Below are 115,343 nucleotides of genomic sequence, written 5' to 3'. Positions count from 1 at the left end.
GTTTAGATCAATATTTGTTAGACAAGCACTATTATAGAAAGCATGGAAGTAATGCTTACTATGGTCAAAAATAAGTATTTTACAGTTATTAAAGTTAAATCTAGATAAATATATGTATAAATTATATTTTATATAAAAATAACATTTATTTTAAGTATTATGGAAAATAAAGTGTATAATAAAAAGGAGTCGGAATTATGAAATTATTTTTAGATACCGCTAATGTTAATGAGATTAGAGAAGCAAATGAGATGGGAGTTATTTGTGGTGTAACCACTAATCCAAGCTTAATCGCAAAGGAAGGAAGAGATTTTAACGAAGTTATTAAAGAAATTACTTCTATAGTTGATGGTCCAATTAGTGGGGAAGTAATAAGCCTTGAAAAGGATGGGATGGTTAAAGAAGGAAGAGAAATTGCTAAAATTCATCCAAACATGATTGTTAAGATACCTATGACTACTGAAGGCTTAAAAGCAACAAAGGTATTAGCAAGTGAAGGAATTAAAACTAATGTAACTTTAATTTTTAATCCAGGTCAAGCGCTACTTGCAGCAAGAGCAGGAGCTACTTATGTAAGTCCTTTCCTAGGAAGACTAGATGATATTACTACAAACCCAATGGACTTAATTGAAGCAATAACTACTATATTTAATGTGCATAATATAAAGACAGAAATAATAGCTGCAAGTATAAGAAATCCTACACATATAATCGATTCTGCTAAAGCAGGTGCTCATATTGCAACAGTACCATTTGGTGTTATAAACCAAATGATCAAACATCCATTAACAGACAGCGGAATAGAAAAATTCATGAATGACTGGAAAGCTATATTTGGCTAAAAAACGGAGGAGATAGAATGAGTAAAAATATTGATAATTTAACCGTAGACTCTATAAGATTACTTTCAGCTGAAGCTGTACAAAAAGCTAATTCAGGTCATCCTGGATTGCCAATGGGAGCAGCTCCAATGGCTTATGCCATTTTTGATAAGGTTATGAAACATAGTCCTAAGAACCCTAAATGGTTCGATAGAGACAGATTTGTGTTATCAGCTGGACATGGTTCAATGCTTTTATACTCACTTTTACACTTATATGGATATGGACTTACAGTTGATGATTTAAAGAATTTTAGACAAAAGGATAGTAAGACTCCAGGGCATCCAGAGTATGGTCACACTGTAGGTGTTGAAATAACTACTGGTCCTCTTGGTCAAGGTCAGGTTAATTCAGTTGGTATGGCTATGGCTGAGAGCTTTTTAGCTAAAAAGTTCAATAGACCTGGTTATGAAATCGTTAATCATTACACTTATGCTTTATCTGGTGATGGTGATATGATGGAAGGTATAACTGGTGAAGGAGCATCACTCGCTGCCACTCTAGGATTAGGTAAGCTTATTGTATTATATGACTCAAATAAAATCTCTATAGAGGGAGATACAGATATAGCCTTCAGAGAAGATGTTGGAGCAAGGTATGCAGCATATGGATGGCAAGTGCTTACAATAGAAGACGGAAATGATGTTGCTGCAATTACAAAGGCACTAGAAGAAGCTAAAAAAGAAACTGAAAAACCATCCTTAGTTATAGTAAAGACAGTAATAGGATATGGTTCACCTAAAGCAGGAACTTCTTCGGTTCATGGAGAACCATTAGGTGTTGATAATATTAAAAAGGCTAAGGAATTCTTAGGTTGGAGCTATGAAGAAGAATTCCATGTTCCAAAGGAAGTTAGAGAACATTTAAGTGAAACTATAGAAAAAGGAACAAAAGCAGAAGTAGAATGGAATAAACTTTTTGAAAACTATAAGAAGGAGTACCCAGAACTTGCTAGTGAATGGGAACTTTGGAATAGCGGAGAAGTTAAAGCAGATTTACTTTCAAATGAAGAATATTGGAATTTCGAAGGTAAGCTTGCTACAAGAGTATCCTCAGAAAAAGTTATAAATAGATTAATGGATTTAGTACCTAACCTAATAGGTGGATCTGCAGACCTTGCACCTTCTACAAAAACTTATATGAAGGGAAAAGGAGATTTCTCTAAGGAAGATAGAAGTGGAAGAAATCTTCACTTTGGAGTAAGAGAACATGCGATGGCAGCCATAGCTAATGGGATTGCAGTTCATGGAGGGCTTGTGCCTTACGTATCAACTTTCTTTGTATTCAGTGATTACATGAAGGCTTCAATGAGATTATCAGCACTTATGAAGATTCCAGTAGTTTATGTATTAACACATGATAGTATTGGAGTAGGTGAAGATGGTCCTACTCATGAACCAATTGAGCAATTAGCAATGCTTAGAAGCATACCTAATATGCATGTATTTAGACCAGCTGATTCAAAGGAAACTGCTGCTGCATGGCTTCATGCATTAAAGAGAAAAGATGGTCCTACTTCCATAGTACTATCAAGACAAAATCTTCCTTTGTACAACGAAACATCACCAGAAGCTTTAAAAGGTGCTTATATATTAAAGGATAGTGAAAAAGAAGTACCAGATATGCTTCTTATGTCAACTGGTTCAGAAGTTGAGTTAATATATGAAGCTCAATCAAAACTTAAGGAAGAAGGAATTGATGCAAGAGTAATTTCAATACCATCTTTAGAAGTGTTTGAAGCTCAAGGAGAAGAGTATAAAGAAAAGTTAATGCCAAAGGCTGTAAGAAAGAGAATTGCAGTTGAAGCAGCATCTTCATTTGGATGGCATAAATATGTTGGGTTAGATGGTAAAGTTGTTTCAATTGATACTTTTGGAGCATCTGCACCTGGAGATATACTTTTCAAGGAATTTGGCTTTACAGTAGATAATGTTATTAAAACTGCAAAAGAGCTTTAATATATAGAGGTGGATGATGGAATACAGCTTTAAGACTATAGGCTCTTATGAAAATAAAGATTTAATTGAATATACTATTGAGAATAAAAACGGCATTAAAGTTACTGTTCTCAATTTAGGTGGAGTAATAACTGGTATATATACTCCAGATAAGGCTGGAAGTTTTAAAAATATAGTTTTAGGGTATGAAGATATCAACGATTATATTGAAAATGAAGCTTATTATGGAGCAATAATAGGTAGATTTGCAGGAAGAATTTATACTGGAAAAATAGAAATCCAAGGAAAAGTTTATGAACTTGAAACAAATCATCTAGGTGTAAATAACCTCCATGGTGGAACTTTCGGTTATCATACAAAGCTTTGGAATGTATGTGGGGTTGAAGAGGATAATCAGGTTGGTCTTGTTTTAGAGTATACCTCTGAAAATGGAGAAGCAGGTTTTCCAGGGGAAGTAAAGGTAAAAGTAAAATACATTCTTAATGACGATAATGAGTTTTATTTTATGGTAGCTGGAGAAACTGATAAGACCACTGTACTCAATATAACTAACCATAGCTATTTTAATCTTAGTGGTGATGCTGAAAGAAACATCTTAAACCATAAATTAATGATAAAAGCAAGTAATTACTTAGAATTGTCTGAAGATTTTGCTGCTACAGGTAAGGTTTTAAAAGTAGAGGAAACACCTTTTGATTTTAGAATTGAAAAAGAAATTGGCAGGGATGTATCTGAAGACCATTATCAAATTAAAGCTGGTGGTGGGTATGATCATCCATTTAAATTTGATGACGAAATTGGATTAGTAGAGTTAAAAGATGAAAAGTCTGGTCGTGCAATGACTGTAACTACAGATAATCCGTATGTTGTTGTCTATGCCACTAACTACCCAGTAGAAAAGAAACTATATAATGGCAACTATCCAGAATTAAGAATGGCTGTATGCCTAGAAACACAAAACGCTCCAATTGGAATAAATGCCTGTAACAAGGAAGAATCTATACTTAAACCAGGTGAGCAGTATACCCACTATACGAAGTATAAGTTCTATACTTTATAATAAATTAGCCCCCATTAAAGCATTTTGCTTTAATTCCATATAGATGAACAACTCTACAATTAAACTTATATTTTTACGTTTAGAGTTGTTCATCCCTAAATCAAAGGCCTACAGAGTTATGCGATTTCTCTGTAGGCTTATTGATTAATTAAGATAAATAATAAATTAAATAATTACAGGACTATACTGGTAAAGTATAAGATAAATTATTATAATATAACCTCTTCGATACTAACTAAATTTATTCCTTCAAATTCCATGCAAACTATAAAAGGCATTAAATCCATTATTCTCAAAAAACTATTATAATCAAAGCTTTTATCATAATAATTTATAATTGTACCAAGTGCAGTACCATGAGTACCTATCACAATGTTTTCTTGTGGATGCTTTTCTAATATACTATGCAAAGCTTGTACGTTTCTATCTTGCACTTCTTTTAAGCTTTCACCTTCTAATAACTTAAAGTGAAAATCCTCCCATTGATTACGAGCAAAGGCATGGAAATCCTCAATCCAAGAATTACTTATCTTTCTTTCTCTTAAATCATTAATAACTGATATCTCTAAACAATTCTTGTTTGTAAAATCTAAAATAGTATCAATAGATCTTTTGTAAGGACTACAGTAAGCTTTAGTAATCTTTTTATCTTGCAAAAAATCGCTTACCTTAAGGGTTGATTTTAGTCCATCTTCAGTTAATGGTCTTATTAAATCGTCATGTACATTAAAATCAGGAGTAGCATGACGCACGAAAAAAACTCTACTCATAGTACCTCCTAAAAAATAATTTTACTATAGATTATATCATAAATATAAGTTAATGGGTGATTTTACAATTATTCCAATAAAAATAAGTCGAGCATATAGCATCTGATTTGTAAGTTAGAGGAGTTTAAAAAAGATTTTCGATTAAAATGGTTCATCTTTAAATATATGAATTCTAAAAGTAAAGGTATATACAAAAGGTAGCTAATAAATAGCTACCTAATCTTCTGAAATTATATATATTAACTTTCTATAATGTTACTGCTTTGGAAGATGCTTTACAGGCATACTTGTATTTTCATTAAATTCAGCATTTACAGGATTTGCTGCAGATTTATTATTTTTATTTCTATAATAAGATTTTTCCCCGGTTCTATTATTTTTTCCTAATTTTTGAGTCATAATTAGCCACCGTTATGTAAAGCTTAAAACTATATTAAAGTTTTTGCTTACATCCTTTCTTTTTATTATAGGTTTTGTAATTACTTTTAGTATTAATTAAGCTTAAACATATTCTTCAGGTGAATGTTTAACAGGTTTCTTACTATCTTTATTCCATACAACCTTTACTGGATCTGGATTATAATTTTTACCTTTACCGTGATTTTTATGAACTGGTTTATTTATTTGATTTGTGCTTTGCATGACATATACACCTCCATATTTATCTTATCTAAACTTACAAATTATACATGTCCAAAATTATCTTTGTGGTAAACCTCTTACTGGTTTGCTCATGTCTTTATCTTCATTTGTATCCACAGGATTTGATTCAGAATTCTTATTTTTATTTACATAAGCTTTTTTATCACCTAATTTTTTCTTGCCATTAGCTTGTTGCATATTAAATCACCTCCATTAATATTCTTTGTTTTTGAAGCGAAACTATTCCTGTTAAGTTATTGAAGTCTTAAGGAACAATATATAAAATATTAAAAAGATAATTTTTATAAATAATAATATTTAAAAGCTTTATAATATAAATGTAGTAATTTAATTGTATATTTGATGTACTAAATGTTTTGGCTTTAAATAATAAAATTTAAAAAGACTAACTTATCTGACATATAGTATTTATAAATAAAAGGAGTTTGAATATGAGATACGTAATTGTTTCGGTTATTAAAGGAAAAGCAGGAGATTTTAATAATAATTTAAGAAAAGAAGTATTTAATAAGTTTAAAGCAAAATCTTCAAAACTACCTGCTCACTTTACTATAAAAGCTCCCTTTGAGTATGATGGGAGTATAAAAGAACTAGAAGATCAGCTGAGAGCTTTATGCGAACAAAGTGAAATAACTCCATTAACTATAGATGAATTTGATCATTTTGATAATAGAGTTGTATATATGAGTATGAAACTGACTAACAAAGGAAAAGAGATACATGATAATGTAATTGATGTTCTACAATCATTTAGCTTTATAAATTTTAAAGAAAAAGAAGGAAAAGATAAAGCCTTCCATATAACTGTTGCATCTAAAAATATAAAACATATATATCAGTATATATGGGATTATGTTTCAGAAATACCTTGTAAATTTGAAAGCAGCTTTGACAATGTATCTATTTATAAGTGGGAGAGTAATACATGGTTGCTGCATAAGGAATTTATTTTTAGAAATTAGTTGCTATTAATATAGAAAAAGAGAGTAAACTTATTTTTAAAAGCATACTCTCTTTTTGTTATTAATTAAATAAATTTTAAGCTTGGTTAATATCATTACTTTCTTTTAATGTATTAGGAAGCATAAAGGAAAGTACTAAGCATACTATAGATATCCCAACTAATACAAAAAATATATTTCTTATACCACTTATTTGTGAATTGATTATGCTATCAACAGTATATTTGATTTTTCCTTCAGCAGAAGTATAAAGATTATTAGGGTCAACATTATTTATCCCGATTTTATTAAAATAGTTTATTATATTAAGGTTAAACATACTTCCAAAAACACTAACTCCAATAGTCTGACCTAAGGTACGAAGTAATGTGTTTGAAGCTGTTGCTGCTCCTCTTATATTAAAGTCTACGGAGGTTTGTACTATTATTGTAATTATAGTAAAAGCGCCTCCAAAACCTGCACCTAATATAAAGGTGTAAGCCATTGATAGAAATAATGGTGAGTTTGCACCTAGAGTAGCAAGAAGTATTGAACCTATTATTAAAATTATAAAAGAGAATATTGTTGTAGCTCTTTCTCCGTATTTAGTAATTGCTTTTCCTAAAACAACTGCAGCAACTAACCAGGAAATAGACATTGGTGCAAGAGAAAGCCCTGAAATTGTTGCACTTTTTCCGAGTACGTTCTGTATATATATTGGCATATATACATCGCAACCTATTAATACAGCAGAAGCTAAGAATCCTATTATATTTGTTACTGTATTTGTTTTGGTAAAGATTTCAAAAGGGATTATTGGTTCTTCTGCATTCTTTTCAACCCTATAAAATAATACTAGCATTAATATTGATATTACAACGCAAACAATTATATTAGTAGAAAAGAAACTATGATTTTTTTCAGCAAATAATATGCTAAGCAATATAAACAAAATTGCTAAAGAAAGAGTTATTGTTCCTAGATAGTCGATTTTATGACTTCTTTTCTCGAATGATTCTTGTAAGTTTTTTTGTAATAATAAAATGCATATTATCCCAAAAGGAATATTAATAAAGAATATCCAATGCCAGCTTAAATTGTCAATGAAAAATCCTCCTAAGAAAGGTCCGACTAAACTTGCTATTCCCCAAACAGAGCTTAACCAACCTTGAACCTTTGCCCTTTCAGCAAGGGTAAATACATCTCCTACAATAGTATAACTTATTGTAAAGATTCCACCAGCTCCAAGTCCCTGCAAAGCTCTGAAAAATATCAATAAGTACATATTAGTTGAAAATCCGCACAAGAAACTACCAAGTAAGAATATAGATATAGCAATTATAAGCATCAGCTTTCTTCCATACAAATCAGATAGCTTACCATAAACAGGAGTAGATATAGCTGAAGTGAGCATGTACGCAGAAAATACCCAACTTATAAGTTCAAAGCCATTTAAGCTTTTTACTATTGATGGAACCGCTGTAGTTACAACAGTACCTTCAACAGCTCCTAAAAACATTGCTACCATTAATGCTGTGATTATGCTGTTTTTACGTGAATCCATTAAGAAATCACTCCTTTGCTAAATATGTACCACTTCAAAATTAAGACTATTCTAAAAACACCTAGGAATTTGAGTGGGCTTAAAGAATTCTAATGTGAAGTGGGAAATTCATATAATGACCATAATATTTTACCATATATTATAATTGATGATAAAAATTTTTTAACAAACGATTTTTTGAAAATATGATGCCATAGATTTATTTATATTTTTAAATTCAATAACCATAACCGTTAAGATATTTAAAGATACTTCGGTTCAAAGTGGCACCTCTTTATCTTGCACATTCGGAGGCTTCACCAGTAAGTATCTGTATTCCATGTGGAAGGGCAGGTAAAATTACTTCTAGATTTTCAACAGCACCTTTTGGGCTTCCAGGTAAGTTAACTATTAAGGAGTATTTTCTTATACCGCTTACTGCTCTAGAAAGCATAGCTTTAGGTGTTATCTTTAAAGAAGCAGCTCTCATTGCTTCAGCAATACCAGGAACCTGCTTTTCTATAACTTGTAAAGTAGCTTCAGGAGTAACATCTCTTTGCGAAAAACCAGTACCGCCATTGGTTAATATTAAATTTATTTTCATTTCATCACATAAGTATATAAGTTCTTTCTTTATAATATCTATTTCATCTGGAATAATCTTATAGTATTCAATTGAGTAATTATCTTTATCTAATATAGCTTCTATCGCTGGACCAGTAGTATCAACTCTTTCGTTTCTTGATCCTTTATCACTTATAGTTAAAATAGCGGTTTTTATCATGGTATTTCCTCCTATGTGTTCAAAATTTTATATATTAAACAACTATATATTTAAATTTAATTCTAGACGTCTTTAATTCTAGAAGTAAGTTCAACTTCAATTTTGTTTCATTTAATAAGCTTTTAATATCAATAAAACTCCTTAAATTATACTACATCAAGTCTTTTTGTAAAGAAAGAATGTTGCAATATAAAAGTTTACTATAACTTCTTAATAATGATAGGTTGTTAGAAGTGAAGCATTAAATAGCATATAAAAAAAGATAAAATTAGCTTATAATAAGGTTTATACTTTATATAGTTTATTTTAAGAACACTTGAATTTAGATATTATGCTATAAGAATTAGTAACGAAAGGATAGTTAAGATGATCAGTGTAAGCGATGCTTTAAGAATAATTTCTGAAGAAGCTAAACCAATAGGCAAAGAAAAGAGAGAAATACTTTTATGTAATGGCTTAGTTTTAGCTGAAGACATATTATCTAAGGATAGTCTTCCTCCCTTTGATAAGTCAGCAATGGATGGATATGCAGTAAGAAGTAGCGATACTAAAAGCATAACGGCAGAAGATCCAAGAGGATTTAAGGTAAAAGGGGTAATAAAGGCTGGTCAGTGGTGTACAGAAAGTATAAAAAGAGGAGAAGCCTATAAGATAATGACTGGAGCACCAATTCCTATAGAGGCTGATTGTGTTATAGAAGTAGAAAAGGTCAAAACTGAAGGTGATATAGTCTATCTATATAATGAAGTTAAAAAAGATAATCATGTCATAAAGTTTGGCGAAGAAATCCAGCCTGGCGATATGGTGGTTAAAAAAGGAACTGAAATAAGGCCAGCAGAAATAGGGATTTTTGCATCATTAGGTTATAAAACAGTTGAGATTTATAAACCACCAGTAGTGGGACTTATTATAACTGGTGATGAACTTGTAGATATAGATAAAAATATAGGTAAAGGAAAGATAAGAAATAGCAATGAATATGCAATAACTTCAATGATAAGAAGTTTAGGGCTTGAGGTTGCTTCTTTTGGTATTGTAAAGGATGAAAAAGATGTACTTAAGAAAGTTATAGAGGAAGCACTGGAAAAAACAGATATAGTAATAACTTCTGGTGGAGCGTCAGCAGGAGACTATGATTTTGTTGAAACTATATTAAAGGAAATTGGTGCTGATATAAAGTTTGACTCAGTTGCTATAAAGCCTGGAAAGCCTATAAGTTTCGCTGTGTTCAAGGGTAAGTTTTTCTTTAGTCTTCCTGGTAATCCGCTTTCAGCAATAAGTACCTTCGAACAATTTATTGAGCCAGTCTGTAATAAGGTTTTAGGTAAGAATGAGTACATGAAAGAAGAATTTTCAGTAATATTAGGAGAAGATTTTAAAGTAAGAAAGGGAAGATTGAAGCTTCTATATGTGAAATTAGTTAAGAAGGATGATAAATATTATGCTTACAACATTGGTTCTCAAAGTTCAAACAAGCTTACAACCATAAGTAAAGCAAATGGTGTATTAATTGTTCCAGAAGACTATACAGAAATGAAAGCTGGAGAAACAATACAAGGAAGATTAATATTTAAGTAAATCATTTTTGGATTATGATATAGAGTTCCTAACTCATCTAGTAATTTATACATGCTTGAAAATCGCCAGAAACCGAGATTTTAGAACAAGTGTAAATTAAGTTTCGATGAAGGAACTCTTTATAAGAAATTATAAGAACGGAGTAAAAGTTCTACAATTAGAACTTAAGGTAGAGGAGAAATGTATTATAATAATTCAGTAAAATTAAATATATTTAAGACTGCTGTGATTTTAGCTGGTGGTAAAAGCTCTAGAATGGGATTTGACAAACAGTTTTTAAAGTTTGAAAATAAACAGCTCATTGATGTAATTGCAGAAAAGCTATACACTAGTTTTGAAGAAGTCATAGTAATAAGCAATAAACCAGATTATTATAATGGAAGTAAATATAAAGTGATTTCGGATGAAATTGAAGCAATTGGTCCTATAGCAGGGATCTATGAAGGTCTTAAAGCTGCAAAAGGACAATATGTATATTTTATTGCCTGCGATATGCCTATAATAAATATCGATTTTATAGATTTCATGAAAGATAAATTAATAGAGGAAACTAAACAATGCTGTGTAGTTGAAAGAGAAAGTTATATCGAACCTTTTAATGCTTTTTATTCAAAGTCATTACTTCCAAAAGTAAAGCAAATGATACAAGCAGATAAAAGATCCCTTAAACATTTAATCAAAGCTTCAGATACGCTCTATATTAAAGAAGACAAAGTAAAAAGTTTTGAGTATAGCTTTGAAATGTTTATGAATTTAAATACAAAAGAAGATTTGGATAGATACATAGATACATATCAGCAAAGTTAGTTATTAGTTATAATTGATACAAATTTAAGTCTTATCCTCTAAATACATAAACGCTTCGGTATTTGTAATTAAACTAAAATTTAAAAATACTTTTAGACTTTGCATGGAGGTTATACAAATGATAGATTCATATGATCGTAATATAAATTACTTAAGGATTTCAGTAACGGATTTATGTAATTTAAGGTGTAAGTACTGTATGCCGGAAAAAGGAATAAAAAAAGCCTGCCATGATGAAATATTAAGATTTGAAGAAATAGAAGAAATAGCAAAGAAATTTGTTTCTTTGGGGATAAATAAGATTAGATTAACTGGTGGAGAACCTTTAGTTAGAGCGGGGATAATAACACTTATTAAAAAACTTTCTAAGCTTCAAGGTATTGATGAGATAGCGATGACCACCAATGGCACTCTTTTAAAAAGGTATGCTAAGGCTTTAAAGGAAGCAGGCCTTACAAGAGTTAATATAAGCTTAGATACTTTAAACCATGAAAAATATAGAACAATAACAAAAGGTGGAATACTTAAAGATGTACTTGAGGGAATAAGAGAAGCTAAAAAAGTTAACCTTACTCCTATAAAGTTAAATGTTGTTCTAATTAGAGATTTTAATGAGGATGAAATAGTGAATTTTATCAATTTGACTAAGGATGAAGAAATAGATGTAAGATTTATTGAGCTTATGCCTATTGGACAAGTAAAGGATTGGTCTCTTAATAGATATGTAAGTAATGAAAATGTACTAAAAAGAGTTCCAGAACTTATTCAAATAAAGTCAAAGGACATGGCTTCGCCTGCAAAATATTATAAACTACCTGATGGAAAAGGAAACATAGGACTAATTAATCCTATTTCTTGTAAGTTCTGCGGCAATTGTAATAGAATAAGGTTAACCGCAGATGGAAAGCTAAAGGCATGCCTGCATTCTAATACTGAAATAGATATTAAAGGTTTAATAAGAGCAGGACAAGATACAACTGAGGTAATATGTAATATTGTAAAGCATAAACCTAAGGAACACGGTCTTGAGGATGAAGAATATATAGAAAGAGAAATGATTGCTATAGGAGGATAAGTATGGAGTTTTCACATTTTAATGAAGAAGGAAGAGCTCATATGGTTAATGTATCAGAGAAAGATGATACAAAAAGGGTGGCAATAGCTAGAGCGACAATAAAGTTTAAAAAAGAAACTGTAAAGCTCATAAGAGAAGGTCTCATAGAAAAGGGAGATGTACTTGCAGTATCTCAAATAGGTGGAATTATGGGAGCTAAAAAAACTTGGGAACTTATCCCTATGTGTCATAATATACCGCTAACTGGATCTGATATAAGGTTTGAGGTTAAGGAAGAGGAAATACATATAGAAGCAACAGTAAGTACAATTGGAAAAACCGGTGTAGAAATGGAAGCTTTAACTGCTGTGAACATAGCTGCTCTTACCATATATGATATGTGTAAAGCTGTTGATAAAGACATGATAATAACTGATATAAAACTCATGAAGAAAACAGGCGGTAAAAGTGGGGATTACATAAGAGAATAAATCCTTGAAGGGAGCAAGAACTATATGGCAAAGGTACTATCTATTAATATAAGTGAAATAAAAGGTGTCATTAAAACACCTATAAGTGAAGGTTTTTTTAAAGTAGAACATGGATTAGAAGGAGATGGCCATGCCGGGAAATGGCATAGGCAAGTGAGTCTTCTTGCAAAAGAAAGTATAGATAAAATGATAAAGCTTGGAGTTCAGGATTTGACGCCAGGAAAATTTGCTGAGAATATCACAACAGAGGGAATAGTATTGCATGAATTGCCTATAGGTACAAGGATTATCATAGGGGAAACTATTCAAGAGGTAACACAAGTAGGTAAAGAATGCCATAATGGTTGTGCTATCAAAAATAAAGTAGGCAAGTGCATAATGCCAACTGAAGGCATATTTACGAGAATTGTAAAAAGCGGAGTTATAAGGCCAGGAGACAAAATTGAAATAATGTATCAGGAGAAGGAAGTATGATTAAAAAATCAAAACTAATTACAGCTTTAGTTGTCTCAGTAACAGTAGCTATTAGTATGATTGGATGTTCTAAGGAGTCTAAAAATATAACAAACAATAATGACAAAAAGCTAATGGTATTCGCAGCTGCTAGTCTTACAGAAAGTTTCAACGACATAGGGAAAGCGTTTAAGGAAGATAAGAAAATTGATGTAGTATTTAATTTTGCTGGTAGCCAAGCTCTAGTTCAGTCAATAAATCAAGGAAGTCCAGCAGACATATTTGCTTCTGCCAATACAAGCTACATGGAACAGTTAAAGAAAAGTAATAAGGTTGAGGATAGCAAGGTATTTGCAGAAAATAAAATTGTGATTTGTGTAAGCAAAACTAGTAAAATATCTGTGAATAATTTTAAGGATTTATCAAAAGCTGGTTTAAAACTTGTAATAGGGGATAAAACAGTGCCTGTGGGCAGTTATTTTTATAATGTTTTAGAAGAACAAAAGCAGAAAAATTTGATAGATGCCAATACATATGATGCTATTAAGTCAAACATTAAAAGCAATGAACTAAATGTGAAGGATGTTTTAGCAAAGGTTGTGCTCGGTGAAGCGGATGCAGGAGTTGTATATAAGACTGATATCAATGAAGCTAATAAAGATAAGGTTGATATAGTAGAAACAAGTGAGTTTAATAATCTTATAGTTCAGTATCCAATATCGAAATTAAAAACTTCGAAGAATAAAGAAGAAGCTGAAGAGTTTATTACATACTTAACTGAAGGCAAAGGAAAGGACATATTAAAGAAACATGGCTTTGATATTCAATAACAAAGATGTACCACATAAGAGATTTAAGGTACAAGATAGTTTATTTAATAAGAAACTATCTAGCGAAAAAAATAAAATTAGCAACAGAATATTAAACAAGATTTTGCTTCTGCCAATCGGGATCATTATATTTATATATCTAGCAATTGTTATATTACCAGTAACTACTATGATTAGATACTCAGGCGTAGATAATATACTTGCTATGTTTTATATAAAAGACAATATATCAAGTGTAATCCTTACTTTCTATACATCTAGTATATCTTTATTGATGACTTTTATTTTTGGTACAACTATAGCCTTTTATTTAAGAACTATAAAAAATAAAAATCTTTCAAAGCTTATAAGTATATTAATAGAACTTCCAATAGTTTTACCGCCTGCTGCTGTAGGGGTTGCGCTACTTTTAACTTTTGGAAACAATGGATTTGTAGGAAGACTATTAAATCAAATAGGAATAGAGATAGTTTTTACTCCTATGGCAGTAATCTTAGCGCAGTTTTTTGTGTCTTCAGCTTTTTATGTAAAAGTTCTTAATAATTCCATTAATGATATACCAAAAGAAATCTTTGAAATTACTTATGTTTTGGGTGCGGGACGGGTTGAGACAGTATTTAGAGTTATAATACCTATGCTAAAAAGAGCTATAATCTCTGGTTTAATATTAAGTTTCATTCGATCTATAGGAGAGTTTGGTGCCACATTGATGTTTGCAGGTAATATTCTAAATGCGACTAGAACAATTCCGCTTCAAATATATACTTACATGCAGACAGATATAAAAATGGCAACCTCATTTGCTACTATTCTATATATTTTATCATTTTTACTGCTGTTTTCAGTAAGAGTATTTTTAAAAGACGAAGGAGAAATTTTATAACACATTACTTCACTTTTATTTTAGCAAGGATTTGGATATAATATTAATACTAGGTAGATAAGCTAGGTTAAGGATATAATGGTGTCCTGATAAAAAGATTTGTAAATATAAGATGTAATTGACCTAAAGGTTGGTGTTTATTTTGGATTGTGATGAGAGACAGTTAGCTCTTGATAAGCTTAACTCAAAAGAAGTATGTGATTTTATTAAACAATTGAATATATCTAATGTTATCATATTTGGAAGTTTAAATCATGGCGAATTTAATGAGATATCTGATGTGGATATTGCTGTGCTTAACGAGAAAAAAATATCACTTGATACAATTTTAGATTTTGAGTTATTCTTAGAAAATTTACTAAATAGACCAATAGATGTTGTTGATCTTAGAAGTGATAAATTAGATTTGTTTGTTAAAATAAATATTTTAAATTATGGTAAAATATTATACACAAAGGATCATGGAAAGATGTTTGAGAATATTTGTGATGAAGTTGACAGAGTCTATAAGGAAAATGAAAATTTTATATACTTTAGGAGAATGGATGTATTATCATGAATGATGAGAGACTTGTAAAAATAATTGAAGATTTAGAAGAGTGCAAAGCTGACATAAATGAATGCTTAGAGGTGCTAGAAAAATATAAAGACGATGAACTTATAACCAAACTAGCAAAATCAAGCTTGAGGCAGTTATTTGTTGGTTTTCACACAATACTAGAAGATTTTTGTTCTATTGCTCTTAGAGAAATAAGAAAGTTCAAGATAGGAATTTCCTTAAGTGATAGTTTTAAACTTTTGAGAAAAAGCGATGTATTTGATGAAAAAACTTATCTTTTTCTTGAAAAATCAAGATTGGTGAGGAACCGAATATCACATCGGTATAAAGAGCCAAGTCATGAAGAATTGCTAGAACATATCGTAAATAATACAGATAAATTTGATGTAATAATCAATATATCTAAAAGGTTTCTTAGAAAATATCAATAAGTGGCATCTTATAAATTATGGACTATTTAAATTGTCCACAATTTGTAAGGTGTTTTTTTACTGTATAGTATAAAAGATTTTATTATAAGTTGGTCAATTTTTTTTAATGAGGTCTATACAATTTAAATAGCAACATGAATATATTAGTAAATTATTTAATATATGCTATAATTTTATTTAAACATGTTCTTACTTATAAGCTAAATTTAAAAAAGTTTTACAGTTGATTTTATTAGTTTATATAAGATTAACTTATGAAGATTTAAGTTGCAGGAGAGCATGAATTTATGCTGTTTTAAATGTATAGCTCCAACTTATACTAGTTACTGTATAAGTTAGATTTTAAAACCGCTGTTGAACTAATGAAAATTGGGAGGTATGAATATGACTGAAAAATTATTTTATAAAGATCCATATATATGTGAAGCTGATTGCGAAATTGAAAGAATTTTAGATAAAGGAGATAAATTTGAAATTGTACTTAAAAGCACTCCTTTTTATCCTGAAGGCGGAGGACAGCCTCATGATTTGGGATACATTGATGATATTGAAGTAAGTTATGTATACGAAGAAGATGATGTAATATATCACGTGACTGATAGAAAACCAGAAGGAAGTGTAGTCAAATGTAAAGTTGATTACGAAAGAAGAGTGGATAATATCCAACAACATTCAGGAGAACATCTATTGTCTGCCGCTTTTTTTAAGCTTTTTAAAGTATCCAATGCAGGATTCCATCTAGGAGAAGATTACGTGACAGTTGATATGGAACTAAAAGATGCTACTGAAGAAATTATAAAGAATGTAGAAAAAGAAGTTAATTTATACGTATTTAAGAATGAACCAATCAAAACATATTTTCTATCAAAAGATGAGGCACAAAAGCTTCCGCTTAGAAAAGAAATAAAAGCTGAAGGTAACATAAGAATGGTACAAATTGGGGATAAGACTGATTTTAGTGCTTGTTGTGGTACACATGCAAACAGGGCTGGAGAGATTGGTCTGGTGAAGATAATAAAATATGAAAAGTATAAAGGAATGACTAGGGTATATTTTAAATGTGGGTTCAGAGCATTAAAAGATTATCAAGTAAAGCATGACTATATTGTTGAATTAACTAGAACTTTATCTGCAGATCCGTCAGAGATAAGTAATAAGATAAAAAATCAGAAGGATGAGGTTATAGTTCTTAAAAAGAAGATTGGAAGCTTGTATGCTAGCATAGCTTCAAGTAAAGCTCAGGAGCTTATGGATAGTTCCAGTGACAAATTTATATTAGCGCAATATGAAAATGAAGGGTTTGAACTTATAGAAAAAATATATGATGAACTTAAAGAAAAAGATTTTATATTAATTTTAAGTTCTTTAAAAGATAAAAAATTAATGCTATCCCAAAATGGAACGTTCAATTTTCACTGTGGAAAATTATTTAAAGAAACCTTAAAGGATTTTGGAGGCAGGGGTGGCGGAAACGCTAAAAGAGCTCAAGCAAGCTTTGAAGAGGAAAACTTACTTAATAAATATATAGAGTATCTAAAAGAAAATCTTTAAAACGAAATTGGAGGAGTATTTTTGATAATAAAAGAATTCAATGAACTAAATCAGGAACTAATTAATTCCATAAGAATTTTGGAAAATATTTGCATAGAATATGATGGGCTAAATGGAAATATGTTTTTAGATAACTCATTAAACTTTAACAAAAATATAAAAAACTTATTTATGTTATATGATGAGGACACTTTAATAAGTGTTTTGTATATGTTTATTCCTACTAAGGCAGAAGCAGAAATATCAGCATATACACATCCTAAATATAGAAAAAGAGGATACTTTAAATCTTTAGTTCATAGAGCAAAGGAAGAGGCTAAAAAATATGATATAAAAGATTTATTATTTGTTTGCGAAAGTCAAGCAAAGGATGGAAAAGAAACTGTAAAAAACCTTAAGGCTATTTATGATTTTACAGAGTATCTTTTGAAATACAAAAGAGACTGTAAAGAATTGGCTATGTCAAATTTTATTAAACTTAGAAAAGCATCTTATGAGGATGCTAAAAAAATCATTGATGTTTGCGTTGATGCATTTGATGACAGTTATGAAGTTTCTCAAAGCTTTATAATGAAAACATTAGAATCCAAAGATAGAGAAATTTATGTATCAGAATTAAATAATGAGATTATTGGTTCATGTTCTGTAAGTTACGATGGAAATGACATATTTTTATTTGGATTTGCAATTGCTAAGGAAAATCAAGGTAAAGGCATGGGGAAAGAGACTTTAATAAAATTAGTTAAAGCTTTATGTAAAAATGAAAGTAAAAATGTTTTTATTGAAGTTGATAGTGGAAATGACATCGCCTTTAATTTGTATAAAAAATGCGGCTTTGAGATAAAAACTGCTTTTGAATATCATAGAATAAACATATAATGAAGAACAAAAGAATATTAATTTTACACTTATAATTACTCCATAAAAAATATGACTAGAATGTACAAAAAAGGACCAAAATTGCACATTTTCTCATATATATTAATAGGGAGGGATATTATGTATAAAGGAATTGATATTTCTAATTACCAAACTAATGTTGATTATTCTCGAGTAAAAAATAGTGGAATACAAGCAGCATATCTAAAAGCATCTGAAGGTACAACTTATAAAGATAAGATGATGGTTACTCATTATCAAGGAATGAAGGCACAAGGGATACTAGTTGGATTTTATCATTTTTTTAGAGCAAGAAGTGTTGAAAATGCAATCGATCAAGCTAACTTTTTTGTGGAAGCAACAAAAGGTTATATTGTTGACTTAAAATATGCATGTGATGTAGAAACGACTGAAGGATTAGATAAAAATCTTTTAAGTAGCTGTGTCAGAACTTTTATTGATAGGGTGAAAGAATTAACAGGAATAGATTGTATAGTATATACAGGAAGCTATTTCTCAAAAAACAACTTGACAGATATTTTGAAAGGTACTCAGTTATGGCTAGCTCATTATACTACTGGAACGCCTAGCTGGAACACAAATATTTGGGAAACTTGGAGTGGGTGGCAATATACTTCATCAGGTTCAGTTAGCGGTATTTTTGGACCTGTTGATATGGATCAATTTAAAGAAGATTTATTGACAGGAAGTACACAACCAGTAAACCCAACTCCACCTATGGGGCAAGTAAGTGGAGCAAATGCAGTTGTAAAAAATGATTGGTTCTATGGGAGAACAGCTAATGGTGATATTGAGCCGGGAAGAATAGTTGAAATTGGGGATAGAATAAAAGTTATTGATGTATCCTACAGTAAGCAGCTTAATTTAGTTGAATACCCTATACCAGGAGGTACAAGACAAACTTATATAAGGAATGTTGTAGCTAATATTGGCTATTTAAATGCCCCAATTTATATAAGTGGCTATAGACAAGTATATGATAGATTTTCAGGTGCAAGTATAGGAAGCGTAAATAGTGAAAATGTTATTGTCTTAGAAGACTTGGGACATGGAAAATTAAATGTAGTATATAGCACTGACAAAGGACCATGGACTAAATCCGGTGTAATAACAAGATAAAAAAATTAAGCTTGGAAGTTTTTATTTCCAGGCTTTTTTGCTGTATGTAAAAGTACAAAATTATTCAAATCACAATTTTAAATTAAGCCTAATAAAATTATAAAAGCACTGCATATACGAACTTGTGTTTGCATATTGTGATTATATATATTATAATATTATTGAGGTGATTAGTAATGGATATATTAAAAAGTGCTTTAGAACTTCATAGGCCTGTTACAATTATCTACATGGACAAAGACAGAAAAATAACAAGAAGAAATATTCAAGTACTAGGTATAAAAGGCGAGAAAGTGGAAGCCTTTTGTTACCTAAGAAGACAAAAGCGTTACTTTAAAAAAGAAAATATTCTCGCTGCAGAATATATACACTAATAAATTATGTCTAACAAAATGTATAAATAATTAAACTAGGAACGGCAAGTTATGGTATGTGAGGATTTTCAAAGCGTCAATAACTGAATAAGTGCAAAGTATTCCAGTAAAAGAAAGATATACGTAAATTGATCAGTACCTCCTATTTTAATAAAGGATAATTATATAAGTTGTAGAGAAAATATATATATGGATTTTGTAATATATCTATATACTGTTGCAATTACTAAAAAATCTTAGAATTTACTTAGAGTAAATTCTAAGATTTTGATAACTTAAGTAAGGTAATAGATACTATATTTTCTTAAATTTTTGGAGGTGTGAGTAATGATACGTGAAATTGTAGGAGTTTCAACTTTGATAAACATGCTAGGCAACGAAAAAAAATCAAGGAAGACTTTCCCTTCTAAAACAATTAGCTTTTTAGGAACAGCTACAGGCGTAGGTGTTGCAACTTATATGCTTATAAGAAAAAAAATATAAAATAGGCTTGATATTTCAAGTCATTTTTACTGAATAGGAATGTAGAAAGACTGGATAAAATCCAGTCTTTCTACACTTTAACATCTAAGTTACTACCTAGATTAGGGTTCACGTTTAGCTCCATCATTTTAATTAGATTTTGTGAGTCATCCTTAGAACCATCAAGAGTTTTTTTTATTAATGAAATACTCACAGCTTGAGCTAAGTTGTCCTGCTTCATTCCTATAGATAATGATGCTATATCAGTAATAATATCCACATTTTCATCTCCCATATGAATATCTAAATAAGCGTAATACCACTTTCTTTAAACTTATTAAATTATAGGGGATTCTATGAAAAAATATTGTTTAAATAAGTGGTATATTTAACATATCGTAATAAAAGTAAGAAACTTAACCAGTAAAAATTAATATTTGGTTATACAAGGATAAAACGTTAAAATAAATTTAAAGATTGACATAAAGTCCAATTTTGGATAATATTATGTTGTAAATAAAAGACGTTCGCAGAACAGCGCTTCTGTGTAATGAGAGCATATAAATCTTAAATTGTTAATTGGCGAAAGAAGCCCATTGCATATTTTGATTTATATGCTCTTTTTTGTTGAAAATAACTTAAACTTTTTCTTAAGTTAAATGACAGGAGGAGAAATTACATGAAAAATAAATTCAAAGATTTTTTACTGCTTTTTACTGGATCTGTTTTAGTAGCTTTAGGTACTTATTTTTTTCTAGCTCCAAATAAAATTGCTGCAGGGGGAATTAGTGGAATAGCTATCATTATTAATAGCTTAATACCTAAACTGCCAATTGGTGGATTAATGATGTGCATGGAAATAATATTATTTTTATTAGGTATATTGGTGATTGGGCCTTTTTTTGGCGGGAAAACAATATTTTGCAGTTTTTCTATTTCTGGAGTTATACTAATTCTGGAAGAAGTATTTCCTAATATTAAACCTATAAGTGATGATGTACTAATACAGCTGATTTTCGGAGTGCTAATTTGTGGACTAGGTATGGGGATTGTATTTAATCAAAATGCATCTACAGGCGGAACTGATATAATTGCTAAAATAATTAACAAATATTTCAATATATCTATTGGTAACTCACTTCTAGCTGCAGATATTATTATAACTATTGCAGCCACATCAATATTTGGAGTTAACATAGGACTTTACTCAATATTAGGAGTAATAATAAACTGTACTCTTATAGATAAAGTAATTAAAACTTTAAACACATATAAGCAAGTTGCAATAATAAGTTCTCAAGGCGAAGAAATCAAAAGATATATAATGGATATTCTAGAAAGAAGTGCAACGATTTACTATGCCAAAGGTGCTTATAATAATAATGAAAGCGAAGTTATAACTACAATTCTTAGTAGAAAACAGTTTATTCAGTTGAAGGAATATATTGGCAGTATAGATGATAGAGCTTTTATTACAATTAATGAAGTGAATGAGGTAGTTGGTGAGGGGTTTACTTTTAGTTAACTACTAAGTAAATATAAGTAAATAATTGAATTCTCTAAATTATTATATTTTGAATTTTAAAAGGCTAGTAAATAACAAAACGTTATTTATTAGTCTTTAATTTTGTAAAAAAAAATTTCGTTCGACAATCTTCCTGTAAATCTGCAGATGAAATACTTTATAATATACAAGTATGTATATTTATACTAAAAAAATGCTTAAAGTTACATGGCTTTTAATCATGTAAAACAGAGGTGTCTATTAGGGGGAGTTAGAGTGTTTAAAAATTTTTTTTATAATATAGATAGAGTGAGAAGTTTTATTAACAAAGGTATATTTATTTTACTGATATTAAGTGCAGCTTTATTTTATATTTTCGGACTATCAGTAATAATAGACAAGTTAGTAATTAGTAATAGGGATGCGGAAAGCTTTTTAATTGCTAATACGAATCTGAATACTGTAGTTTATTCTGTTTTACCAATTATTGTTATAATGATGCTGGTTTTGTATATTTTAATATTAATATTCAAAAATAGAGAGAGTTCATATATATATCAGTTTGGCCAAATTAATAGAATTCAGCCCAAAAGAAAATTCGGATTATTAAAGTTTAGTTTTACAGTTGTTGTTATTATTTCAATCCTTAGTTTCTGGTTTTACTATACTGTGAAGAATTATTATGAGCTTTTGCCTAGTAAGATAGTGCATCATAATATTATTAAGTCTAAAGAACTTACATATAGTTATAATGATATAAAAGATTGTGATATAAAAGTAAAAACTAGAGGGAAGAACGATTCAGAGTTAGTGTATAATATTAATTTTAACGATGGAAGTTCATTTGATGTTGCTCATAATATTTATACTGAAGGGAGCTATATAGGCGCAATTGGAGAGCTTGATAATATAATATTAGATAAAAAAATTAAGAAGAATATAAATAAACAAAATTATTATTTGTTACTTAATAGCAAAGATGAAGAAGAGATAAAGGTTTATAAAAGAGTATTCAATGAATAAAAAGTTTAAAATTGAAATGTAGAAACACTAATTAATATAACTTTATTTGTATATTAGAAGAGGTAAGTTTATATGTTTAATTTTATAAAAAGTAATCTGCCAATAGAGATTTCAGAAGAGTACAAAATACGCCTTATTGAATCAAAGGACAAAGAGAATCTTTTTGAAATTTATAGCAATGAAAAAGTGGCAAAATATATTAGTAGAAACATACATAAGGATATGAGTGATACAGAAATGTTTATGGTTACTATTTCAAATAGGAATAGAAAAGGTAATAACTTATATTTAGGTATATGTGAAAATAAAACAGATAAGCTTATTGGAGTAGTAAGATTTTTAATCAAAGATGATGAAGAAACTATAACGATTGGATATGGTTTAAATGAAGAATATTGGGGGAAAGGCATTATTTCAGCTTCAATTGAGGCTATTATTGATATAATAAAATACAGTTATAATGGAATTAGACTGAGAGCGACTATAAGAACTGACAATTATAAATCTATTAAGTGCATTGAAAAATTAGGATTTCAATTTCATAGCAAATTTATTAAAGCTGATAATGGAACAGAGGATACACGCCAAAGAGAAAGACTGTTATATTTTAGAAATCTATAGAGTTAACATTATAAATGAAACCACAGGTTATTTTATTCATAGTAGTAAATTAACTAGTGGTTTTTTGTGTTCATAAAGGAGATTACTTTTAAATATATAGCTTTTTAAATTAAATAATTATTTTTATAAAAAGCTATATATTTTATATTGAGTAATTGACACTAAAATTTTACAGTGATATGATTTATTTAACGGTGTTAAATAATTTAACGTTGTTAAATGATTGTGTAGGAGAATAGAAATTGGGAATTCAACATAGAAGAGAAAGAGAAAGACAAGAAAAGAGAGAGCTTATATTAAATGCAGCAAAAGATATCATAAACTTAGAAGGAATTGACAGTGTTACTGTAAGAAAAATAGCTGACAAAATAGAGTATACCGCACCGATTATATATCATTACTTTAAGGATAAGGATGAAATAATTGACTGCATAATGAGAGAAGGATATAAAAAGCTTATTGAGTCTATAGCAATTATGGGAGAGAGTGAAGCTGAACCTGCAATTAGAATAGAAGATGGATTAAGAAATTATATCAATATGGCTTTAAAAATGAAAGAAGAATATAGAAATTTGCTTTTGAATAGCTCACCTAATGTACTTCAACATACGTCGGTGCTATTTGAAGGTGCATCAAAAGAACGAAAAGCAATAGACATACTATGTCAGAGCATAGAAAGCTTATGGAATGAAAGTGATATTGATAAAAGTAAAATCGAACTTACTGCTCAAATCATATGGACATCAACCTTTGGTCTAATAATAAGGCTTATGATCGAAGACTTTATTTCTATTGAGCAAAAAGAAAAACTTATTAATTGTCATATTGAAGCAGTTTTCAAAATATTAAAATATTAAAATATTATTAAAGTGAGGTTAATTGGATGAAATTAAGAAGATCAGTAAACATTCTTTCAATCTTAATAGCACTTTTATCTCTTTTGGCGGCTGTATACGGTGTCTTCTCTAATCAAAGTTATGGTAAAACAGAATTTACTACAATTGGTGGAGAAATTGTGAAAATGTATGGAAGGGGTATTTATCATAATGACTCGGTTTCTATAGCATCTCAAGCAATTTCGCAAGATATAGTTACGATAATTCTAGCAGTTCCGTTGCTACTAATTTCTTTATTCTTAGCAAATAAAGGGTTTATGAAAGGCAGATTGCTACTTACAGGGACCTTAGGTTATTTTTTTTATACGTATACATCTTACAGTTTTCTGTCTATGTATAATAAATTATTTTTGATTTATGTAGCTTTAATGTCCGTTAGTTTTTTCTCACTTACTCTGATGATTACTTCTTTTGATATTGACAACATTAAATCTCATTTTAGTGATAACATTCCGAGAAAGTTTATAGGAGGATTTTTATTGTTTATGTCCTTTGTCGTTGGTTTAATGTGGATTGGAAAGATCGGAGCAGCATTTTTAAAAGGTGGATATCCACAAGGATTAGAGTATTATACCACTTTGCCTATACAGGCACTTGATTTAGGCTTTGTTGTTCCAATAGCAAGTATTTCAGGAATCTTTTTGATTAAAAATAAATCCTTAGGATATCTTTTAGCACCAATAATGATAATTAAAGAGATCTCTATGCTTACAGCTATAACAGCTATGATAATAGGTCAGATATATTCAGGTATCTCAATGTCAATAGGGGAGATTATTATATTTCCATGCTTCAATTTAATTATTATCTATTGTCTGTATCTTGTAATAAGTAATGTTAAAGAAAATAATCATATAGTTGGGAGATAATAATGAAGAGTTTAATTATTTATGCTACTAAGTATGGTACAGTTGAAAAAGCTTCAAATCTTATAAAAGATAAAATAGAAGGAGAAGTAGTAATTGTCAATATTATTAAACAGGAGCCCCCTTCTTTATGTGAATTTGATAACGTAATATTAGGCGGATCAATATATATAGGAAATATACAAAAAAAGTTAAAACAATTTGCAATGACCCACGAAGAAGAGCTCTTAATGAAGAGAGTAGGGCTTTTTATATGTGGAGGTGCCGATAAAGAAGAGGAAAAGGATAAGGAATTAAAAAATGCTTTTCCGGCTAAATTATACGAAAATGCTATATGTAAGTGCTCATTTGGATATGAATATAAATTTGATAAACTAAATTTTTTAGAAAAGGCAATGATTAAAAAAATAACTGGAATCAAAGATAGTGTATATAAACTTTCGGAAGATTCTATAAAAGATTTTATAAATAAAATGAATAAGGCCACATTATAAATTTAGGCGATGTTGAAGCACCATGTTGAAATTACTATTAAACATAGCCTAAATCTTAAAAATTATAACAAGAAAGACAATCATATCAACTACAGATAGATTGTCTTTTTTATGTCAATTTTCATTTTTAGGTTTGTTATCTGTATGTAAGTTTTTAAATCCTAATTTTAAAAGTATGGTATCAGCTAATAAGAAGATAAATAATAATAATGAAGTCTTAAGTTGACATTGACTTTTTTTAAGAGTAAAATTTTAAAAGTGAACGGAGGTTTTCTAATGCAATATCAAAAGGATGAAATTAGAAAAAGTATTATTGATGAAGCAATAAAAGAATTTAATACTAAAGGGTATAAAGCTGCTTCCATAAGGAGTATAGCTAAAAATTCTGGTACTTCAGTTGGCAATATATATAAATATTTTGCTAGTAAAGAGGAGTTATATGAAAGTCTTATTGGTGCAGTCTATCATAAAGTTATGGAATACATAAATCAATTCAAAAAGGTAGAACTTAATGATAAAGCAGAAGATATATTCTATAATCTTCTGGAAAAGATAATGGAGATATTCGATGATAATAGAGTAGAGCTATCGATCTTACTTAATAAAAGTGAAGGCTCAAAATACGAAAATTGTAAGGTAACTTTTGTTGATTTTATTACTAGAGTTGTCACAGAGGTAATGGAATATGGATTAAAGATTCAGAATAAAAAACTTAAAGATAATTTTATAATATATCTTCTTTCTTACAGTCTAGTGGAGAGTATTTCGATTATATTAAAAGAAAAAAGTGATGAAGTCGAAGTTAGAAAGCTAATATTAGACCTAATCGATATCTTTTACAAGGATATAATAAATAAGCTTGAATACTTTTAGTAATAGAATCTTGGAAATGTGATTTGTGCTTTATAAGACTAGTAACATAAGTTTTAATTTAAAAGAGAACGAAGGTTCACAAATAATTTTGGAGGGAAAGTCAATGGGGAGTTTTATCGAGTTAAAAAATGTTAGAAAAAGTTATACCATGGGCGAAGTTGTAATAAAAGCAGTTGATGATGTTTCCTTTTCTATTGAAAAGGGGGAATTTGTCATTGTACTTGGTGCCAGTGGGGCAGGGAAGTCTACTATCCTTAATCTTCTTGGTGGAATGGATCATGTGACTGAGGGAAAGATTCATGTAGATGGTAATGAAATAAGCAGTTACAATACTAAAATGTTGACAAAGTATAGAAGAGAAGACATTGGATTTGTATTTCAATTCTATAATTTAGTGCAAAACCTAAATGCAGTAGAAAATGTTGAACTTGCTGTTGAAATATGCAAAGAACCAATGAACCCAGTAGAAGTACTTAAGAATGTGGGACTTGAACATAGAATCAACAATTTCCCTTCACAGCTTTCTGGAGGAGAGCAACAAAGAGTTTCTATAGCAAGAGCACTTGCAAAGAATCCGAAGCTCTTACTTTGTGACGAACCAACAGGTGCATTAGACTATAATACTGGTAAATCAATATTGAAACTTCTTTCTGATACCTCTAAAAAATACAATATGACTGTAATAGTAATTACACACAACACAGCTATAGCCCCAATTGCTGATAAAATAATAACTGTCAAAAGTGGTAAGGTTGAAAGTGTTAAAACTAATTCAAATCCAGTAGCAATAGAAAGCATCGAGTGGTAAATATGAAAAAGACATTTTTTAAAAATTTATTCAGAGATATTAGAAAGACACTTTCAAGATTTTTATCTATAGTTATTATAATAGCAGTTGGTGTATCTTTTTATGCAGGTGTTAGAGCTACTAGTCCAGATATGAAAACATCAGCCGATTCTTATTTTAGCAGTAATAATTTGATGGACTTTAAACTTATATCAACTCTAGGACTTACTAAAGATGATTTAGAAGAAGTAAAAAAGCAAAAAAGTGTAACTGCAGCAGAAGGCTCGTATTCTCTTGATGCTGTTATTGTAAAAGAAGATCACTCCTTAGTATTGAATATTAATGCTCTTCCGTCAGAAAGTGGAATTAATTCAATAAAACTGGTTGAGGGGAGAAGACCTAATAACAATACTGAGGCTATTGCAGAAGATAGATTTTTAAAGGAAAACAATCTTAAGATTGGTGATAAAATTAAACTACAATCAGGTAATGATACAAATATAGAAGACAAGTTAAACAATATCGAATTTGAAATAGTGGGTTCAGCAAAATCGCCTATGTATGCTTCAGGTCAAAGACAATTAAGCTCCGTAGGAAACGGTTCAGTTAGGGGTTTTTTATATATCCTACCTGAAGTTTTCAAAAGTGAAGTTTTTACAGAAATATATGTAAGAGCTGAAAGTGAAGAATCAAAAAATAGTCTTTTAGAAAATGAAAAGTATAAAGAAGTTATATCAAGTCTAGAAAAAGATTTTAAGACTCTTGGAGTAAAAAGAAGTGAAGTTAGATATGCAGATGTGATGAAAACCGCTGAAGATAAGTTGAAAGAAGCAGAAGATAAACTTAACAGTTCAAAAAAGGAAGCAGAAGATAAATTTGAGGATGCCTATAAAAAACTGGATGATGGAAGAATTAAACTTAATCAAGGTAAAGCTGAACTGAAGAAAAATGAAGACTTATTCAATAAGAAGATTTCTGATGGTGAAAAGCAAATAGCAGATGGAAAGAAAGCAATTCAAGATGGAGAAACAAAGTTAAACGCTAGTGCCCTTGAAATTGAAAATGGAAAAATTGCAATAGCTTCAGGAAAGAAGCAACTTGAGGATAATTTAGCAAAGGTAACTGAAAGCAAAAAGCTTGCTGCAGCGGGTATTTCTGCTGGAATTGAAGCACAGATAGCAACATTAAATGCTTCATTAGAGAAAGACCCTACGAACCCAATGATCATAGCACAGCTTAATACTTTAAATCAAGCTTATGGTGCTGGAATAAAGGGTAAAGACTTTGATTCTATGTACAATTTCTTAAAAAGCAATGGTATGTTAGCTCAATTACCGAATTCTAAAGATCTAGATGATCTTAATAATGCCTCAAATCAAATTAATACTGCAAAAGCTGAAATAGAATCTAAAGAAAATGAACTTCTTTCAGGAGAAAAGCAGCTTTTAGCTGGTAGAAATGAACTGGAAAACAGTAAGAAAAAAATTGCGGATGCTGAAGTGGAGCTTAATAAAGGTAAAACTGAAGGGCTTGCAAAGCTAAATGATGCTAAAAAGAAGCTTGCAGACGGTGAAAAAGAGTTAGAAGAAAATTCTGCAAAACTGAAAGATGAAGAAGAAAAAGCAAACAATAAAATAAAAGACGCAGAAAATGAAATACAAAAAAATAGAGATAAGTTAAAGGATATAAAGAATCCAGAATGGTATGTACTAGGCAGATCACAAAACGTAGGCTATGAAAACTATAGACAGGATAGTGATAGAATTGATAATATCGGAAAAGCCTTTCCTTTGATATTTTTCTTAGTTGCTGCACTGGTAAGTCTTACTACAATGACCAGAATGGTTCAAGAAAATAGAATAGAAATAGGTACTTTTAAGGCATTAGGTTATTCAAGAGCAGCCATTGTTGCTCATTATTTAATTTATTCTCTATCAGCAAGTGTACTAGGAAGTGTCATCGGAGTTTCTTTTGGTTTTAAGTTATTTCCTCCACTTATAATGAATGCATATACTTCACTTTATGCCATACCAAATTCGCTAACTCCCTTTAACACTACCTTAGCAATAGAGGCTTGTTTGATTGCAATTTTATTTACAACTGTTGCAGCTGTTGCAGCTACATTAGATGAACTTAGAGAAGTTCCAGCATCACTACTTAGACCTAAGCCACCTAAATCTGGTAAAAAGATTTTGCTTGAAAAACTACCTTTTATATGGAAAAGATTGAGCTTTACAAGAAAGGTCACTGCCAGAAATATATTTAGATATAAGCAGAGATTTTTAATGACCGTTATAGGAATAGCTGCCTGTACAGGACTTATGATAACAGGTTATGGACTAAAGGATGGAATACTTGGTGCGGTAGAAAAGCAATTTAACGATATTTATATTTATGATATGCAAACCTCACTTACTCAAAATGTGGATAACGATGAGAAAAAGAATATCGAAGAAAAAATTGAAAGTAACCCAAATATTAAATCCATACTATTCACCTACTTTAAGAATTCCACAATTAAGAAGGCAAATTCATCAGATGAAGATGCATATCTAGTAGTGCCTGAGAGAAGTGATATATTAAATAACTATATAAATCTTTCTAAGAAAGGTAAAAGACTTCAACTTACCGATGATGGTGTTATAATTACTGAAAAGTTATCAAAGCTAGTTGATAAAAAAGTCGGAGATGTAATTGAAATAACCGTTAATGATAAGGTAATGAAGGCTAGGATTGCTGCAATAACAGAACATTATGTTCAGCATTATATCTATATGAGTTCAAATTATTATAAAAAGCTTGCGGGGGAAGATGTTAAGTATAGTGGATTTTTTGCATTAATTAATGATAAATCCAAAAATACAGAAAACAAGTTAGCTGAAGATTTCAACGCTATTGATAAGGTTGGTTCTACAAGCTTTAAAAATAGTACTCATCTTGATTTTAATAAGAGTATGAATAGTATAAATTCAGTTGTATTAATACTTATAGCTTCAGCGGGTGTTCTTGCTTTTGTTGTAATTTATAATTTGACTAATATTAATATAAGTGAGAGAAGAAGAGAACTGGCTACTATAAAATTGCTTGGATTTTATAATCATGAGCTAGCGGCATATATATACAGAGAAAATATGATATTAACAGTAATAGGAAGTATAGCTGGTATAGCAGTAGGGATACTTATTAATAATTTTGTAGTTGCTGCAGCAGAAACTAATGTAATAATGTTCTTAAGAACTATAAAGCCGATTTATTTCTTGTATTCTGTGTTATTAACAATATTGTTCTCTATTATAGTTAATTTAGCTATGTATAAAAGATTTGATAAAATAGATATGATTGAATCACTAAAGAATGCAGAATAAATTATTAACGATTTATTCTTAAAATAGTAATACTGTGTTAATAATATGATTATACAATTAAGATAATAAAAAAATCGACCACACAAGTTAGTAAAAAACAGCTGGATCCCCCCATCTAGCTGTTTTTTTGCTTTAAAAAATTATATAAATAGATATTCCATTTCAATTTAAAAAACATACAAATAACCTATTTAACCATTAATGGTATCTAACTTCATTTATAGCTTTTATTTGGAATTGTTATATCTATACCACACATACATAAAACTCTACAGTTAGTGGTACTTAAAAAAAATAAGCTTGACACATATACTTATATTAAAACAAGGAGGAGTGAAGTTTATGAAAGTTGGAGTTTTAATGGGTGGGATATCATCAGAGCGAGAAATATCTCTCATGTCAGGAAAAGAAATTGTTGAAAATTTAGATATAGATAAATATGAGGTTATTCCAATAGTTGTAGATTCTAAGATTGACATATTTGATAAGGTAAAAGATATTGATTTTGCGTTCATTGCTCTTCATGGCGCCTTTGGAGAAGATGGTACTGTTCAGAGCATACTTGAAGCAATGAAAACACCTTATTCTGGTTGCGGTGTTTTAACAAGTGCAATTTGTATGAGCAAGAAACAGGCTAAGAGGATAATGAAAAATCAAGGATTAAATGTAGCTGAAGATATAAACTTAAAAAATAAAAATTTTTCAATCACTAATATAGAAAAGCTAAAATACCCTATGGTAGTAAAGCCTAATTCTGGAGGATCTAGTGTTGGAACTTTTATAGTAAGAGATAGAAGTGAGTTAATTGATGCAATTAATGAAGCCTTTAAATATGATAAGGAAGTTCTAATTGAACAGTATCTACAAGGAGAAGAGTATACGATACCGATATTAAATGGCAAGATTATGCCCATATTGCAAATCAAAACAAAAGAAACCTTCTTTGATTATAAAGCAAAATATTTCGATGATAAAACTGAGGAGGTTGTAGTAAATCTACCAAAGGAATTAGAAGAGCAAATGGAAATAATAGCTTCAAAGTGCTGGGATATATTTGATTGCAAATCATATGTTAGAGTTGATATTATAGTAAGTGGTGGAATTGCATATGTGCTAGAATTGAATACAGCACCAGGAATGACAAAAGCTTCCTTGTTCCCTAGAAGTGCAAAAGCAGCAAATATGGAATATTCAGAGCTTTTAAATAAAATTGTTGAATATTCTTTAATTTAAGAGGTGATAGATATTTGATTTTTTCTGCATTTAATTTTAATAAAAAAGAACCCTTTTATATACAGCTAGAACAGCATATTAAAGAAAGTATAAATAGCGGCTTACTTCAAAAAGGAAGTAAGCTGCCTTCTACTCGGGAAGTTAGCGAACTATTAAATATAAGTCGAAGCACTGTTGTTACAGCATATGAGAATTTAGAAAGCGATGGTATAATTAAAAGCTTGAAAGGCAAAGGAACCTTTGTATCTTTACAGCTTAAGAGTGAAGATAAAGCTTTTAATATAGAATGGGATTTAAAAATAAATAAATATGCCAATATCTGTGAAAGTTTAGATATAATAAAAACTGAATTGCCATGGGAAAAAGGTATGATTTCATTTAAAAGCATCGCGCCAGATGAAACTTTATTTGATACGGAAGAATTTAAAAGGTCTTTTTTAAGTACTTGGTCTTTCCAAGGAGACAAGTTACTTAATTATGGTTACGCTCAAGGTTATAAACCTCTTATTGAATATTTATTAATGTATATGGCTAATAAGGGGGTAAATATTGATGGAAAAGATATTTTAATAACTAATGGATTTACAGAAGCCTTTGATATACTTATAAATTCATTAACAGAGCCAGATGATAAAGTAATATGTGAAAATCCAACCCATAATACTGCATTAAAAATAATGAGAGCTCACGAGCTTAATACCCTTGGAGTAAAAATGACACAAGAGGGAATGGATCTTAAGGAACTTGAATATAAATTAATAAATGAAAGACCTAAGCTTGGTTTTATAATACCATCATATCATAATCCTACAGGTATAGTTATGAAAGGAGAACATAGAAAAAAAGTACTTAATTTATTTGAAAAATATTCTGTACCCATAATAGAGGATGGTTTTAATGAAGAACTTTTGTATTCAAGTTCTCATGTTCCACCTCTCGCAAGTTTATGCAATAAAGGTAATGGAGTTATATATATAGGAAGTCTTTCTAAAATACTCTTTCCAGGTCTAAGAATTGGATGGGTTTTGGCAGATAAGAAGCTTATAAGTACGTTAGAAAGCGTGAAAAGAGCTAGAAATATACACAGTTCTTTTTTGGATCAAGCACTTTTGTTCAATTATATGAATAATGGAGCATTTAACAAGTATCTAAAAAAGGTAAGAAAGCATTATAGAGAGAAATATAATTTTACCTTTTCGGCAGTGATGAATCATATACCTAATGAATTTATCATGGGAGAAGGGGGACTTCATATATTTGTTAAACTTAAAGGAATCAGCAGCAGAAAAGTGCTTGAAGGTTGTTATAAAAGAGGAGTAGTATTTACACCTGGAGATATTTTTTATACTGATGGCAGTGGATATGACACATTAAGATTGGGCTTTTCTAAAGTAAGTTTACAAGACATTGAAAAAGGTATAAGAGTAATAGGAGAGGAGATTAATAGGATAAATTTATCTACAGGATAAAATAAAAAAGAAAAATTTATTGGACTGTCAAATTTTTCTCATATACATTGTAAAAGGCAGATGGGTAAAAATAGCTAATAAAAATTAGCTATTTTTTTGTGTAATAAATTTTACATTTAATACATATATTTAATGTTTACACATTTGGAAAATAGATGTAAAATAATATATAAATATGGGAATAAATACAAAAAATCTATAGCTATGTGGTTAGGAGATTTTTAAATGAAAAAGAAAAGAAAACGATATAAAATAAGGATTGAAAGGCTAGCATTTTCATTTTCAGTAATTTCTATGCTTATATTATTAGTATTAAATGGAGCTATTTCAATATTTAGTTCTAGCAAGGAAAAAATTAATGATACTACGTTGTTGGTTAAATCAAAGCCAAGTTTTGTAGTCTGCATTGATCCTGGTCATGGAGCATATGACAGAGGTACAGAAAGTGCTGATGGTGTATTTGAGAAAGATGTAGTGCTAAAAGTAGGACTAAAAGTTGGACAAATTCTTGAGAATAATAATATAAAAGTGGTTTATACAAGAAAAGATGATGAAACAATATTAGGATCAGATGATAAAGAAGACCTAAGGAAACGTGTGCAGATAGCTCATGATAATAAAGCTGACGTATTTGTTTCAATTCATTGTAACAGTTATAAGGATGCATCAATTAAAGGTATCGAGCTTTGGTGTGATGAACCTAATACAAAAGATGAATTATTAGCAAAGTACATTCAGGATGAGCTTTATAAATTGAAATACACAGAAAAACGTAATATGAAGTATCAAAGTAATTCTCCGCTATATGTTCTGAAGAATAATGATGCGATTTCAACATTGGTTGAAATTGGATACTTAACCAATAAAGATGATAGTACATTTATAACTTCTAAAAATGGACAAGCCAAGTGTGCAGAAGCAATTGCAAAAGCTATCTTGAGTTTCAAGGAAAGTATAAAGAAATAAGGGCAATAATCAAGTTATTAAAGCCCTTATTCTTGCTTATTTTATATAAAATTTTAACAATACAAGCCATATTAAGTGCAATAGATTTATGAATGAATATAAAATGATACAAGCTATTATTATTTTATTTGAATATATTAATTGATTTAAAGTTGCTTTCTTCATCCTATTGTATATTATTACAATTAAAGTGGCAGGAATTAAAATCTTACAAAGAACAGCTAAAAGTGGAGTGTTGAGTATTACAGCCATAAGCGTATTGCCTTCATAAAAGTATCCGCTATTAACCAAAATAAGCGTAAAGAATATATCTGATATGTTAAGAAGATATATAATTAGTAACTTCTGTTTTATAATTGACAAGTTGTAATTTTTAATAAAGTTAAGCATCAAATCACTCCTTATACAAAGTAGGATTTCCAATTTTTAGATAGAATATAATGAATAAACCATAAGTGTGATATAAAAAAACAAAAAACTTTAAATTAATACTTCAATTGGAGTTGCATATATTTAAAAGCTTAAACTTGCAAATAGTATTTATTTGAAATAAAATAAAACTTAAATAAATTTTTATATTGATGAATGACTTCTTATTTAAATTTATATTTTTGAATTATCATCTTAGAACCTAGAAAAGGTTCAAAAATAAAAGTCCGATTGAAGTAATACATCTTTGGAATAGGGAGAGGTTAATATGATTAAACATATAGTTATGTGGAAATTAAAGGATTATGCAGAAGGAAATGATAAGCAATTTAATGCAAATGAGATTAAAATAAGATTAGAGTCTTTAAAGGATAAAATCACTGTGATTAGAAAAATAGAAGTTGGAATAAATAATAACGCTGTTAATTCGTATGACGTGGTTTTATATTCTGAATTTGAAAGCTATGAAGATTTAGATATATACCAAAAACATCCGTTACACTTAGAAGTGGCAGCGTTTGTTGGAGCTGTTAAGGTCGATAGAACCTGTGTTGACTATGAAGTTTAACTAATTATTGATGTACATGTATTGGTGTAATATAAAATAAGGCTATGTTTTAACAGCGCGTAAAGTAAAAAGCTAGATTCATATATTTAAATTAACTTTCAAGTGTTCAAGGAAAAGTTAATTTGTTAAATATGAATCTAGCTTTTTATAAAGTTAAAAATTATTAGGAAATTTTAAATTTACTTGTAAGTTCATTTAATTCTTTTGCGATATCGTTCAAATGATTTGATGTATTAAGAACTTGTTCTATATTGGCATTTTGTTCTTGGAGTGAGGCCGAAATTTCTTCAGTATTTGCAGCTGATTCTTCAGCAACTGCGGCGATTTCTTCAATTGTACTTACAACATTATCTTTATTTTCATTTACCTTATTTATGTTACCGATTAGTAGGTTAACCTTATCTAACATATTGTCAACATCGCTTTTAATTGAGTTGAAGGTCTTACCAGTTTCGTCAGAAACTTGTCCAGTTTTATGTATGGTGTTTGATGCTTCAGTCATATATTTTTCAGTTTCAGAAATCATAGATTGGAAATCGTTGATTATAACTTCTATTTCTTTTGTGGATTGTTCAGTTTCAGTTGCAAGTTTCTTTATCTCATTTGCAACTACTGCAAAGCCCCTGCCTGATTCACCAGCCCTTGCTGATTCTATTGAGGCATTCAATGCTAATAAATTTATTTGACTAGCGATATCGTTTATTGTGTTAGTAATACTACTAATATGATTTGATTGTTCTTTTAAATTATTAATCCTAACAGCAACCTTATCAGATACAATCTCATTTTCTTTAATAGTATCAACAAGTTGATTTATATTTACAATACCAGCATCATTTGAGTGTTTAGTTTTATCTATATATTTTTTTATTAATGTTGTCGATTCTCCTATATTGTTGATGTCATCTGCTAAGTGTTCAAGTTTTTCTGTACCATTTAAAGTACTGCTTGATAATTCGTTTGATGCAGTAGCTATTCCATTCACAGCACTAGTTATAGATTCAATGGTACAAACGTTTTGTTCAACAATCTTGTTCATATCCTCTGAACCTACAGCAATTTTATCAGAGCTTTCAATTATTGATAAAATTAATGATCTAAGTTCTTCTCTCATTTTAGATACTGAGGTAGCCATTTGATTAACTTCATCATTTCCTCTTATCTTGTGTAACGTATCATAAGCGGTTTTATCCACAGTAAAATCAAAATTAGCGGTTCTATTAAGTACTTTTGTCACCACTGAGATATTTGTTGAAATTTTGTAAGTAAGAAAAGATGCAAAGCCCATACTTATTAGAACAATTGGTGCAGCAATTATGAAAATTATGTCTAGTTTGTCTTTGCTTATATATCCTTTTATAACAAGATACATATAAATTATGATAAATATGCTGCTTACCACTACAGCCCCAAAAGAATACATAAGCTTTTTTCTGATTGAAGATTTCATGCTATTACCACCTTATTTAAATTGTATTTTTTCTTAAATTAAAATTTATTTAATGTTTCACCTCCAAAAAAAGAAAGATTTATACACTATAGTGCATATTATACAACTAAGTTTTATAAAATTACAATATAGCGCATTAATTTACCTTTGAATTTAATAATAAATTAATAATTAAAGTTTCTTTATAGATATTAGTTTGCAAATATAGAATCATTAAAAAATTGTCATTATATTATTAATGTGGTATTATTAATGGTATAAAAATAGAAAAATAGCATTATGATAAGGAAATTTCATAATTTTAGAGGAGGTTATAATGAAGAATAAATTTGCAACCACATTTTTTAAAGTAATATTTATAATCACAGGAGCAATATTGGCTGCAATAGGACTAGAAATATTTTTAATACCTAATGAATTAGTTGATGGTGGAGTAGTCGGTATCTCAATTATGGTAAGCCATTTGACAGGTCTACCTTTAGGAGTATTTACGTTCATTCTAAATATACCATTTTTTATTTTAGGCTATAAGCATATTGGTAAGACATTTACAATTTCAACACTTTTTGCAGTAATCTGCTTATCTTTGAGTGTTAACTTTTTTCATCCTATTCCTGGAATTACCCATGATACATTACTTGCTGCAGTATTCGGTGGTGTTATTATAGGTACAGGAGTTGGATTGATAATTCGAAATGGTGGCTCATTAGATGGAACAGAAATAGCAGCAATAATATTAGATAAAAAGTTAAGCTTTTCAATTGGAGAGATTGTAATGTTTTTCAATTTCTTTATATTAGGGATATCAGGAACATTATTTGGTTTTGACAGAGCAATGTATTCATTAATAGCATACTTTATAGCCTTCAAGGTAATAGATGTTATCGTAGAAGGACTTGACGAATCAAAAGCTGTTACAATAATATCTGATAAGCATATTGATATAACAGAAGCTATTGTGGACAGGCTTGGTCGTGGTGTGACGCTACTGGACGGAAAAGGCGGATATAAGGGAATAAAAACTAATGTGATATATGTTGTAGTATCAAGATTAGAGATTGCCAAAGTAAAAAGTATTGTACAAGGATTTGATGAAAATGCATTGATCACTATTGGAACTGTAGAAGTTGCAGGGAAAAGATATAAGAAGAAGCCTATTCATTAGTTGGAGAATGTTTCATTATATACCATTAATCAACCTGAATATAATATCTGTAATTATATAAAATAGTATTAGAAACACAAACAAAAGATATTTTTTAGGAGGGATTTACAATGGCAAGAAGTAATAGAACTTTAGTTCCAGAAGCTAAGCAAGCTTTAAACAAGATGAAACAAGAATCAGCTAAGGAAGTTGGCGTTAATCTAAAAGAAGGATATAACGGAAACCTTACATCTAGAGAAAATGGTTCTGTAGGTGGAAATATGGTTAAAAAAATGATACAAAGCTATGAAGATGGATTAAAATAGTAAACATTTAGGTTTTACGAATAATATCCATCATCGAAAAAAATTCTAAATGATGTAATGATAATGGCAGGAGATATGAATACTCCTGCTATTATTTTTAATTAAATCTAAAGTGATAATATCTAATATAATATACTCGTAAATGAGCAAAGTTTATTGAAAACTGAATTTAAAGTGAGATCTAATCTTAAATATAAACTAATATTAAAATAAACAAATAGATAGCCTGATTTAATTTAAAATCTAAACTATATAAAATAGAAGATAAAGTTTAATTTGAAAATAAAATATAAAAAATTATATTACTATATAAGATATAGCCAAAAAAAGGATTATATATTAAAATTGTCTTAGTCAATCGTACTTTAGTAAATAATTTAATATAAAAAATTATTTACTAGGAAAATTTTATCTTCGTATAAGTTTATTTTTGAAAATTTGTTTGAATCTAAGTAGAAATTTAAAAATCAAATTTTATAACGAAGAAATATATTAATATAATAAGGAGTAGATGAAATGACTATTATAGTATTCTCAGGTAATGAAGAAGGAGTTAGTGTAGAATTAACTACAGAAAAATTAGATAAGGCATTGGAAAAATATAAAGAAAATATAGAAGAATATTTTCTTGAAATATGGATTGAAGATGATGTAAAGCTTGGAGAAGTAGTTTTTGATTATGAATCTGAAGAAGATAATGCTCAAAAGTGTTTTTACTTTTTGGATGAGGAAAATGAAGAACAGTTTAGTTCTTTAGAAGATGTGAAAAAATATATATTGGAAAGAATCAAGGCATAGAAATATGCCTTTTTATTTTATAGAAATTATAGTGCTTATAATATCTAATAATTTCAAGTGCTTGTGATAGTTATTCAAGTAGTATAGTAAAAAAACTTATTGGACTACAAACTATCTTTATTAGGAAAATGTATTAGTTTAAGTGATGGTTATAAAAATTGGTAAAAAGTTTTTAGAATAATTAATATTTTTCTCCTTAAAATACTATATATGAAAGGAGTGATTATTAATGAGAATTAAAGAGGGAACAATTCCAACTCTTATAGGTAGTGTTGTTGTAGCTGGAACAGCAGCTTTAAGAGCAAATGAACTTAGAAAACATGGAATGAGACGAAGAGACATAGTTCCAATGGCCGAAACTGCTTTATTAGGATTTGGATTAGCACATGTAGTTTTAGGTACTATTGATATGGTTCAACATCATAGATAAGCTTAAGAGAACCTTCTGGTTCTCTATTTTTACAGTATAGGGAAGTATAAAATTTTTATTTTGATAATACAATAAATTTCAGCCACTCAGTTAGTTTTTTATGTACGTAGAAAACTATTTCAAGTCAATAACAATTGACTTGAATAATTTTTTATAATAAAAGGAGGAGTTAGAATGAAGGTTAAGTTTAAAGGAAATGAGGTTGAATTGAAAGGAAAACAGGTTGCTGTTAACGATACTATAGCAGATTTTACCGTAACAGATACAAATCTTAATTCAGTAAATTTTAAAAATATTCAGGGAGTTAAAATATTACTAGCAGTCCCATCTGTTGATACTCCAGTATGTGATTTAGAAGTTGCAACATTTAATGATAAGGTTAAAGATTTGCCAAATGTTACTTGTGTTACTATATCAATGGATTTACCATTTGCTCAAGCAAGGTGGTGCGCAGCAAAGGGAATTGAAAATGTTAAAGTATTTTCAGATTATAAAGAAAGAAATTTTGCTGATGTTAGTGGTACTTATATAAAAGAATTAGGCCTTTTAACAAGAGCCGCTTTTGTAATAGATTCAGGTAATAGAATAGTATATGCTAACTATTTAGAAGAAGTATCAAGTCAAGTAAACTTTGATGAGATATTGCAAGTTGCTAAAAATACAAAATAGTAAACTATATGTATTTTAAGACCGTCTTAATTATTAAAAAATATTTCAAATTTCTTTTTATATCAGAAGTTTTGAAATATAAAAATGATTAAGATGGTTTTTTGTTATATAAAAATATTCTACGCTAAAGAATAGAAAAAAATAATTTAGTTCCTGCTCAGAATTTATAAGTGCTTTTATGAATATATTTATAAAAATATGGTTCAAATAGTTTGTTTTTTTATTAGACTACGTTTAAGAATATTGTTGAAATTAAGATGTTAAAAAAGGGGAGAGGGTAATGGATAAATTAGCTAGTATTATAATTTTGGCTGGAATAGCTGAAGCTATTTGGGAAACAATCAAGATGGTGTTTAATCAGGGAAAATTGGACTTCAGTAAACTTGGTGCAATATTAGTAGGTGTATTACTTTGTCTACTAACAGGAGCAGACATATTAAGCTTAGCAGGCTTTCCACCAAAAGTTAATTATATAGGGCAAGTTTTAACTGGTTTACTTATATCTAGAGGTGCTAACTTTGCACATGATTTATTGACAAGTATTTATAATTTACAGCAAAATACAAGGACGGATAGTTCAAAAGTCGAAACAAAATAATAAGAATATATTTATTTCGTGAATTCATAAAAATAATAAATAAAATACTTAAATTAGATACAGGTTGTTGAAAAAAATCATTATATATAATAAACTTTTATAATGTAAATGAGCATCTACTCATATGAGTATAGTATAGTTAAATCAATTATCTGAAGTGATGTTTTACTTATCGAAGATTTAAAATACAGAGCGACCTAGGAGGAACAATGAAAAAGATAGCAATAGTTTTTAATGGTGGAACAATATCAATGAAAGTAGATCCTAGAATAAAAGCAGCAGTTCCGAGTCTTACTGGTGAAGAAATAATGTCAATGGTTACAGGAATTGAAAGCTTTGCGGAAATTGAATCATACACATATTCAAGTCTGCCAGGGCCACATATGACTCCTGAAATAATGCTTGATCTTTCAAAGTATGTGCAAAAAATACTTTCAAGGGAAGATATAAGTGGAGTTGTAATTACACACGGGACAGACTCTCTAGAAGAAACTGCTTATCTTTTAGATTTGACATTGGATACAGAAAAACCAGTTGTATTTACTGGAGCAATGAGAAGTGGATCTGAATTAGGTTACGATGGCCCTTCAAATCTTGCGGCATCAATTTGTACAGCTATTTCTGAAGAAGCTAAGAAAAGAGGAGTTTTAGTGTGTTTTAATGGTGAACTCAACAGTGCAGCAGAAGTTACAAAGGTGAATTCAATGGCGCTTAATGCATTTAGAACACCTAATTTTGGTCCTATAGGTATAGTTGATAATAATCGTGTTATATTCTATAGAGACGTTCATAAGGAAAGCTTTATCGATATCAAAAAGATAACTGGAGAAGTAACCTTACTTAAATGTTTTGCTGGAATGGATTCTAGACTAATTGATTTTTCGGTAGCAAGTGGAGATAGAGGTATAGTAATAGAAGCTATGGGAAGAGGAAATATTCCTCCAGCAATGGTAGACGGAATAAAGAGAGCAATTGATAAGGGTGTTGTGGTAGTTGTGGTCTCAAGATGTTTCGAAGGAAGAGTTTTTGATTCATATGGATATCATGGTGGTGGAAAAGAGCTTAGAAATTTAGGAGTAGTTTTTGGAGACAATATGCCTGGTCAAAAAGCAAGGATTAAATTAATTACTGCATTAAGCTATACATCAGATTTTCAGTACATAAAATGTTTGTTTGAAAGAGATTTGTATAAATAAGGTGAATTATAAAAAATAAAAATAAAAAATAATTCGGATGTGTTGACAACAATATTAACGGAATATATAATAATATTCGTGCTTATTGCTCGTATAATTTTGACGATATGGGTCGAAAGTTTCTACCAGATACCTTAAATATCTGACTATGAGGAATCAAAAGTTGTTAATACATCAATATGATGTCGCTTTGGTTCTTCACCTCTGCGGCTTTTATTTTTTAGGAGGAAGAAATTTATGCAAAATCTAAAAGCTAAACAAAGAAAACTAGCAATACTGGATAACAAAAATGTAGACTATAAGAAAGAAACTCTAGCAGGTATTACTACTTTCTTAGCTATGGCCTACATAATAGCAGTTAATCCTGATATACTGAGTAAATCAGGAATGCCAGTTGGTGCGTTAGTAACAGCTACCTGTTTATCAGCAGGGCTAACTTCGATATTTATGGGGGTCTACGCCAATCTTCCTATTGGACTTGCGTCTGGTATGGGGCTAAATGCATTTTTTGCTTTTACTGTTTGTGGTAAGTACGGTATTTCTTGGCCTGTAGCTTTGACAGCAGTTTTTGTAGAAGGAATTATTTTTATAATTTTATCATTATTCAGTGTTCGTGAAGCCGTAGTCAACGCTATACCGCGTAACATGAAACTGGCAGTAACTGGTGGTATAGGATTATTTATAGCATTTATAGGTATGTTAAATTCAGGGCTTGTTGTACAAGATCAATCAACTACAGTTGCACTTGGTAGATTTACAACTCCATCAGTTGCAATAGCTTGCCTTGGAATTTTAATAATAGTAATTTTAGAAAAGAAAAAAGTAAAGGGTGCAATGCTTTGGGGGATTTTAGGTGGAACTTTAGTTGCTTGGGCATATGCACTTTATGATACACAAGGTGCTGCTGCATTTGGTATATACTTACCAAATGGAATATTCAAGTTTGAATCACTTACACCAATAGCTGGAAAGGTTGATTTTTCATTCCTTTCGAACAGCGCTAATATACTTACATTTATAGGAGTTGTTTTAACATTCCTATTTGTAGATTTTTTTGATACAGTTGGAACTTTAGTAGGTGTTGCTACAAGAGCAAATCTTGTTGATAAAGAAGGCAGAGTTCCAAATGCTGGAAGAGCTCTATTAGTTGACGCAGTAGGTACTACTGGTGGAGCATTAATGGGTGTTTCAGCAATAACAGCTTACATAGAAAGTGCTACTGGTATTGAAGAAGGTGGAAGAACAGGATTTACTGCAGTAGTAACAGGCGTATTATTCCTACTTGCAATGTTTTTATCACCTATATTTATTGCAATTCCATCATGTGCAACTGCTCCAGCGCTAATATATGTTGGTTACTTAATGATGGGTACTGTAAAAGAAATAGACTTTAGCGATATTACTGAAGCTGTTCCAGCTTTCTTGACGATAAGTATGATGCCATTTACATATTCAATAGGTGATGGCTTAATGATAGGAATATTATCTTATGTAATAATAAATGTAATATCAAATCTAATTTCAAAGGATAAAAAGAAAATATCAGCAGTTATGTATTTGTTAGCTGTTATATTCATTTTGAAATTAGTATTATAATTGTCTTCCTTCAATTTTATTATAGCCTTGCTAGATTATCTAGCAGGGCCTTTTTTATTCTTTAGGAAATTATATCTGTGGATAATTATGAGAACAGACTTAAGACATAGTATAAGTTAAAGAATAAAAAAATAAGAATATGTCGCCTGTAAGATTCTTCACATACGCTTAAGAAAAGGCAGACGCGCAAAAAAAACACTGAAGAAAGTCGCTTCAGCGATTTTTTTATTTCATAGAAAAAATATTGCATTTAAATGTAAACATTTTGTTAACAAACTGTTGACATTTATTAAGCCTATTATATACAATGAGTATAGTCTCAATCTGATATATTTTTTTAGGAGGATTGACAATGATTAAAAGTATGACAGGTTTTGGAAGAGCTTCAAGTGAAGAAGAAAGTACTAGAAGTTTTTCATTAGAAATGAAGAGTGTTAATCATAGATATCTGGATATAAATATAAGAATGCCAAAATCAATGATTTCACTTGAGGAAAGAATAAGAAGAATTGTAGGAGAAAGATTGAACAGAGGTAAAGTTGATATCTTTTTGAACTACAAGAACTATGGGCAATTTGATACTGCAGCAAAATTAAATGTTAATTTAGCAGATAGTTATGTAGATTGTCTAAAGCAAATAAAAGAAAGATATTCATTAAGAGATGAATTAAGCTTAACATTAATTTCTAAATTTCCTGAAGTTATAGTCCTAGAGGAGCATGAGGAAAATTTAGAAGATATTTGGAAAGAATTACTTCCTCTAGTGAATAAAGCACTTGATACGATAATATGCATGAGAGAAGCTGAAGGTCAAAAGCTTTATGAAGATATAGTTCTAAAATCTAATGATATTGAAGCTAATGTCAGAAAGATTGAAGCTAAATGTCCTGAAGTTCTTAAAGCATATAAAGAAAAATTAAGAGAAAAACTTCAAGGTATTTTAGAAAATGTACAGATTGACGAAAATAGACTTGCAATGGAAGTAGCTATTTTTGCAGATAAATCAACTATTGATGAAGAGATTACAAGACTTTATAGTCATATACATCAACTTAGAAATACATTTTTACTTAACGAACCAGTTGGCAGAAAATTAGACTTTATTATTCAAGAAATGAATAGGGAAGCAAATACAATAGCATCCAAATCAACTGATTTGGAAATTACTAATTTAGTTATCAATATTAAAAATATGATAGAGAAAATAAGAGAACAGATTCAAAATATCGAGTAGGAGGAATAATATGAGTATCAAATTGATCAACATTGGTTTTGGAAATATAGTTTCAGCTAATAGACTTGTTGCAATAGTAAGCCCAGAATCAGCACCAATAAAAAGAATAATTCAAGAGGCTAGAGATAGAGGTATGTTAATTGACGCTACATATGGTAGAAGAACAAGAGCAGTTATCATTACAGATAGCGATCATGTTATTTTATCAGCAGTTCAACCTGAAACAGTTGCACATAGATTGTCTACTAAAGATGATGATGTAGAAGAGGTAGACGAATAATGCATCAACACGATAAAGGAATACTTATTGTGATATCAGGACCTTCAGGCGCTGGAAAAGGCACCATATGTAAAGCTTTGGTAGAAAAAAATGATAATCTTTTCATTTCAGTTTCAGCAACAACTAGAAATCCAAGAGTTGGAGAAGTTGAAGGCGTGAACTACTACTTTATTACTAAAGAAGAGTTTTTGCAAAAAGTAGAAAAAGATGATTTCATTGAGTGGGCAGAAGTTTATGGTAATTATTATGGAACTCCAAAATCCACAGTAGATCAAATGCTAGATGAAGGTATAAATGTAATCCTTGAAATTGATATTCAAGGCGCACTAAAGGTTAAGGAAAATGCTAGAGATGGTGTTTTCGTATTTATTCTTCCTCCATCAATGGAAGAACTAAAACAAAGAATCATAAATAGAGGAAGCGAAACACAAGAATCTTTAATGACAAGATTCAAATCAGCGTATCAAGAGATAAATTATGTATCAAAATATAACTATGCAGTTGTAAATGATACAGTTGATGAAGCAGTTAAAAAAATAGAAAGTATTATCCTAGCAGAAAAATGCAGGGTAGACAGAATAAAAGAAACTATAATAGAATCAAAGGAGGGTTTAATTCATGAGCAACTCTATGATTAATCCATCAATCGTAGACTTATTAGAAAAGGTAGACAACAGATATTCATTAGTTATCGTAACTTCAAAGAGAGCAAGACAAATAATAGATGGTGCTGAACCATATGTAAAGGTAGATTCAAATAAACCTTTAACAGTTTCTATTAATGAAGTTAATGATGGCTTTGTAAAATATGAACAAATAAAGGAAGGCTTAAAATAGAATGAGTAAAAAGTGTGTTGTTGTTGGCGTTTCTGGAGGAGTAGCAGTATATAAAGCTTTAGATGTTATTAGTACTTTAAAGAAACAGGATATTGACATTCATGTAATTATGACTGAGTCAGCAACTGAGTTTGTAACACCACTTTCATTTCAATCTTTAAGTCAAAACATGGTTGTTACAGACATGTTTGCAGAACCTAAGGCTTGGGAAATTCAGCATATTTCATTAGCAAAAAGAGCAGATTTAATGCTTGTTGTACCAGCTACTGCCAATATTATTGGAAAAGTAGCAAATGGTATTGCCGATGATATGCTATCAACTACAATAATGGCTACAAAAGCCCCAGTTGTTTTTGCTCCAGCCATGAATACAAATATGTATGAAAATGTAATAGTTCAAGAAAATCTTACAAAACTAAAAAGATTAGGGTATAACTTTATTGAACCTGCAAGTGGAAGATTGGCTTGTGGGGATGTTGGTAAAGGTAAGCTTGCCGATACAAAACTTATTTCTGATTATGTAATAAGTATGTTAAATGATCAAAAGGATTTAGTAGGGAAGAAAGTTTTAGTAACTGCTGGTCCTACTGTTTCTGATATTGATCCGGTTAGATTTATATCAAATAGATCTTCTGGTAAGATGGGTTTTGCTATTGCTGAAGAAGCGAGAGATAGAGGTGCTGATGTAGTACTTATAGCTGGACCTTCAGATATTCCTGATCCTTTTGGAATGAAAATAGTAAGAGTTAGAACAAATGAGCAAATGATGAAGGCTGTTTTAGAAGATTTTGATTCTTCAGATATTGTTATAAAATCTGCAGCAGTTGCAGATTATAAGCCTAAAGTTTATCATGACAAAAAAATCAAGAAAACTGAAGGAGATCTTTCAATTGATTTTATAAGAGACAATGATATTCTTAAAACTTTAGGTGAACAGAAAAAAAATCAGATTTTAATAGGATTTGCTGCAGAAAGCAATGATCTAATAGAAAATGCAGATGGCAAACTTAAAAGAAAAAATCTAGATTATATTGTTGCAAATGATATATCAAAATCAGATACAGGTTTTGCATCAGATGATAATTTGGTTACAATTATTTCATCTAAAGGTGAACATTTTACCTTGGATAAAATGAATAAAAAAGACGTAGCAAGAAATTTGTTTAATATAATAAAAAAGCGCTAATTGCGCTTTTTTTACTCTATTATAGATTATAATAATAAAAATCTTTGAATAACTTGAATTTCTTTATAATCAAGATGATAATTTAATTAGAGTAAAGTGAACATTCGTCTGCCAGAATTTCCTCACATATGTTTGGAAAAGGCAGATGCGCAAAAAAAATCGTATTAGCGATTTTTAAATATAGCTAAGGGTGATAATATTGAGTTTATTCGCAGGTGTAGTTGTAAATAGTGACGCTTTAAAAGTAGATAAGTTGTTTACATATGAAGTACCAGATAAATTTAGTCCCTTGATTCAAAAAGGACATAGAATAAGAGTTCCTTTTGGAAAAGGAAATAAAACAATAGAGGCTTTCGTTATGGATCTATATAATGACTATAACGGAAACATATCAAAACTAAAGGCTATTTCAGAAGTCTGTGATGAAAATCCATTAATTACAGAAGATGATTTTAGCCTAATACAATTTATGAGAGAAAAATATTTATGTAAGTATATTGAAGCTATTAGGGTGTTAATTCCTACTGGTATTATGAAGGGGAATAGAATAAAGACTAAAAAAGTAATATGCTACGGTGGTGCTGAACTTAAAGAAAGTCTTAATAAGCCTAATTATAAAAATGCTGTGGATATTATTTCTGAAAATAGCGGTATTTATACTAAAAGTGAACTAATGGATAAATTTAAACTATCTGCTTATACACTCTCTAAGTTATTGGAAAATAACATTATTTTTTCTGATGATGAACAGGTAAATAGGATAAACACTAGAAAATATGAAGTATATTCTTCAAAAGTTTTAAATGAGGAACAACAACAAGCAGTTGATGGTATTTTAAATAGTAAAAATAAATTAATATTGCTTAAAGGTGTTACTGGTAGCGGGAAAACTGAGGTTTATATGAATCTAGTTAACCATATGCTTAATAACGATAAGACATCTTTGATTTTAGTTCCTGAAATAGCCTTAACCCCTCAAATGATTGAACGGTTTAAGGGGAGATTTGGAAAGAATGTAGCTGTTTTTCATAGTAGATTATCTGATGGTGAGCGTTTTGATGAATGGTTTAGAATAAAAAATGGTGACGTTAAGTTGGTTATTGGTGCTAGATCAGCTATATTTCTTCCTTTTGATAATTTAGGTCTTATTGTTATAGATGAGGAACACGAGGGAACTTACAAGTCTGAACAAAATCCTAAATACCATACTAGAGAAATAGCAGAATTTAAAAGTAAATTAACAGGTTGTACTGTTGTTTATGGTTCAGCTACTCCAAGTATTGAATCCTACTTTAAGGCATTAGAAGGAAATATGAAATTAGTTGAATTAAAAAATAGAGTAGATAGTTCCAGTTTGCCTAAGATGGAAGTTATTGATATGAGAGAAGAACTTAGTAACAATAACAAAAGTATGTTTAGTAAAAAATTATATGAAGCAATCCAAGATAGATTGGAAAAGAGAGAGCAAATAATAATTTTTCTTAATAGACGAGGTTACTCAACCTTTGTATCTTGTAGAAAATGTGGATACGTATTTAAATGTCCTCATTGCGATATAGCTATGACTTATCATACTAATGGATATCTTGTATGCCATTACTGCGGTACGGCACATAGGCAACAAAATGAATGTCCATCTTGTAGCAGCAAATATGTTAAATATTTTGGTGCAGGCACTGAGAAACTAGAAATTGAAATAAAGAGATTATTCCCAAAAGCAAGAGTTCTTAGAATGGATGTTGACACTACAAGAAAGAAAAATTCTCATGAAGAGATATATAATAGTTTTAAAAACGGTGAAGCTGACATTCTTGTTGGAACACAGATGATTTCAAAAGGGTTAGATTTTCCTAATGTTACACTTGTTGGAGTTGTAACAGCAGATATTTCGCTTAATCTTCCAGACTTTAGATCTAGCGAAAGAACATATCAATTAATTACTCAAGTTGGTGGAAGAGCAGGAAGAGGAAGTAAAGAAGGCAATGTTTTAGTGCAAAGTTATAATCCTGAACATTATAGCTTAAGCTATGCAAAAAATAATGATTATGAAGGCTTTTATAAAGAAGAGATTGTTCTTAGAAAATCTATGAATTATCCTCCGTATGCCAATATAATGCTTATTAATTTAAGTTCTAAGAATCAAGTGAATTTGCAAAAGCATTGTGAAAAGCTTGGTTATAGTATCAAAAATGAATTAAAAGATAATAATCAAGTAGAAGTATTGGGACCATGTCCATGTATAATTCAAAAGATTAATGAAATGTATAGATGGCAAATTTTAATAAAAGGTAATTTTGAGTTATCTTTGGCACATAATATAAAAGATATAGTTTATGAATTATCAAATGAAGTTTATAATGATATAAGGATTAGTATGGATATAAATCCAAATAATTTAGTATAGGAGTGATAGCTTTGGCTTTAAGAAATATAAGAAAAATTGGTGATGACATTTTAAGAAAAAAATCTAGAGAAGTAGATACTATAAATGATAGAATCAAAACGCTAGTTAAGGACATGATTGATACAATGTACGATGAAGATGGAGTTGGGCTTGCTGCACCTCAAGTAGGAATCCTTAAGAGAATATTTGTAATTGATGTATATGATGATAATGGTGCTAGAGTGTTTATTAATCCAGAAATATTAGAAACTGAGGGTGCTGAAACTGATATGGAGGGATGTCTTAGTATACCAGGGGAACAATCAGAAGTAGAAAGACCAAGCAAAGTTAAGGTGAAAGCACTTGATATAAACGGACAAGAGTTTGTATTAGAAGCAGAAGGTCTTCTTGCTAGGGCAATATGTCACGAAAATGACCATTTAAATGGAGTGCTTTTTGTAGATTATTCTAAACAGTAAGGAGAAGATAAGTTATGAATATAGTTTTTATGGGAACTCCAGATTTTGCAGTTCCATCATTAAAGGCATTAATATCTGAATTTGGTGTTAAGGCAGTATTTACTCAACCAGATAGACCTAAGGGAAGAGGTAAGAAGTTAGCTATGTCTGCAGTGAAAGAGGTAGCGGTAGAAAATAATATACCTGTATATCAGCCAAATAGAATTAAGAATGAACCAGAAACTATAGATGCATTAAGAGGTATGGAGCCAGATTTCATAGTGGTTGTAGCCTTTGGTCAAATTTTACCTAAATCTGTTTTGGATATACCAAAATATGGGTGTATAAACCTTCATGGTTCTTTACTTCCCAAATATAGAGGCTCTGCACCTATACAATGGTCTGTAATAAATGGAGAAAAAGTAACAGGCAATACTACTATGCTCATGGATGTTGGGGTAGATACTGGGGATATGCTTTTAACAAATAGTGTAGAAATAAATGATGATATGACCGCTGGAGAACTATACGATGTACTGAAGGAAACTGGTGGAAAGCTTTTAGTTGATACAATAAATGGTTTAGTTAATAACACTATATCACCAGTAAAACAAGATGAAAGTAAAGCCTGCCATGCTTCAATGTTAGATAAAAATTTAGCTAATATTGATTGGAGTAAGAGTGCAATAGAAATTCACAATCTAGTAAGGGGACTTAATCCATGGCCGATAGCTTATACACAATACATGGATAAGCAAATGAAGATTTACGAAACTAAAGTGATAGAGAAAGATAGTGCAAAAGCACCAGGAACCATTCTTTCAGTTAGTAAGGCTGGGGTTGAAGTATCCACAGGGGAAAATATTTTACTTATAAAGAAAGTTCAATTTCCAAACGGAAAGCCATTATATATAGAGCAATATATAAACGGCAATTCCTTTGAAATAGGCTGTATATTCAACAAATAATATAATTTGACTATTTATAAATGATTTAAGAGGTTAAAGTGCTTAGCAGTAGAATATGATAAAAGGAGTGAATATTAATGTTTTTTGATTCAACTTTTTTATTGTTAGTACCTGCAATGTTAATATCTATATATGCTCAATCAAAAATTTCATCAACTTTTAACAAATACAGCAAAGTTAAGAGTTATAATGGGTATACTGGCGCACAAGTAGCAAGGATAATTTTAGATGACTCTGGTCTTCATAATATACCTATAGAATTGGTATCAGGTAAGCTATCAGATCATTATGATCCAAGACAAAAGGTTTTAAGATTATCACAGGATGTATATTATAGCAATTCTGTTGCATCAATTGGTGTTGCAGCGCATGAAGTAGGGCATGCAATTCAACATAAAAATTCTTATGCTCCATTAATTATAAGAAACACAATTGTACCAGCGGTTAATATTGGTTCGAATTTTTCATGGATTTTATTTGTTTTAGGATTTATGTTAGGGATAAGACCACTAATAACCTTTGGTATACTACTTTTTTCAGCTGTGGTAGTGTTCCAGCTTATAACACTTCCGGTTGAATTCAACGCATCCAGCAGAGCTTTGAAAATTTTAAAAAGCAGAAATATACTCTATCCAGATGAAGTAAAAGGGGCACAGAAGGTACTTAGCGCGGCGGCAATGACTTATGTTGCAGCAACTCTAATGGCTATTTCCCAACTGTTAAGACTTATAGTAATTAGTGATAGAGACAGATAAACATATAAATCGAGGTAAAAGATGAATAGCAGAAAAATAATTAAAGATACTTTAGATAGTATTTTCTACAAGGGTGCTTATTCAAACATAGAACTTAATAAGCGTCTTAGTGAGAGTGATTTGAATGACAAAGATAAAGGTCTAGTTACTGAAGTAGTTTATGGAACAATTAAATATAAAAAAACGATAGATTATATTATCTCTACTTTAGTAGCTGATGAAAAGAAAATAGATAAAAGAATTTTAAATATATTAAGAAGTGCTATATACCAAATTAAATTTTTAGATAGAGTTCCTGATTTTGCGGTAGTTAATGAATCAGTAAATTTGGGGAAAAAGATTTCAATAAATTCTTCAAGGTTTATAAATGGAGTTCTCAGAAACTTTATAAGAAATAAAGACAGTGAAATTAAAAATAATATAAGTGATATTGAATATCTTTCAATTGAGTACTCCTTTGAACCTTGGATGGTTAAACTTTTCGTTGAACAATATGGTAGAGAAAATTCTATAAAGATATTAAGCGGACTTAATTCAACTCCAAGTGTAACTGTAAGGGTTAATTCATTAAAGTCAGACTATGATGATGTTTTTGATGAATTAAATAAACAAGGATATACAGTTGAAGAAGGTAATATATGTCCAGAAGCTATAAACATAATTAGAGGTAAGAGTATAGAAAACAATCCTCTCTTTATAGAAGGAAAAATAACCGTTCAAGATGAAAGTGCCATGATGGTAGCTCCAGTTCTAGAACTTAATGGAGAACTAAAAGTACTAGATCTATGTAGTGCTCCAGGGGGGAAAACAACTCATATTGCTGAGCTTTTAGAAAATAAAGGAACAGTAATAGGTTGTGATATTTATGATCATAAGCTTAAATTAGTAGAAGAAAACAAAAATAGGTTAGGTATAGAGAATATTCAAACAAAATTATTAGATGCTGCTAAATATAATAGTGAATTAAGGGAAACAGCTGATAGAATTTTAGTTGATGCTCCATGCTCAGGTTTTGGAATTATAAGAAAAAAACCAGAAATAAAATGGACAAAATCTCAAAAAGACCTAAAAGATCTAGTTGAAATTCAAAGAAATATATTAAAAAATGCATGGTTGTACTTAAAACCTGGTGGAATAATGGTATATTCTACATGCACATTGAATAAAAAAGAAAATGAAGAAAACATAAAGTGGATTAAAGAGAATTATAAAGATGTGCAGTTTGAAAAGATTTTTTTAGGAGAAAGTGACAATCTAATATACAACGACGATGGGTCAGTAACTATATTACCAAACGAATTTTTTGATGGTTTCTATATTGCAAAACTTAGGAAGTTAAGTAGGTGATACAATGGATAATATTTTAGACCTAACTCTTGATGAACTTAAATCATGGATGAAGGCAAATAATGAAGGGGCTTTTAGAGCTAAACAGATCTTAGAATGGGTTTATAAAAAGCATACTTTTGAATTCAAAGAAATGACTAACATATCTAAGGCTTTAGTTGAAAAACTAGAAAATAACTTTTATTTTGGAATTCCTGAAATTAAAGAAATATATACATCTATAAACGATGATACCAAAAAGTTACTCTTGGAATTTAAAGATGGAAATTTAATCGAAGCGGTTATTATGAAGTATAAACATGGAAATTCAATTTGTGTCTCTACTCAAGTTGGTTGCAGAATGGGATGTAAGTTTTGTGCTTCAACCTTAAATGGAATGGTCAGAAATCTAACTACTGGAGAAATCATGGCAGAAATCTTAGTTGGTGAAAAAATTCTTGGTGAGAGAATATCTAATGTAGTTTTGATGGGAAGTGGCGAACCCTTTGATAACTTTGAAAATGTCATGAAATTTTTAGAATTAGTAAATGCGGATTATAGTTTGAATATCGGTCAAAGACATATAACACTTTCAACTTGTGGAATAGTACCTAAAATAAAGGAATTTGCAGATAAGAATACACAGATTACTTTAGCTATTTCGCTACATGCTTTCAGTGATGAAAAGAGAAAACAGATAATGCCAATAGCAAATAAATATTCAATAAAAGAAATATTGGATGCATGCGATTATTATATAAAGAATACTAAAAGAAGAGTTACCTTTGAATATTCATTGGTAAAGGATGTAAATGATTCAAAAGAAGATGCTAAGGCATTGGCAGGATTGCTTAAAAATATGTTATGCCATGTAAATTTAATACCAGTCAATGAAGTAGTTGAGAACTCCTTTAAAAGATCATCTAAGAAAACAATTGAAGAATTCGAGAGTATTTTAAAAAGCTATGGTGTTGAAGTTACTGTAAGGCGAGAGATGGGAACGGATATAAATGCCGCTTGCGGTCAATTAAGAAGAAGCTATATCGATTCCCAGAATTAATAGGGGGAAGATTCTATGGTAAGCATTAAAACAGATGTGGGTAACAAAAGAAATTTAAATGAGGATTTTGCTAGTTACTATAAAGATGAGGGATATTCTATTTACGTAGTTACAGATGGTATGGGAGGTCATAATGCTGGAGAAGTAGCAAGTAAGATGGCTGCAGAAGGTTTGATTTCCTATTTTGTTGAAAATTATGGTACAATAGATGATGTTGATATATTAAAAACTGCTATAGAACATGTAAATAGAGATATATTTGAATTTTCTTTAGGCGACGATGCCTTAAATGGTATGGGAACTACAATAACTGCTTGCTTTGCAACTAAGAACTTAGTGCAGATTGCTAATGTAGGAGATAGTTGTTGCTTAGGAATTATTAATGATAAGATAATTAAGATAACTAAAGATCATTCTTTAGTTCAAGAACTTTTGGATTGTGGATCTATAAGTGAAGAAGAGGCAATGCATCATCCTAGAAAAAATGTCATTACAAGATCTATAGGTACAAATTTAAACGTGGAAGTAGATATATTTGATATAACTTCTTCTGGCTTTGATATACTGGTTTTGTGCTCTGATGGCTTAACTAATGAGATTTCCAATGAAGAGATTAAAGACTTGATCAAGTCCAAATCTAACTATGATGACGCTTGTACTGCTCTAGTTGAACTGGCTAAAGATAGAGGGGGAAAAGACAATATTACTGTAATGATATTTGGAGGAGAGATATAGCATGGTAGGTAAGGTTTTAGGAGAAAGATATGAAATCCTTGAGAAGATAGGCGAGGGGGGAATGTCCTATGTCTATAAAGCAAAATGTCATAAGTTAAAAAGATTTGTAGCTGTAAAAATACTAAAAGATTCCTTTACCAATAATGAAGAAATCATTGAAAAATTTAAAAGAGAAGCTACTGCCATTGCCAATTTAACTAATCCTAATATTGTGAATATATTAGATGTAGGCACACAAGATAATATTCACTATATAGTCATGGAATATGTAAAAGGTAAAAACCTTAAAGAAATAATAAATGAGCATGGAAAGTTTTCCTATGAAAGTGCAATAAGCATAGCATCTAAAGTAGCTAATGCACTAGATTGTGCACATAGAAATAATATAATACATAGGGATATAAAACCTCAGAATATATTGGTTACTGAAGAAGGTATAGTAAAGGTTACGGATTTTGGTATTGCAAAATCAACTGATTCTTCTACAATAACTTATACTAATAGTGTTATGGGATCAGCACATTATTTTTCCCCAGAGCAGGCAAAAGGAAGTTATATAGATTGTAGAACTGATTTATATTCTTTAGGTGTAGTGTTGTATGAAATGGTGACTGGTAGAGTTCCATTTGATGGTGAATCACCAGTAGCTGTAGCTTTAAAACACATTCAGGAAGAAGTGGTTCCACCTAAGAATATAAACAGCAAGATTCCGGATAGTTTAAATACTCTAATTCTAAAAGCAACTGAAAAAGAGCCAATTAAGAGATACCAAAGTGCTAAAGAAATGATAGGTGATTTAGAAAAAATTAAAGAAAATCCTAATGCTCAAATAATTATACCAGTTGAATCTTTAGAAGATGATCATACCAGAATAATGGAGCCAATAACTGTTGAAGCTATAAAGCAAGCGGCAGCTAAAAAAGCTTCTAATGTTAAACCAAAAGACATTGATGAAGAAGATGATGAAGACGACGAGTATTACGATGATGAAGACGAAGATGAAAAGTTAACTCCAAAGCAGAAAAAACAAAGAACTAAAAATAGAATTCTACTTGGACTTTTATTTTTGCTTTTACTTGTTATTGGCGCAGTTTCTGCATATGCAATTACAAATAATAAAGTAAGCCTAAATCCTAAAGCTGAACAGGTAGAGGTTCCAGATGTGATTGGGATGACTAAGGATCAAGCAAAAAGCACTATAGAGGGAAAAGGGCTTGTATTTGTTGATGGTGGTCAAGAAAATAGCGATAAACCACAAGGAACAGCAACACAATCAGTTCCAGCTGCAGGTGATAAGGTTGATAAAAGTACTCAGGTTAAGGTTGTAATAAGTGCTGGCATTGCTACAATAAATGTTCCGGATTTATCAACTCAAGATGAAGCTGGTGCCAAAAAAGCTATTGCTTCAGCTGGTTTCTCTGTTGGAAATGTGACTCAAGATTATAGCGATACTGTTCCAAAGGGGAAGGTTATGAGTCAGGATCCTGCTGCAAATGCTGTAAAAAATAAAAATGATACTACTCCTGTAAATTTTGTTATTAGTAAAGGTCCACAACCTGTAATAGTACCAGATTTTGCAAGAAAGACTGTTGATGAAGCTCAAAAGATTATAGCGGATCAAAAATTGAGTTTAAATCTAAAACCAAAAGAAGTTGTAACTGATAAAGTTGAAAATAAAGATATGGATGGTAAAATATTTGATCAAACAATACCTAAGGATACTGAGGTAGCTAAGAATACAGATATAACTGTTCAATATTATAAATATCAACCTAGGAAAATAGATGTGCAAAGTGCATTAAATAATCAGACAAGAGACTTTGCAGAGACTTGGTTAAATAAAAATGGAATTGCATATAATTTCGATGACCCAAGTCAGCCTAAGGACTCAACTGTGGTCAAGGTTGAACCTGCACAAGTGGCACCTGGTGAATCTGTTAAAGTTTATTTAAAACCTGCAAATAAACCAGCTCAATAAAAAAGTAGCTGAAGTTCTTTCTTCAGCTAAGTTGAAAATTTTATACTTCCCTATACATTAAAAATTGGTGCCAGTATAAGCTGGCACCATTGCATTTTTCTCGGAAAAGTGTTTATTATAGTAATAGAATATATTTTTTTGGAGGTACTATGACAGGTACAATAATTAAAGGCATTGGTGGTTTTTATTACATAAAAACTGAGGATGAAATAATAGAGTGCAAGGCAAGGGGTAAGTTTAGACACAATGATCTCAAGCCTATGGTAGGAGATAAGGTTGAGATAGAAGTTACTAATGGTAAAGGAGTAATTAATTCTATACATGAAAGGACATCTGAACTTATAAGACCTACTGTATCAAATGTTACTCAAGCATATGTAGTCTTTGCTATTAAAAATCCCGATATAAATTTTGATTTACTTAATAGGTTTTTGGTATTGTGTGAGCACAATAATATAAAGGCTATTGTTTGCCTTAATAAGATCGATTTATGCAGTGAAGAGGAAAGCACTAATATAAAGAACATCATAAATAATCTTGGATATGAAGTTCTATACATAAATGCAAAAGGACAACTGGGGCTTGACGTTTTAAGAAGCAGACTTTCAGACAATGTAACTGTATTATGCGGTCCGTCAGGTGCTGGAAAATCAACTCTTATTAATGCGTTAGCTGACAAAGAGCATATGGAGACTGGAGAAATAAGTGAGAAACTAAAAAGAGGAAAACATACTACTAGGCATAGTGAACTTATTCCAGTGGAACATGGATTTTTAGTTGACACTCCGGGTTTTTCAAGTTTAGATTTAGATTTTATTGAAAAAGATGATCTAAAGTATTGCTTCCCTGAGTTTATTGATTATAATGAAGAGTGTAAGTTTACTGGTTGTAATCATTACAAAGAACCTAAATGTGCAGTTAAGAATGCAGTTGAAGAAGGAAAGATAAGCACACTTAGATATGAATTTTACATAAGATCACTAGAAGACATAATGAGGAGGAAAATTAAATGGTAGTTTTTTCACCATCAATTTTATCAGCAGATTTTACTAGACTAGGGGAACAGATAAAAAGAGTGGATGAGGCTGGTGCTGAATTTATTCATATTGATGTTATGGATGGAGCTTTTGTTCCAAACATATCTTTTGGATTTCCTATAATAAAGGCAATTAGACCTTTAACAAAAAAGGTTTTTGATGTTCATCTAATGGTTGAAGAACCTTCAAGATATATAGATGAATTTATAGCTACAGGAGCTGATATAATCACAATACACTATGAAGCTGATAGACATATTGATAGGACTATCTCCTATATAAAAAGCAAAGGGATAAAGGCTGGAATATCACTTAATCCTGCAACGCCTGTTGAGCTTATCAAACATCTAATACCAAAACTAGATATGGTGCTTATAATGTCTGTTAATCCGGGTTTTGGAGGTCAAAAATTTATTGATTATTCTTTAGAAAAAATTAAGGAAGTAAAAGAATTATCAAATAAATACAATTCTGAACTTCTAATAGAAGTAGATGGTGGAATTGATAAGAGCAATATAAAGAAAATTGTAGATTCAGGAGCTAATGTAATAGTTGCAGGATCTTCGGTTTTTAATGGAGATAACATAGAAAATAATTTGATGGAGCTTAGAAAGGTGCTATAGTAATGAAAGCTGTTATAGTAGCAGGAGGAAAGGCTCCAAGCGAAGAATTATTTTTATGTGAAATTAAGGACGCAAATTTTTTAATAGCTGCAGATAGCGGTGTTAATGTTTTCTATATGTATAATATTACACCTAATGTTATATTGGGTGACTTTGATTCTGCTAAACATGAAGCAATTAATGCATTTAAAGAAGTTGAGATAGTTAAGTTTAAACCAGAAAAAGATTTTACAGATAGTGAATTAGCTTTTAAAAACGCAATAGAACATGGAGCAAATGAGATTGTTTTACTTGGATGTACAGGGACTAGGCTTGATCATACTATTGCTAACATAGGACTTTTAAAGCGCGCTCTAGATTTGAATATAAAGGCTAAAATTAAAGATGAAAATAACTGTATTTTTTTAGTTTCAAAAGATACTGTGCTTAATGGTACTCACGGACAAACTATATCTTTTCAGGCTTTTGGAGAGACTGTAAAAAATTTTTATATAGTAGGTGCAAAATATCCACTTCATGATTATAACTTAGAATTTGGAGACGGAAGAACTGTTTCAAATGAATTTATAGATAGACCAATTAAAATTACTTTTTCCTCTGGCATAGTTATGGTTATTTATAGTAATGACTAAAAAATAAAAAATCTAATATTTTTATAAAAATTATTTGTCACCAATAAATTGCTTTTTGCATATTATATATAAAGCAGCTTATTGGTGGCTTTTATATTGATTGTGGGAGGAATTAGAATGAAGATAGTAGCTATTAAGTTACCTAAGTTTTTATCAGTTTTCTTAAGAATTTTTATAAGAAAAGGTAGAAGTCATACATAAGAAAAACAAATAATATTTAATAAAGTAAAAAGCGTGCCATAGGCACGCTTTTAATGTTAAAAAAAAATGCAATTGCTAATTTACAACTGCATTTCACAAGATTCTTAGACAGCTCTTTGAACCTTACCTGAACGTAAGCATCTAGTACAAACATGAACAGTTTTTGGTGTTCCGTTAACTACAGCTTTAACTTTTTTTATGTTAGGAGCCCATTTTCTCTTGCTTTGTCTGTGTGAGTGGCTGTATTGTACTCCTGATATTACACCCTTGTTGCAGATTTCGCATTTTCTTGACATTTACAACACCTCCTTAACTCTGAAGATTGTGATCTTCAATAGGACATATAATATATTATCACAACATGTATAATTTATGCAAGATAAAAATACTAAATATGTGCAAAATATTAGAGATAATTAAGAGTATTGAATAATCTTCCTATTTAATATAGAATATATTTAATGGAATATAGCAAGGAGGAATTAAATTATGTTAGGCGTATCAAATGAATTTGGAAATATATCATATTCTGATGAAGTAGTGGCTAAGGTAGTTGGACTTTCAACTATGGAATGTTATGGTGTTGTTGGAATGGTATCTAAAAATGCAACCGATGGTTTTTGGGAGCTAATAAGAGTTGAAAATTTAAGCAAAGGTGTTAAGATAAATTTTAAAGAAGATAAACTAAATGTAGAACTATTCGTTATGGTTGAATACGGTACTAAGATATCTGTTATAGCAAATAATATAATTCAAAAAGTAAGATATAACGTTGAAAATTATACTGGGATTAAAGTATCATCAATAACTGTAAACGTGCAAGCTGTGAGAGTTTAGGAGGGCATACTAATGAATTATATTAGAATCAACGGTGAAAATTTTTATAATATGGTGATAAACGCAAGTAATAGATTGGAAGAGCAAAGCGAGTATGTTAATTCGCTTAATGTTTTTCCTGTTCCAGATGGTGATACTGGAACTAATATGTCAATGACCTTTAAAGCTGCTGTTAAGGAGATTGAAGCCTTAAAAGGAGCTTCTTTGGGTGAAATCTCAAAGAAACTTGCTAAAGGTGCTTTAATGGGTGCAAGAGGAAATTCAGGAGTTATATTATCTCAAATACTTAGAGGTATTTCAAAGGGATTAGATAATAAAGTGGAAGCGGATACAACTGAGTTTGCCAACGCTTTAGCAGAAGGTGCAAAGTCAGCTTATAAAGCAGTTATGAGACCAACAGAGGGTACAATATTAACTATCATAAGAGCTGCAGCAGAAGCTGCTTCAGAATCATCTGCTACTGACGTAACAGTATTAATGGAACAAGTTTGTAATCACAGTAAGACAATGTTAGATAAAACACCTGAAATGCTTCCAGCTTTAAAGAAAGCAGGAGTTGTAGATTCTGGTGGAATGGGTCTTTTAATTATATTACAAGGAATGTATGAGGCTTTAGAAAAAAATCTACAAGCAGAAATACAAAACTTTAAACCAGCAGTTACTGGAGTATCGGCTGCAAATAACATGGAGGATCATGATATTAAATTCGGATACTGTACTGAATTTATAATTATGGGAGATAGCTCTAAATCTAATAAATTCAAAGATGAAATAGAACACTTTGGAGATTCTATGATTGTTGTTGGATATGAAGACGTTATAAAAGTTCATATTCATACTAATGATCCTGGTGCAGTTCTTTCAAAGGCAGTTAAGCTAGGTGAATTATCAAAAATTAAGATTGATAATATGAGAGAAGAACATAGACATCTTATAGTTGAAAAAGAATATGAAGATGTACCTGACGAAAACATAGTAGCTGTTGAACAAGAGGTTGAAGAAAAGAAAAAATATGCTTTCGTATCGGTAGCTATGGGAGCTGGAATAAAAAATATATTCAAAGATTTAGGTGTTGACTATGTAATTGAGGGTGGTCAAACAATGAATCCAAGTACCTTAGATATACTTGAATGCATAGATAAACTAAATGCAGAGCATATTTTTGTATTCCCAAACAATAAAAATATTATAATGGCTGCTAATCAAGCTGCAGAAATATCTGATAAGCATATAGTAGTTGTTCCTACAAAGACAATCCCTCAAGGTATTACATGTATTACTATGTTTAATCCAGAAGCTGAAGTTGATGAAAATATAAAAGAGCTTAATGATTCCATCGAACTAGTTAAGTCAGCATCTGTAACATATGCAGTAAGAGATACTGAAATGGATGGGATTGAGATAAAAGAAGGCAATATACTAGGGCTAATAGAAAGTAAAATTAAACATGTTGGCGGCGATGTATATGAAGTTACTGAAGAGCTATTAAATCAAATGGTAGATGAAGACAGTGAGCTTATTACTTTATTTTACGGAAAAGAATGCGATGAAAATGAAGTTAAGCAATTTGTTGCTAGACTTGAAAAGAAGTATGGTGATATTGATGTACAGTGCTATAATGGAGAGCAACCATTATATTACTTCCTAATATCTGTAGAATAAATTTTAATATCTCATACATATGCTAGCTTAGGAAATATAGATTTATCTAATGTTAAATTTATATAATAAACTGCTAAATAGTACATGTAATCCTATTAAAATTTACGATATAAAAATATCTTAAACGTATTCAAGATATTGATAATAATTGACATATGATGTAATATAAGAAAAGCGACATTGTCGCTTTTCTTTTTACTATTTATAATCCAATAACAAATAGTAAAGCTGGATTTTATTGTGATGAAAATTTGAATAAAATGTAGAATCATTGGTTATTAGTCATATAAACAATATTTCAATAATAATAAATTAAATGTAAAATGACTGATTGACTGAATAATTTTTTTATTTTAGGTGGTAAAGATGGATATATATAGCGAGATAAAAAAATTAAAAGGAGTAGGTCCTAAATTAGAAGAAAAGTTAAATCGTTGTGGTATTTTTACTATGTTAGATTTACTTCTCTATTTTCCAAGAGATTATGAATTTGTGGATGGTAATCCTGATATAGATGATATTTCTGAAGAAGTTAAACAGATAATAAATTGTAAGGTAGTTTCATTTGAAAGAGATATTAGAACTAAAAACGGAAAGCGTCTAACCTCCATTGCATTAAAATATGAAAATACTAAAGTTATAGCTAAATGGTTTAACCAACCATACATAAAAAATAATTTTAAGATTGGTGAAAGTTATAATTTAATGGGGAAATATAAAAAGGTGGGAAACTGTCTAGAAATAGTTAATCCTACTTTAGTATTTAGGGATGCTAGTGACAATGAGATACTGCCAGTATATCCTTTAAAGGGTGATATTACAGGAGGGGTTATATCAAAGCTCGTTAATAGCATACTTTGTAATATAGTTATTGGAGAGAATTTGCCAGAATACTTATTGTCAAAGTACAATCTAGTTTCTCTCGATGAAGCTATAAGAAATATACATTTCCCTTCTACAAAAGAAAAGTTAAATGGAGCAATTACAAGATTGAAATTTCAAGAGTTGTTTACATATTCGGTAAAGCTTTTAATGTTAAAGAATCACTTGAAGCAAGGTAATAATGGCATTAAATTTAGCATGTGTCCAGAACTTACAGATTTAAAAAAATCACTTCCTTATGAGTTAACTAATGCACAAGCAAAAGTTGTTAGAGAAATACTTCTTGATCAAAAAAGCTCTAGTCCTATGAACAGACTTGTTCAAGGAGATGTAGGAAGTGGCAAGACTGTTGTAGCGTTTATATCAATGTTTAATGTATATAAGAACGGCTATCAAGTAGCTATGATGGCACCAACTGAAATTTTGGCATCACAGCATTTTTATGAGGCTAAAAAGCTACTTGGAAGATTCGACATAGATATTGAACTTTTGACAGGAAGCACAACAAATAAAGAGAAAATTAGGATAAAAGAAAAAATTTCTTCTGGAATACCTATTGTTGTAATAGGGACTCATGCTATAATACAGGAAGATGTTAATTTTACAAATTTAGGATTAGTTGTAACTGATGAGCAACATAGATTTGGTGTAGAACAAAGAAGTAAACTGATCAATAAAGGGAAAGAACCAGATGTTCTAGTTATGACTGCGACCCCAATACCTAGAACTTTAGCTTTGTATTTATACAGCGACTTGGATGTTTCTATTATTGACGAACTTCCTCCTGGGAGAAAAAAGATTGAGACATTATTCTTTCAAAGTGAATCAAAAAATCAAGCATATAGTTTAGCATTAGATGAAATTAACAAAGGAAGACAAGTTTATGTGGTATGTCCTCTAATAGAAGAGGATGAAGACGGAAAGCTAAACTCTGTTGATAAAGTCTATAATGACCTTAGCGATGGTGTATTGAAAGAACATAAAATCGAAAAACTACATGGAAAGATGGCTCCAAAGGATAAAGAAGATATTGTAAATAGATTTAAAGAAGGTCATATAAAAGCTTTAATATCAACAACTGTCATTGAGGTTGGGGTAAATGTTCCTAACGCCAGTGTAATGATCATTGAAAATTGCGAAAGATTTGGATTAAGTCAGCTGCATCAGCTTAGGGGAAGAGTAGGCAGAGGCCAATATCAATCTTATTGTATCCTAGTTGGCAATGCTAAAAATAATGTTACTAAGAAAAGAATGATGATAATGACTGAAAGCAACGATGGATTCTATATTGCAGAGCAAGATTTAAAACTAAGAGGATCTGGCGAAATGTTTGGTTTAAGACAAAGTGGAGATTCAGGATTGATTTTAGCAGATATAATTGAAGATATGAAGATTCTAAGATGTGCTAGTGAAGAAGCTAAAATAATCTTACAAAGTTCAGATTTAAATAATGTAAAGCTAATTTCAGAGATTAGCAAAAATCTTTCTCGAAGCTCAAAGTATATTTGCTTCAATTAAAAACTTTAAAAAAGATATTTTTTTCTGATTACAGATAGATAGCTATTTATTTAAATAACATTTTAATTTATTTATCTATATGATAAAATTTACTTAATTTAGGGAGGACATACAAATGAGAATCATAGCAGGAAAAGCAAAAGGAAGAAAATTATTATCACCACCTACATACGATACAAGACCAACATTAGATAGGATAAAAGAAGCTATGTTCAGCAGTATACAATTTTATATTCCTGATGCTGTTGTAATTGATATATTTGCAGGTACTGGTAGCTTAGGGCTAGAAGCTGCAAGCAGAGGTGCTAAAGAATGCTATTTAGTTGATAAAAGTCCGATAACATATCCGGTTTTAAGGGAGAATATTCAAAATTTGAAATTTGATGATTTCTGCTTCTCTTTAAATATGGATGCATACAGTGCTTTAAACTCTATGGCTGATAAGGGAAAGGTATTTAATATTATTTTTATTGATCCACCATACCTAAAGAATATGATTCCTGAGGCGATAAAGATAGTAGAGGATAGAAAATTACTTGATCCGAATGGAATAATTGTAACTAAGATAGATACAAGTGAAGAAATATATCAAGGTAGTGAAAAAATTAAAATAACTAATGAAAGAAAATATGGAAATACAACCGTTGTCTTTTATAAATACAAGGAGGTCTAAAATGAAGATTGCCGTATACCCTGGAAGCTTTGACCCAATAACTAATGGACATCTTGATATTATTGCTAGAGGGGCTAAGGTTTTTGATGAAGTAATAGTTGTCGTACTAGTTAATGTTGATAAAAAAGGCTTATTTAAGGTAGAAGAAAGAGTGGAATTAATAAAAAGAGTTACAAAAGAATTTTCAAATGTAAGAGTTGAATTCTTTAATGGTCTTTTAGTGGACTTTATGAGACAAAAGAAAGCTACTGTAATCTTAAAAGGATTGAGAGCAGTTTCTGATTTTGAGTACGAATTTCAAATGGCATTGATGAACAATAAATTAGATCCGGAAGTTGAGACTGTTTTTATGATGACTAATGCGCAATATTCATATTTGAGTAGTTCAGCAGTAAAACAAGTTGCTAAATTCGGTGGTTGCATTCGTGAATTAGTTCCAGATGAGATTATCGTTGATATTATAAGTAGAATAAAGGGGGAATAAGGGTGAGTAAGATGGAAGTTAATGTTATTGAGCTTCTTGAATATCTTCAAGATATAGTTGAAAGTGCAGCAAAGGTTCCTATAACTGGTAAAGTTGTTGTTGATAAGAAGGAAGTACTAGAAGTTGTAGATCAAGTTATAAATTACTTACCAGATGAATTTAAGAAAGCTCAATGGGTTATGACTGAAAGAGAAAGAATTTTAGGAGAAGCTCAAAAAGAATATGAGTCTGTTAAAAAGCAGACAATGGATCTTTTAAAGAAACAGGTTGAAAATCATGATATAGTAAAAGAAGCAAACATCAGAGCACAAGAAGTAATAGCTTCAGCTCAAAGAGAAGCTAAAGCTATTAGAATAGGTGCTAGAGATTATGCAGATGAAATATTGAGTCAACTTGAAAAAGAAATAGAAGTTAAAACAAATGAGATTTTAAACATAATTAAAACTAATGTAGAAACTTTAGCCACTAATATGAATGACGATATGAACAAAACTGCTGTTACTATAAGAGAAAATATTAAGGAACTACGCAGCATTAAATAATTTTTTTATACTTAGACAAATTATTGTCAATATCATAAATATTAAGTATGGTAGCCAAATTTGGTTGTTAAGACCTACTAGAGAATTTGTGCTGAACGTAGGTATTGTAGTGATGAATATAGTACATAGAAGGAATGTAACGATTACTCCTATCAATCCTTGTAAGAATTTAATGATAAAATACTTTTTTACAGAGATATCATATTTATAAAAAAAAGCATGTGTTTGTGCAATAATTGAAAATCCTCCAAAGCAGCAAAAAAAGCTTATGAGGCATAATTTTATTGTTATAGATAAAGTGCTGCTTGTTATAATATAACATCCGTTAGTTAAGTCTAAACTGCCTAGAAATAAAGCTGATAACAATTCGCTATTTAAATTCATATTAGATACACTGTTAGAAATAATGCTTGTAATAGCATTATTTTTTATTATGGCGATTAATACTGCAAAAATAATTACATAGCCTCCCACCATCAGAGTACCATTTATACCGTCGTTAATAGATGCCTTAAAAGCTTCACCTATATTAATGTTTTTAGGTGCTGGGTTGAAATTTAATCTTTTAGGATTAGCTTTGCTTTTTGAAAATAAGCCAATTATAAAAAACGATAAGTAGTTTGCAGCGAGTATTATATAACCGTAATAGATGTTGTTTAGCATTGAACTAGCCACAGATCCTAATATGAATAATGGTCCTGCATTAGATGCTATGTTTAAAAGTCTTTTGAATTCAAATTCATCTATATAGCCATTATCATAGAGCTCAGAACTGTATTTTGCGCCAAGAGGATAACCACATAACATACTTGCAACAATAGCGAAGCTACAGTTTTTACTTAATCTTAGAGGCCTACATAAAATTGGGCCTAACAATTTCGAATATATAGATATTCCATCAAAAGCAATAAGAAGATTGCAGATAACCATAAATGGAAACAAAGAAGGCAAGATGGCTTTTATAAATAATTGTGCGCCTTGTAGAGCTGCTTCCATACAACTTTTCGGATTTACCACAAAATAGAATATTAATATTGTTAAGGATAAAGTTACAAAGGTGCTTGTCCTATTAAAATTAAGCTTTAACAGCATGAATACTAATAAAGCTGAGGCTATAAGCAATAAAAAAATACTATACATGAGATTCCCCCCTTATCTCATATATAGTATTTTTTTATGTTTTTATTCTAGAATTGTATTGAAAGATTTTAATATTATTTATGTACAAAAGGACTAATTAGATAATCTGCATTAACTGGAATAATGGAATTTATAAGCGAATATGCATTTGTGGCCCTTAAATCAATTTCTAGCATTGAATCGTCAATTTGTTTTGGCATCTTATTTATTATATTTATTTCTGACTTTTTCTTTATTTCTTTTACTATTTGTGCACCAACATTGTTTAATCCGAGTACTCTTAGATAATTTGGTTTTGAAGTTCTCAAAGTCTGAATATCATAGTTTTCAAAGCCTATAAAATATTGACATATAAGTCTTGAAAGTCTTGTATAGGTATATCTTTTACTCTTAACTAACATTATAAGCTCATCAGTAGATTTTGCTTTCGTAATTTCTTTGATGAATTTATTTTCCAAACCTTCCATGTTATCTGGAAGCTTAGAAAATGAACCTGGATTGGTTGTGATTTTATATCTTATATACTTAAGGAAGTCGTCATTTGATGGAAAATTATTTGAATTCTTCCTCTTTTCATTTATTGTTTGGATAGATGTATCAGGCATATATTTATAAAGTTCATCAATTGAAAAATCTTTATAAAGTTGTTCTCTTATTGCAGTGGCACTTGCAAAACTACTTGAAAGGTTTATATCATTATACGAGGAACCTATCCTTTTAATAGTTATTGGATTAATACTACTTTCTGATTTAATTATACTTTTGCAGTACTCTATACCTAGAATATTATTTGAGGAATTTAAGAAGTTTTCGAATTCCTCTGTGTTTAAATTTAAATTATCATATTTTTTAAAATACTCTAGCAAAGCTTCAGAACGTGCTTTTACATATGATTTACCTAGGTTTAAATGATTTCGTAATAAGTATTTAAACTCATCTGATTCATATGATAATATTTTTGCCACCTTCATAATTAGTTCTATTTCTCCAACTTCACTTCCAAAACATACGGAATTAACTACTGATGTTTGATTTAAAATATCTATAGCTCCTTTTGCAAAAAATTCAGCTGAAGATACAGAAAATATTGTAGGGAGTTCTATCACTAAGTCAACTCCATTAAGAACAGCAATTTGAGCTCGAGTCCATTTATCTAGAATTGAAGGTAGTCCTCTCTGAACAAAATTTCCGCTCATCACACATATGACACCATCGGCATTAGTTAGCTTCTTTGTCTGTTCAAGATGTAGTTTATGTCCATTATGAAACGGGTTATATTCAGTTACTATTCCAACAATATTCATAATAAAACCATCCTTTATTAAATTATAGATATATAATACACCAAACATTGGATAGAATAAATAAAGTATTAAAAAAAATGAAATGTCAGATTATTATTAATTATTCAAATATAAGAACTACTATGTTTTTGGCTTTATGTGTTGAAATCTACTCTAATTTAGGAGTATATTAGTATAGTAGATATTATCCGTTCGACTGAAAGGAGAAATGAACATGGAACTTATGAAGCAAATTTGGGATATGGCACAAAAAGATATAAAGAAAATTGTGCTACCTGAGGGAGATGAAGAGAGAACACTCGTAGCATCTCAAAGAATTAAAGAAAATGGATTAGCAGAGGTAACTTTAGTAGGATCTGAATCAGTGATTAGAAGTAAAGCCGCAGATTTGGGTGTTGATCTAACAGGAATAAATATAGCTGATCCGGAAACTTCAGATAAGCTTGAAGTTTATGTAAATGAATTTTATGAGCTTAGAAAAAGTAAAGGTATGACAATCGAGAAGGCTGGAAAGATTGTAAGAGATCCATTATATTTTGGTACAATGATGGTGAAGGTTGGAGATGCAGATGGTATGGTTTCAGGTGCTGTACATACTACTGGAGATTTATTAAGACCAGGCCTTCAAATAATTAAGACTGCACCAGGAGTTTCTGTTGTATCAAGTTTCTTCATTATGATGGTACCAGGTTCTAAATATGGTGAAGAAGGAATGCTTTTATTCTCAGATTGTGCTGTTAATCCAAGCCCAAGCTCAGAGCAACTTGCAGCTATTGCAATAGCAACAGCTGATACAGCAAAAAAATTATGTAAGATAGAGCCTAAGGTTGCTATGCTTTCATTCTCAACAATGGGATCAGCAGATCATGAGGTTGTAGATAAAGTTAGAGCTGCAACTGAAAAAGCTAAAGAATTAAGACCTGATCTATTAATAGACGGGGAAATGCAATTAGATGCAGCTATAGTTGAAAAAGTTGCGAGTCAAAAGGCTCCTAATAGTGATGTAGCTGGTAAAGCTAATGTTCTTATATTCCCAGATCTTCAAGCTGGAAATATAGGTTATAAACTTGTGCAAAGATTTGCTAATGCAGAAGCAATTGGACCAATCTGTCAAGGTTTTGATAAGCCAATAAATGACTTATCTAGAGGTTGTAGTTCAGATGATATTGTAAATGTAGTTGCACTTACTGCTGTTCAAGCACAGTTAGATAAATAGAACATTTTAATCATTTTAGGAGGAATAGAAATGAACATATTAGTAATTAATTGTGGAAGTTCATCTTTAAAGTATCAGTTAATCGATATGAGTAAAGAAGAAGTTTTAGCAAAAGGACTTGTTGAAAGAATAGGAATTGAAGGATCAATACTTACTCAAAAAGTAGAAGGTAAAGACAAATACGTAGTAGAACAAAAAATGAATGACCACAAGGATGCAATAAAGTTGGTTCTAGATGCACTTGTAGATAAAGATAATGGTGTACTAAAGTCAATGGATGAAATATCTGCAGTAGGACATAGAGTTGTTCATGGTGGTGAAAAGTATTCAAGTTCGGTTCTTATAGATGACGAAGTTATGAAATATTTGGAAGAGTGTATTAAACTTGCTCCACTTCATAATCCGCCAAACCTAATAGGAATAGATGCTTGTAAAGTTCTAATGCCTAATACGCCAATGGCAGTTGTTTTTGATACAGCTTTCCATCAAACAATGCCAGACAAGGCATTCTTATATGCTTTGCCATATGAATTATATAAAGAACATAATATAAGAAAATACGGATTCCATGGTACTTCTCATAAGTATGTATCTGCTAAAGTTGCAGAAGTTATGGGTAAAGATTTATCCGAATTAAAGATAGTAACTTGTCATTTAGGAAATGGTTCAAGTTTAACTGCTATAAAGAATGGTAAGTCAATTGATACATCTATGGGATTTACTCCATTAGAAGGTGTTGCAATGGGTACTAGAACTGGAGATCTTGATCCAGCTGTAGTAACTTTTATAATGGATGAACTTGGCTATACAGTTGAACAAACTAACGAATTATTAAATAAGCAATCAGGAGTATTGGGTATTTCAGGTGTAAGTAGTGATTTTAGAGATATTGAAACTGCTGCTGCAAATGGTAATGTTAGAGCTCAATTAGCTTTAGACATATTCCAATATAGAGTAAGAAAATACATTGGCTCATATGCTGCTGCTATGGGTGGCCTTGATGTAGTTGTATTTACTGCTGGTGTAGGAGAAAATGATCCTATTACAAGACTAAAATCATGTGAAGGTTTAGAGTTCCTTGGAGTAGAGATAGATCCAGCTAAAAACAACGTTAGAGGTAAAATTGCTGAAGTAAGTAAAGATGGTTCAAAGGTTAAGGTGTTTGTAATACCTACTGATGAAGAAATGATGATAGCTAAGGATACTTTGGAGCTTGTTAGAAAATAAAAAATAAATTTCTTGACTTTTAAAAGTCATGTTTATATAATAAATTGTGTTGTCAGTAAAAATTACTAATTCTGCTGTAAGAATGGCTGTGCCATTCTTAGGCATGAAGTGGAGTTGTACATATGATACTACAATTTTCAGATTTAATTAGCAAGAGAGAAAGAGTAAAGCCTTTAGACTTTACATTAGATCTAGATACCTTTAATTATGAAGGTGAATCAATAAAAGCTGTTGAACCTGTAAAGGTGAAGGGTAAGTTCTCTTTTAATGAAGGGTTGTTAGAGCTAGATGTAAATGTTGAGACAGTTTTAGAACTTTCTTGTTCAAGATGCTTAGAAATCTTCTCATATCCAATACACATTAGTGTTAATGAGAGATTTACAAATAATTTATCAGATGAAGATGATGATCTTATCTTCGTTGATAGTGATACAATAGATATCACAGAAATAATTGTTAACAATATTATATCAGCCTTGCCTATAAAAAGACTTTGCAATGAAAGTTGTAAAGGTCTGTGTCAGCAATGTGGAACGAACCTAAACAAAAAGCAATGTAGCTGTGACAACAATGATATTGACATTAGATTGGCTAAATTGAATGATTTGTTTAGCAAATAAGGAGGTGTAATTATGGGAAATCCTGCTAGAAAAACATACAGAGCAAAGAGAGATTCAAGAAGAGCTCAAACTTTTAAGTTAAGCATACCTGGTATTGTAGAATGTCCTCAATGCCATGAAATGAAATTAGCTCACAGAGTTTGTAAGAGCTGTGGACATTACAAGGGTAAAGAAGTAGTTGCTTCAGAACAATAAAGAAAGTCAATTGACTTTCTTTTCTTTATATGTAATAAAATATTAATTAAAGTTTTTAAACCATATAAAGCTTATTTTTGTTAAAGTCATTTTACTGAGTTCCACCATGTATCAGTTGTTTGATTTTAATAAAGATGGACCACTTCAATCCAAAATCTATTTTCAAAACTCCTATGGATTCTGAGGGAGTTCTGAAAATATAAATTTAAGTATGTAGTGATTCATCTATATTATCCTAATGTTGTAAGTGAAATTAAAGTATAAGAATATTATTAATAAAGCATGTTAGAGTCAAGAGATTATATTTATCCTGATTCTGCAGCAAATATGTAAATATAAAATATTAAGATTCTAAATTGAATTATATTTTACAAAGGGGTGATAAAATGAGAATAGCTATTGATGGTATGGGTGGAGATAATTCTCCTGTTGCTATAGTACAAGGATGTGTTGAAGCTCTAAAAGAGTTTGAAGATATTGAAATCTTAATTACTGGACCTGAAGAAAAACTAAAAAGTGAATTAAGTAAATATCAATACGATAATTCAAGAGTAAAAATAATAAATGCTGCTGAAGTAATTGGTACTAATGAGCATCCAGTTATGGCTTTAAGAAAGAAAAAGGATTCCACTTTGAATAAAGCTTTAAAACTTGTAAAAGATAAAGAGTGTGATGCAGTAATTTCAGCTGGAAGTACTGGAGCATTCCTTGCAGGGTGTACTTTAGTTATTGGTAGAATAAAAGGCATTGAAAGACCTGCATTATCACCTATTATGCCAGGAATGAATGGGCCTTTTGTGGTTGTTGATGCTGGAGCAAATGTTGATTGTAAACCACAATACTTAAAGCAGTTTGCAATTATGGGTAAAGTATATTATGAAAACGTAATTAAGGTATCCAATCCTACAGTTGCATTAGTTAATATTGGTGCAGAAGAAGAGAAAGGTAACGAACTTACAAAAGAGACTTATTCACTTTTGAAAGAATCTAATCTTAATTTTGTAGGAAATATAGAGCCTAGAGATATCACAAATGGAGATGTAAATGTTGTTGTTTGTGACGGATTTGTAGGAAATACAGTTCTTAAAATGTACGAAGGGGTTGCTTCAAATCTTCTTGGAACTATAAAATCCGAAATTACATCATCAATAATTACTAAAATTGGTGCATTATTTATTCTCCCTGTAATAAAATCATTAAAAAATAAATTTGATTACAAGGAATATGGAGGGGCTCCATTTTTAGGCGTTGATGGAATATGCATCAAAGCTCATGGAAGCTCAGATGCAAGGGCTTTTAAGAACGCTATAAAGCAAGCAAGAACGTTTTATGTTAATGATACACTTGCAAAGCTTAAAGCTGAACTTGAAACTAATACTAACGATAAAAACTAATATTATTTTTAATATAAAATAATATTTTATTACAAATATGCTTAGAGATATATTGACGATGTCGAATATATATAATATTATCTAAGTAGATTAATTTTGGAGGTGCATTAAATGTTTGAAAGAATAAAAGGAATAATAGCAGATAAGCTTAGTGTGAATGAGGATGATATTACACTTGAGGCATCATTTATAGAAGATTTAGGTGCAGATTCACTAGATATAGTTGAGCTTATTATGGCTTTAGAAGATGAACTTGAAATGGAAATCCCTGATGATGTAGCAGAAGGCTTTGTTACAGTAGGCGATGTAGTAGAGTATCTTAAAGAACATAGTGAAGAATAATATATCCCGCCTAAAGCGGGATTTTATATTTTAAATTAAGTTTATTCTTGAATGTGTTAGCGATGACATGAGTAATAAAATTAAATAAGACAGTAAAGGATTAACATACTGAAGAATAAACCTTAAGGAGTTGAAATTTTTTAAATGTACGAGTTTAATATTGAAAAGATTGAAAGCAAACTAAATATTTATTTTGAAAATAAACATTTGCTTGAAACTGCATTAACTCACAGCTCATATGCAAATCAGTATAAAGGTATTGAATATAACGAAAGACTTGAGTTTTTAGGTGACTCAGTGCTTCAAATTTGTGTATCTGAATACTTGTTCAATAATTGTAAGGATAAATCCGAAGGTGAGCTTACAAAAATGAGAGCGTTAATAGTATGTGAAAATTCCCTTTATGAGGTGGCAAGGATTCTTGAACTTGGAGATCTAATAAGAATGAGTAAAGGCGAAGAATTAACAGGAGGAAGAGAAAGAATATCTATTCAGGCCGACTGTTTAGAGGCTTTACTAGCTGCTATATATTTAGACAAAGGATTAGAGTATGCTAGAGATTTTATAATAACAAACTTTAAGCATGTGATCGCAGATGCAATTAACGATAAAATTGTTCTTGATTTCAAAACAAAGCTTCAAGAAAAATTGCAAGAGAATGGTGAAGTAAATATAAACTATGAACTAGTTAAATACGAAGGTCCTCCACATAGAAGAAAATTTTATACTAAAGTCGTTATCGGGGACAGGATAATTGGTGAAGGAGAAGGTTTTAGTAAAAAAGAAGCTGAGCAACAGTCTGCTAAGAAGGCTTTGAATTTTCTGGAGGGCAGCAATGAGTAAAAGTTATTATATAATTCCAATCTTCGTACCTCATCTAGGTTGCCCGCATAACTGTGTATTTTGTAATCAAAACAAGATATCTGGCGAAGAAGGAATAGTTGATAGTCAATATGTAGAAAATACAGTAGAAGAGTATTTGAGAACTATAGATATCACTAATTCTACAGTTGAAATTTCATTTTTTGGTGGCACATTTACTGCAATACCGATGCAGAAGCAAAAAGAACTTTTAGAAGTTGCATACAAATACAAGAAGTTGAAAAAAATAAATTATATAAGATTATCAACAAGACCAGATTATATAGATAATGATATTTTAAATCACTTAAAAGAATATGCTGTTGATATAATTGAGCTTGGGGTTCAATCTCTTGACAAAGAAGTACTAAGAAAGTCTGCAAGAGGGCATTCAGAAGAAGATGTAAATAGGGCATCAATGCTTATAAAAGAATATGGCTTTACTTTAGGTCATCAAATTATGCTGGGGCTTCCTGGTGACACTTTTGAAAAAGATTTAGATACTGCAAAAAAATCTATTGAGATGAAACCAGATATTTGTAGAATATATCCAGCCTTAGTTATTAAAGATACTCCTATGGAAGAAATGCTTAGAAGAGATGAATATAAACCATACACTTTAAGCGAAGCAGTAACAATAGCAAAAAAGATATATAAGCTTTATATAGAAAATCATATTAATGTTATTAGAGTAGGATTACAACCTACTGAGAACATTAATATAGGCGGAGACATAGTTGATGGGCCATTTCATCCAGCATTTAGAGAATTAGTAGAAAGTAGTATCTTAAATGAGCATATTTATAACTTACTTCAAGAAAATAAAAATGATGTAACTCTTAGAATAAATAATAGATATATCTCTAGACTCTATGCTAACAAAAAAGAGTTTTTTAATGAATTAAAGAACAAATTAGTTAATGTAAAGATAAATGTATGTATCGATGATTCTGTGAAAGTAGGAGAAGTCCTAATTGATTCAAATAATGAAACCAAAATAGTTTCAATATAAATAAATATAGGTAACGAAGAAATGTTTATAAATGAATTTACTATTGCATTTACGTTACTTTGATACATAGAGAATTACCTTAGAGCAAACTCTAGGGTTTTCTTTTCGTCACCATTGATATTTTACTTTATTTACTATAAACTTAAATAGAATAAGGAGTGAGCAGTATGAAGAAAAAAACAAGAAAGACAATAACTAATATAGTAATGGCAATAATTATTACATCGTTTTTAATCGGATTATTTTATCAATTTGTAGGAAGATAAGGAGTGGACATATGTTTCTAAAGTCTCTTGAGATTAGGGGATTTAAGTCGTTTGCAGATAAAACAGAATTGAAGTTTAAAAGAGGTGTCACAGCTGTAGTTGGACCAAATGGTAGCGGAAAAAGTAATATTTCTGATGCTGTTAGATGGGTTCTAGGTGAACAGAGTATTAAAACTCTAAGAGGTGGTAAGATGGAAGATGTCATTTTTGCCGGTACTCAGTTTAGAAAGCCAGTTGGCTTGGCACAAGTTTCACTTACTTTAGACAATGCAGATGGAGAACTTCCTATTGAATACAATGATGTAACAGTAACTAGAAGAATATATAGATCAGGCGAAGCTGAATATTTAATAAATAATTCTCAATGCCGATTAAAAGATATTACAACTTTGTTTATGGATACTGGTATAGGTAAAGAAGGCTATTCGCTTATTGGACAAGGTAAAATAGAAGCTATACTAAGTGGACGTCCAGAAGAAAGGCGAGCTCTACTAGAGGAAGCAGCTGGAATTGTTAAATTTAAAACTAGAAAACATGAAGCTGAAAGAAAGCTTGATAATACTGAGCAAAATTTAATTAGAATAAATGATATTTTATCTACTTACGAAGAAAGAATTGAGCCGTTAAGGGAAGAGAGTGAAAAAGCTAAGATTTTCTTAGAACTTTCAAACGAGCTTCGCGAAAAAGAGATTTCTTTGATAGTAAATCATATAGAAAAAATTGATACAAGTATTAAAAATCAAGTTGAAAATGTATCAAATCTAATTAATGAGAATAATAAGCTTAAAGAAGAACTTTCTGAAACTAAAAATAAAGCTATTTCTTTAAATGAGGAACTTGAAAAACTTGAAAATCTTACAAGAGAAGATAGAGAACTATATTATAAAAATAAAGAAAATTCAAGTGAACTTCAAAAGCAAATTGATATTCTTAATGAAAGAGTAAAAAATATTGAATTTAATATTGAAAATAGCAATAAAGAAATAAAAAATGTATCAGAGAAGATAGTTTCTATTGAAAATGAAAGAAATGAACATGTTAATTATTTAAATAGTAAAATTGAGGAACAAATTTTTATTGACACTGAAAGTAAAAGCTTAGAAAAAGTTCTTCTTGATTTATCTAACTCATTAAAAATAAAAGAAGATAAGATAAAGTATTTAAGAGAAGATGAATTTGAGAATATACAATTGTCATCAGAGCTTAAAAATAACAAGACAATGCTTATGAGTCAAATAAAAGTTTTAGAAGATTCCATTAGCAACTTACATAATAACAGTTCAAATCTAGAAAGTTCTTTGAAAATAAATATATCAACAAAGCTTATGCTTGAAGAAAAAGTAATATTATTAAAAGATGAAATAGAGAGATTAGAACTTGAAGTAAAAGAAAATAATAAAAATATAGGTATTATCTCAAGTAAAAATACAAAGAATGATTCAAAACTTAAAACATTAACCCAAGAAAAAAGTAAACTTGAAGCTAATAAAACTATGCTTTCAAATCTAGAAAAGCAATATGAAGGTTATAATAGAGCCGTTAAAATATTAATGGAGCATATTGATAAAGGCTATGTAGGTACTGATATAAAGAATTGTTCTGTTATTGGTGAACTTATATCAGTTGAAAAAGAGTATGAAACAGCAATAGAAATAGCTTTAGGAAGTTCTATATCTAATGTTGTTACTGAAGATGAAAAGAGTGCGCAAAAGCTTATAGAATATCTAAAAGAGAAAAAGCTTGGAAGAGCTACTTTTTTACCACTAACAATAATTAAAGGGAATGTGTTGCAATTAGATAAAAGAATTAAAGAAGTAAGTGGATACATTGGAATTGCAGCTGAATTATTGGATTTTGACAAAAAGTATGAGAAAGCTATTAATTATGTACTAGGAAGAACAATAGTAAGTAGAGATATGAATAGTGCTTTAAACATAGCGAAAATAAGTGGTTACTCACATAAAATTGTAACTTTGCAAGGAGAAATAATTAATCCTGGTGGATCTTTAACTGGTGGTAGTGTCTATAATAAGCATACAAGCATTATTAGTAGAAAAAGAGAAATAGAAGATATTAGTTCAGAATTAACTAAAGTCGAAAATTCTATTGAAGAATTTATTAGGCTAATTTCTGAGGGTAGAAATGAAATTAAGAAGTTAGATGAGGCCAATTTAAATTTCAAAGATGAAAGTCATTTTAAGAGCATAGAAATAGCTAAACTAGATAGTGAAATAGAAAATATTGAAAAAGATACATTAAGACTTAGAAACAATATAAAGATTTCACAAAATGAAAAACTTACAAGTGAATCAAAATTAAATAGTTATAAAAAAGAGCTTCAAGAAAGCAATAATAAAGCTATACTCTTAGAAGAGAAATTAAAGTCTTATAGGGTGCAATTCGATGAGCTTTCAAAAGAGATAGAAGATTTAAATGAAAAAACTAATAATCAGAAAGATTTGCTTACTAGCAAAAAAGTTATAAAGGCTAAAGTTGATGAATCAATACTTAGCATAAAAAAGGAAGTTGAAAGATTATCTAATCAAACAACTGAACTTAAAACCAGAATGGGTTTTTTAGAAGAATCAAATGAAGAAAGCTTGGAAAGTAAAAGTAAGTGTATCCAAACTATTGACGAAAACAGAAATAATATTCTAATTTATAGTAAAAACATTGAAGAATTTGAGAATAAATTCAAAGAGTATGATATTGAAAAAATAAAAATAAAAGAAACTATAAAAAATCATGAGAACAAAGTTGAAAGTCTTTCTTCTGAGATTAACATAAAAGAAGATGCAATTCATAAATCAGAATTGGTAAAGGCTAAAAATGAAGTTGAAAAAGAAAATCTTTTATTGAAACTCAATGATGAAATGAGTTTAACCTATGCTGAAGCTATAGATTTGGCACATAAGGATTTTGATGAAGTTTTATACACTAATCAAATAAACAAACTTAAAACATCAATAAATAGACTTGGAACTGTTAATGTTAGTGCTATAGAAGAGTATAAGGATCTTTCAGAAAAGTATAAATTTATGTCAACAGAACGAGAAGATCTAGAAAAAGGAAAAACTGAGCTTCTTGCAGTAATTGATGAAATGACTGCAAAAATGAAGGAAGTATTTAAGGAGAATTTCGTAATATTAAATGAAAACTTTAATATTACATTTAAGGAACTCTTTAAAGGTGGAAGTGCTGAACTTATACTATCAGATGGTGATGAATTAACTGCTAACATTGATATCAATGTTCAACCTCCAGGTAAAAAACTTCAAAATATAAATCTTATGTCTGGTGGAGAAAAAGTTTTATCAGCAATTGCATTATTGTTTGGAATACTAAAAATGAAACCAACTCCATTCTGTATATTAGACGAAATAGAGGCGGCACTTGATGATGCAAATGTTTATAGATATTCAGAATTCCTTCAAAAGTTTTCTGATAATATACAATTTATAGTTATTACTCATAGAAAAGGGACCATGGAAGCTAGTGATATAATGTATGGAGTAACAATGGAGGAAAGAGGAGTTTCAAAGGTTGTATCAGTAGACTTAACAAATTAGGAGGCATTTATGTTTGGTGGATTATTTGAAAAATTAAAATCAGGACTTAGTAAGACTAGGGATAACTTTACAGACAGAATTACTGAAGTTTTAAATCTAGCAGTAACAATCGATGAGGATCTTTATGATGAACTTGAAGAAATACTAATTACATCAGATATCGGTATGGATACAACTTTGGAGATAATAGATAGGTTAAAATCTAGAATTAAAGCTGAAAAGATTAAAGATCCAACAGAAGTTAAGCCGTGTTTAAAAAATGTAATTGCAGATATGCTTAACGAAGGTGTAGAAGATAAAGAAACTAATGGCAAACAAAAAGTAATGTTAGTTATAGGAGTAAATGGCGTAGGAAAAACAACATCTATAGGAAAACTAGCATCTAAATATAAAAACGAAGGAAAAAAAGTAATATTGGCTGCAGCAGATACTTTTAGAGCTGCTGCTAGTGACCAATTAGAGATATGGAGCGATAGAGCTGGGGTTGATATAGTAAGACATCAAGAGGGCTCAGATCCAGCTGCAGTTGTTTATGATGGAATTCAAGCAACTAAAGCTAGAAATATGGATATACTTATCTGTGATACTGCAGGAAGACTTCATAATAAGAAAAATTTGATGAATGAATTATCAAAAATTAATAGGATAATTGATAGAGAGTTTGAAGAAGCTTCAAAAGAGACTCTTTTAGTTTTGGATGCTACAACTGGTCAAAATGCAGTTATTCAAGCAAAGCAATTTATGGAGGCATGTCCTATTGACGGTATAATCTTAACAAAATTAGATGGTACTGCAAAGGGTGGAGTAGTTATATCAATAAAGAATTCTTTAAACATACCAGTAAGATATATTGGTGTTGGTGAAGGTGTAGATGACCTGCAGGAATTCGATCCACAAGGCTTCGCAGATGCACTATTTTAAAAAAACCATAACTGTTAAGTGAAAATACTTGACAGCTATATTTTCTTTTGATAATATATTCTTTGTGAGTAAGGTGATTATATGGAAGACAGATTTGAGATTTCTCTGTTATTAGATTATTACATAGACTTATTAACTGAGAAACAAAAAGATATAATGTTCATGTATTATAATGATGATTTTTCATTAGCAGAGATTGCTGAGATAAATAATACCAGTCGTCAAGCTATTCACGATTTGATTAAAAGATGTGATAAACAACTTATTAATTACGAAGAAAAGCTACAGCTTGTTGAAAAAAGCAAAATAAGAAAATCTAAGAAAAATGACCTAATAAAAAAACTTACTAACGAATATATGTTGTCAAAAGAATTAGTAGAAGATATAGATGAAATGCTAGATGAAATTATTAATTCGTAGGAGGGGTAACATGGCTTTTGAAGGTTTAGCGTCTAAATTACAAGATACGCTTAAAAAGCTCAAGGGAAAAGGTAAACTAACTGAGAAAGATATAAAAGAAGCCATGAGAGAGGTTAAGCTCGCATTACTTGAGGCTGACGTAAACTTTAAAGTTGTTAAAAAATTCATTGCAACTGTAAGTGAAAAATGCGTAGGATCTGAAGTGTTAGAAAGCCTTACACCAGGACAACAAGTTATAAAAATAGTTAATGATGAGCTAACATCTTTAATGGGAAATACTGAAAGCAAACTGAACTATGCAGACAATGGGCCAACAGTTTTTATGATGGCAGGTCTTCAAGGTGCAGGTAAAACAACTATGTGTGGAAAGCTCGCTCTTCACATGAGAAAGAAAAATAAAAAGCCTTTATTGGTTGCTTGTGATATTTATAGACCAGCTGCTATTAAACAATTAGAGGTAGTTGGTAAGCAAATAGATATTCCTGTGTTCTCTATGGGAGATAAAGTACCTGCTGTTGAAATAGCTAAAGCAGGAGTAGCTCACGCTAAAGAACATGGATACAATTTAGTTATTATTGATACTGCTGGTAGACTTCATATTGATGAAGAGCTTATGCAGGAACTTAAAGATATAAAAACATCAGTAAACCCTAATGAAATCTTGCTTGTTGTTGATTCTATGACTGGTCAAGATGCTGTAAATGTTGCTGAAACTTTTAATGCATCATTAGATGTTACTGGAACAATACTTACAAAGCTTGATGGTGATACTAGAGGTGGTGCGGCTCTATCAATAAGAAGCATTACTGAAAAGCCTATAAAGTTTGCTGGTATTGGTGAAAAGATGAATGATATTGAAGTGTTCCATCCAGATAGAATGGCTTCAAGAATTCTTGGTATGGGTGATGTTTTATCACTTATAGAAAAAGCTCAGCAAGCAATTGATGAGAAGGAAGCTCAACAACTTAGTGAAAGAATGTTAAGTCAAGAATTTAACTTCGATGATTATCTAAGTGCAATGGAGCAAATGAAAAAGCTAGGACCTATCAATAAGCTGCTGGAGATGATGCCAGGAGTAAATACTCAGCAACTTGAGGGTCTAGACCTTTCAGACAGTGAAAATCAAATGGGAAGAGTTAAAGCAATCATTCAGTCAATGACTGCAAAAGAAAGAAAAAGTCCTAACTTGATTTCAAGTTCTTCTTCAAGAAAGAAGAGAATAGCTGTAGGTTCTGGTACAACAATTCAAGAAATAAATAAGCTTTTAAAAGGCTTTGAAATGATGAAGAAACAAATGAAGCAATTTAAATCAATGCAAAAAAATACTAAAAAAGGTTTGTTTGGTAAAATGCCTTTCTTTAGTTAAAATATATCAATATCCTTAAAAGGAGGTGAAATTAATGGCAGTAAAGATAAGACTAAGAAGAATGGGATCTAAAAAAGCTCCTTTCTACAGAGTAGTAGTAGCTGATTCAAGAAGTCCAAGAGACGGAAGATTCATCGAAGAAATAGGATACTATAACCCAATCGTTCAACCTGAGGCTGAAGTTAAAATTGACGCTGAAAAGGCTGCAAAGTGGTTAAACAACGGTGCTCAACCTACTGATATAGTTAAAAGACTTTTTGTTAAAGCTGGAATAAGCAAGTAAAAGCTTTTAGGAGGTGAATTCTGCTTAGGATTCCCCTAAAGCAGATTGTTTATGAAAACACTAGTAGAAGTTATTGCTAAATCACTTGTTGATAACCCAGACTCAGTTCAGGTTAATGAAGTGGCTGGAGAGCAATCTATAATAATAGAGCTTAAAGTTGCTCCTGAAGATATGGGTAAGGTTATAGGAAAACAGGGTAGAATTGCTAAAGCTATAAGAACAGTTGTTAAAGCTGCAGCAATTAAAGACAATAAAAGAGTTGTTGTTGAAATTATCTAATAAGAGTTAGGGCTTCCTAGCTCTTTTTCCACATACTCTTAAAATGGTTTGCGAGGTGATTTTATGAATGAATTTTTTAACGTAGGTCAAATAGTTAATACTCATGGAGTTAAAGGAGAAGTTAAAGTTTATCCTCTAACTGATGATGTAAATAGATTTGATGATCTAAAAGAAGTTTTAATTGATGATAAAAAGGCTGAAGTTGAATGGGTTAAATATCAGAAAGATAGAGTTATAGTTAAAATAAAAGGTATTGATACCATGAATGATGCTGAAAAACTTAAACAAAAGTATATCAGAGTGACTAGAGAAAATGCTGTTGAACTTCCAGAAGATACATATTTTATATCTGATTTAATTGGGTGTAACGTTTCTGATACAGATGGATTTAATTATGGTGATGTATACGATGTGATACAAACTGGAAGCAATGATGTTTATTGGGTTAAAGGTAATAAAGAGATCTTAGTTCCTGTATTAAAAGAAATAGTTTTGGATATAAATATTGGAGAAAAGAAGATTATAATAAAACCTTCAGGAGTATGGCAAGATGAAGATTAATATCCTTACACTTTTTCCTGAAATGTTTAGTGTGTTTGAACATAGTATAATAGGTAGAGCAAGAAATAGTGGCATTTTAGATATAACAACTACTAATATTAGAGATTTTTCAGCTAGTAAACATAAAAAAGTAGATGATTATCCATATGGTGGTGGTGCCGGTATGGTTATGAGTGCTCAACCTGTGGTAGATTGCATCAAAACTGTAAGACAGAATAATAATGGAAAAGTGATTTTTTTAGGACCAAGAGGAAAGACCTTCAATCAGGAAATAGCTAAAGAAATATCTAAGCTTGATGAAGTTATTTTTGTTTGTGGTCACTATGAAGGTATAGATGAGAGGGCTTATAAATATTTTGATCTAGAATTATCCTTAGGAGACTTTGTACTTACTGGAGGAGAAATGGCTGCTATACCTATAATAGATAGTATTTGCAGACTAGTTCCAGGAGTTTTAAGTAGTGAGGAAAGTTTTGTTGAGGAATCATTTTATAGTGGATTATTAGAGCATCCTCAGTATACTAGACCAGAAGTTTTTGAAGATGAATCAGTTCCAAGTGTTCTTTTATCAGGTCATCATGAGAACATAAGAAAATGGAGAAGGAAAATGTCCCTTAGGATTACTAAGGAAAGACGTCCAGATTTATTTCAACATATAAAACTCACTAAAGAAGATATAAAGCTACTTAAAGAAAATGAAAAAAATGTTGATTAAATAAATTACATGTGTTAAAATTACCATTGTGCTAGTACGGGCGGTCCTCTGTCATATTTACATATGGTAAGAACGTCACATTATTACTAAGGAGGGAATGCACATGAACGAAATATTAAGAGCAATTGAACAAGAACAAATCAGAACTGATTTACCACAATTTAACGTAGGTGACACTGTTAAGGTTCACGTAAAAGTTAAAGAAGGTACAAGAGAAAGAATCCAAGTTTTCGAAGGTGTTGTAATTAAGAGACAAAATGGTGGATTAAGAGAAACTTTCACTGCTAGAAGAATAGCTTATGGCGTTGGCGTTGAAAGAACTTTCCCACTAAATGCTCCAATCATAGATAAGATTGAAGTTACAAGAAGAGGTAAAGTAAGAAGAGCTAAGTTATTCTACCTAAGAAATAGAGTAGGTAAAGCAGCTAAGGTTAAAGAATTAATCTAATATTTAATTAAAAGACAGGGGCTAATTTAGCTCCGTTTTTTATTATAATGACAATTTTTTATTATGATTATAATTTTATTTTAAGATTGATTGTGCAGTTAATTGTAACATAGTTGATAAATACATAGGTATACTATTACTATTGAACTAATTGTTGTATATGAAACTATATAAATATATATAATTTACATTCATATATTGATATATCTATACACTTATATAAGTCTATGAGTATATAAATCTATGAATATATGAATGTGAATATAATGCTTTTGTTGCATTATATAGGATATGTTTTTGAATAAGAAAGGAATGATTTTATGGCGATAAATTGGTTTCCTGGCCATATGGTGAAAACCAAAAGAGAGATTAAAGAAAATTTAAAGTTAGTAGATGCTGTTATTGAAATTAGAGATGCTAGAATTCCAAAATCTAGTGCTAATCCTGACATAGATGAATTATGTAAAGATAAACCTAGATTAATTCTACTTAACAAGAGTGACCTTACAGATAGCAAGACTACTAAGGCTTGGATTAATGCTTTAAAGAGTGAGTCAATTAGAGCAATCGAAGTTAATTGTCTTAAGGGTGATGGTATAAAAAATATTAAACCTGCATTAATGGAATTGCTAAAGGAAAAACATGAAAGGCTAAAAGCAAAAGGATTAGCTAAGATTATAACAAGAGTTATGGTTGTAGGTATTCCTAACGTTGGAAAGTCTACTTTCATAAATAAGATGGCAAGAAACAATATAGCTAAAACTGGTGATAGGCCTGGTGTCACTAAAAATAAACAATGGATTAAAACCTCTATTGGTATTGAGCTTCTTGATACTCCTGGTGTGCTTTGGCCAAAGTTTGAAGACGATGAAGTTGCATTAAACTTAGCTTTTACAGGTGCAATTAAAGATGAAATTATGGATACGGAAGAGCTTTCTTTAAAGCTAGTAGAGAGGTTACAGAATACTAATCCTGAATTACTAAAAACTAGATATAAATTAGAAGCAGTTGCTGAAGAGCCAACTGATACTTTAAATATGATTGCGAGAAAAAGAGGGGCAATTGTATCTGGTGGAGAGATTGATTACAATAGAATAGCTTCTATTTTATTAGATGAATTTAGAGGCGGAAAGATAGGTAATGTATCTTTAGAGACTCCTTGGAAAGGTGAAGAAATTGAAGGATAGCATTATTTATTTGAAAGAAAACTTACATAATATTAGTTTTAAGGAGGTTAAAGCCTTAGCTGCATCAGTATCTATTAACTTAAGTAATAGAGAAGAGCTGTCAGAGCTTGCTAATATTCTTTCTGGTGATAAAAGAAAGAACGTGCTTGCATTAGCTAAAAAAATTGAAACCTCAATTCAAAAGGAAGAAGCAGAGTACAACAGAGTTAGAGCTATGTACATGTTTGATAAACAATTTAGTAATTTTAGATACGTTGCAGGGGTTGATGAAGTTGGCAGAGGTCCTCTTGCTGGGCCTATAGTAGGTGCAGCTGTAATTTTAGACCTTAATAACTTAGGCGATATAATCTTGGGTATAAAGGATTCTAAGGCATTAAGCGAGCAAAGACGTGAGGAATTAGATGTTATCATAAGAGAAAAGGCGCTAGCCTATAGTATAACTGTATGTGATAATAAGCAAATAGATACACTTGGAATAGCTCATTGTAATAATAAGATTTTCTTAGATGCTTGTAGAACTTTGCCTATAGAGCCTCAATTGGTTCTTTCTGATGGATATCCAGTTAGAAACTTGAATAAACCTAATAAATTTGTAATAAAAGGAGACGCAAAAAGCGCCTCTATTGCATGTGCTTCTATAATTGCTAAAGTTTATAGAGATAGACTTATGAAAGAATACGATCTTATATATCCTGGATATGGTTTTAAGGATAATGTAGGCTATGGGACGCAAAAACATGTAGATGCAATTCATGAAATAGGAACATGTGAAATACATAGAATGTCGTTTCTCAATAACATACTATCTAAAAAATAATTTTAATATTATCAAGTTATCTATTAATATGATGCATTTTGTAACAGAAAAACTGTTTACCTAAATGCATCTTTTATTAAATTAGTCTTAATATCTGCATTTCTATGATTTAGATATACTTCTATAATATCAAATCTAGCATTTACATTATATAATTGATATTTATGTATAAAGTATTTGGCAACTTTTTTTATGCTTAGTACTTTACTAAAAGATACGGCTTCCATTGGACTTCCAAATGCTGAGTCGTATCTTGTTTTTACTTCAATAAAACAAAGTATTTCTTTATCCCATCCAATTATATCTATTTCTCCATTTCTACAATTGAAATTTTTCTTAATGATATTGTATTTTTCACTTAAAAGGAGATTGCAAGCTATATTTTCTCCTGTAGTTCCTATGGATTTATTCATCTTTTTCATTTTATTATCCCCTTATAATATATTTTTAATATTATTGCCTGTTGAAACAAAAAAATAACTTTTTTGTTATTAAAATTAAAAATGGTCAATAATCATTAAAGAGGTGATTGAGATGGCAACAAAAATAATAAGTGCATCGTTTAACGGTATTGATGGTGAAGTTGTATATGTAGAAGTGGATATTAATAAAGGATTACCTTCATTTTCTATAGTTGGACTACCAGATATGTCTATAAAAGAGTCTAAAGAAAGGGTTCGTTCTGCAGTAATCAATAGCGGATATGAGTTTCCACTTGGAAGAGTAGTAGTTAATCTAGCCCCTGCTGATATAAAAAAGATAGGTACTCTTTTAGATTTACCAATAGCTATAGGCATTCTGCTAGAGAGCAATCAGATTACAATAAGTGATTCTAATAAATATATGATAGTAGGTGAATTATCATTAAATGGTGAAATAAATGCTGTGAATGGATGTTTACCTATTATATTAGAAGGTAAGAATAGAGGAATAGATAATTATATTATACCTCAAGGAAATATAGAAGAGACATCGCTAATAAGGAATGGAAATATATATCCTTTTAAGAATCTGAAGCAAGTTACAGAATTTCTAGTTTATGAAGATCAATTACCAATAAAGCATGATGAAGTAGTTAAGTTTACTAAGCTCCGTGAAATAGAATATGATTTTAGTGATGTGTATGGTAATGAATCTGCAAAAAGAGCTTTAGAAATTTCTGCTGCATCTAATCACAACATTATGCTTTATGGACCAGCTGGTTCTGGAAAAACAATGCTAGCTAAGAGGCTATCATCAATACTACCAGATTTGAGCTATGAAGAATGTTTAGAGGTTACAAAAATATATAGTGTTTCAGGAAATCTGAAGAATAAAAATGGTTTTGTTAATTTAAGACCCTTTAGAAATCCTCATCATACGACACCTAAAAATACCCTTATCGGTGGTGGAAGAGAATTGGCAGTAGGTGAGATTAGCCTTGCGCATAAAGGGGTATTATTTTTAGATGAACTATTAGAATTTGATAGAAGAGTTCTTGAATGTTTAAGAGAACCTTTAGAAGAAAAATTGATACAAATATCGAGGCTTTCTGGCAAAATAACATATCCTGCCGACTTTATTTTTATCGGAGCAGCTAATCAGTGCCCTTGTGCCAAAAGCGTTGATAGCAGTGGGTTTTCCAGTTGTATTTGCACTGATTTAGAAAAAAATAAGTATCAAAAAAGGTTATCAAAAGCAATAGCAGACAGAATAGATTTGTATGTATCTGTGGTTCAAATTCCCTTCAATGAACTAATGAGTAGTTCGAGAAGAGAAAGCTCTAAAGATATAAAAGAAAGAGTTATGAAGGCAAGAGATTTGCAAGAGAAAAGATACAAAGATATAGGGATAAATTTCAATTCGCAATTAAACCATAGTCAAATAAAAAAATATATAAAATTAGACAACGAATGCTTAGATTTAATAGAAAAAATTTATGATAAATATAGAATAAGTACAAGAGGTCTGGATAAAATTTTAAAAGTTTCTAGAACTATAGCTGATTTAAATGGTGATAAAGATGTAAAAAAAGCATCTATAATAGAGGCTTTAAGTTATAGAAAGTTTTTTGATGGACAGATAATATAAAGGAGAAATTGATTTTGGATTTTTATAAAATTTGGTTTTCCATGTTACCTATAAGTGATAGTATAAAATTGAATCTACTGGATGAATATATAGATGAAGAAAATATTTATAGAAATATCAATTCTAATCCTTATAAAACTATGAAACTTGTAAATAAAAAGATTAAGAATAATATTTCAGAAGATGAAATAACTAAACTTACTAGATACATAATAAAAAATAATATCGGACTTGTAACATATACAGAAGACAGATATCCTAGTTCTTTAAGAAATATAAACGATGCTCCTTATTGTTTATTTTATAAAGGGGATATTGACATTTTAAATAAAAAGATTAATATAGCAGTAGTAGGCTCAAGAAAATGTACGTCCTATGGAAGGGAAGCTACAAAGTTTATTTGTAGAGAATTAAGCAGATATGACATATGTATAATTAGTGGCGGAGCCTATGGAATAGACTCAGAAGCTCATAAAAGTGTCATAGAAAATAAAGGAGTCACTTGTGGAGTATTAGGTTGTGGTATTGATGTAATATATCCAGCTTATAATAAAATTTTATATGAAAATATAGAAGTAAATGGTTGTCTTATATCGGAGTTTCTTCCAGGAACTAAACCTTTACCTTATAATTTTCCTAGACGGAATAGAATAATTAGTGGATTGTCTAAAGCTGTCATAGTAGTAGAAGCTAATGAGAAGAGTGGTTCGTTAATTACAGCAAATTATGCATTAGATCAAGGTAAAGATGTTTTAGCAGTACCAGGAACAATTTTTTCACCTCAAAGTAAAGGTACAAATAGACTATTAAGAGATGGTGCTACGTCTATATTAGATGCAATAACTTTATTAGAAGGCCTTGATATCAATATGAAAAAAAATAAAAATTTCAGTGATACCTTAAAAGCTCAAATTATAAGGTTATTAAATGATAAACCTACTCATATTGATGAAATTATAAGAAACACAGATATTGACACCTCAATGATTTATGAGTTATTATTTGAAATGCAATTTAATAATGAAATTATGTGTATTTTAGGAAATTATTATGTTAAAAATATTTAAAACTAGGGGGTGAACACTCCAAAGTTTTTGAGGAGTAAAAAATGGGTCAAAATCTTGTAATAGTAGAATCGCCTGCAAAGGCAAAAACAATTAGTAAATATTTAGGGAAGAATTATGTTGTAGAAGCATCTATGGGACACATAAGAGATCTTCCTAAAAGTCAGCTAGGGGTTGACGTTGATAATAATTATAATCCCAAGTATATAACCATAAGAGGTAAAGGGGATTTATTAGATAAGCTAAAAAAACTTGCAAAGAAAAGTGATAAAATATTCTTGGCAACTGACCCTGATAGAGAAGGGGAAGCTATATCTTGGCATCTAGCTAATATCTTAAAGATACCTGATATGGATACTTGTAGAGTTGAATTTCACGAAATTACTAAAAATGCAGTGAAAAATTCTATAAAGAACCCAAGGACTATCAACCAAAACTTAGTCGATGCTCAGCAGGCAAGAAGAGTTTTAGATAGACTAGTTGGTTATGAAATAAGTCCTATTCTATGGAGAAATGTTAAGTGGGGACTAAGTGCTGGTAGAGTACAATCAGCAGCCTTGAAATTAATATGTGACCGAGAAGAAGAGATAAATAAATTTGAATCTAAAGAATATTGGACTGTAGATATAAAATTAGAAAAGAAAAATAAAAAATTCAATGTTAAGATAGCAACTCTTAAAGGGAAGAAATTTGAAATAGCTACTGAAGAAGAAGCTAATAAAACAATAGAACAGCTAAAGAAAAACGATTTTATAGTTGCAAAAGTTAAAAAGGGAACAAAGAATAAAAATCCCCTACCACCTTTTACAACAAGTACTCTTCAACAGGATGCTAGTAGAAAACTCAACTTTCAAACTAAGAGAACAATGTCAATTGCCCAACAACTTTATGAAGGTGTTGAAGTTAAAGGATATGGAACAGTGGGACTTATAACATATATGAGAACCGATTCTGTAAGAATATCCAAGGAAGCTCAAGATAGTGCTTTACAATTTATTGGTGACATTTATGGAAATAGTTATATACCTGAAAGTCCAAGAGTATATAGAGGTAAAAAGAATATACAAGATGCTCATGAAGCAATTAGGCCATCATTAGTTGAGATAACACCTGAAATTGCAAAAAGTAATCTATCATCAGAACAATATAAGCTATATAAGCTTATTTGGGAAAGATTTATAGCAAGTCAAATGGCATCATGTGTTCTTAATACAAATACCATTGATATAAACAATGGAGATTATAAGTTAAGAGCTACTGGTTCCACTATTAAATTTGATGGTTTCATGAAAGTATACGAGTATACAACTGATGAAGATGAAGAAAGTGTATTACTTCCAGAAATAGAGGAAAATGAAGTTCTAAACTATGATAGTATATTAGGTAAACAACATTTTACTCAACCACCACCAAGATATACTGAAGCTTCTTTTGTTAAGGTACTAGAGGAAAATGGAATCGGAAGACCAAGTACTTATGTTCCAACAATATCTACAATCTTAGGCAGAAAATATGTACAAAGAGAAAAGAAGAATTTATTCCCAACTGAGCTTGGTATTATTGTAAATAATATTATGAGTGATTACTTTAAGCAAATTGTTGATGCTGATTTTACAGCTGATATGGAAAATAAGCTTGATTATATCGAAGAAGGAAAAGTAGAATGGGAAAAAATCGTTGATGAATTCTTTGGACCACTAAAAGAAGCCTTAGACAAGGCAGAAAAAGAAGTATCAAAAGTAGTAATTGAAGATAAAGTAAGTGATGTTAAATGCGATAAATGTGGTAAGATGATGGTGATAAAACAAGGCCGCTTTGGTAACTTCTTAGCATGTCCTGGATATCCTGATTGCCAAAATACTAAACCAATAGTTGAAGAAATCGATGCTAAGTGTCCGCTTTGCAATGGAAATGTAGTTGTTAAGAAAAGCAAAAAAGGTAATAAATTCTACGGATGCTCTAACTATCCAGAATGTTCTTTTGTTAGTTGGTATGAACCAGCAAAAGAAAAATGTAGCCATTGTAATTCACATATGGTTGTTAGATATAGTAAAAGCAAAGGTAAGTATTTAGAATGTACAAACAAAGAATGCGGCAACAAAGTTCCTGTTCAAAATGATGAAAAGTAGAATTATATGTCGAAATAGCGGAAAAGACTGTTGAAATAAGTTTTTTTGTATGCTAATATAGATTTGGATGTGAAAATTTTTAAAATTTAAACTATTCAAAAAATTCGAAAAATATTTTCAGGGTTTTAATTTTTTTATAATTTTAAATTGGTACGTGCTATGTGTGTATTAAATTAAAACCCTGTATTATAAACATCGGTATTACGAGGAGGAATTTAATGTCAACTCTACTAAACAAAACAAGAATGTTAAATAAAATTTTGCAAAAATCCGGTACTGAACCTTTGGCCTTCGAAGATATTTGTAAATTATTAAGCGAAGTATTAGCTTGTAACGTGTACATATCAAGTAGAAAAGGAAAAATACTAGGATATACATTCTCAGATAGCTTTGAATGTGACATAATGAAAAGAAAGATATTGGATGACAAGAGATTTCCAGAAGAATATAATAGTAAACTATTAAACATAGGAGATACATTAGCAAACCTTCCAAACAAAGGACAATGCGTTTTTGATGGTGAAGGTGAATGTATGATGTCGGACAAGCTTTCTACAATAGTTCCTATAGTTGGAAACAGAGAAAGATTAGGAACACTTCTACTTGCAAGATTTAAAGAACCATTTACTGATGAAGATTTAGTATTAGTAGAATATAGTGCAACAATAGTAGGGTTAGAAATTCTTAGATCAAAACAAGATGAAATTGAAGATGAAGCAAGAAAGAAAGCAGTAGTTCAATTAGCTATTGGAACCCTTTCTTACTCAGAACTTGAAGCGGTTGAACATATTTTTGATGAATTAAATGGAAACGAAGGTTTGCTAGTTGCATCAAAAATTGCGGACAAGGTTGGTATAACAAGATCTGTAATAGTAAATGCTTTAAGAAAGTTTGAGAGTGCTGGAGTTATCGAGTCACGTTCATTAGGAATGAAGGGAACACACATTAGAATTCTTAATGAAAAATTACTTGATGAATTAAAGAAAATAAAATAGTCAATAATTATCAGGAGGAGAGTTCCTCCTGATTTTTTTATTCTTTAGGAATTTATAATTCAATTATAGCTTTGGATAAAGATTGTACCACTTCGATTCGAAATCTATTTTCAAAACTCATCTAGGTTCTGAGATGCGAATTTGAAAATATAAATTTTATTACGAAGTGGTACATTCATAAATATGAGTAACGACTTAAAATATAATTTGATGTAAAGAATAAAAATATAAGTCTGTCGCCTGTAAGATTTTTCGCTACTTTCAGAAAAGGCAAATGCGCAAAAAAACACTGAAGAAAGCCGCTTCAGTAATTTTTCCATATTAATTAATAATTTTACAAATTTATATTGCTTGACAGTAAACCTTATGATATACTGTCTAAGGTAAGAAAATACACACATTATCGAATTATTAGAGTGGTGCCCTTTCAGGGAATCTCTAAAAATATGATGATAGTGGAGGAAACAACCAAAATTTAGGAGGTACTTTTATGTCAGTTATTTCAATGAAACAATTATTAGAAGCTGGTGTTCACTTTGGACATCAAACAAGAAGATGGAACCCTAAGATGGCTCCTTATATATTCACAGAAAGAAACGGAATATATATAATAGATCTTCAAAAGACAGTAAAAAAGGTTGAAGAAGCTTATGACTTTATTAAAGAAGTAGCAACAGAAGGTAAAGATATACTTTTCGTTGGTACTAAGAAACAAGCACAAGAAGCTATTCAAGAAGAAGGCGCTAGATCAAACATGCACTTCGTTAATAATAGATGGCTTGGTGGTATGCTTACTAACTTTAACACTATTAAGACTAGAATAAACAGATTAACTGAAATCGAAAAGATGGAACAAGATGGTACATTCGAAGTTCTACCTAAGAAAGAAGTTACTAATCTTAAGAACGAAATGGAAAAGTTAGAAAGAAATCTTGGAGGAATCAGAAACTTAGATGCTACTAACATAGGTGCATTATTCGTTGTTGATCCAAGAAAAGAAAAGAACGCTATATCAGAAGCTAAGATTCTTGGTATACCAGTAGTAGCTATAGTTGATACTAACTGTGATCCAGATGAAGTTGATTATGTTATACCTGGAAATGATGATGCTATAAGAGCTGTAAAACTTATAACTGCAAAAATAGCTGATGCTATTATTGAAGGAAGACAAGGCGAACAATTAGCTGAATAATTATATATTGGGTAGGTGAAGCAAGGCTTCATTTACCTTTTAAATTAACATTTTAGGGAGGAATTAGCATGATAACTGCTCAAGCTGTTAAAGAATTAAGAGAAAGAACTGGCGCTGGAATGATGGACTGTAAGAAGGCTCTTACAGAAACAAACGGCGATATGGACAAAGCTGTAGAAGTATTAAGAGAAAAAGGTTTAGCTGCTGCTGCTAAAAAAGCAGGCAGAGTTGCTGCTGAAGGTATAGTTAAGACTTACATATCAGATGACAAGAAGAGCGCTGGTATTGTTGAAGTTAACTGTGAAACTGACTTCGTTGCTGCTAACGAAGAATTTGTAGCTTTTGCTGGTAAGTTAGCTGAAATGGCTTCAACTACTACTGTTGCTACAGTTGAAGAGTTTGTAGCTCAAAAATACAACGAAGAACAAACAGTTCAAGAATTCTTAACTGCTCTAATCGCTAAATTAGGCGAAAACATGACAGTAAGAAGATTCCAAAAGTTCTCAGTTGAAAACGGATTAACTCAAAGCTACATCCATGGTGGTGGTAGAATTGGTGTTGTTGTTGAACTAGGATGTGAAACTGCTAGCCCAGTTTTAGAAGAAGTTGCAAGAGAACTTTGTATGCAAGTTGCTGCTGCAAATCCTTTATTCTTAGATAAGACTCAAGTTGATACTGAATCTTTAGAAAAAGAAAAAGAAATATACAGAGCTCAAGCTCTTAATGAAGGAAAACCTGAAAAGATCGTTGATAAAATGGTTGAAGGAAGAATTCAAAAATACTATAAAGAAGTATGTTTAGTTGAACAACCATGGGTAAAAGATGGCGATAAGACTATAACTAAATACTTACAAGAGAAATCTAAAGAAGTTGGTTCTCCAATCAATATCAATACTTTCGTTAGATATGAAAGAGGAGAAGGTATAGATAAGAAAGAAGAAAACTTTGCAGAAGAAGTTGCAAAGCAAGTTCAAGGAAAATAGTAAAACAAAAGAGAACACACCGTGTTCTCTTTTTTTAAAAAATAAATATATACTACATGGTGGAGGTTGTGTAATGGAAGCTAAATATAGAAGAGTAATACTAAAACTTTCCGGTGAAGCTCTAGCTGGTGATAATGGGTTTGGAATCGATTTTAACGTAGCAACAAGAATAGCTAGTGAAATAAAAGAGCTTGTAGATATGGGCATTGAAGTTGGTGCTGTAGTTGGTGGCGGAAATATATGGAGAGGCAGAAGTGGAGAAGGAATGGATAGAACTACTGCTGATTATATGGGGATGTTAGCAACATGCATAAATGCACTTGCGCTTCAAGATTCATTAGAAGGTTTAGGTGTGCTTACTAGAGTTCAGACTGCAATCGAAATGAAAGAAGTAGCAGAACCTTTTATAAGAAGAAGAGCTATGAGACACCTTGAAAAAGGTAGAGTTGTAATATTTGCAGCAGGCACTGGTAACCCATATTTCTCAACTGATACAACTGCAGCTTTAAGAGCAGCTGAAATAGAAGCAGATGTTATACTTTTAGCTAAAAAAGTTGACGGAGTTTATGATAAAGACCCACATAAGTACAATGACGCTAAAAAATATGATACTTTATCATACATTCAAGTGTTAGAACAAGGTCTTCAAGTTATGGATTCTACAGCGACTTCACTATGTATGGATAATAGTATTCCAATACTTGTGTTTGGACTTGACGAGCCAGGAAATATAAAAAAGGCCGCATGTGGAGAAACAATTGGTACTTTAGTTTGTAATAAATAAGGAGGTCTATGATGATTAAGGATATTATAAAAGCATCTGAAGATAAAATGAAAAAAACTTTAACTGTTTTACACTCTGAGTTATCGACAATGAAAGCTGGGAGAGCTAATCCAACTATGCTTGATAGAATTCAAGTTGACTATTATGGAAGTATGTGTCCTTTAAATCAAGTTGCTAATATTTCTGCTCCAGAGCCAAGACTACTTGTGATTACTCCTTGGGAAAAGTCACTTTTAAAGGAAATAGAAAAAGCTATATTGAAGTCAGATTTAGGTATTAATCCAACTAATGATGGTACAATAATCAGACTTTTAGTTCCAGAACTTACTGAAGAAACTAGAAAAAACCTAGTGAAAAATGTTAAGAAAGCTGGAGAAGACGCTAAAGTTGCGTTAAGATCAATCAGAAGAGATTCTAATGATAAAGTTAAATCTTTAAAGAAAGATGGAGAAATTTCTGAGGATCAAATTAAAAAGGCTGAAGAAGATATACAAAAAATAACAGATAGTTATGTAAAAGAAATAGATAAAATGGTAGCAGATAAGGAAAAAGAAATTATGACAGTTTAAAACCTGCTTCTTTAGCAGGTTTTTTCTCTATGGGTGTGAAAATTTGCATAAATATTTATATTTTCAAATTTTACAATAAAACCGTGAAAATTTGAAAATAAGCTGGAAATTCACTTGGCACACCTCTATTTAAATAAAATTTGTTTAAAATATATTTATATGAAGAAAATATTGATAATATTAATAATGTCATAAATCTTCTTATAGGAGTGTAAAAATTATGTTTAACTTCTTAAAAAAGAGAAGCACTATAAGTTATGATGGAAGTATAGATTTAGATTATGATAATATACCGAAACATATAGCTATAATTATGGACGGCAATGGGAGATGGGCTAAGGAAAGAAATCTTCCGAGAACTATTGGTCATAAGGCTGGTGTAGAAACAATTCGCAAAATTATAAAAGAATGTGACAAGTTGGGAGTTAAGTATATAACTCTCTATGCTTTCTCAACAGAAAATTGGAAAAGACCAAAGGATGAAGTCAGTGCTTTAATGGATTTATTAGTTGAATACTTAAAGAAAGAGTTTGACGAACTTAATAAAAGCAACGTAGTTATCAATCATATTGGTGATATTTCCAAGCTACCTGAAAGATGTAGTAAGGAACTAATAAGTGCATACAAAAGAACCAAAGATAATACAGGTATAGTTATGAATCTTGCTTTGAATTATGGTGGAAGATCTGAAATAATAGATGGAGTAAAAAAGATAGCACAGGATATACAAGATGGAAAACTAAAAATTGAAGACATTGATGAAGAAGTAATTTCATCTCATATGTATACCAAAGGTATGCCAGACCCAGATTTAATTATTAGACCAAGTGGAGAACAAAGATTAAGTAACTTCTTGCTTTGGCAATGTGCTTATTCTGAGTTTTGGTATTCCAATATAAATTGGCCTGATTTTTCAGAGTCAGATCTTCATAGAGCTATTTACGATTATCAAAATAGAGATAGAAGATTTGGCGGCATAAAATAACTGAGGTGATATTATGAAATCGAATAACAGATATCTAGGTGCATTAATAATTGCCCCAATACTAATTTTTATATTTCTTGGTGGAGTATACTTAAAGTATTTCACAATTTTAATATCAATGATTGGTATGTATGAATTTTATAAAACAATGAAAGTTAAAGATTTTAATCCAATATGGCCAGTTGGATACGCTCTTTTAATTTGCTATTACTTTATAAACGCGGATATAGAAAAACTAGTTTATCTGCTAATAATAGCACTAATTATTTTATTTTGTATACCGGTTATTAATACAAAATATACTTTTATAGATGTTTCGTTAACTATTCTAGGTTTTTTATACGTGGGTGTTTTTTTTAGTTTTATTTATCTGATAAATACTATGCCTAATGGTAAATTTCTAGTATGGTTGATATTCTTAGCTTCATGGCTTTGTGATACTGTAGCTTATTATACAGGAAAATATTTAGGAAAAAGAAAACTTTGTCCTAAAGTAAGTCCTAAAAAAACAATTGCTGGTTCTATCGGTGGATTGGTTGGCAGCACTTTAGCTTTATCAGTTTATGGATATTTTATAAACTCTTTTATACATAATATACCTTTTTATCATTATATAATAATAGGAATATTATGTGGGGTGTTCTGCCAATTTGGAGATTTAATAGCATCCTCTATAAAAAGATATGTAGGTATAAAAGATTATAGCAATCTTATACCAGGTCACGGTGGAATACTTGATAGATTTGATAGTATATTATTCGCTTCAACTATAATATACATGTATCTTCACCTTGTATTAGCTATATAAATTATATTATGTAAAATTAACTGAATTTTAACATATATTTGAACTCATAATGCAGAAATGTACTATGAGTTTTTTTGCTGTATAGGAAGTATAAAATTTTTTAGTTAGCTGAACCTTGATATTTCAATGATTTCAGAAGTTTTTATGTCTATATAGTAAAAAATAGAACTTATTGGCCCGCCAAAATTTCTTCACATTCTCTTGGAAAGGCAGATGCGCAAAAAATCACTGAAGAAAGTCGCTTCAGCGATTTTTTCTTTTTACTTATATTTTTATTAATATACTTATATTTTTATTAATATACTTAACTAAAGTAATTATATCTATATTTAAATTATGAATTAGAATTTATACAAATGTACCTCTTTATAATAAAAATTGTAATTTTAAATTCTCTCATCAGAACCAATGAGAGTTTTAAAAATAGATTTCTATTGGAAGGGATACAGATTTAGAAAGGAATGAAAATGTTAAAAGAATACGCCAAGTTAATTCAGTTACTAATTTTATTGATTATAATTTTACTAGTATCATATATAGTTAAAAACTATTTTAATCCGTTCTTATATATTGTTGTTTTATATCTACTGGCAAAACCTTCACAAAAGTTTTTTTCGAAAGTTACAAAATCATTTAAATTATCTGCAGCTTTTAGTATAATTGTATTAAATTTACTTTTGTTTATTATTATATTTTATTTGAGTAACAATATAATTCTGCTTTTTCAAAAATACATTGTTTTAAATATAGACAAGCTACGATCTTTTTATGGTGATTTTATTAATTTAATTGCAGTAAGTGGTAGTGGTGATATATTGAATAACGGAAGTAGTCTGATTGACAGTTCAATTATAAGAAAAGGTGCTGCATATACATCTGAAAGTATCGTATCTTATGTTATTGCTAATATTTGTGTTTACTTTTTACTAGTAGATGAAATTGTTTTGAAGAAAGTTTTCTATTCATTTTTGCCAACATCAGTAATCAATAATATAGGTCAGTCTATTTTGAAACTAAAAAAGCTAGCTGCTATTGAAATAATGCTTGCGTTGATTAGCACTTTAGAAACATTAATTGGCTTTATTTTCTTCAAAGTACCAGAACCATTTTTGCTAGCTATTATATGTGGAATGCTTGATATACTTCCTTATGTAGGAACAATTATTGTATTTATTCCACTAATAATATACAATATTGTATTAAAGGAGTATTTCATAGCCATTGGATTGGTAATATTATACATTCTAATACAAATAAATAGAGAAATTCTTGAAACTAAATTTATTGGAGATAAGCTAGATATACATCCTATACTTGCACTTATCTCAATATATATAGGAATTAAACTATTTGGTATAATAGGTATAATATCAGGACCGCTATATATACTTCTAGCTAAAAACATAATAATCAGTTCAACTCAGGAGGATTTTACATGAAAAATATAGCTATATTAGGGGCAACTGGTTCTATAGGAACACAAACTTTAGATGTATTAAGATTTCATAAAGATGATTTTAAATTAATTGGAATAAGTGCACACAGAAGTACTCAAAGTATTATGAATATAATAGATGAATTTTTACCTAAGACTGTTGCTATGACGGATTTCGAAGCTTATAACACAATTTTGGATTATTGTACTAAAAAAGGGTATGATATAGAAGTAAACTTTGGTATTGATGGATTGAATAAAGTTGCAACCTGTAGAGAAGTGGATATTGTTGTTACTTCTGTTGTTGGTATGATAGGATTAGAACCAACATTGAATGCCATTTGGGCTGGAAAAACTATAGCATTGGCAAATAAAGAGACTTTAGTGGTTGCTGGTGAATTAGTTATGTCAGAAGCGAAAAAGAATAATGTTAATATACTTCCCGTAGATTCAGAACACAGTGCAATCTTTCAAAGTCTACAAGGAAATAACATGAACAAAATAGATAAAATATTACTTACTGCTTCAGGTGGACCTTTCAGAGGGAAAAAAATAGAAGATTTAAGTACTGTTACTTTAGAAGATGCATTGAAGCATCCTAATTGGTCAATGGGACCAAAGATAACAATTGATTCCTCTACCCTTATGAACAAAGGATTAGAAGTAATAGAGGCACATTGGCTTTTTGATTGCGATTATGACAACATAGAGGTGGTTGTACATCCTCAATCAGTTATCCACTCTATGGTTCAATATGAAGATGGAGCCGTAATAGCGCAACTTGGAACTCCTGACATGAAATTACCTATTCAATATGCATTAAATTACCCGAGTAGGAAAAGCAATATTGGAGGGACTTTAGACTTTAAAACTTTGCGCACTTTAACATTTGAAACTCCAGATTTGCAAACCTTTAAATGTCTAGGCCTTGCATTTAAAGCTGGAAAGCTTGGAAAACTTATGCCGTGTATACTTAATGCTGCAAATGAAGCCTGCGTAAGTTTATTTTTAGACAGTAGAATTGAATTTTTACAAATAGGAGATGTTGTTGAAGAATGTATGAATAAGTTCGACTACAACAAAGAAGTAACTTTAGAAAATGTAAAGGCTATGGATAAAGAAGTAAGAGATTATGTATTTGAAAAGTATGAATAGGAGGAATTGCTGTGTATATAGTTTTTGCGGTTATCGCATTTAGTTTATTAATATTAATTCACGAACTTGGACATTTTACTTTAGCGAAGCTTAATGGGGTAAAGGTAGATGAATTTTCTATAGGAATGGGGCCTAAACTCTTTAGTATTAAAGGCAAAGAAACGGAATATATGATTAAGGCACTACCTATCGGTGGATATGTAAAAATGTATGGTGAAGAGGAAACCACTAATGATAATAGAGGTTTCATGTCAAAGTCTCCACTTCAAAGGATTTCTATAATATTTGCTGGAGCATTTATGAATTATGTGCTAGCAATAGTTTTATTTAGTATTTTTACATTTCATAGTGGGTATGCAATACCTGTTGTAAAGGATGTTGTAAAAGATTCTCCAGCAGCTAAAGCAGGATTAATGCAAGGTGACCAAATCACTAAAGTCAATAATTCAACAGTGCTTACTAAAGATGATTTAACATATGAGATAGCTATGTCAAAGGGTAATGCTGTAGACGTGCAATTAAAAAGAGGAAGCGAAACTAAAAATTTTAGTATAGTACCAACTAAAAATAGTGATGGAATTTTAATGATAGGTATAACTAATGATTTTGTTGAGAATCCTTCTGTTGTTCAAAGTGTTAAGTATAGCTTCAAGGGAACAGCTTCATGGGTTAAGCAAACATTTTCTGCTTTAAAGACAATTTTTACAGGAAAAGCTAACCTAAAAACTGATGTTGGTGGACCAGTAACTATAGTTAAAATGACTGGAACTGCAGCTAAAAGTGGTATAGTAACTTTAATATGGTTTACAGCTTATTTAAGTGTTCAGCTTGCAGTATTTAATCTATTACCATTTCCAGCACTTGATGGAGGATGGATTATTATGTTATTATTTGAACTGATAACAAGAAAGAAAGTTCCAGATAAAGTTGTAGGTGCACTAAACTTTGTGGGATTTTCGCTACTTATGCTGTTGATGCTTTTAGTAACAGTTAAGGATATATTGTTCCCAGTTAATTTGTAGGAGATGGTTTTATGGACAGAAAGCAAACAAAAAAAGTTAGAGTTGGAAGTGTATTTATAGGCGGAGATTCACCTGTATCAGTACAATCTATGACTAACACAGATACTAGAGATGTTAAAAGTACTATCGAACAGATAAAAAGACTTGAAGAGGCTGGTTGTGATATAGTTAGGTGTGCAGTACCTGATATGGAAGCAGCAGCAGCTATTAATGATATAGTTAAAGGGATCAATATTCCGTTAGTAGCTGATATCCATTTTGACTATAGATTAGCATTAGAAGCTATAAAAAATGGAGTTTCGGCACTTAGAATAAATCCTGGAAATATAGGAAGCGCTGATAGAGTTAGACTTGTGGCTGAGGCTGCAAAGTCAAGAGAAATTCCTATAAGAATTGGAGTTAATTCAGGATCACTTGAAAAAGAATTACTGAAAAAATACGGAAGTCCAACTCCTGAGGCTTTAGTAGAAAGTGCTCTAGGACATGTAAAGATACTGGAAGATATGAATTTTAATGATATAGTAATATCATTAAAATCAGCAGATGTATTAAAGATGATTGACAGCTATAGGCTTATGTCTCAGAAGGTTAATTATCCTCTTCATTTAGGGGTTACAGAAGCCGGAACATTATGGAGAGGCACTATTAAGTCAAGTATAGGTATAGGTACTTTGCTTTCTGAAGGAATAGGTGATACCATAAGGGTATCTTTGACAGGAGATCCTGTTGAAGAAATTAAAGTTGGGCGTGAAATACTTAAAACTTTCGGATATGTTAAATCAGGAATACAATTCATATCTTGTCCAACATGTGGAAGAACAAAAATTGATTTAATTAGTATAGCAGAGCAAGTAGAAAGTAAGCTAGCATCTTGCAAGAAAAATATAAAAGTAGCTATAATGGGTTGTGTCGTTAATGGACCTGGCGAAGCTAGAGAAGCCGATATTGGAATAGCTGGAGGAAATGGTGAAGGGCTAATATTCAAAAAAGGTGAAATAGTTAGAAAAGTTGATGAAAAAGACCTAGTTAATGAATTAATTAAAGAAATTGAAAACTTTTAAAAGCGACTTAGTCGCTTTTTTTGTTGTAAGTTTAGTTCAATATAAAAATTTAAACAAGATAATTAATTAAAATAATTGCTAATAATGAATGTTTTTGATGAATGATGTAACAAATCAGAAGCCCTTTATCTACTAATATAAATTAGTACTTGTAATCCAATAATTACTATGTTATGATTACACTAGTAGATTATTTACAATAGAGCAAGATAAGAGTGGGCATAAAAGTCCGCTCTTTCTATTTGTAAACGCAACTTGTTGAGAGTTGCGTTTTTGCATAATAATCAATATAGATTTATTATCTGGGAATACTAATAAAAATTGCTAGGTGTTTAAAGGAGGATAGATATGAAAAAAGATGCACTTTTAGAAAATTTAAATAACCTTTGCAAGCCTGTTGTAGATGAACTTGGGTATGAACTTTATTACGTTGAGTTTGTAAAGGAAAACAATGAATACTACTTAAGGATATATATCGATAAGCCAGAAGGTATATCTCTAACTGACTGTGAGAATGTAAGTAGGAGAATAAGTGATATACTAGATGATAAGGATCCTATAACAGATCCATATTATTTAGAAGTTTCTTCGCCTGGACTTAATAGACAGTTATTTACTGAAGAGCACTATAAAAGATTTGTAGGCTCAGAAGTTTTTGTAAAATTCACTAAAAATGTTGATGGTAAGAAAAATGTAAAAGGTATACTTGAAGAAGTAACAGATGAAGCATTAGTTATCGCAGAAAACAGTGAGAAATTTACTGTTCCTAAAGATAAAATAAAGTCTGTAAACATCGAAGGGGAGATTTAGTAAGGAGGGTTAAAAAAATGAATGAAGAATTTATAGGTGCATTGAAAGAGATTGTAAAAGAAAAGGGGATAAGTGAAGATCTTATTTTTACAACCTTAGAAGATGCTCTTGTAGCTGCCTATAAGAAGAATTATGCAAATTCAACTACTGCAGCGCAAAATGTAAGAGTAAGTATGAACAGGGAAACTGGTGAAATCCATGTTTATGCACAAAAATCAATTGTTGATTTTGTTTATGACGATGTGTCAGAAATATCAATTGATGAGGCAAAAGAGATTGATCCTAGATATGAAATAGATGATGTTGTTGAAATAGAAGTAACTCCAAGAAACTTTGGTAGAGTAGCAGCACAGCTTGCAAAACAAGTAGTGATCCAAAGAATTAAGGAAGCAGAAAGAAATATTATCTATAATGAATTCATTCAAAAAGAATTTGATATAATCACTGGAACTATTATTAGAAAAGATAAAGGAAATGTCTTTGTTGATTTAGGAAGAATAGAAGCAATTCTAGGACCTAATGAACAAATGGCTGGTGAGGAATATAATTTTAATGAAAAGTTAAAACTTTACATTGTAGAAGTAAAAAACACTTCAAAAGGTGCTCAAGTTTTAGTTTCAAGAACTCATCCAGGACTAGTAAAAAGACTTTTTGAGTTAGAAGTTCCTGAAATCTTTGAAGGTGTAGTAGAAATTAAGAGTATTGCAAGAGAAGCAGGTTCAAGAACAAAGATCGCAGTAAATACAACTGACGAATCTGTTGATCCTATGGGAGCTTGCGTTGGACCAAAGGGTTCAAGAGTTCAAAATATAGTTAATGAGTTAAAAAATGAAAAAATTGATATCATTAAATGGAGTAAATTACCTGAAGAATATATAGCTAACGCTTTAAGCCCAGCTAAAGTTTTAGATGTTGCAATTGATGAAGATAATAAGTCTGCTAAAGTAGTTGTAGATGACAATCAATTATCACTTGCTATAGGTAAGGAAGGTCAAAATGTAAGATTAGCTGCTAAGCTTACTGGCTGGAAGATTGATATTAAAAGCAAGTCTCAGACTGAATAGTTCTGAAGCTTGGAGGTGCTACAATGAAACCAAAAAAAATTCCGATGAGAATGTGCACAGGTTGCATGGAAATGAAACCAAAAAAAGAACTCATAAGGATTGTTAAAAGTCCAGAGGGTGTTGTATCAGTTGATTTGACAGGTAAAAAATCCGGTAGAGGAGCTTATATCTGTAAAAGTGTTGAATGCTTAGATAAAGCATTCAAAGCAAAAAGACTTAATAAAAATCTTGAAACAACAATCGATGAGAATATTTATAATAACTTAAAGGATGAAATTGTAAATGGTTAATAAGTTTCTTCAGTTTTTAGGACTAGTAAAAAAATCCGGGAACTTAATTGAAGGTTACAATAGATGTGAAGAAATATTAAAGAAGAAAAAGATTTATTTGTTTATATTCTCAACTGAGCTTTCACCTAAAAGTAAGGATATGTTTATGCGATATTGCATAGAAAAAAATATCCCTACCATTGATGTTTTCTCTAAAGAAGACTTAGGACTAAGCTTAGGAAGAAGTGAAATTAATGTATTAGCTGTTACAGAAGAAAATATGGCTAAGAAATTAATTCAAATTCAGGAGAATATTTGATAAATCCAACGAATTTTGTCGGGGGTGAATCTATGTCAAAAATTAGAGTATATGAATTAGCAAAAGAATTAAATGTAGCAAGCAAGGATCTTATAACTTTGCTTATGGATGAATTTAGCATAGAAGTTAAGAATCATATGAGTGTTATAGAAGACGAAGATGCAGAACTTATTAAGGAATTATTAGCAGGTAGTGATCACACTATAATTCCAGCAGGTTCGGATGACGATGATGAGGAAGTTTCTAAGACTATCGTAGATGAATATGAGGAAATGGTTGCTGAAGAAGTTAATAATGTTGCTAAAAAGAGAAAGAAAAAGAAATCAGATGATGAAGAAGTTAATGATGAAGATAGCACTGTATTAGACGGTGGTACTATTGAAATCAGCGATACAATAACAGTTAAGGAATTAGCTGAAAAGTTAAATAAACCTGGTGCTGATGTAATAAAAACTCTAATCTTCACTGGTGTTATGGCTGCTATAAACCAAGAAATAGACTTCGCTACAGCTGAAAAAGCTGCAGAAAAGTATGGTGTTTCAGTTATAAAGAAAACAGAAGAAGCTACTTTAGAAATATTTGAAGAGGAAACTGAAGATGGCGAAAACCTTGAAAACAGACCTCCAATTATAACAGTAATGGGTCACGTTGACCATGGTAAGACTTCTTTACTTGATGCTATAAGAAAAGCAAAGGTAACTGAATCAGAAGCTGGAGGTATAACTCAGCACATAGGTGCTTATACTGTTAATGTTAACGATCAAAAGATAACATTCTTAGATACTCCAGGACATGAAGCGTTTACAGCAATGAGAGCTCGTGGTGCTCAGATTACTGATATAGTTATCCTTGTAGTAGCTGCTGATGATGGTATAATGCCACAAACAGTTGAAGCTATAAATCACTGTAAGGCTGCAAATGTACCAATGGTTGTAGCTATAAATAAGATGGATAGACCAGGAGCTAATATCGAAAGAGTTAAACAAGAGCTTACAGAATACGGTCTTGTATCAGAAGATTGGGGCGGAGATGTTATATGCGTTCCAGTTTCTGCAAAAACTCGTGAAGGTATAGATACTCTTCTAGAAATGGTAGTTTTAACAGCAGAAATGCTTGAACTTCAAGCTAATCCATCAAGAAGAGCTAAGGGAACTGTTGTAGAAGCTAAACTTGATAAAGGTAGAGGAGCTGTTGCATCTTTACTTATCGGTAATGGAACACTTCATTCTGGAGATTCAATCGTAGTTGGTTCAACTTATGGAAGAATTAGAGCTATGTTTGATGACAAGGGTAAGAAGATTAAACTAGCAGGACCTTCAATACCAGTAGAGGTTCTTGGATTATCTGATGTTCCTTCAGCAGGTGACAGATTTATAGTAGTTAAAGACGAAAAGACTGCTAGACAAATGGCAGAATCAAGAAAAGAAAAGAATCGTGAAGAAAGCTTTAACAACTCAAATAGAGTTTCTCTTGAAGACTTATATAGCCAGATAAGAGAAGGAAAAGTAAAGGAACTTGCTATAATAGTAAAAGCTGACGTTCAAGGTTCAGTTGAAGCTATAAGATCATCATTAGAAAAGTTATCAACTGATGATGTTAGAGTTAGAGTAATTCATGGTGCTGTTGGAGCAATAACTGAAACAGATATAACTCTTGCAACAGCTTCTAATGCTATTGTTATAGGATTTAACGTAAGACCTGATAACAATGCAGTAAGTATCGCAGAAAAAGAAAATGTTGATATAAAGACATACAGAATTATCTATGATGCGATCGAAGATGTAAAATCAGCTATGATAGGTATGCTTGAACCTGAATATAAAGAAGTTATACTTGGTAGAGCTGAGATAAGACAGACATATAAGATTTCTAATGTTGGAACTATTGCTGGATCTTACGTATTAGATGGTAAGATGGTAAGAAATTCTGAGGTTAGAATAATTAGAGACGGCATAGTTATACTAGAAGGTAAGCTTTCATCATTAAAGAGATTTAAGGATGATGTTAAGGAAGTTAATACAGGATATGAATGTGGATTAAGTTTCGAAAAGTTTAATGATATCAAAGAAGGCGATATCGTTGAAGCCTTTACTATGCAAGCAATTGAAAGAAAAGAACTTTAAAAGAGGTGATTTTCATGCCTAACTATAGAGGCGGAAGAATAAACGAAGAAGTAAAAAAAGAAGTAAGTGATATAATAAGAAACAGTATAAAAGATCCTAGACTAACTGCTATGATAAGTGTAACAGATGCAGTAGTAACAAAGGATCTAAGATATGCTAATATCTATATTAGTATATTTAGTTTAAGTGAAGAAGAAAAGAATAGTACTTTTAATGCCTTAAAGAGTTCCAGTAGCTTTGTTCGTAAAGAATTAGGTCATAGAATTAATTTAAGACATACACCTGAAGTATTATTTCAGTTAGATGAGTCTATTGAAAAAGGAATGCATATAGATTCTCTTTTAGAGAAGATAAAGGAGAAATAAAATGACACTACATGAAATTGCTAATAAAATTTTACCGATGAATAAAATAGGTATTACATTTCATGTTTCTCCTGATGGTGACGCTGCTGGTAGCGTGTTGTCATTGTATCAAGCTTTAAAAAAAATGGGTAAGGAAGCTTATATGATATCGAAAGATACGATATCATATAATTTAAGCTTCCTTCCTTTTTCAAATGAGCTTAATGGAGAATGTGTAAGTCCTAAAGAAGATAGTGATTGTGTAATAATACTTGATTGTGGAAATAAAGAGAGAATTTCAGCGGATTTAGAAGGATTTAAAGGGACTATTATAAATATAGATCATCATTTATCAAATGATCGTTATGGTGATTTAAATTTTATAGATGTTACTGCCTCTGCAACAGCAGAAATAGTATATAGTCTTATAAATTTATTAAACGCTGAAATGGATAGTAATATGGCAAAATGTCTATATACAGCCCTTGTTACAGATACAGGGTCTTTTAGACATTCAAATGCAACTCCGACTACTCATAATATTGCATCTGAACTCCTAAAATTTGATATAAATCATTCAGATATTCATAGTAATATATTTGATAACAAGCCTTTTGAAAAGCTAAAACTTATAGGTTATGTATTAGGAAATACAGAGCTTATATATGAAGGCAAGCTTGCTGTTATGGAAATTACTAAGGATACAATTAATAGATTAAATATAGTATTAGATGATTCTTCAGATATAATCTCTCAAGGACTTCAAATTAGAGGCGTTGAGGGAGCGGTATTGTTTAGGGAAGTTGAAGATGGTGTCAAAGTAAGCCTTAGATCTAAAAAATACTTAAATGTTAATAAAGTTGCTTCAGTTTTTGGTGGAGGCGGTCATATAAGAGCTTCTGGAATTACAATGAAAAATATATCCTTAAACGAAGCTAAAAATTTAGTTTTAAATCAAATAAAAGAAGAGATATAGATATGAATGGTGTAATTAATATAAATAAAAGTACAGGTATGACTTCTTTTGATGTAGTTAGAAAAGTTAGATTTTTAACTAAGGAAAAAAAAGTTGGACATACAGGAACCCTTGATCCTGAAGCTTCAGGGGTTCTTCCTGTTTGTATGGGAAAAGCAACTAAAATAATTGATTATATAATGGAAAATCAAAAATCATACAAAGTTAGTTTTAAATTAGGAATGATAACTGATACATATGACTTAGAAGGATCTGTTATTAAGATTTCAGAGACAGACCATATAAAGAATGAAGATGTTTTAAAAGTAATATCTAAATTTGTTGGTTTAATAGATCAGGTTCCGCCTATGTATTCTGCACTTAAGGTTAATGGAAAAAGACTATATGAACTTGCGAGGCAGGGAAAAGAAATTGAAAGAGAGGCAAGAAAGATTAACATATATTCTATAGATAATATAGAGCTAGATCTTCCTTTTGTCACTATGGATGTTACTTGCTCCAAGGGAACCTATATCAGAAGCCTATGCTTTGATATAGGAAATGAACTAAATGTAGGTGCAACTATGACTGCTTTGTGTAGAACTAGAAATGGATTTTTCAATTTAGGAAATAGTGTTAAGTTAGAAGATTTAAATGAATCTAATATAAATGATTTTATTATATCAATTGAAGATGCATTAAAATTTTATGACAGTATTAATGTTAATGAAAAATTCTCTAAGTTATTAATCAATGGGGTAAGAGTGAGTGATAGAACAATGATTAGAGATGAACTTGATTTTCAAAAGCTTTATAAAGTGTATGATAACAAGGGAGCTTTAATTGGAGTTGGTAAGATGAATAGGGATGGCTTTAAGTTAGAAAAATTATTATTAGATTAGAGGTATAAAGATGATAATTATTGATGAAAATAGCAAAATCTCTTTACAAAAAAGTTCTTTTATAGCTCTAGGTAGTTTTGATGGCTTGCATTTAGGGCATTTGAGTTTAATAAGTAAGACTTTGGAACTGGCTGAAAAAAATAGCTGTTCTAGTATGGTTTTTACTTTTAGAAATCATCCACTAACTGTAGTAAATAAAGATAGGGCTCCTAAACTGCTGCTTGATAACCAAACCAAACTTGAGATTCTTGAAGAACTAGGCATAGATATTGCTTGTCTTGTAAATTTTAATGAAGAGTTTATGAAGATTGAACCTGAAGCATTTATAGAAATGCTTTTAAAGAAATATAATGCTAAAGGGATAATTGTTGGCTTTAATTATAGATTTGGCTATAAAAATAAAGGTGATATAAATCTCCTCAAAGCTTTAAGTGAAAAGTATGGATTTGAACTGCATATTATGGGTGCTTTGATGAATGAAGAAAATATAATAAGCAGTACAAAGATAAGAAATCTTCTGATTGATGGAGATTTAGATGGTGCGAATGCACTACTTACTAGACCGTATGTTCTTAGAGGCACAGTTGTGCATGGAAAGCAGCTTGGAAGAACACTAGGATTTCCTACTGCTAATACTGAGGTTGACGCTAGCTCAGTTCTTCCTAAGATAGGAGTTTATTATACAAATACGGTTTATAAGAGTAAATTATATAAAAGTATAACCTCTATTGGTTATAATCCTACTGTAAATGGTAAGAATATAACTATAGAGACATATATATTAAATTTTAATAAAAATATTTATGGCGATGAATTAAAAGTTTATTTTCTTGAAAGAATAAGAAATGAAGAAAAGTTTAATAGCCTAAAGGAGTTACAGCAGCAACTAATAAGTGACAAAGCTTTTGCTGAATCAAGAAAAAACCTAAGTGGATTGTAAAAAAATTCATTTACAATAAAAATCAGTTCTGCTATAATACCCTTGAGAACCTAATCCTAAGATAAAAGGTTTGCCATCTTTTTTCATGGAACTAGGGGATAATTTTGGAGGTGTTTACACATGGATAAGGCAAGAAAACAAGAAATTATAGTAAAGTACGCAAGACATGAAGGAGATACTGGTTCACCAGAAGTGCAAATAGCACTACTTACTGAAAGAATCAACTATCTTACTGAACATTTAAAGGTTCATAAGAAAGATCACCATTCAAGAAGAGGTCTTCTAATGATGGTTGGACAAAGAAGAGGTCTTTTAAACTACCTATCTTCTCAAGATATCGAAAGATATAGAGCAATAATAGGACAATTAGGTATAAGAGGTTAATCTGAAAAGAGCGGTTATACCGCTCTATTATTTTATCAACTAAAGTAAAGTTTTACATAAGTAACCGAAAGGAGGTAATAACACATGAATCATTTTCATGAAACCACTGTAGCTGGTAGAAAAATGAAAGTTGAATTTGGAAAGTTAGGAATGCTTTCTGATACTGCTATCTTAATGAGCTATGGTGACACAGTAATATTAACAAACGCTAATGCTTCAGAATCACCAAGAGAGGGGATTGATTTCTTTCCTTTAAGTGTTGAATATGAAGAAAGATTATATGCAGTAGGAAAAATACCTGGAGGATTTATCAAGAGAGAGGGTAGACCTTCAGAAAAAGCAATTCTAAATGGAAGAGCTGTCGACAGACCGCTTAGACCACTTTTCCCTAAAGGATATAGAAATGACGTACAAGTAGTTTGTACAGTAGTTTCTGTAGAAAATGATAACCTTCCAGAAATTCTTGCGATAAATGCAGCATCCACTGCTCTTTGTCTATCAAGTATCCCATTCACTACTCCAGTTGCCGCAGTACAAGTAGGTTTAATTGGTGATGAATTTATATTAAACCCAACATCAAAGCAAAGAGAAGAAATGATACTTGCTTTAACAGTTTGTGCTACAAAAGATAGAGTTATGATGATTGAAGCTGGTGGTCATGAGATACCAGAAGAAACAATGATAAACGCTATTACTTTTGGATTTGAAGCATGTAAAGATATAGTAGCTTTCCAAGAAGAAGCAATGAAATCTTTTGGAAAAGAGAAAAAGGTGCCTTTAATATACAAGGTAGATGCAGAACTAGAAAAAACTGTTCGCGAATATTCCTTTGAAACTATAAAAAAAGCTATGTATATTATCGACAAGAACGAAAGAAATGAAGAAATGGATGAAGTTAAGAAGAGTGTAGTACAACACTTTGCTGATATATATCCAGATAACATGTCAGATGTTAATGACGTTGTATACAGAATTCAAAAAGAAATCGTAAGAGATATGCTTTTACATGAAAGAAGACGTCCTGATGGAAGAGCTTTTGATGAGGTTAGACCAATAGGCTGTGAAGTAGGAGTTTTACCAAGAACTCATGGAACAGGTATATTTACAAGAGGACTTACACAAGTTATGACTGTAGCAACTTTAGGTGCTATAGGAGATGTTCAAATTCTAGATGGAATTGGTGAAGAAGTATCTAAGAGATATATGCATCACTACAACTTCCCATCATACAGTGTTGGTGAAGTTAGACCTTTAAGAGGACCAGGTAGAAGAGAAATTGGTCATGGTGCATTAGCTGAAAGAGCTTTAGAACCACTTATACCATCAGAAGAAGAATTCCCATACACTATAAGACTTGTGTCTGAAGTATTAAGCTCAAATGGTTCTACATCACAAGCATCAGTTTGTGGATCAACTTTAGCATTATTAGATGCAGGAGTTCCAATAAAAAGACCAGCTGCTGGTATAGCAATGGGATTAATAACTTCTGAAGATTTATCGGAAGAAGAAGTTCTAACTGATATACAAGGAATAGAAGACTTCTTTGGAGATATGGACTTTAAGGTAGCAGGTACAGAAAAAGGAATAACTTCTATACAAGTTGATACAAAAATAGCTGGATTATCAGAATATTGTATAAGAACTGCTATATACGATGCAAGAAAAGCAAGACTTGGAATACTTGATAAGATTAAAGAATGTATACCAGCTGCTAGAACAGAAGTTTCATTATATGCTCCTAAGACTTCAACAATACAAATTGATCCTGATAAGATAAGAGATGTAATCGGTGCTGGTGGAAAGATAATCAATAAGATTATAGCTGATACTGGTGTTAAGATTGATATTAAGGATGATGGAAAGATATTTGTTTCATCTTCAGATCATGCAGGAGTTAATGAAGCCTTAAAGATAATAGACGGACTTACTCGTGAAGTAAAAGCAGGAGAAATATACTTAGGTAAGGTAGTTAAGATTGCTCAATTTGGTGCATTTGTTGAAATACTACCAAACAAAGAAGGTTTAGTTCATATATCTAAACTTGATGTAACTAGAGTAAATAAAGTTGAAGATATTGTATCTGTAGGTGATGAAATACTTGTTAAGGTTACTGATATAGATAACCAAGGTAGAATCAACTTATCTAGAAAAGATGCAATTGCTGAAACACAGGAAGACAAATCAAAAGACGATAAATCAAAAGAATAACGATGAAAGGGCAACTTAAAAATTGCCTTTTTATTTTTTAAGGAGGTATTTTTATGTATAATCTATACACATTACCAAATGGTTTAAGAGTTGTTACTGAATATATAGATCATGTTGACTCTATAAGTATAGGATTACATGTAGAGAATGGGTCAAGAAATGAAGACTTACATAATAATGGTATCTCACACTTTATAGAACACATGATGTTTAAAGGTACAAAAAACAGAAATGCCAAACAAATTGCTGAGGATATAGAAAATGTGGGTGGTCAAATAAATGCTTATACAAGCAAAGAATCCACCTGTTATTACTTCAAAGCCCTTTCAACTCATGCTGGATTATGCTTAGAAGTATTGTCTGATATGATGTTTAATTCTAATTTTACTGAAGAGGATATACAAAAGGAACAAGGTGTAGTTGTTGAAGAGATAAATATGGGTGAAGATACTCCAGAGGATGTATTGTCGGATATACATGCAAAGGCAGCCTTTGAAGATGATTCTTTAGCTTATCCAATTCTCGGAACTCCTGAAACTGTAAGATCCTTCAATAGAGAGACTATAACTAACTACGTTAAATCTCACTATACACCTAAAAATTCAGTTTTATCTATCTGTGGTAAGTTTGAATACAAAGAACTTATAAAACTTGTAGAAAATTATTTTGCCGGTTGGAAATCTGAAAGAGAAATAATAACGGATTATTCAACTCCTGAGCTTAAAAATAATTTCTTAAGCTCCGATAAGGATATTGAACAACTTCATATAAATTTAGGCCTTAAAGGTGTTCCAATTGGAGACGATAACGGATATAATTTAATAGTTCTAAATAATATTTTAGGTGGAGGTGCATCTTCACTGCTATTCCAAAAGATTCGTGAAGAAATGGGTGTATGCTACTCAGTTTATTCATATCCTCTTTCTTATAAGAATACTGGAATGCTAAATATTTATGTAGGACTTAATCCTGTATATGCAGAAGAAACACTGCTTGCAATAAATGAGGAATTAAAGCTTTTTATTTCTAAAGGAATCACTAAAGAACAACTAAACATAAACAAAGAAAAAATTAAAGCAGGTTACGTTTTAGGACTAGAAAGTACTAGTAGTAGAATGTTTAGCAATGGAAAATCTGTTCTATTCTTAAATAAAATAAATAAACCAGAAGATATAATAAGTAAAATAGACAGAATTAATTTCGAGACTGTTCACAGTATGCTTGAACAATGCTTTAAACCAGGAATAATTAATGGTGCATTTGTTGGAAAAGAAATTAATTTAGATACTTTGTCCACGCTAGCACAAAAAGATGTAGTTGCATACACTAACAGTGAAGGAAATATATAAGCATAAAATCCTCCTTGGTATCATACTTTGATGTTAAGGAGGTGTATTACAATGAATGACAATGTAAAATATTTATCTGAAATGGAACGTTATGAAATCATAAACGTAAATGATGGCGAAAAGTATAATTCTTTATCAAGCAATGATATAGTTATAGATGATGAGGGAAAGCTTAAGTTTCTCATCATAAACGTTAATATGTCAAAGTTTAGCCTGTTTGGAGGAGACGAATTCTTAGAGATTTCTTGGGATTACGTAAAGAAAATAGGTGCAAAAACAATAATACTTGACGTCGAAGAGGAAATGATTAAAAGAACAAAGCTTTAACAAAGGAGTGATATTTTGAAAATCATCATACAAAAGTTTGGTGGAACTTCAGTATCTACATCTGAAAGAAGAGAACAGGTAATTGAAAAAGTTAAAGAAGCAATAAACAATGGTTATTCACCAGTAGTTGTAGTTTCTGCTATGGGCAGAAAAGGAGAACCGTATGCAACAGATACACTTCTTTCACTTCTAAATAGTGATTTTAAAAAATCAAACAAGCATGCAACTGATCTTTTAATGTGCTGTGGTGAAATAATTAGTTCTACAGTTCTTTGCCAAGAACTATATATGAACAATATTAAAGCTATTCCTTTGACTGGAGGACAAGCTGGTATAATAACTAATAGTGATTTTTCCAATGCGCGCTTATTAGATGTAGATACAAAGAGAATAATACACCTATTGAACGAAGGAATAGTACCAGTAGTATGTGGGTTTCAAGGTAATGATGCAGAAGGTAATTTTACAACCCTCGGAAGAGGTGGTAGCGATACTACAGCATCAATCTTAGGTGTAGCTTTAAAGAGTGAGCAGATCGAAATATTTACTGATGTAGATGGAATAATGACAGCTGATCCAAGAATAGTAGAAGATGCAAATCTGATAGATAAAATAAGTTATAATGAAGTGTTTCAGTTTGCTGATCAAGGCGCTAAAGTTATACATCCTAGAGCTGTAGAGATTGCTATGAGAGGAAATATACCTCTTGTAATAAGAAATACAATGTCTAAAAGTAAAGGAACAGTTATAGATAATATTGGTGATAGCAGTGATCCACGTATTTTAACTGGTATAACACATATGTCAGGAAGAATTCAAGTAACTGTAACTGATTTAGAAAACAAAGAAAAAGTTGAATATAAAAAAGTATTAGATACTTTAGCTGAAAATAAAATAAGCTTAGATTTAATTAATATATTTCCAAAAGAAAAGATATTTACGATTGATTCAGAAGACTTGTTGAAATTAGAATCCGTATTAAAAGGTGAAAATATTATATACAGCTTAGTTAAAGACTGTAGTAAGGTTTCTTTAATTGGTTCAAGAATGAAAGGTATTCCTGGAGTAATGGCCAAAATAATAAGAACCTTGGATGACAATAATATTGAGGTTCTTCAAACAGCTGATTCTCATACTACAATATGGTGCTTAATACATTCCTTCGATGTAGAAAAAGCAATTAATGTACTTCATAAAGCTTTTATGTAATAGCTTGAATAATAGAGTGTTCTCTTGTACAAAATAGTAAAGTACAGGAGGAATGATTATG

123 protein-coding genes and 1 riboswitch (2 of these 124 running past the window's edge) are annotated in these 115,343 nt (G+C 30.6%); of the genes, 110 read left to right on the top strand and 13 right to left on the bottom strand.

Translation table 11 applies throughout. The features are described from left to right. The 4 genes from J3477_RS01340 to J3477_RS01325 all read left to right on the top strand — a co-directional run. Window positions 1-74 carry the 3' end of an L-ribulose-5-phosphate 4-epimerase gene (locus J3477_RS01340; RefSeq protein WP_206867758.1) on the top strand. Its footprint begins 616 nt before the window's first position, so only the last 74 of its 690 coding nucleotides appear in the window; its start codon lies off the left edge, out of view; the stop codon is at window positions 72-74. A 123-nt stretch (window positions 75-197) separates the two neighbouring features. Next, window positions 198-842, top strand: coding sequence for a fructose-6-phosphate aldolase (gene fsa, locus J3477_RS01335; RefSeq protein WP_206867757.1), 645 nt, complete (start codon window positions 198-200; stop codon window positions 840-842). A 17-nt stretch (window positions 843-859) separates the two neighbouring features. Then, window positions 860-2,839: a transketolase gene (tkt, locus tag J3477_RS01330; RefSeq protein ID WP_206867756.1), complete on the top strand. Its 1,980-nt coding sequence runs from the start codon at window positions 860-862 to the stop codon at window positions 2,837-2,839. A 16-nt stretch (window positions 2,840-2,855) separates the two neighbouring features. Then, on the top strand, window positions 2,856-3,899 hold the full coding sequence (locus tag J3477_RS01325; RefSeq protein ID WP_206867755.1) for an aldose epimerase family protein: 1,044 nt from the start codon (window positions 2,856-2,858) through the stop codon (window positions 3,897-3,899). 209 nt (window positions 3,900-4,108) lie between these two features. Here J3477_RS01325 and J3477_RS01320 read toward each other — a convergent pair whose 3' ends face one another. The 4 genes from J3477_RS01320 to J3477_RS01305 all read right to left on the bottom strand — a co-directional run bounded on the left by J3477_RS01320 (window position 4,109) and on the right by J3477_RS01305 (window position 5,509). Beyond that, a complete protein-coding gene (locus J3477_RS01320; RefSeq protein ID WP_206867754.1) occupies window positions 4,109-4,669 on the bottom strand; it encodes a histidine phosphatase family protein in 561 nt (186 codons plus the stop codon). A gap of 255 nt (window positions 4,670-4,924) precedes the next feature. Further along, window positions 4,925-5,068 (bottom strand): hypothetical protein, encoded by a 144-nt coding sequence (locus J3477_RS01315; protein WP_200270925.1) that lies wholly within the window; start codon window positions 5,066-5,068, stop codon window positions 4,925-4,927. Window positions 5,069-5,170: 102 nt separating this feature from the next. Continuing rightward, on the bottom strand, window positions 5,171-5,311 hold the full coding sequence (locus J3477_RS01310; RefSeq protein ID WP_206867753.1) for a hypothetical protein: 141 nt from the start codon (window positions 5,309-5,311) through the stop codon (window positions 5,171-5,173). Window positions 5,312-5,368: 57 nt separating this feature from the next. Next, window positions 5,369-5,509, bottom strand: a complete 141-nt coding sequence (locus J3477_RS01305) for a hypothetical protein (RefSeq protein WP_206867752.1) — start codon at window positions 5,507-5,509, stop codon at window positions 5,369-5,371. A 254-nt stretch (window positions 5,510-5,763) separates the two neighbouring features. Between J3477_RS01305 and J3477_RS01300 the strand changes: the two genes are divergently transcribed. Further along, window positions 5,764-6,294, top strand: a complete 531-nt coding sequence (locus J3477_RS01300) for a 2'-5' RNA ligase family protein (protein ID WP_206867751.1) — start codon at window positions 5,764-5,766, stop codon at window positions 6,292-6,294. A gap of 76 nt (window positions 6,295-6,370) precedes the next feature. Here the strand turns inward: J3477_RS01300 and J3477_RS01295 are convergent, their stop codons facing one another. Beyond that, a complete protein-coding gene (locus tag J3477_RS01295; RefSeq protein WP_206867750.1) occupies window positions 6,371-7,837 on the bottom strand; it encodes an MDR family MFS transporter in 1,467 nt (488 codons plus the stop codon). Window positions 7,838-8,111: 274 nt separating this feature from the next. After that, window positions 8,112-8,600 (bottom strand): MogA/MoaB family molybdenum cofactor biosynthesis protein, encoded by a 489-nt coding sequence (locus J3477_RS01290; RefSeq protein WP_206867749.1) that lies wholly within the window; start codon window positions 8,598-8,600, stop codon window positions 8,112-8,114. Between the two features lie 366 nt (window positions 8,601-8,966). Here J3477_RS01290 and J3477_RS01285 point away from each other — a divergent pair, with 366 nt between their 5' ends. The 14 genes from J3477_RS01285 (at window position 8,967) to J3477_RS01220 (ending at window position 20,113) form a co-directional block, all read left to right on the top strand. Next, a complete protein-coding gene (locus tag J3477_RS01285; protein WP_206867748.1) occupies window positions 8,967-10,178 on the top strand; it encodes a molybdopterin molybdotransferase MoeA in 1,212 nt (403 codons plus the stop codon). Window positions 10,179-10,358: 180 nt separating this feature from the next. After that, entirely contained in the window at window positions 10,359-10,985 is a 627-nt protein-coding gene (gene mobA, locus J3477_RS01280; protein ID WP_206867747.1) for a molybdenum cofactor guanylyltransferase, read from the top strand. Between the two features lie 118 nt (window positions 10,986-11,103). Next, entirely contained in the window at window positions 11,104-12,060 is a 957-nt protein-coding gene (moaA, locus tag J3477_RS01275) for a GTP 3',8-cyclase MoaA (protein WP_206867746.1), read from the top strand. Continuing rightward, on the top strand, window positions 12,057-12,530 hold the full coding sequence (gene moaC / locus J3477_RS01270; RefSeq protein ID WP_228731240.1) for a cyclic pyranopterin monophosphate synthase MoaC: 474 nt from the start codon (window positions 12,057-12,059) through the stop codon (window positions 12,528-12,530). Before moaA ends, moaC begins: the two co-directional genes overlap by 4 nt. A gap of 24 nt (window positions 12,531-12,554) precedes the next feature. Beyond that, complete coding sequence (locus J3477_RS01265) at window positions 12,555-13,004, top strand: MOSC domain-containing protein (RefSeq protein ID WP_206867744.1); 450 nt, start codon at window positions 12,555-12,557, stop codon at window positions 13,002-13,004. Next, window positions 13,001-13,813, top strand: coding sequence for a molybdate ABC transporter substrate-binding protein (gene modA, locus J3477_RS01260; protein WP_206867743.1), 813 nt, complete (start codon window positions 13,001-13,003; stop codon window positions 13,811-13,813). Before J3477_RS01265 ends, modA begins: the two co-directional genes overlap by 4 nt. After that, a complete protein-coding gene (locus tag J3477_RS01255; protein WP_206867742.1) occupies window positions 13,794-14,696 on the top strand; it encodes an ABC transporter permease in 903 nt (300 codons plus the stop codon). The genes modA and J3477_RS01255 overlap by 20 nt, the downstream gene beginning before the upstream one ends. A 142-nt stretch (window positions 14,697-14,838) precedes the next feature. Further along, window positions 14,839-15,255, top strand: a complete 417-nt coding sequence (mntA, locus tag J3477_RS01250; protein ID WP_371876556.1) for a type VII toxin-antitoxin system MntA family adenylyltransferase antitoxin — start codon at window positions 14,839-14,841, stop codon at window positions 15,253-15,255. Further along, complete coding sequence (locus tag J3477_RS01245) at window positions 15,252-15,686, top strand: HepT-like ribonuclease domain-containing protein (protein WP_206867741.1); 435 nt, start codon at window positions 15,252-15,254, stop codon at window positions 15,684-15,686. Before mntA ends, J3477_RS01245 begins: the two co-directional genes overlap by 4 nt. Window positions 15,687-16,070: 384 nt before the next feature. Beyond that, window positions 16,071-17,237 carry an alanyl-tRNA editing protein gene (locus J3477_RS01240; protein WP_206867740.1) on the top strand — a complete coding sequence of 389 codons (1,167 nt, stop codon included), beginning with the start codon at window positions 16,071-16,073 and terminating at the stop codon, window positions 17,235-17,237. A 21-nt stretch (window positions 17,238-17,258) separates the two neighbouring features. Next, complete coding sequence (locus tag J3477_RS01235; protein WP_206867739.1) at window positions 17,259-18,116, top strand: GNAT family N-acetyltransferase; 858 nt, start codon at window positions 17,259-17,261, stop codon at window positions 18,114-18,116. Between the two features lie 120 nt (window positions 18,117-18,236). After that, window positions 18,237-19,256 (top strand): GH25 family lysozyme, encoded by a 1,020-nt coding sequence (locus J3477_RS01230; protein WP_206867738.1) that lies wholly within the window; start codon window positions 18,237-18,239, stop codon window positions 19,254-19,256. A gap of 176 nt (window positions 19,257-19,432) precedes the next feature. Beyond that, window positions 19,433-19,630 carry a hypothetical protein gene (locus J3477_RS01225; protein ID WP_206867737.1) on the top strand — a complete coding sequence of 66 codons (198 nt, stop codon included), beginning with the start codon at window positions 19,433-19,435 and terminating at the stop codon, window positions 19,628-19,630. 327 nt (window positions 19,631-19,957) lie between these two features. Further along, on the top strand, window positions 19,958-20,113 hold the full coding sequence (locus J3477_RS01220; protein ID WP_206867736.1) for a hypothetical protein: 156 nt from the start codon (window positions 19,958-19,960) through the stop codon (window positions 20,111-20,113). Between the two features lie 70 nt (window positions 20,114-20,183). Here the strand turns inward: J3477_RS01220 and J3477_RS01215 are convergent, their stop codons facing one another. Beyond that, complete coding sequence (locus J3477_RS01215) at window positions 20,184-20,372, bottom strand: YjfB family protein (RefSeq protein ID WP_228731177.1); 189 nt, start codon at window positions 20,370-20,372, stop codon at window positions 20,184-20,186. Window positions 20,373-20,771: 399 nt separating this feature from the next. On the opposite strand from J3477_RS01215, the gene J3477_RS01210 reads away from it, so the two are divergent. The 12 genes from J3477_RS01210 (at window position 20,772) to J3477_RS01155 (ending at window position 34,189) form a co-directional block, all read left to right on the top strand. Continuing rightward, window positions 20,772-21,617, top strand: a complete 846-nt coding sequence (locus J3477_RS01210; RefSeq protein ID WP_206867734.1) for a YitT family protein — start codon at window positions 20,772-20,774, stop codon at window positions 21,615-21,617. A gap of 255 nt (window positions 21,618-21,872) precedes the next feature. Next, window positions 21,873-22,619: a hypothetical protein gene (locus J3477_RS01205; protein ID WP_206867733.1), complete on the top strand. Its 747-nt coding sequence runs from the start codon at window positions 21,873-21,875 to the stop codon at window positions 22,617-22,619. A 72-nt stretch (window positions 22,620-22,691) separates the two neighbouring features. Beyond that, window positions 22,692-23,240: a GNAT family N-acetyltransferase gene (locus tag J3477_RS01200; protein ID WP_206867732.1), complete on the top strand. Its 549-nt coding sequence runs from the start codon at window positions 22,692-22,694 to the stop codon at window positions 23,238-23,240. Between the two features lie 242 nt (window positions 23,241-23,482). Continuing rightward, window positions 23,483-24,097 (top strand): TetR/AcrR family transcriptional regulator, encoded by a 615-nt coding sequence (locus J3477_RS01195; RefSeq protein ID WP_206867731.1) that lies wholly within the window; start codon window positions 23,483-23,485, stop codon window positions 24,095-24,097. 26 nt (window positions 24,098-24,123) lie between these two features. Next, complete coding sequence (locus J3477_RS01190) at window positions 24,124-25,005, top strand: hypothetical protein (RefSeq protein ID WP_206867730.1); 882 nt, start codon at window positions 24,124-24,126, stop codon at window positions 25,003-25,005. Window positions 25,006-25,007: 2 nt separating this feature from the next. After that, window positions 25,008-25,496 (top strand): flavodoxin domain-containing protein, encoded by a 489-nt coding sequence (locus tag J3477_RS01185; protein WP_206867729.1) that lies wholly within the window; start codon window positions 25,008-25,010, stop codon window positions 25,494-25,496. A 276-nt stretch (window positions 25,497-25,772) separates the two neighbouring features. Then, window positions 25,773-26,369, top strand: a complete 597-nt coding sequence (locus J3477_RS01180; RefSeq protein ID WP_206867728.1) for a TetR/AcrR family transcriptional regulator — start codon at window positions 25,773-25,775, stop codon at window positions 26,367-26,369. 103 nt (window positions 26,370-26,472) lie between these two features. Continuing rightward, window positions 26,473-27,177 carry an ABC transporter ATP-binding protein gene (locus J3477_RS01175; protein ID WP_206867727.1) on the top strand — a complete coding sequence of 235 codons (705 nt, stop codon included), beginning with the start codon at window positions 26,473-26,475 and terminating at the stop codon, window positions 27,175-27,177. 2 nt (window positions 27,178-27,179) lie between these two features. Beyond that, complete coding sequence (locus J3477_RS01170; RefSeq protein WP_206867726.1) at window positions 27,180-30,521, top strand: FtsX-like permease family protein; 3,342 nt, start codon at window positions 27,180-27,182, stop codon at window positions 30,519-30,521. 342 nt (window positions 30,522-30,863) lie between these two features. Then, window positions 30,864-31,754, top strand: a complete 891-nt coding sequence (locus J3477_RS01165) for a D-alanine--D-alanine ligase (RefSeq protein WP_206867725.1) — start codon at window positions 30,864-30,866, stop codon at window positions 31,752-31,754. Between the two features lie 14 nt (window positions 31,755-31,768). Continuing rightward, complete coding sequence (gene pdxR / locus J3477_RS01160) at window positions 31,769-33,223, top strand: MocR-like pyridoxine biosynthesis transcription factor PdxR (RefSeq protein ID WP_206867724.1); 1,455 nt, start codon at window positions 31,769-31,771, stop codon at window positions 33,221-33,223. Window positions 33,224-33,448: 225 nt separating this feature from the next. Further along, window positions 33,449-34,189, top strand: coding sequence for an N-acetylmuramoyl-L-alanine amidase family protein (locus J3477_RS01155; RefSeq protein ID WP_206867723.1), 741 nt, complete (start codon window positions 33,449-33,451; stop codon window positions 34,187-34,189). Between the two features lie 36 nt (window positions 34,190-34,225). On the opposite strand, the gene J3477_RS26025 is transcribed toward J3477_RS01155, so the two are convergent. Continuing rightward, window positions 34,226-34,579, bottom strand: a complete 354-nt coding sequence (locus tag J3477_RS26025) for a DUF5658 family protein (protein ID WP_228731176.1) — start codon at window positions 34,577-34,579, stop codon at window positions 34,226-34,228. 307 nt (window positions 34,580-34,886) lie between these two features. Here J3477_RS26025 and J3477_RS01150 point away from each other — a divergent pair, with 307 nt between their 5' ends. Next, window positions 34,887-35,186, top strand: coding sequence for a Dabb family protein (locus J3477_RS01150; RefSeq protein ID WP_206867722.1), 300 nt, complete (start codon window positions 34,887-34,889; stop codon window positions 35,184-35,186). 163 nt (window positions 35,187-35,349) lie between these two features. Here J3477_RS01150 and J3477_RS01145 read toward each other — a convergent pair whose 3' ends face one another. After that, complete coding sequence (locus J3477_RS01145; RefSeq protein WP_206867721.1) at window positions 35,350-36,636, bottom strand: methyl-accepting chemotaxis protein; 1,287 nt, start codon at window positions 36,634-36,636, stop codon at window positions 35,350-35,352. A 316-nt stretch (window positions 36,637-36,952) separates the two neighbouring features. On the opposite strand from J3477_RS01145, the gene J3477_RS01140 reads away from it, so the two are divergent. The 24 genes from J3477_RS01140 (at window position 36,953) to J3477_RS01025 (ending at window position 58,885) form a co-directional block, all read left to right on the top strand. Continuing rightward, window positions 36,953-37,801, top strand: coding sequence for a YitT family protein (locus J3477_RS01140; protein ID WP_206867720.1), 849 nt, complete (start codon window positions 36,953-36,955; stop codon window positions 37,799-37,801). A 110-nt stretch (window positions 37,802-37,911) separates the two neighbouring features. After that, the gene (locus tag J3477_RS01135; protein ID WP_200267952.1) at window positions 37,912-38,106 is read left to right on the top strand and encodes an alpha/beta-type small acid-soluble spore protein; all 195 of its coding nucleotides are present in this window, start codon (window positions 37,912-37,914) and stop codon (window positions 38,104-38,106) included. Window positions 38,107-38,622: 516 nt separating this feature from the next. Next, entirely contained in the window at window positions 38,623-38,904 is a 282-nt protein-coding gene (locus J3477_RS01130; protein ID WP_206867719.1) for a hypothetical protein, read from the top strand. 229 nt (window positions 38,905-39,133) lie between these two features. Next, entirely contained in the window at window positions 39,134-39,334 is a 201-nt protein-coding gene (locus J3477_RS01125) for an asparagine synthase (protein WP_183277457.1), read from the top strand. 174 nt (window positions 39,335-39,508) lie between these two features. Further along, window positions 39,509-40,003 carry a thiol peroxidase gene (gene tpx / locus J3477_RS01120; protein WP_206867718.1) on the top strand — a complete coding sequence of 165 codons (495 nt, stop codon included), beginning with the start codon at window positions 39,509-39,511 and terminating at the stop codon, window positions 40,001-40,003. Between the two features lie 280 nt (window positions 40,004-40,283). After that, a complete protein-coding gene (locus J3477_RS01115) occupies window positions 40,284-40,601 on the top strand; it encodes a hypothetical protein (protein ID WP_206867717.1) in 318 nt (105 codons plus the stop codon). Window positions 40,602-40,810: 209 nt separating this feature from the next. Further along, entirely contained in the window at window positions 40,811-41,797 is a 987-nt protein-coding gene (locus J3477_RS01110; RefSeq protein WP_206867716.1) for an asparaginase, read from the top strand. A 69-nt stretch (window positions 41,798-41,866) separates the two neighbouring features. Next, a riboswitch (purine riboswitch) is annotated at window positions 41,867-41,966 on the top strand. A gap of 68 nt (window positions 41,967-42,034) precedes the next feature. Next, the gene (locus tag J3477_RS01105; protein ID WP_206867715.1) at window positions 42,035-43,393 is read left to right on the top strand and encodes an NCS2 family permease; all 1,359 of its coding nucleotides are present in this window, start codon (window positions 42,035-42,037) and stop codon (window positions 43,391-43,393) included. Window positions 43,394-43,745: 352 nt separating this feature from the next. After that, complete coding sequence (locus J3477_RS01100; RefSeq protein ID WP_206867714.1) at window positions 43,746-44,627, top strand: YicC/YloC family endoribonuclease; 882 nt, start codon at window positions 43,746-43,748, stop codon at window positions 44,625-44,627. A gap of 10 nt (window positions 44,628-44,637) precedes the next feature. Beyond that, window positions 44,638-44,907, top strand: coding sequence for an extracellular matrix/biofilm regulator RemA (gene remA / locus J3477_RS01095; protein ID WP_128213994.1), 270 nt, complete (start codon window positions 44,638-44,640; stop codon window positions 44,905-44,907). Further along, window positions 44,907-45,545 carry a guanylate kinase gene (gene gmk / locus J3477_RS01090; RefSeq protein WP_206867713.1) on the top strand — a complete coding sequence of 213 codons (639 nt, stop codon included), beginning with the start codon at window positions 44,907-44,909 and terminating at the stop codon, window positions 45,543-45,545. The genes remA and gmk overlap by 1 nt, the downstream gene beginning before the upstream one ends. Continuing rightward, window positions 45,526-45,744, top strand: a complete 219-nt coding sequence (gene rpoZ, locus J3477_RS01085) for a DNA-directed RNA polymerase subunit omega (protein WP_183277450.1) — start codon at window positions 45,526-45,528, stop codon at window positions 45,742-45,744. Before gmk ends, rpoZ begins: the two co-directional genes overlap by 20 nt. Window position 45,745: 1 nt before the next feature. Beyond that, a complete protein-coding gene (coaBC, locus tag J3477_RS01080) occupies window positions 45,746-46,930 on the top strand; it encodes a bifunctional phosphopantothenoylcysteine decarboxylase/phosphopantothenate--cysteine ligase CoaBC (RefSeq protein WP_206867712.1) in 1,185 nt (394 codons plus the stop codon). Window positions 46,931-47,129: 199 nt separating this feature from the next. After that, window positions 47,130-49,334, top strand: a complete 2,205-nt coding sequence (gene priA / locus J3477_RS01075; RefSeq protein ID WP_206867711.1) for a primosomal protein N' — start codon at window positions 47,130-47,132, stop codon at window positions 49,332-49,334. A gap of 11 nt (window positions 49,335-49,345) precedes the next feature. Further along, window positions 49,346-49,792: a peptide deformylase gene (gene def / locus J3477_RS01070; protein WP_206867710.1), complete on the top strand. Its 447-nt coding sequence runs from the start codon at window positions 49,346-49,348 to the stop codon at window positions 49,790-49,792. Window positions 49,793-49,806: 14 nt separating this feature from the next. Then, window positions 49,807-50,739, top strand: coding sequence for a methionyl-tRNA formyltransferase (fmt, locus tag J3477_RS01065; protein WP_206867709.1), 933 nt, complete (start codon window positions 49,807-49,809; stop codon window positions 50,737-50,739). A gap of 77 nt (window positions 50,740-50,816) precedes the next feature. Further along, window positions 50,817-51,494 carry a zinc metallopeptidase gene (locus tag J3477_RS01060; RefSeq protein ID WP_206867708.1) on the top strand — a complete coding sequence of 226 codons (678 nt, stop codon included), beginning with the start codon at window positions 50,817-50,819 and terminating at the stop codon, window positions 51,492-51,494. Window positions 51,495-51,515: 21 nt separating this feature from the next. Continuing rightward, complete coding sequence (rsmB, locus tag J3477_RS01055; protein WP_206867707.1) at window positions 51,516-52,841, top strand: 16S rRNA (cytosine(967)-C(5))-methyltransferase RsmB; 1,326 nt, start codon at window positions 51,516-51,518, stop codon at window positions 52,839-52,841. Between the two features lie 4 nt (window positions 52,842-52,845). Continuing rightward, complete coding sequence (gene rlmN / locus J3477_RS01050) at window positions 52,846-53,880, top strand: dual-specificity RNA methyltransferase RlmN (RefSeq protein ID WP_206867706.1); 1,035 nt, start codon at window positions 52,846-52,848, stop codon at window positions 53,878-53,880. A 15-nt stretch (window positions 53,881-53,895) separates the two neighbouring features. Continuing rightward, on the top strand, window positions 53,896-54,615 hold the full coding sequence (locus J3477_RS01045; protein ID WP_206867705.1) for a Stp1/IreP family PP2C-type Ser/Thr phosphatase: 720 nt from the start codon (window positions 53,896-53,898) through the stop codon (window positions 54,613-54,615). 1 nt (window position 54,616) lies between these two features. Next, window positions 54,617-56,593: a Stk1 family PASTA domain-containing Ser/Thr kinase gene (gene pknB, locus J3477_RS01040; RefSeq protein WP_206867704.1), complete on the top strand. Its 1,977-nt coding sequence runs from the start codon at window positions 54,617-54,619 to the stop codon at window positions 56,591-56,593. 149 nt (window positions 56,594-56,742) lie between these two features. Further along, complete coding sequence (rsgA, locus tag J3477_RS01035) at window positions 56,743-57,609, top strand: ribosome small subunit-dependent GTPase A (RefSeq protein WP_206867703.1); 867 nt, start codon at window positions 56,743-56,745, stop codon at window positions 57,607-57,609. Further along, entirely contained in the window at window positions 57,603-58,253 is a 651-nt protein-coding gene (gene rpe / locus J3477_RS01030) for a ribulose-phosphate 3-epimerase (protein WP_206867702.1), read from the top strand. Before rsgA ends, rpe begins: the two co-directional genes overlap by 7 nt. 2 nt (window positions 58,254-58,255) lie before the next feature. Further along, window positions 58,256-58,885 (top strand): thiamine diphosphokinase, encoded by a 630-nt coding sequence (locus J3477_RS01025; RefSeq protein WP_206867701.1) that lies wholly within the window; start codon window positions 58,256-58,258, stop codon window positions 58,883-58,885. A gap of 305 nt (window positions 58,886-59,190) precedes the next feature. Here J3477_RS01025 and rpmB read toward each other — a convergent pair whose 3' ends face one another. Then, window positions 59,191-59,382: a 50S ribosomal protein L28 gene (rpmB, locus tag J3477_RS01020; protein WP_128213979.1), complete on the bottom strand. Its 192-nt coding sequence runs from the start codon at window positions 59,380-59,382 to the stop codon at window positions 59,191-59,193. Between the two features lie 193 nt (window positions 59,383-59,575). Here rpmB and J3477_RS01015 point away from each other — a divergent pair, with 193 nt between their 5' ends. The 6 genes from J3477_RS01015 to J3477_RS00990 all read left to right on the top strand — a co-directional run bounded on the left by J3477_RS01015 (window position 59,576) and on the right by J3477_RS00990 (window position 65,684). Beyond that, on the top strand, window positions 59,576-59,923 hold the full coding sequence (locus J3477_RS01015; RefSeq protein ID WP_206867700.1) for an Asp23/Gls24 family envelope stress response protein: 348 nt from the start codon (window positions 59,576-59,578) through the stop codon (window positions 59,921-59,923). Between the two features lie 12 nt (window positions 59,924-59,935). Then, a complete protein-coding gene (locus J3477_RS01010) occupies window positions 59,936-61,585 on the top strand; it encodes a DAK2 domain-containing protein (protein ID WP_206867699.1) in 1,650 nt (549 codons plus the stop codon). 366 nt (window positions 61,586-61,951) lie between these two features. Next, a complete protein-coding gene (gene recG, locus J3477_RS01005) occupies window positions 61,952-63,985 on the top strand; it encodes an ATP-dependent DNA helicase RecG (RefSeq protein WP_206867698.1) in 2,034 nt (677 codons plus the stop codon). 115 nt (window positions 63,986-64,100) lie between these two features. After that, the gene (rsmD, locus tag J3477_RS01000; protein WP_206867697.1) at window positions 64,101-64,658 is read left to right on the top strand and encodes a 16S rRNA (guanine(966)-N(2))-methyltransferase RsmD; all 558 of its coding nucleotides are present in this window, start codon (window positions 64,101-64,103) and stop codon (window positions 64,656-64,658) included. A gap of 1 nt (window position 64,659) precedes the next feature. Continuing rightward, complete coding sequence (gene coaD / locus J3477_RS00995) at window positions 64,660-65,142, top strand: pantetheine-phosphate adenylyltransferase (protein ID WP_206867696.1); 483 nt, start codon at window positions 64,660-64,662, stop codon at window positions 65,140-65,142. Window positions 65,143-65,144: 2 nt separating this feature from the next. Then, the gene (locus J3477_RS00990; protein WP_371874678.1) at window positions 65,145-65,684 is read left to right on the top strand and encodes an ATP synthase subunit B family protein; all 540 of its coding nucleotides are present in this window, start codon (window positions 65,145-65,147) and stop codon (window positions 65,682-65,684) included. Here the strand turns inward: J3477_RS00990 and spoVV are convergent. Then, the gene (gene spoVV / locus J3477_RS00985; protein ID WP_206867695.1) at window positions 65,667-66,824 is read right to left on the bottom strand and encodes a dipicolinic acid transporter SpoVV; all 1,158 of its coding nucleotides are present in this window, start codon (window positions 66,822-66,824) and stop codon (window positions 65,667-65,669) included. The two genes, J3477_RS00990 and spoVV, sit on opposite strands and share 18 nt — an antisense overlap. 74 nt (window positions 66,825-66,898) lie before the next feature. After that, window positions 66,899-68,128, bottom strand: coding sequence for a nucleotidyltransferase (locus J3477_RS00980; protein ID WP_206867694.1), 1,230 nt, complete (start codon window positions 68,126-68,128; stop codon window positions 66,899-66,901). Between the two features lie 214 nt (window positions 68,129-68,342). On the opposite strand from J3477_RS00980, the gene pta reads away from it, so the two are divergent. The 19 genes from pta (at window position 68,343) to rnhB (ending at window position 85,827) form a co-directional block, all read left to right on the top strand. Beyond that, window positions 68,343-69,344, top strand: a complete 1,002-nt coding sequence (gene pta / locus J3477_RS00975) for a phosphate acetyltransferase (protein ID WP_206867693.1) — start codon at window positions 68,343-68,345, stop codon at window positions 69,342-69,344. Window positions 69,345-69,374: 30 nt separating this feature from the next. Beyond that, window positions 69,375-70,571, top strand: a complete 1,197-nt coding sequence (locus J3477_RS00970; RefSeq protein WP_206867692.1) for an acetate/propionate family kinase — start codon at window positions 69,375-69,377, stop codon at window positions 70,569-70,571. A gap of 122 nt (window positions 70,572-70,693) precedes the next feature. Continuing rightward, window positions 70,694-71,191 (top strand): YceD family protein, encoded by a 498-nt coding sequence (locus J3477_RS00965; RefSeq protein WP_206867691.1) that lies wholly within the window; start codon window positions 70,694-70,696, stop codon window positions 71,189-71,191. A 12-nt stretch (window positions 71,192-71,203) separates the two neighbouring features. Beyond that, window positions 71,204-71,386 carry a 50S ribosomal protein L32 gene (rpmF, locus tag J3477_RS00960; protein ID WP_200268037.1) on the top strand — a complete coding sequence of 61 codons (183 nt, stop codon included), beginning with the start codon at window positions 71,204-71,206 and terminating at the stop codon, window positions 71,384-71,386. 386 nt (window positions 71,387-71,772) lie between these two features. Further along, the gene (gene plsX / locus J3477_RS00955) at window positions 71,773-72,780 is read left to right on the top strand and encodes a phosphate acyltransferase PlsX (RefSeq protein WP_206867690.1); all 1,008 of its coding nucleotides are present in this window, start codon (window positions 71,773-71,775) and stop codon (window positions 72,778-72,780) included. Window positions 72,781-72,891: 111 nt separating this feature from the next. Then, complete coding sequence (gene acpP / locus J3477_RS00950; RefSeq protein ID WP_128213965.1) at window positions 72,892-73,122, top strand: acyl carrier protein; 231 nt, start codon at window positions 72,892-72,894, stop codon at window positions 73,120-73,122. A gap of 144 nt (window positions 73,123-73,266) precedes the next feature. Then, window positions 73,267-73,965, top strand: coding sequence for a ribonuclease III (rnc, locus tag J3477_RS00945; RefSeq protein WP_206867689.1), 699 nt, complete (start codon window positions 73,267-73,269; stop codon window positions 73,963-73,965). Next, window positions 73,958-74,995 (top strand): elongator complex protein 3, encoded by a 1,038-nt coding sequence (locus tag J3477_RS00940; RefSeq protein ID WP_206867688.1) that lies wholly within the window; start codon window positions 73,958-73,960, stop codon window positions 74,993-74,995. The genes rnc and J3477_RS00940 overlap by 8 nt, the downstream gene beginning before the upstream one ends. A 277-nt stretch (window positions 74,996-75,272) precedes the next feature. Then, complete coding sequence (gene smc / locus J3477_RS00935; protein ID WP_206867687.1) at window positions 75,273-78,830, top strand: chromosome segregation protein SMC; 3,558 nt, start codon at window positions 75,273-75,275, stop codon at window positions 78,828-78,830. 9 nt (window positions 78,831-78,839) lie between these two features. Further along, complete coding sequence (ftsY, locus tag J3477_RS00930; protein WP_206867686.1) at window positions 78,840-79,751, top strand: signal recognition particle-docking protein FtsY; 912 nt, start codon at window positions 78,840-78,842, stop codon at window positions 79,749-79,751. A gap of 81 nt (window positions 79,752-79,832) precedes the next feature. Next, on the top strand, window positions 79,833-80,171 hold the full coding sequence (locus J3477_RS00925) for a putative DNA-binding protein (protein WP_183277423.1): 339 nt from the start codon (window positions 79,833-79,835) through the stop codon (window positions 80,169-80,171). A gap of 10 nt (window positions 80,172-80,181) precedes the next feature. Further along, a complete protein-coding gene (ffh, locus tag J3477_RS00920) occupies window positions 80,182-81,537 on the top strand; it encodes a signal recognition particle protein (RefSeq protein WP_206867685.1) in 1,356 nt (451 codons plus the stop codon). 34 nt (window positions 81,538-81,571) lie between these two features. Continuing rightward, window positions 81,572-81,820: a 30S ribosomal protein S16 gene (gene rpsP / locus J3477_RS00915; protein ID WP_206867684.1), complete on the top strand. Its 249-nt coding sequence runs from the start codon at window positions 81,572-81,574 to the stop codon at window positions 81,818-81,820. Window positions 81,821-81,871: 51 nt separating this feature from the next. Further along, a complete protein-coding gene (locus J3477_RS00910; RefSeq protein ID WP_183277420.1) occupies window positions 81,872-82,099 on the top strand; it encodes a KH domain-containing protein in 228 nt (75 codons plus the stop codon). Between the two features lie 63 nt (window positions 82,100-82,162). Further along, window positions 82,163-82,660 (top strand): ribosome maturation factor RimM, encoded by a 498-nt coding sequence (rimM, locus tag J3477_RS00905; RefSeq protein WP_206867683.1) that lies wholly within the window; start codon window positions 82,163-82,165, stop codon window positions 82,658-82,660. Next, a complete protein-coding gene (trmD, locus tag J3477_RS00900; protein ID WP_206867682.1) occupies window positions 82,650-83,375 on the top strand; it encodes a tRNA (guanosine(37)-N1)-methyltransferase TrmD in 726 nt (241 codons plus the stop codon). The genes rimM and trmD overlap by 11 nt, the downstream gene beginning before the upstream one ends. Window positions 83,376-83,478: 103 nt before the next feature. Further along, window positions 83,479-83,823, top strand: a complete 345-nt coding sequence (gene rplS / locus J3477_RS00895) for a 50S ribosomal protein L19 (protein WP_206867681.1) — start codon at window positions 83,479-83,481, stop codon at window positions 83,821-83,823. Between the two features lie 320 nt (window positions 83,824-84,143). Then, window positions 84,144-85,010, top strand: coding sequence for a ribosome biogenesis GTPase YlqF (gene ylqF, locus J3477_RS00890; RefSeq protein WP_206867680.1), 867 nt, complete (start codon window positions 84,144-84,146; stop codon window positions 85,008-85,010). Between the two features lies 1 nt (window position 85,011). Then, on the top strand, window positions 85,012-85,827 hold the full coding sequence (gene rnhB / locus J3477_RS00885) for a ribonuclease HII (protein ID WP_206869610.1): 816 nt from the start codon (window positions 85,012-85,014) through the stop codon (window positions 85,825-85,827). Between the two features lie 56 nt (window positions 85,828-85,883). On the opposite strand, the gene J3477_RS00880 is transcribed toward rnhB, so the two are convergent. Further along, entirely contained in the window at window positions 85,884-86,249 is a 366-nt protein-coding gene (locus J3477_RS00880) for a YraN family protein (RefSeq protein WP_206867679.1), read from the bottom strand. Window positions 86,250-86,361: 112 nt separating this feature from the next. Between J3477_RS00880 and J3477_RS00875 the strand changes: the two genes are divergently transcribed. From J3477_RS00875 to J3477_RS00735, 29 genes are all read left to right on the top strand, one after another. Then, entirely contained in the window at window positions 86,362-87,897 is a 1,536-nt protein-coding gene (locus J3477_RS00875) for a YifB family Mg chelatase-like AAA ATPase (RefSeq protein WP_206867678.1), read from the top strand. Between the two features lie 14 nt (window positions 87,898-87,911). Continuing rightward, on the top strand, window positions 87,912-88,964 hold the full coding sequence (gene dprA / locus J3477_RS00870) for a DNA-processing protein DprA (protein ID WP_206867677.1): 1,053 nt from the start codon (window positions 87,912-87,914) through the stop codon (window positions 88,962-88,964). 41 nt (window positions 88,965-89,005) lie between these two features. Continuing rightward, the gene (topA, locus tag J3477_RS00865) at window positions 89,006-91,090 is read left to right on the top strand and encodes a type I DNA topoisomerase (protein ID WP_206867676.1); all 2,085 of its coding nucleotides are present in this window, start codon (window positions 89,006-89,008) and stop codon (window positions 91,088-91,090) included. Between the two features lie 218 nt (window positions 91,091-91,308). Continuing rightward, complete coding sequence (gene codY, locus J3477_RS00860; protein ID WP_206867675.1) at window positions 91,309-92,085, top strand: GTP-sensing pleiotropic transcriptional regulator CodY; 777 nt, start codon at window positions 91,309-91,311, stop codon at window positions 92,083-92,085. A 490-nt stretch (window positions 92,086-92,575) separates the two neighbouring features. Then, window positions 92,576-93,277, top strand: a complete 702-nt coding sequence (gene rpsB / locus J3477_RS00855) for a 30S ribosomal protein S2 (protein WP_206867674.1) — start codon at window positions 92,576-92,578, stop codon at window positions 93,275-93,277. A gap of 68 nt (window positions 93,278-93,345) precedes the next feature. Next, a complete protein-coding gene (gene tsf / locus J3477_RS00850; RefSeq protein ID WP_206867673.1) occupies window positions 93,346-94,260 on the top strand; it encodes a translation elongation factor Ts in 915 nt (304 codons plus the stop codon). 73 nt (window positions 94,261-94,333) lie between these two features. Continuing rightward, entirely contained in the window at window positions 94,334-95,044 is a 711-nt protein-coding gene (gene pyrH / locus J3477_RS00845; RefSeq protein ID WP_183277408.1) for a UMP kinase, read from the top strand. An 11-nt stretch (window positions 95,045-95,055) separates the two neighbouring features. Continuing rightward, complete coding sequence (gene frr / locus J3477_RS00840; protein ID WP_206867672.1) at window positions 95,056-95,613, top strand: ribosome recycling factor; 558 nt, start codon at window positions 95,056-95,058, stop codon at window positions 95,611-95,613. Between the two features lie 220 nt (window positions 95,614-95,833). Then, entirely contained in the window at window positions 95,834-96,598 is a 765-nt protein-coding gene (gene uppS / locus J3477_RS00835; protein ID WP_206867671.1) for an undecaprenyl pyrophosphate synthase, read from the top strand. A 13-nt stretch (window positions 96,599-96,611) separates the two neighbouring features. Then, entirely contained in the window at window positions 96,612-97,406 is a 795-nt protein-coding gene (locus J3477_RS00830) for a phosphatidate cytidylyltransferase (protein WP_206867670.1), read from the top strand. A gap of 467 nt (window positions 97,407-97,873) precedes the next feature. Next, complete coding sequence (locus tag J3477_RS00825) at window positions 97,874-98,845, top strand: AI-2E family transporter (protein WP_206867669.1); 972 nt, start codon at window positions 97,874-97,876, stop codon at window positions 98,843-98,845. Then, on the top strand, window positions 98,842-99,996 hold the full coding sequence (gene dxr, locus J3477_RS00820; RefSeq protein ID WP_206867668.1) for a 1-deoxy-D-xylulose-5-phosphate reductoisomerase: 1,155 nt from the start codon (window positions 98,842-98,844) through the stop codon (window positions 99,994-99,996). Before J3477_RS00825 ends, dxr begins: the two co-directional genes overlap by 4 nt. A gap of 11 nt (window positions 99,997-100,007) precedes the next feature. Beyond that, a complete protein-coding gene (rseP, locus tag J3477_RS00815; protein WP_206867667.1) occupies window positions 100,008-101,018 on the top strand; it encodes an RIP metalloprotease RseP in 1,011 nt (336 codons plus the stop codon). 11 nt (window positions 101,019-101,029) lie between these two features. Further along, window positions 101,030-102,079 carry a flavodoxin-dependent (E)-4-hydroxy-3-methylbut-2-enyl-diphosphate synthase gene (gene ispG / locus J3477_RS00810; RefSeq protein WP_206867666.1) on the top strand — a complete coding sequence of 350 codons (1,050 nt, stop codon included), beginning with the start codon at window positions 101,030-101,032 and terminating at the stop codon, window positions 102,077-102,079. Between the two features lie 348 nt (window positions 102,080-102,427). After that, on the top strand, window positions 102,428-102,889 hold the full coding sequence (gene rimP, locus J3477_RS00805; RefSeq protein ID WP_206867665.1) for a ribosome maturation factor RimP: 462 nt from the start codon (window positions 102,428-102,430) through the stop codon (window positions 102,887-102,889). A 17-nt stretch (window positions 102,890-102,906) separates the two neighbouring features. Beyond that, the gene (gene nusA, locus J3477_RS00800) at window positions 102,907-103,953 is read left to right on the top strand and encodes a transcription termination factor NusA (protein ID WP_206867664.1); all 1,047 of its coding nucleotides are present in this window, start codon (window positions 102,907-102,909) and stop codon (window positions 103,951-103,953) included. Window positions 103,954-103,976: 23 nt separating this feature from the next. Next, window positions 103,977-104,243: an RNase P modulator RnpM gene (rnpM, locus tag J3477_RS00795; RefSeq protein ID WP_183277398.1), complete on the top strand. Its 267-nt coding sequence runs from the start codon at window positions 103,977-103,979 to the stop codon at window positions 104,241-104,243. Beyond that, window positions 104,236-104,541: a ribosomal L7Ae/L30e/S12e/Gadd45 family protein gene (locus J3477_RS00790; RefSeq protein WP_183277397.1), complete on the top strand. Its 306-nt coding sequence runs from the start codon at window positions 104,236-104,238 to the stop codon at window positions 104,539-104,541. Before rnpM ends, J3477_RS00790 begins: the two co-directional genes overlap by 8 nt. A 32-nt stretch (window positions 104,542-104,573) precedes the next feature. Then, window positions 104,574-106,664 (top strand): translation initiation factor IF-2, encoded by a 2,091-nt coding sequence (gene infB, locus J3477_RS00785; protein ID WP_206867663.1) that lies wholly within the window; start codon window positions 104,574-104,576, stop codon window positions 106,662-106,664. A 14-nt stretch (window positions 106,665-106,678) separates the two neighbouring features. Beyond that, window positions 106,679-107,029 carry a 30S ribosome-binding factor RbfA gene (gene rbfA / locus J3477_RS00780; RefSeq protein ID WP_206867662.1) on the top strand — a complete coding sequence of 117 codons (351 nt, stop codon included), beginning with the start codon at window positions 106,679-106,681 and terminating at the stop codon, window positions 107,027-107,029. A 1-nt stretch (window position 107,030) separates the two neighbouring features. Continuing rightward, on the top strand, window positions 107,031-107,984 hold the full coding sequence (locus J3477_RS00775) for a DHH family phosphoesterase (protein WP_206867661.1): 954 nt from the start codon (window positions 107,031-107,033) through the stop codon (window positions 107,982-107,984). 2 nt (window positions 107,985-107,986) lie between these two features. Further along, the gene (truB, locus tag J3477_RS00770) at window positions 107,987-108,865 is read left to right on the top strand and encodes a tRNA pseudouridine(55) synthase TruB (protein ID WP_206867660.1); all 879 of its coding nucleotides are present in this window, start codon (window positions 107,987-107,989) and stop codon (window positions 108,863-108,865) included. Between the two features lie 10 nt (window positions 108,866-108,875). After that, complete coding sequence (locus J3477_RS00765; protein WP_206867659.1) at window positions 108,876-109,805, top strand: bifunctional riboflavin kinase/FAD synthetase; 930 nt, start codon at window positions 108,876-108,878, stop codon at window positions 109,803-109,805. Window positions 109,806-109,925: 120 nt separating this feature from the next. After that, complete coding sequence (gene rpsO / locus J3477_RS00760; protein ID WP_183277391.1) at window positions 109,926-110,189, top strand: 30S ribosomal protein S15; 264 nt, start codon at window positions 109,926-109,928, stop codon at window positions 110,187-110,189. A gap of 84 nt (window positions 110,190-110,273) precedes the next feature. Continuing rightward, on the top strand, window positions 110,274-112,397 hold the full coding sequence (locus tag J3477_RS00755; protein ID WP_206867658.1) for a polyribonucleotide nucleotidyltransferase: 2,124 nt from the start codon (window positions 110,274-110,276) through the stop codon (window positions 112,395-112,397). A gap of 53 nt (window positions 112,398-112,450) precedes the next feature. After that, window positions 112,451-113,746 carry a M16 family metallopeptidase gene (locus J3477_RS00750; protein ID WP_206867657.1) on the top strand — a complete coding sequence of 432 codons (1,296 nt, stop codon included), beginning with the start codon at window positions 112,451-112,453 and terminating at the stop codon, window positions 113,744-113,746. Window positions 113,747-113,797: 51 nt separating this feature from the next. After that, window positions 113,798-114,073, top strand: coding sequence for a YlmC/YmxH family sporulation protein (locus J3477_RS00745; RefSeq protein WP_206867656.1), 276 nt, complete (start codon window positions 113,798-113,800; stop codon window positions 114,071-114,073). A gap of 15 nt (window positions 114,074-114,088) precedes the next feature. Then, window positions 114,089-115,282 (top strand): aspartate kinase, encoded by a 1,194-nt coding sequence (gene dapG, locus J3477_RS00740; protein WP_206867655.1) that lies wholly within the window; start codon window positions 114,089-114,091, stop codon window positions 115,280-115,282. Between the two features lie 58 nt (window positions 115,283-115,340). Beyond that, on the top strand, window positions 115,341-115,343 hold the 5' portion of the coding sequence (locus J3477_RS00735; protein WP_206867654.1) for a ClpP family protease. It continues 693 nt past the right edge of the window; 3 of the gene's 696 nt are visible here — the first part of the coding sequence; the start codon lies at window positions 115,341-115,343; its stop codon lies off the right edge, out of view.

Source organism: Clostridium zeae (genome assembly GCF_017312485.1).
GTDB classification, from domain to species: domain Bacteria; phylum Bacillota; class Clostridia; order Clostridiales; family Clostridiaceae; genus Clostridium_AR; species Clostridium_AR zeae.
The sequence above is the reverse complement of the archived record's forward strand: the minus strand, read 5'-3'. Positions and strand labels throughout refer to the sequence as shown.

Coding starts and splice junctions, on each gene's coding strand:
- J3477_RS01170 (WP_206867726.1), top strand. CDS start 27,180: ATGAAAAAGACATTTTTTAAAAATTTATTCAGAGATATTAGAAAGACA.
- J3477_RS00750 (WP_206867657.1), top strand. CDS start 112,451: ATGTATAATCTATACACATTACCAAATGGTTTAAGAGTTGTTACTGAA.
- codY (WP_206867675.1), top strand. CDS start 91,309: ATGTCAACTCTACTAAACAAAACAAGAATGTTAAATAAAATTTTGCAA.
- rpoZ (WP_183277450.1), top strand. CDS start 45,526: ATGAGCAACTCTATGATTAATCCATCAATCGTAGACTTATTAGAAAAG.
- ffh (WP_206867685.1), top strand. CDS start 80,182: ATGGCTTTTGAAGGTTTAGCGTCTAAATTACAAGATACGCTTAAAAAG.
- rimP (WP_206867665.1), top strand. CDS start 102,428: ATGAAAAAAGATGCACTTTTAGAAAATTTAAATAACCTTTGCAAGCCT.
- J3477_RS01135 (WP_200267952.1), top strand. CDS start 37,912: ATGGCAAGAAGTAATAGAACTTTAGTTCCAGAAGCTAAGCAAGCTTTA.
- J3477_RS01255 (WP_206867742.1), top strand. CDS start 13,794: ATGGCTTTGATATTCAATAACAAAGATGTACCACATAAGAGATTTAAG.
- J3477_RS00925 (WP_183277423.1), top strand. CDS start 79,833: ATGGAAGACAGATTTGAGATTTCTCTGTTATTAGATTATTACATAGAC.
- J3477_RS01165 (WP_206867725.1), top strand. CDS start 30,864: ATGAAAGTTGGAGTTTTAATGGGTGGGATATCATCAGAGCGAGAAATA.
- rnc (WP_206867689.1), top strand. CDS start 73,267: ATGTACGAGTTTAATATTGAAAAGATTGAAAGCAAACTAAATATTTAT.
- J3477_RS00830 (WP_206867670.1), top strand. CDS start 96,612: ATGAAATCGAATAACAGATATCTAGGTGCATTAATAATTGCCCCAATA.
- J3477_RS01140 (WP_206867720.1), top strand. CDS start 36,953: ATGAAGAATAAATTTGCAACCACATTTTTTAAAGTAATATTTATAATC.
- coaD (WP_206867696.1), top strand. CDS start 64,660: ATGAAGATTGCCGTATACCCTGGAAGCTTTGACCCAATAACTAATGGA.
- J3477_RS01305 (WP_206867752.1), bottom strand. CDS start 5,509: ATGCAACAAGCTAATGGCAAGAAAAAATTAGGTGATAAAAAAGCTTAT.
- J3477_RS00970 (WP_206867692.1), top strand. CDS start 69,375: ATGAACATATTAGTAATTAATTGTGGAAGTTCATCTTTAAAGTATCAG.
- J3477_RS01145 (WP_206867721.1), bottom strand. CDS start 36,636: ATGAAATCTTCAATCAGAAAAAAGCTTATGTATTCTTTTGGGGCTGTA.
- coaBC (WP_206867712.1), top strand. CDS start 45,746: ATGAGTAAAAAGTGTGTTGTTGTTGGCGTTTCTGGAGGAGTAGCAGTA.
- J3477_RS01245 (WP_206867741.1), top strand. CDS start 15,252: ATGAATGATGAGAGACTTGTAAAAATAATTGAAGATTTAGAAGAGTGC.
- J3477_RS01225 (WP_206867737.1), top strand. CDS start 19,433: ATGGATATATTAAAAAGTGCTTTAGAACTTCATAGGCCTGTTACAATT.
- J3477_RS01265 (WP_206867744.1), top strand. CDS start 12,555: ATGGCAAAGGTACTATCTATTAATATAAGTGAAATAAAAGGTGTCATT.
- rpe (WP_206867702.1), top strand. CDS start 57,603: ATGGTAGTTTTTTCACCATCAATTTTATCAGCAGATTTTACTAGACTA.
- nusA (WP_206867664.1), top strand. CDS start 102,907: ATGAATGAAGAATTTATAGGTGCATTGAAAGAGATTGTAAAAGAAAAG.
- J3477_RS01130 (WP_206867719.1), top strand. CDS start 38,623: ATGACTATTATAGTATTCTCAGGTAATGAAGAAGGAGTTAGTGTAGAA.
- topA (WP_206867676.1), top strand. CDS start 89,006: ATGGGTCAAAATCTTGTAATAGTAGAATCGCCTGCAAAGGCAAAAACA.
- J3477_RS00765 (WP_206867659.1), top strand. CDS start 108,876: ATGATAATTATTGATGAAAATAGCAAAATCTCTTTACAAAAAAGTTCT.
- rpsP (WP_206867684.1), top strand. CDS start 81,572: ATGGCAGTAAAGATAAGACTAAGAAGAATGGGATCTAAAAAAGCTCCT.
- moaA (WP_206867746.1), top strand. CDS start 11,104: ATGATAGATTCATATGATCGTAATATAAATTACTTAAGGATTTCAGTA.
- mobA (WP_206867747.1), top strand. CDS start 10,359: ATGTATTATAATAATTCAGTAAAATTAAATATATTTAAGACTGCTGTG.
- J3477_RS01325 (WP_206867755.1), top strand. CDS start 2,856: ATGGAATACAGCTTTAAGACTATAGGCTCTTATGAAAATAAAGATTTA.
- J3477_RS01110 (WP_206867716.1), top strand. CDS start 40,811: ATGAAAAAGATAGCAATAGTTTTTAATGGTGGAACAATATCAATGAAA.
- plsX (WP_206867690.1), top strand. CDS start 71,773: ATGAGAATAGCTATTGATGGTATGGGTGGAGATAATTCTCCTGTTGCT.
- J3477_RS01295 (WP_206867750.1), bottom strand. CDS start 7,837: ATGGATTCACGTAAAAACAGCATAATCACAGCATTAATGGTAGCAATG.
- remA (WP_128213994.1), top strand. CDS start 44,638: ATGAGTATCAAATTGATCAACATTGGTTTTGGAAATATAGTTTCAGCT.
- J3477_RS00745 (WP_206867656.1), top strand. CDS start 113,798: ATGAATGACAATGTAAAATATTTATCTGAAATGGAACGTTATGAAATC.
- J3477_RS00965 (WP_206867691.1), top strand. CDS start 70,694: ATGATACTACAATTTTCAGATTTAATTAGCAAGAGAGAAAGAGTAAAG.
- tsf (WP_206867673.1), top strand. CDS start 93,346: ATGATAACTGCTCAAGCTGTTAAAGAATTAAGAGAAAGAACTGGCGCT.
- rpsB (WP_206867674.1), top strand. CDS start 92,576: ATGTCAGTTATTTCAATGAAACAATTATTAGAAGCTGGTGTTCACTTT.
- rsgA (WP_206867703.1), top strand. CDS start 56,743: ATGACAGGTACAATAATTAAAGGCATTGGTGGTTTTTATTACATAAAA.
- J3477_RS01115 (WP_206867717.1), top strand. CDS start 40,284: ATGGATAAATTAGCTAGTATTATAATTTTGGCTGGAATAGCTGAAGCT.
- rpmB (WP_128213979.1), bottom strand. CDS start 59,382: ATGTCAAGAAAATGCGAAATCTGCAACAAGGGTGTAATATCAGGAGTA.
- J3477_RS01230 (WP_206867738.1), top strand. CDS start 18,237: ATGTATAAAGGAATTGATATTTCTAATTACCAAACTAATGTTGATTAT.
- J3477_RS01300 (WP_206867751.1), top strand. CDS start 5,764: ATGAGATACGTAATTGTTTCGGTTATTAAAGGAAAAGCAGGAGATTTT.
- J3477_RS01010 (WP_206867699.1), top strand. CDS start 59,936: ATGAATTATATTAGAATCAACGGTGAAAATTTTTATAATATGGTGATA.
- J3477_RS01180 (WP_206867728.1), top strand. CDS start 25,773: ATGCAATATCAAAAGGATGAAATTAGAAAAAGTATTATTGATGAAGCA.
- J3477_RS01060 (WP_206867708.1), top strand. CDS start 50,817: ATGTTTTTTGATTCAACTTTTTTATTGTTAGTACCTGCAATGTTAATA.
- J3477_RS26025 (WP_228731176.1), bottom strand. CDS start 34,579: ATGCTTAACTTTATTAAAAATTACAACTTGTCAATTATAAAACAGAAG.
- rsmD (WP_206867697.1), top strand. CDS start 64,101: ATGAGAATCATAGCAGGAAAAGCAAAAGGAAGAAAATTATTATCACCA.
- recG (WP_206867698.1), top strand. CDS start 61,952: ATGGATATATATAGCGAGATAAAAAAATTAAAAGGAGTAGGTCCTAAA.
- tkt (WP_206867756.1), top strand. CDS start 860: ATGAGTAAAAATATTGATAATTTAACCGTAGACTCTATAAGATTACTT.
- J3477_RS01015 (WP_206867700.1), top strand. CDS start 59,576: ATGTTAGGCGTATCAAATGAATTTGGAAATATATCATATTCTGATGAA.
- J3477_RS00875 (WP_206867678.1), top strand. CDS start 86,362: ATGGCAACAAAAATAATAAGTGCATCGTTTAACGGTATTGATGGTGAA.
- J3477_RS00790 (WP_183277397.1), top strand. CDS start 104,236: ATGGTTAATAAGTTTCTTCAGTTTTTAGGACTAGTAAAAAAATCCGGG.
- gmk (WP_206867713.1), top strand. CDS start 44,907: ATGCATCAACACGATAAAGGAATACTTATTGTGATATCAGGACCTTCA.
- J3477_RS00825 (WP_206867669.1), top strand. CDS start 97,874: ATGTTAAAAGAATACGCCAAGTTAATTCAGTTACTAATTTTATTGATT.
- J3477_RS01190 (WP_206867730.1), top strand. CDS start 24,124: ATGAAATTAAGAAGATCAGTAAACATTCTTTCAATCTTAATAGCACTT.
- J3477_RS00775 (WP_206867661.1), top strand. CDS start 107,031: ATGACACTACATGAAATTGCTAATAAAATTTTACCGATGAATAAAATA.
- J3477_RS01100 (WP_206867714.1), top strand. CDS start 43,746: ATGATTAAAAGTATGACAGGTTTTGGAAGAGCTTCAAGTGAAGAAGAA.
- acpP (WP_128213965.1), top strand. CDS start 72,892: ATGTTTGAAAGAATAAAAGGAATAATAGCAGATAAGCTTAGTGTGAAT.
- J3477_RS01105 (WP_206867715.1), top strand. CDS start 42,035: ATGCAAAATCTAAAAGCTAAACAAAGAAAACTAGCAATACTGGATAAC.
- smc (WP_206867687.1), top strand. CDS start 75,273: ATGTTTCTAAAGTCTCTTGAGATTAGGGGATTTAAGTCGTTTGCAGAT.
- frr (WP_206867672.1), top strand. CDS start 95,056: ATGATTAAGGATATTATAAAAGCATCTGAAGATAAAATGAAAAAAACT.
- pta (WP_206867693.1), top strand. CDS start 68,343: ATGGAACTTATGAAGCAAATTTGGGATATGGCACAAAAAGATATAAAG.
- J3477_RS01285 (WP_206867748.1), top strand. CDS start 8,967: ATGATCAGTGTAAGCGATGCTTTAAGAATAATTTCTGAAGAAGCTAAA.
- J3477_RS01310 (WP_206867753.1), bottom strand. CDS start 5,311: ATGCAAAGCACAAATCAAATAAATAAACCAGTTCATAAAAATCACGGT.
- J3477_RS00940 (WP_206867688.1), top strand. CDS start 73,958: ATGAGTAAAAGTTATTATATAATTCCAATCTTCGTACCTCATCTAGGT.
- ftsY (WP_206867686.1), top strand. CDS start 78,840: ATGTTTGGTGGATTATTTGAAAAATTAAAATCAGGACTTAGTAAGACT.
- J3477_RS01290 (WP_206867749.1), bottom strand. CDS start 8,600: ATGATAAAAACCGCTATTTTAACTATAAGTGATAAAGGATCAAGAAAC.
- J3477_RS01220 (WP_206867736.1), top strand. CDS start 19,958: ATGATACGTGAAATTGTAGGAGTTTCAACTTTGATAAACATGCTAGGC.
- J3477_RS01150 (WP_206867722.1), top strand. CDS start 34,887: ATGATTAAACATATAGTTATGTGGAAATTAAAGGATTATGCAGAAGGA.
- rpsO (WP_183277391.1), top strand. CDS start 109,926: ATGGATAAGGCAAGAAAACAAGAAATTATAGTAAAGTACGCAAGACAT.
- fsa (WP_206867757.1), top strand. CDS start 198: ATGAAATTATTTTTAGATACCGCTAATGTTAATGAGATTAGAGAAGCA.
- rlmN (WP_206867706.1), top strand. CDS start 52,846: ATGGATAATATTTTAGACCTAACTCTTGATGAACTTAAATCATGGATG.
- rimM (WP_206867683.1), top strand. CDS start 82,163: ATGAATGAATTTTTTAACGTAGGTCAAATAGTTAATACTCATGGAGTT.
- J3477_RS01320 (WP_206867754.1), bottom strand. CDS start 4,669: ATGAGTAGAGTTTTTTTCGTGCGTCATGCTACTCCTGATTTTAATGTA.
- rnpM (WP_183277398.1), top strand. CDS start 103,977: ATGAAACCAAAAAAAATTCCGATGAGAATGTGCACAGGTTGCATGGAA.
- fmt (WP_206867709.1), top strand. CDS start 49,807: ATGAATATAGTTTTTATGGGAACTCCAGATTTTGCAGTTCCATCATTA.
- rpmF (WP_200268037.1), top strand. CDS start 71,204: ATGGGAAATCCTGCTAGAAAAACATACAGAGCAAAGAGAGATTCAAGA.
- uppS (WP_206867671.1), top strand. CDS start 95,834: ATGTTTAACTTCTTAAAAAAGAGAAGCACTATAAGTTATGATGGAAGT.
- J3477_RS01200 (WP_206867732.1), top strand. CDS start 22,692: ATGTTTAATTTTATAAAAAGTAATCTGCCAATAGAGATTTCAGAAGAG.
- trmD (WP_206867682.1), top strand. CDS start 82,650: ATGAAGATTAATATCCTTACACTTTTTCCTGAAATGTTTAGTGTGTTT.
- J3477_RS01045 (WP_206867705.1), top strand. CDS start 53,896: ATGGTAAGCATTAAAACAGATGTGGGTAACAAAAGAAATTTAAATGAG.
- J3477_RS00980 (WP_206867694.1), bottom strand. CDS start 68,128: ATGAATATTGTTGGAATAGTAACTGAATATAACCCGTTTCATAATGGA.
- spoVV (WP_206867695.1), bottom strand. CDS start 66,824: ATGTATAGTATTTTTTTATTGCTTATAGCCTCAGCTTTATTAGTATTC.
- truB (WP_206867660.1), top strand. CDS start 107,987: ATGAATGGTGTAATTAATATAAATAAAAGTACAGGTATGACTTCTTTT.
- J3477_RS01025 (WP_206867701.1), top strand. CDS start 58,256: ATGAAAGCTGTTATAGTAGCAGGAGGAAAGGCTCCAAGCGAAGAATTA.
- ispG (WP_206867666.1), top strand. CDS start 101,030: ATGGACAGAAAGCAAACAAAAAAAGTTAGAGTTGGAAGTGTATTTATA.
- pyrH (WP_183277408.1), top strand. CDS start 94,334: ATGGAAGCTAAATATAGAAGAGTAATACTAAAACTTTCCGGTGAAGCT.
- modA (WP_206867743.1), top strand. CDS start 13,001: ATGATTAAAAAATCAAAACTAATTACAGCTTTAGTTGTCTCAGTAACA.
- J3477_RS01210 (WP_206867734.1), top strand. CDS start 20,772: ATGAAAAATAAATTCAAAGATTTTTTACTGCTTTTTACTGGATCTGTT.
- J3477_RS01155 (WP_206867723.1), top strand. CDS start 33,449: ATGAAAAAGAAAAGAAAACGATATAAAATAAGGATTGAAAGGCTAGCA.
- J3477_RS01185 (WP_206867729.1), top strand. CDS start 25,008: ATGAAGAGTTTAATTATTTATGCTACTAAGTATGGTACAGTTGAAAAA.
- infB (WP_206867663.1), top strand. CDS start 104,574: ATGTCAAAAATTAGAGTATATGAATTAGCAAAAGAATTAAATGTAGCA.
- tpx (WP_206867718.1), top strand. CDS start 39,509: ATGAAGGTTAAGTTTAAAGGAAATGAGGTTGAATTGAAAGGAAAACAG.
- J3477_RS01315 (WP_200270925.1), bottom strand. CDS start 5,068: ATGACTCAAAAATTAGGAAAAAATAATAGAACCGGGGAAAAATCTTAT.
- rbfA (WP_206867662.1), top strand. CDS start 106,679: ATGCCTAACTATAGAGGCGGAAGAATAAACGAAGAAGTAAAAAAAGAA.
- J3477_RS01125 (WP_183277457.1), top strand. CDS start 39,134: ATGAGAATTAAAGAGGGAACAATTCCAACTCTTATAGGTAGTGTTGTT.
- J3477_RS00880 (WP_206867679.1), bottom strand. CDS start 86,249: ATGAAAAAGATGAATAAATCCATAGGAACTACAGGAGAAAATATAGCT.
- J3477_RS01240 (WP_206867740.1), top strand. CDS start 16,071: ATGACTGAAAAATTATTTTATAAAGATCCATATATATGTGAAGCTGAT.
- rsmB (WP_206867707.1), top strand. CDS start 51,516: ATGAATAGCAGAAAAATAATTAAAGATACTTTAGATAGTATTTTCTAC.
- J3477_RS01175 (WP_206867727.1), top strand. CDS start 26,473: ATGGGGAGTTTTATCGAGTTAAAAAATGTTAGAAAAAGTTATACCATG.
- J3477_RS00910 (WP_183277420.1), top strand. CDS start 81,872: ATGAAAACACTAGTAGAAGTTATTGCTAAATCACTTGTTGATAACCCA.
- J3477_RS00755 (WP_206867658.1), top strand. CDS start 110,274: ATGAATCATTTTCATGAAACCACTGTAGCTGGTAGAAAAATGAAAGTT.
- pknB (WP_206867704.1), top strand. CDS start 54,617: ATGGTAGGTAAGGTTTTAGGAGAAAGATATGAAATCCTTGAGAAGATA.
- ylqF (WP_206867680.1), top strand. CDS start 84,144: ATGGCGATAAATTGGTTTCCTGGCCATATGGTGAAAACCAAAAGAGAG.
- dxr (WP_206867668.1), top strand. CDS start 98,842: ATGAAAAATATAGCTATATTAGGGGCAACTGGTTCTATAGGAACACAA.
- rplS (WP_206867681.1), top strand. CDS start 83,479: ATGAACGAAATATTAAGAGCAATTGAACAAGAACAAATCAGAACTGAT.